Here is an 85,033-nt window from a genome sequence, read left to right as displayed (position 1 = left end):
AAAAAAGAATCTAATGAATCTATTGACTCATTAATTTTAGGTGCAACATAAGGCTCGGATTTAGGCATTCTAGCTCCTTGATTACGGTTATACTAAAATTATACAAAATTCATCTCCCCAAGTTGCGTTAAATAAAGCCAATATTTGTTGTGAAAAATCTCTTTAATATCGCTTAAAGTTTTCTTTAAAGAGGTCTTAGGTGCTGGCGGCTCAACAATACGCTCTTGGCAGAAGATAAAGGTAATAAAGAAGCTCAAGCAGGCAATTGCACCTAAAATGGCAAAGGTGATAGACCAAGCAAATTGATCGTTGCCAAAAAACTCAACCATTGGCAGAGCTACAAGCATGGATAAAGTGTAGCCAGTTGTAGAAAAAATCATACGATAGATCGTAATGATAGAGCGTTGATAACTATCAGAGGTAATGGCTGTAGTAAGAGCGCCATAAGGAAGATTGATGGCTGTGTAAACTACAGTAATAGCAAAGTTGTAGGAGAAGAAAATATAAACGTACTTAAAGGTTTCGCCCATACCTGATGGCACAGAGAACATTGCCACCATAGCAATAAAGAAAGGTACGATCATGCGCAAAATCCAAACACGAGTTTTGCCATAAGGGCTATTAGTGCGCTCAACTAACCAGCCGACAAAAAGGTCTGAAAAGCCATCTAAAAATCGAGAAAAGAACATGATAGTAGCAACTATCGCAATGTTTACACCTACAAATTCAGTGTAATAGTAGAGTAAGAGAGCTGCTGCTGGTGCCCACATGATATTAGAGGCAAAATCACCTAAGCCATAGGCAAACTTCTCACTAAATCCCAAATTTTGATTCTTATTGGGGTTGTTGGCAAAAATCGGAAAAAGCATATTAACTCCTAAAGAGTAATTGGTCTAAACCTCTTAACCAAAGTTTTTCTAAAGAAGACGGTTAGGGTTTAGACACTATCAAATAGTTGCTTAATCACTAGAGTAATATGACAGAAGAGATGAGATATCAAAGACAAACAGCTAATCTACTAGAGGGCTAGGATAAAAAGCCTTTATCAGATAAATCTGGAATCTCTTTAGTACATAATTATCTTAAACAATTAATACAACTGCATACACACATAGCAAGAGTTAGTTTTTCTAATTATCTCCCTATGTCTATTTAAAAAAACTGTAAAAACGTGCGAAAAATAACATGCAACTTTGCATCAAATAGTTGCATTTTTATTCCAAAATTTACAAAAACTATCCATTTTAATGCACTAGTAGGAGCTAGTATAGAGAGCTGTTTGGGCAAATAGGTTAACTTTGATGATCTGGAGTCTCATTGGTCTTGCCAAGCACTTGCCTAGTGCTCGCCTGTGGGGTTGGTCACTTATGATTACAAAAAATAAAAAGAGGCCTTGTGGGTAAACAAGGCCTCTTGAGGTGTGTGCTCAAATGAGCTTTAGTTGTGTAGGCAGAAATATTGCCTTTTGGTGTTTAAACCTTAATTAAAGCAATACGATGACAGCAGTGCCTTCTGGAACAATCACTTGCTTGTTCTCGATGGTAGCCTTATCGGAGCATAATAAGATTTGGCTGTTCTCGTTAACGTCAAACTTAACTGGAGCAGCACCAAAGTTTGCAACTACCATTAAGGTGTGCTCTTTGCCCTTACGTAAGTAAGCGATGGTGTGGTCGTTTGGATCCTCTAAGGCAACAAACTCACCATAAGTAAAGGCCTCAATGTACTTAGGATCTTTACGTAACTTGATTAAGGTCTTGTAGTAGTTAAGTACAGAGTTAGGATCCTTTTGCTCAGAGGCTACGTTAACAGTCTTGTAGTCCTGGTTAACCTTCATCCATGGCTTAACAGTTGAGAAGCCAGCGTACTCGCTATCATCCCATAGCATTGGAACACGGCCATGGTCACGGGCTTGATCATTTAAGACCTGCATAGTAACGGTCTCAGATAAGCCTTGCTCTTGACACATCTGGTATTGATCCTTGCTCTGGCAATCATCTAACTCATCGATGTTGTCAAACTTGGTGTTAAGCATACCAAGCTCTTGGCCCTGGAATACGAAAGGAACGCCCTTTAAGGTGAGGTTTACAGTACCTAAGGCCTTAGCACCCTTGGCGTTTTACCACATAAGTGGTAAGTAGGTAGAAACACCACGTGGCTCATCATGGTTCTCGATAACTGGAGCTAAGAAGCCAATATCACCAGCAGTCTTTTGAGCCTCAAAAATTACCTTACGGTATTGGGCTACGCTTAACTTCTCAAAGCCATAGAAGCAGAAGTGCTTGGTTAAAGCTTCACGAGCGGAGAAATCAAAGATGGAGCTAAATACACCATCATCGCCAATAAAGTCTTTTACGTTGTCCTTAGAAATACCAAATACTTCACCTACGGAGAACTTATCGTTAGGGTGGAAGGTACGGCTATTCATTTCACGTAAGAAGTTTAAGGCAACATCAACGTTTTGGCTGTTCATAACGCCGCAGGAGCACATGCCATCGCCTACGCTATCAGGAGTGTACATAGGATAGGTAGGATCTTTACCGATACACATAATGGCATCAACACGGAAGCCAGCAATACCCATGTCCACTAACCACCAGTTCATCATCTCATAGATCTTCTCACGAAGTTTTGGATTGAACCAATCGAGATCTGGTTGCTTCTTGTGGAAGAAGTGGCAGTAGTAAAGGTTGTCTTGGCCTGGAACCTTATCCCATACGCTGCCGCCGAAGCAAGCACGTAAGTTGTTTGGCTCTTTGCCATCCTTGCCTTCACGGAAAATAAAGTAAGAGGCTTCTTCACAAGTTGGATCAGCACTAGCCTTCTTAAACCACTCGTGCTCATCAGAGCAGTGGTTTACAACTAAGTCCATGATAATGCCGATACCGTACTTATCAGCCTCAGCCTTTAACTTCTTGAAGTCTTCTAAGGAACCGAAGATAGGGTCGATATCTTGGTAGTCAGCAATATCATAGCCCTGATCTGCAAAAGGTGACTTATAAATAGGAGAGATCCATAAGAGCTCAATACCTAAGTCAGCTAAATAAGGGATCTTTTCAATAATACCTGGTAAATCACCAAAACCATCACCATTGGTATCTTTGAAGCTCTTTGGATAAATTTGATAGGCTACTTTGCCATGCCACCACTTGGTTTGCATATTCTTCTCCAACAATTACATAAAAACAAACACAATTAGACAATAGCTGACTCTAACACACACACGTAATGACTTAATTAGTGTTAATCAGTCTAATGTAAAAGTACAACTATAAAATCATACACATGACTTTAGTCTTGCTTATTAAAGGTTAAAAACTTGCTTAGATTAACCTATAGCGAAAACTAAATCAGATTCTGAATAAAATAAACTTTTAGGAAATAATTAAGAGTAAAAGCCGATGTAGTGAACATTTACCCCCGTTCCTACAAGAGCAATTATAGAGAGCTAATAGGATAATCTGTTATGACTTTTTGGCTAAAAAGCACACTAGATTAACCATGAGTTATTAAGGGGCGGCAATATTAGTGACCTCTATCACAAAACAACCGTAGTTTGCCTCATTAAAACTTTTGCCTATTAATTTTTTTCTACCAATAGCCCAGGTGCTAAGTCTTCATAAGATGGCCTTGGATGCCAGTAGTGGAGAGCTTGCTGCTAAGTTTAGGTAATTGCGGGTAGAGTCTGTATTCTGGCTAGTGTGGTTACCTTCCATAGTCTCCACCAAAGGTGCTCCGACTCCATAAGATAGTAATGGATGCCATCAGTAGATTACTTGCTGTTAAGTTTAGGTAATGGAGGGTAGAGTCTGTATTCTTGCTAGTGCGGTTGCCATCCATGGTCTACATCCATGGTGCTCCGTCTTCATAAGATAGTAATGGATGCCATCAGTAGAGTACTTGCTGTTAAGTTTAGGTAATGTAGGGTAGAGCCTGTATTCTGGCTAGTGCGGTTGCTTGATTTTTTATTTGGTGGCTCTTGCTTAAGGGGCTATTGGGGAGTTTGGGAGAGAATCAATAAAAAGCCCCAGAGTTTGGAACAATGGGGCTAAAGATTGGGGTTAAAGGCCAAAAGGATCGTTCTTTTTGCGTTCTAATTCGGCAATTTTGTCACGAATTTCTGATGGAGTTTTGGCCTTGGCTTTAGTGGTGTCAGCCTTTAAATTAGGCTTATTGTTAATAGCTGAGGCTGACTTTTCAAGGTTAGACTCTTGCTCAATAATGCTCTTACTCTTGCGCTTGTTAATTTTAGAGCGCAAATTGCCCTGATCATCAAACCAAAATTCTTCTTCGATCTGATTATCTTGATCGCTAAGTTTAGAGTTAATTGGTTGTTTAGTCTTTTTAGCAATAGCCGCAGCTGCTAAAGATGGTGATTGCGCATCACTATCCTTGAAGTTTTTTAAGTTGCTCTTAGAGCTAGCTGATTTAGCTGAGGCTTTATTCTTACTCAGTCTATCAAGATTTAAGCGCTCTTGTAGGGCAAAAACTGTTTTTTTAGCAGTCGAGTTTTCACGACTAGCTATGTTAGCGTTCTTGCTATCGCTGCTTGGGCTGCCCTTAATCTTATGAGGGGCAATTTTGCTATTCAAGCCGTTAGGATACAAAGCTCTGGTATCATCAATTTCATAAAGACCTGAGTCGCTATTATTAATTGACTGGTTAGTAGCAAATTCACGCTCTAAGCTAGTGCTGTTAGCCTCTTCAATTTCATCGTCGTCAAAGAGATCTTCCTCATTATCAAGGGCATCTAAATGAGAAATGCTATGCATTTTGAGTGCTCTATGGATCTCATCTCGAGTTTTGAAATGAGATTGTACTTGATAGCTATCAACTGGTGGTTCCTCAGTATCTGCATCAGTTTCATAGTCATCTTCATAGAACTCAATATTGCTGTGGACAAAAGAACCACCAATATTAGAGCGGCTGCTATGTAAGTCGTATTCATCCTCATCTTCAAATAAGAAGGATGTGTCGTGAGTTGGAGTAGCACTGTTATGGTTATTAGCACTAGTACTAGTACTGAAAGTATCAGTAGTGGTAGCCAAAACTTCATCTTGATTAAAAGAGACTTCTTGGTCTTTTAGGTACTGGGTGTCTTCAGCTTTGTAATTAGCACTCTTTTGCTTAAAGGTAATAGTACCTTGATCAGTATGGTGCTCATGGTTGTGCTTAATAGAAGGAGCTGTTTTGTTGACATTCATATCACTGTTAAAAGCAGCAGAGGTATGGTCAATATCAATAGGGCTTAAAGTTGGATTATGGTCAACGTTATTATCGGTGTTGTCTTTAGCCATAGCTAAGTTCTCCTCTATATAGTGCTTGCGATATCTTAGAGGAGTGACACCAAACTTGCTCTTAAAGCTTTTAAAGAAATAGCCTGTATTTTCAAAGCCATTTTCAAAAGCAATATCGGAAATAGGTCTAGTAGTAAGCTCAATGTCCTTAGCAGCTCTACGTAGGCGCAGATCTCCTAAGTACTCAGTAAAGGACATGCCTGTTACTTTCTTAAAATAGCGGCAGAAATATTGATCGGTTACACCAAGACGTAAAGAAGCATCCCTAATGGTCATTGGGCCTGCAAAGTGGGAATCAATATAATTTAAGAGATCCTTGAGCTTATCCTGCTTAGATGGCAGAACATTTTTGCTGGCCTCTTTACGGTTTAATAAACCATACTCATGATAGAGGGCAATAATTTCCAAGAGCTTAGCTTTAATCAATAAGCGATGAGAAGCATTCTTGGTAGCGCCATGACGAGCACAATAACGGTAGAGCTTATCAATACGACTAAAAGCAGGGTGCTCAGGCGTAATGATAGGTGGAATAGGAATATTTGATGAAAGTAGAGCATCAAACAATTCTGATTGCACTTCATCATAATGAGACATGACCAACATCTTGGGATCAAAGACAATGGCACTTTCTTCACAATGAGATGGCAAGTCAAAAGTATGCATAATATTGCCTGGTAGCAGTAAAAAAGCATCGTTTTCTACTACTAAATCATGCATATCAACTGAGATCTTAAACCTTCCTTTAGAGAATCTTACTAACTCAACCTCTTTGTGCCAATGTAGGGTCACACGTGATGGAAAGTTCTGTGGTTCCCAAATATAAGCAGCAAAAGGAAAGACAGAGGTACCATGTTTGATGTTTTCATTAAGGTCTTTGCGTGGCTGAGTGTGAGTTGCTTTGCCTGAACCTATAGGATGCACCGCAAGACCATTATTGGCTCTATTATTTAATAAACTATCACTGTTTTCAAAAATTCTGCCTGGTGCCAGAGCTGAATTAAGCTGTTGATTGGAGCCAGTGGTATTAGCAGCATCTTGATTTAAAGTCTGAGCAAGAGATTCGTCTTTCATAATAAATCGTCAAAAAGCACTAATTATTACTATAGGAAAGCCACACAAACACATTAACCATGTTTTTTCAATAAACGCAGTCCTAACTACAATAAGCTGTATGTAAATAAAGTGCTTGTAATATTGTTAGATAGGACAATGATTGATTATGGCACAAACTATACTAAATTAACCAAAAGCTACATACAATTAACTTAAAAGTGTGAAATAGCACGCATATTAGGGAGTAACTTAAATGGCTGTTAACTATTATTGTTTAGCCAATTGATGGGATTCTTAGTAGAGATAATCATAAATATTGCAACTTGGGGAAAAAGTATATTCTATTATCCTTAGCTTTCATATGAGCTTGTGTTAGGTAAGTAAGTAAGCACGATAATATGAGTTTCTTGGTATATGATTTCTTCAAGTAGTAAAATAAAAAGGTAGGTCTAAAAAGTGCATGCTAAATTTACGCTAAACTATTGTTGCTTTAGGTAATAAGTCAAAATGGCTTTATTCTTTGTATAATCTTTGGTTTAGTAGCTTTTATTATAATTTTCCTTAGGAAGTAATGTGTGAGTAAACTATTAAGAGCACAAATTGAGCAAGCTATCTGTAAGGTAATGGGATATGAAGACTTTGTGCATGATGAGAATTGCCATGAAGTCTATTTTAAGCTTAATTTAGATCGTATGGAACATTACGATGATTTTAAGTATGTATCTGGACAGATGTTTACTCAAGCGCTCACTAACAATGCAAATAGTAATCTTAAGTTCGATATTCCTAGTGAACCTAATCGAGCCTACCAATATACTTACTCCAACCCTCTTGATATCTTGGATAAATTTGTTTTATCAGATGATTTGGCTGTCTTATTTGCTCTTAATGAATTGCCTGTCTCTAATCATCAAACCAAGATTATATTGCCGAAGCTTTTTGATTGCGTAGATGCGTTTAAAAAGGAAGAGCAAGAAAAAGCTCAGCAATTAGCCAAGCTACGCAAAGAACAAAAAGCGGCTCTCAAAAAAGCTGCTAAAGCTGCCAAAAAGGGACAGGTAGCTAACAATACAGAGGCTAATACCAGCTTACAAGGCATCGAAGATGAAAAAGAGGTAAGCCATAGCGCATCTTTAACTGAGCGTATTCAGGAGCAGGTATTGAAGTTACAAGAAGAGCTCTGTGCAAAGCATCGCTATCAGGGACGCTCTTTAAACGTTCGTTTGATTGAAGCTCCAGATCAGGACTTTTCCTCTGCCTTAATGACTTTAAACATTTTGTATAATCAATTAAAAGTTGAGGATGAAGGCATTACCGATATGTTGCGTGATGTCTTTGTGTATGAGTGGTTTGATAAGTTAGAAGATAAGAGCGCTTTTAAAGCTGTAAGCAGCCTTGAGGAGCTCTATAACGCTTTACAATTAAGCGAAATTGTAATTTTCCCAGATGGTAAATCTATATTGTGGTATGAAATTAAAAACCAAGTATTAGGTGAGAGCTATCAGGGTTTTGGTATCGATGTAGATCCTCCTTATCTTAGCGGCTATGCTGTAGGCATTAAGCATGTATTTTTAGGACAGCTCCAAGATCATCCTACTTTGAAGTTTTACCAGCAGCTACTAGCGCATAAGGGATTAGCCGAGGTGGCTAAGTCCGTGCATTATTGCCCATCTGACAATATCTCTCCTTTTGATGCCCACGAAACTTCAGAGCAGATGATCTTTATCAATAATGGTTATTTCATTTTTGATATTGATATCAATGGCAAAAACATTGAGGTGCTGGTAAAAGAGAGTGATTCTAGTAACTTTGATGACATTGCCAAGCGTTTAGCAAAGCTAAAAACTAGCGATTTAAGCTCTTTTGATGAACTGTGCTCAGACATTATTAATACTATTGCGCAGCCTATTGTCGATATGAAAAATCAGCAAGAGGCACGTCGTCGCAATCATGATCAAGAGTTTGCTAATTACTCCTTTAAAGACCCTGTTTTAAGCTCTAATTTAACTGTTCCAAAGTTATTACGTAATTACAACTTAGATGTAGAGCGCATTATTCTTGATGATGAAGACATTATTAAGTTTCAAATTTTAAGTAAATTATTTGCTTTTACTGATAAAACAGATGACCAATTCTTAGAAAGTGAAGCATCTTTAGGTTTAGTACATGCTGATGCCATTGTTGTTACTTTACAACAGCAAGGTGAAAGCCTTGAAGTTACTTCCATTGATCTGGCTGATAGTGTACAAATACCTTATGGCTCCCATAAGAATGAGGATGTTGAGTCTTTTAAAGATAACTCTTTACTTAGCATGCTCGAGCAAAAAGACAAGCCTTGCGACGAGCTGTGGTTGCAAGAGTGGAAAGATACTTTAGACGATCCATTATGCTTAGAAAAGCTTAATTTAAAGCCACAAAGTAATGATGCTCAAAAGAATATGCTATCCAATCGTGCTCGTTTACGTAAAGCTAGAAAGAAGTAGCATCCTATCACTCCTATCTTTAATTTAACAAAGGCCCCTTTTGGGGCCTTTTGTTTAGAAAAAAGCTAATAAGAAACATCAGTAATTTAGGCTGCGCTTGCATCTGTGCTTGCAACAGTGCAGTGCTGGGCAGTGCAGTGCGGTGCCGCATGGTGGTAAAAGAGCTTGTTTTTATGAATGGCTAATAAGATAGCTGTTGATTCTGGTTTGGTAAGGGTAAAGAAAAGGCTTGATATTTTCTCTCTTTAGGTAGGAATTGCTTGCCGATAGTGCTAAGCTTTGGTTAAGACAGATGTTGTGCGTTAGTCTATAAGTGGGACATGCATCTTTATAGTTAAATTTTTTTGATAATTTGCAGCTAACACAGAATCATTCTTATTTTCTTTTGTTGTGGCATTATGGTGTTAGCACTATCCAGCCTTAATTGTCTTGCTAAACTTTCATCCTAAAATGTTTTAGGGTAGACCTTTTGTTCAAAGCAGATATTTGTTTGTCAACTTATCAGGCTGAGCTGTGATCTTATTTTATCTAAAGGGTCAATTCAGCTGTCAGGGATTTTGGATTAAACTAAGCTGTGCAACTATATGATTAGCTTTGTATAGAGCGGGCGACAGTAGATTAAGAGGCTAACAGCGAGCTACTTTCTAATAAAGGAAAGGTCGCTGGTTAATAATATTTATGACCTACACAAATAAGAGTGTGCAAGCAGATTTTGGCCAAGCTAGAGCCTCTTTTGCTTATATTTTTAAAATTGAGGTAGATGGAGAGCTATTTTTAGTAGGAAATGAGCATCCTGATAATTGGAGATATCAGCCAGTTGGTGGCGGCTATCATTACTTTGATGAGTCAAAGGCGGTAATAGACAAGTATTTTGCTCCTAAGCCAGCTCCTAGCATCCATGAGCAGTTAAATGGTTGGCTCTCTAAGGAAGGTGAAGGTGAGGGCAAGTTAGATTCAGATTATGAGTTGAATAATCTGAGCATTCCTGGTGGTTTAAGTAATGCCAAAGCTAAGAGCTTACAAAGTTCAGATAATGATTTTAGATTCCTATTACCAGCTGCCAAAGTACGCATGCTCTTTGAGTATTTTTGCTCGACAGAACTAGTAAAAAACGAAGGTCTTAGCACTGAAAATAGTAATCAAGAGGCTAAAGTTAATTTAGAGCAGCGCATGTCTGAGGCCTGTGAGGTGAACGATATGTTTACCGATTTGGTTTATAAGACTGGTGAGTTGGCCGTTGATAAGGGCTGGGCTCAAGAGCGAGGATTAAATGGGGCAGGGCAGGTCATGGCCTATTTAAAAACTCAAAATGACTTGTATACAGGTGGGCCAGATCTAGTATGCCATAGAGAGCAAATTAGTGATCTTTCACGGGAGTTCAAAGAGGAATTATTTGATAGCGGCATTATTCCTAAGCATTTGCAAAACAACTTTAAGACTATTTGCTATGACTATTTAGGCTATTATCGTGAGTTTTTCTTTGATGAGCGTTTTGGCTGTTATTCTTTCTTTGTATCTGATGTCGTCAAGCTTAATTTAACCTCTGAACAAGAGGATGTCTTTAGATGGCTTAAACAACAAAATAATCATAATTACTGCTTTATTAAAGAGCAGGATATGACTCAACATATTTTGTATCGTACTGATAGTGTTGATAAGGTGCCAGCACCGCCTATTGCTGATCATAGTCAGAAGTTGTTAACTCAATGGCTGAAAAATACCTCCTTCTATAATCGAACAGCTCAACGTACTTTTTGCGTTGATTTATAGGCAAAAAAAAAAAAGCAGTCTAAAAAGGCTGCTTTTTTCTAATGGGTAAAATTAACTAGAAGTTAGGGAATAATTGATGATCATTAGCTTTGATTTCGGATAATAATCGCTTGCCAGCTTGAGGGTTGCCTAAAACAGTAATGCTTGAAACATCCTTGCCATTAGTGGCGCTGCAAGAGAAGCCTAACAGACCATTAAGATTGAACTCAAAGTATAACAGGCTACCATCTTGTTCAATTTTGCCAACTTTAGCTTTTTGAGATCTTAGAGTCTTTTGCAGATTTACTAGCAAAGCATAAGGTTGAATTTGTCCTGAGCCAATTACTATATTAATGCTTGATTTTGCATTGTTATTAACAAAATTTACATTAACCGAATGAGGCATATTGTGAGGTCGTCCTGAAACTCTCCAACTACTACCTAAATCAACAGTAAAGAAGTGTGATTCAAAGACTTCAGCTTGAGCATTTATAGGAGCAAACCAGAGAAGTAAGCTAACCAATATGCTCATGAAGTAACGAGGGAAGGATAGTTTGGCCATAAGACCTCCTTATAGACAATCAAGTCTTAGCTTCACCTAAAACTATAGGTTAACAACCATTAGTAAAAAGAAAAAACTTATTGGTATTACCGAAGACAAAATTGAAAGTATTAACAAGAACTAACTATAGTATAGGATGCTTTTAGCTCATTGCTTTAACTGAATAGTAGTCTTGTGTTGTGGTTCAAATTTTTTTAAGCAAAAATTTTTTGTACATTATGCTTGTACACCTACGAAAGCAATATAGCTTAATACTTAGCTTCATAGCAACCAGCAAAAGTCAGTACTATTGATTAATTTTTAGCAAATATCTGGCTGTTTGATAAAGAGTGGTGCTTAAGAGCATGCTAGGTTTTGATGGTCTTCAAAAGTGGAGAATAGGTGATTATGACTTGGGCTTGGTGAGGGAGCTTAGAGGTGGGATGCTAATTTTATAGGCTCTGTGATAGAGCCTATAGGGGCACTAACTTTAGTTAGTGCTAGCGGTGATAAAAGATCTAACTATAGTTCCATTTAGTGTTGAGCCTTCAACTACAATATAGCCTAGATCGGGCATTAAATTATGTGCTAGTTGAGCGCTAAACAAGCCGTTAGCTTTAATAGCAAAAGCATTGACCCAAGGGGTAAAAACGCCATTGCTTCTATGGGCGTGATTGGTAAGAGCGCAGTCAAATAGTAGGCTGTTGATATAGTTTTCGTTGGCTAATATTTGTTTGCCAAAGCTTAATGAGGTTTGGCACTGAGCCATATTAAAAGGATCGCACTCAAAATAGAAGTTAACCATATTGTTGCACCATGGAGTGCTACAAGCAAAAGCTCCTAAAGACCTTATCAAGATTAAATCATTAAAAATAGGGTCTTGCACATGAATTTGTATCGTTTCATCGCAGAGCTCTTCTAGAGCATCATCTAAAATAGGGCCTTCCATAATAGATCGTAAGCAAAAGCAAGAGCTACTAGAACTTGGATTAAGGTGCTTACTAAGCATTACTCGATAAAAGCACAAATTAGAAAAAGGGGAGATCAAATTAGCTTGGTCGACAGGAAAGCTAATTTGCATATCTTTAATGATAGGGGTTCCCTCATTTTGAATCATGATTAAGCTTGCAACATTCATGATGGCATAATCATTACATGGCTCAATGCTCTTAACCTCATGAATCAGTACTATAGCCTCAAATTGCTGTGCCTGATAATTAACAAAAAACTGGTCAAACATAGTGTAAGTCCTATGGCCGCTCTTGCCCTGGCTTTTGCCTTGGTCTTGTCCTTGGCTCGTGGCCGTGGCCTTAGCCCGTGGCAATTGCACTTTGCAATGGCCATGTGGCTCTGGAACAAGCCCTGGCCCTGGCCCTTGCATAGGCATAGGCCTGGGCTGTGGGGGCATGGCATGAGCTGTTGGGCTGATGGTATGGGCTAAAGGCGGCTTAATACATGAGAGTGGGGGGCTTAAAATTAACCTGCAATATAAGCACTATCAAATGTTAAGTTTGGTATGGAGCCTTCAACAATAATGACATGGCCCCAAAAGATGTCGTCGTCATCATAAAAGGCGCTAATTGACCCATCAGAATCAATGGAAAGCTCACTTAGTCTAATACGCTTCATGAAGTCTTCAAGGCTTAGGCCGTTGGGGTAAAGTTGTGATTGTTCGTCGTCGTCGGCTATCCAATTATTGGCATCTTCAAGAAGGTTTTGGGCAGCATATTCGCGCATCAAGCGGTCAAACTTTTCTTGTGCTTGGAACATGGTATGGGCATGGCTAAGAGATTGAGTGCAAGTCTCGCCATTGTCTTCATCAACATCTAAATACAGTTGCACCTCACTTGCGTTGTCTTGACCTGAGCACCAGTCAACCTCTGATACAAAGTTGCCCATATTCTTATCCAAAACAATTATGCCTAGCATAGGATCATTTATCGCAACTTCACGTAAAAACTCTTCTTTAATAGCTTGTAAGGCGCTGTGCTTAATATCTGCCTTAAGCACTTTGCGTAAACAATAATGTCTTGAGAAATACTCCTGACGGCTCTCATCCATTGTGTCAGGATCAATTAAGTATTTGGAGACTTCAACTTCATAAGTATTAAGTGCTTTGAGGCGATCAAAGGTTTCTGATCGTGGAGCATTTTCCCATGGTACAGGCCAGTTAAGGGTAAGCTCATTATCGATTAAAGTGCCATCAGGTAATACCATAGCAAGAATTTTGCAGCTAAAGTTGCCATAATTGGCAATATGGCCAATACCTAAATTTTCTTTAACCAAAATAGTGGCAGTAAAAACTTCACTTTCATAATTTTTGTAAAATGCTTCATACATAGCAGAGCTCCTTAGACTTACCCTATGTCTTAATTTTTTGAAAATTTAGCCGTATATAAGTATAAGGGCTATTTAGTTTTTTGCGCAAAAGGTTTAGTTCGGTATAGAAATTGCCATATAAGATTTATTAACCTTTTGGCAAGCCATTCTTTTGACTTTTATTGCGCAATTTTTCCTGCATATATTGTCGTTTGTTAAAATAATTTGGCTTACAATAAGCTGCAAAGGGCCTTTAGCTAATGGTGGCTAAAGCGTAATTAGGATATGGTGAGTTTATATGGCTAGAAAAGAAAAGGAAAATACTGATGCCAAGCTAATGCTGGCGGCTGGTCCAAAGCTTGTATTAGCACCAACTCAAGGTGAAGCAAGGAAAAAGCCTAGCCGTAATGTGCCCAAGTCTCAAATGAGTACTTGGCAGGCATTGGCTAGTGTATTTTTACCTGAAAATGAAGAGCCAGCACCAGCTCCAAAGCAGCAAGTTCAAGCACATGCTCGCCCTAAAAAGCCTGCTCCTAAGCAATATTCTAAAGAGCGCACCTATTTTGAAAATGGTGCTATTCGCTCTGAGACCCCATATATTGATGGTATTAGGCATGGTAAGGAGAGACTATACTTTCCTGACGGCAAGCTGGAAGCGGAAGTTCCTTGGGTAGATGGCCATAAAGATGGTCTAGAAAAGCACTTCTTTGAAACAGGAAGTGTAAAAAGTGAGACTAACTTTAGATTAGACAAAAGAGAAGGTTCTGACACTGAGTTCTATCCTGAAAACAGAGCTATTCGCCATGAGTCTTACTATCAAAACGATATTATTGATGGTACCGAGCGTGAATTCTATGCCAATGGCTTGATTAAGACTGTTACTCAATGGTCTCATGGTCGTCGCCATGGTATTTCTTCCTCTTTCACCTCTGAGGGTCATATTGTTGCAGAAGTACCATATATTGATAATGCTATTGATGGTGTAGTTCGTAATTATTTTGAAAACCAACAGCTTAACCATGAAACCCCTTTTAAAAATGGTGTAAAACATGGTGTAGAGCGCTGCTATTTCCCTAGTGGTAAGTTACAGCGTATTGCTACCTATCGTGATGGTGAGCTTAATGGTACTCGTAAGATTTACTATCAAAGCGGTTATTTAGAATCTGAGACAACTTTTTCTGATGGTAAGAAAAATGGCTTTGATCGTGAGTATTACAACATTGACTGCGCCATTAGCCCTGATAGTGCTGCGGCTAAAGCCTCGTCATTAGCTAGTGCTAGCTCTGGCCCTACCTTGACTAGAACCTCTCAAGAAACTGGTCAAAAGGAAGTAGTGTTCTTAAGTGATGATGATAAGCGTGGCTTGATGAAGCATGAGGCCTATTTTTCTCACGGCATTGCTGAGGGTATAGAGCGTACTTATTACGAAAACGGCAATGTTGAGCAAGAATGGACTTTAAAGAAAGGCTTTTGGGAAGGTATGGCCCGTCAGTACTATGAAAGTGGTGAGCTTTATTGCCAATCTTACTATACCGATGGCCATAGAGAAGGTGAGGAGCTGTACTTCTATTTAACAGGTTCTTTAAAGTTCTCCATCGTATACGATGATTTGTCACGTCCTGTTTCAGGTCGTTGTGTTTGTGGTAGGGAGTTAACCCATGATGAGTTAGATGCTTTCTATTCTCGCCATGAGGAGCCAGAGTGTGATCATAAGGCTGGTAATCCTATTTACGCTCGTTTTAATGAGCATGCCTCTACCTTAACTACCAACAATACAGAATTAAATTCTAATGAAGTTAAAGCTGCTGTTTTTGGTGGTCAGCATGAGGCTATTAAACAAGGACAAATTGATTTAGATGAGCGTCCAAGTGAGCCTGTTAAGCCAAAGAGCTCTGAAAATAGATTAACTCCAGAGCAAGTAAAAGCAGTAATGAAGACTATACCTCGTAAAAATACTGCAACCCCTGGTTTTGCTCCTGGTGCACAAGTGGAACCTGTAATTCCATTTGTCTTCCAAAAGCCATTACCGCCAAGCGCTCGTATTGCTCGTGATCGCTTGAAAATGGGGCTTACAGAAGGCTCAGATGATCCATATGAGCCATAAGCTTTATTGTTAACTAAAAAAGCCACAAAGAAAAAATCTTTGTGGCTTTTTGCATTTTTAGGCAACAAAAAAGCGGGCAAAGCCCGCTTGTAGTGAAGGGCACAAAGCCCTTGCTCTCAGATTAGAATTTTTGGAGCCTGATCAGTAACAACTGATCTGAAATCTAATAAGCTCTTAAGAGCCTGGTAAAGCCAAGGTAAATATAATCTACCTTGGCCTTGGTTAAAAAGCACTTAGTGCTTGATAACTATTAGATCTTCTCTGGAACCATCTCAATGTGGCCACATGGACACTCTTGAGCACATACGCCACAGCCCTTGCAGTAGTCATAATTGAACTCATAGCGCTTGCCTGGGCCAAGCTTGATAATGGCGTTATCTGGACATACACCGTAGCAGTTATCGCACTCCATACAGTTGCCGCATGATAAGCAACGACGAGCCTCGAAAATTGCATTCTCTTCAGTTAAGCCGTGTTGAACTTCGTCGAAGGTAGTGGTACGACGTGCAAGCTCTAATTGAGCACGGATCTTCTTAGGAGCATCGGTGTAGTAGTAAGGGTGCATATCCTCGTAACGGGCATCAGCATGCTTTGGAGCCTTAACGTATGGACGGCCAGATAAGTAGCCATTTACGCCACGGGCTGCGTGCTTACCCATACCGATAGCAGCAGTTACGGTACGATCACCTGGAACCATGTCACCTGCGGCAAATAAGCCTGGAACAGTGGTCTCAAAGGTGGTGGTGTTAACAGTAACAGCGTCCTTTTGTAACTCTAAGCCTTCAACGCTCTTTAAGATAGAGAGATCAACGTTCTGACCGATAGCTAAAACAACGGAGTCAGCAGCAAGCTCTTCGTACTCGCCAGATGGTTGTGGGTAACCAGACTCGTCGAGCTTCATCTTCTCGATCTTTAAGCCCTCAGAGGAGGCAGAATCAATGGTGGATAACCACTTAACATTAATACCTTCCTCGATTGCACCATCCATCTCTTCTTCGTTGGCTGGCATCTTGTCACGGTTACGACGGTAAACGATGATTGGCTCAGCGCCTAAACGACGTAAAGAACGAGCTACGTCAACAGCGGTATTACCACCACCGTAAACAGCTACCTTACGGCCAATTTGAATATCGCCATCGGTAGAAACCTTCTCAAGAACCTCTAATGCGCTTAATACGCGAGTGGTATCACCAGAAGGAATGTCTACGTTGGTAGATAAGGAGGCACCCATGCCCATAACAACTGCATCATAGTTGCCCTTATTCTTCTCAGCTAATACGTCTTCAACCTTCTTCTCGTACTCAATGGTTACGCCCATGTCGAGAATACGTTGAATTTCAGCGTCTAAGATGTTACGTGGTAGACGGTATACTGGAATACCATAACGCATCATACCACCAGCTTGCTTAGCCATTTCCATAATGTGTACAGTATGGCCGAAACGGCGTAAGTGGTAAGCAGCGGATAAACCAGCAGGGCCAGAACCAATGATTAAGACACGCTTGCCAGTCTCTTTGGTTGGCTTCTTGAATGCTAAGTTGTGCTGAAGAGCATAGTCACCTAAGAAACGCTCTACAGAGTTAATACCAACAGTCTCATCGAGGAAGCCACGGTTGCACTTGCCTTCACAGGTGTGATAGCAAACACGACCCATACATGCTGGGAGTGGATTATCCTCAACTAAAACACGCCATGCGTGCTCATAATCGCCCTCAGAGGCAAAGTAGAGCCACTGTTGAATGTTCTCACCAGCTGGGCATTGCTTGTTACATGGTGGTAACTTGAATACATTAACTGGACGGAGAGTACGCCATGAACCAGTGTGGTTGCTTAAAGAAGAAGCTGGATCAAGGGTAGTGGCGAATGGTTTCTTCATCATCTTTCAAAACTCCTTATAGCAACTCTTTACGCTCGTAGGCCTGAATAGCAGTTGGTACGGTCTCTGGGATTGAATCGCCGATGAGGTCGTATTGACGAATGTTCTCATCACACATCATCTCAAGACGCTCTAATACCTTAGGATCAGCCTTCTTGCCAGATAAGTGAGCGTAACGACGCTGTAGCTTTAAGAAGTTGATAATTGGTTGCTTCTCTTTGATCTTGTGTACGGAGGTAACCTTGCCGTATTCAGCCTCAAATACTGGATAGAAGCCAGTCTCAACAGCTAAACGAGCTACGGTAACAGTGCTTGAAGAAGCGCTACCCCAGCCTAATGGGCATGGTACGAAAATTTGAATATAACGAGCGCCGTGGTAGCTCATTGCCTTCTCAACCTTGTACTCAAGGTCACGTAAGTCAGCTACAGTGGCGGTTGCTACGTATGGAATACCGTGGGCCATTGCGATCAATGGAACGTTCTTGCCCTTACCCCAATCAGAACCTGGCTCGGAACCAACTAACTGAGTGGTTGCAGTACGAGCTGATGGAGGGGTAGCAGAAGAACGCTGTACACCAGTGTTCATATATGCTTGGTTGTCATAGCAGATATAAAGAACGTCATCATTACGCTCAAACATACCTGATAATGGACCAAAACCGATATCGGTGGTACCACCGTCACCGCCCTGGGCGATAACACGTACTTCCTTACCACCAAACTTCTTGGCACGTACCTTAGCAGCAGCGGCTAAGCCAGTACCAACAGCAGCTGCGTTACCGAATAAGGAGTGGATCCATGGTAAACGCCATGCTGATTCTGGATATGGAGTAGAGAATACTTCCAAGCAGCCAGTAGCATTACATACCATTAACTGACCATTGGTTGCACGCATAGCTGCGTCAATTGCGGTACGGGCACCTAAAGCCTCACCACAACCTTGGCAAGCACGGTGGCCAGAGGTCAAGCTGTTTGGACGATCAACAGCAGCCTGAGTGGCACGCATGGAAGGGTTTAAAAGACGGTTACCGATGGTGTTGGAACCAGTCTGTAAGAAGTCAATTTTATCTAGCATTGCGATCTCCCAAACTATTTACGCTCGTTCTTGACGGAGTCGATAATAGCGGTATCAGAAACTGGGCCGTCAGCGAAAGTTACACCCTCAACATCCTTGAGATAGTTGTTGAGAACCTTAGGATCAACATCAACCCAAGTTACTTCATCCTTGAGCTCATGAGCTAAAGCTAAGTCTGCAATGCGCTTAACGGTTGAGCCTAAAATAGCACGACCACCTAAGCCAGCAATTACAGAGTGAACCTCGGTGCCAGTGCCACGAACAGCACGTTCAACCTCAGGACCAATAATGCCGCGAGCACCGAAGGAGAATGCACGCTCTACTACTACTACGTTCTTGCAATCGCCGATTGCCTCACGCATAGCGTCGTATGGGAATGGACGGTAAGCCTTTAAGGAGATAATACCAACCTTGTAGCCTTCCTTAGATAAACGCTCGATCTCGTCTAAAGCGGTACCTACAGAGGAACCAGCCATTACGATCTTAACGTCTGCGCCTTCGCAGTTATAGCACTCAACTAAGCCACCAGAGTTGCGGCCAGTTAATTCACGGTATTCCTTGGTTACACGCTCGATAACTGGAAGAGCCTTGTACATCTTACGTTGTTGTAAGAGACGAACCTCGGTGAAAGCCTCTGGGCCCACCATAGCACCCATAGAGATAGGCTCCTTAGGATCTAAGTACTCAGTTGGCTGGTACTCAGGTAAGAAGGAGTCGATTTGCTCTTGTGATGGGATGTCTAAACGCTCGAAAGCGTGGGTTAATACGTAACCATCCATTAAGACCATTACTGGAAGACCAACTTCTTCTGCGATCTTGAAGGCCATAATGTGGGTATCAACAGCATCCTGGTTAGACTCACAGAATAATTGGAGCCAGCCAGAGTCACGCTGAGATAAAGAGTCAGAGTGATCGTTCCAAATGTTAATTGGAGCACCGATAGCACGAGAGGCTACGGTCATAACGATTGGTAAACCTAAACCAGAAGCATTGTATACACCTTCGGCCATGAATAATAAGCCTTGGGAAGCAGTAGCGGTATAGGTACGAACGCCACCAGCGCTAGCACCGATGGAGATAGACATAGCGGAGAACTCAGACTCACAGTTGATGAACTCGCAGTCCTCTAACTTGCCTTCTTTTACTAACTTACCAACATTTTCTACAATGTGGGTTTGTGGGGAAATTGGGTAAGCACAAACAGCACCAGGACGACAAAGTGCAACGGCCTCAGCGATACCAAGAGAACCTTCGATTTGCTTAAGCATTGGTGCCTCCGTTCTTGACGTTCATAATGAATTCGTAGGCTAAAGCTGCAGTCTCAGCGTTAGCATCACCTACCTTACCTGGGTAGCGAGATTGGAATGACTTTTGAACTGACTCTAACTTAAAGATGCCAGTTACAGCAGCTAAAGAAGCAATCATAGGTGCGCCTGGAAGTGGACGACCAATCTTTTGCATAGCAAAGTCAGTAGCTGGAACAGTAATTACGTGACCTTCTGGAAGACGCTTTACGAGCTCTGGAACGATCTCTTCAGGAGCTTCCTTGGTATTAATGATGGCGTAACCTTGATCTGAAAGACCTGCAAATACGTCTAAAGCAGATAATAAGGTACGATCTTGAACTACAACTGCATCTGGGCAGAGAATTGGCTCGTGAGTTCTAATTTCTTTCTCGTCGATACGAGCATAAGCTACAACTGGAGCACCAGTTCTCTCAGAACCGAAGCTTGGGAATGCCTGAGCACAGTGGCCTTCTAAGAATGCAGCTAAAGATAGCATTTCAGCTGCAGTAACTACGCCTTGACCACCACGGCCGTGTAATCTAATCTGAAGCAAAGTAGGCTCCTTTAAATGTTGCATCAAATCAAATTCTTCTTAGCGTTAGCTAAATACTTATGACTAGTGCATAGGTAGAGTAATAAAACAGCCATCTTTGATGCATATAGGCTAAACGGAAAAATCGTAACCTTAATAGCTGTTATAAATAACTTTTGACAGAAAAAAAGTTAATCTCCACCAAAAACAAAAGGAAATTCCAAAAACTTTGAAGACAATCCTAACGTTTAAGTATTAACTAATGGAAAGATCCAAAAGAAAACTAGCACCTATGAATTATTAGGTAGAAAAGATTGGAGCTAACATCCAAATCCTATACATAGTTGTATGTGCAAAATAATTAGCTTACTTAACAACACTAATCAAAAAATAAGGACTGGCAAAGGCTACAAATTTTTACAACTAATATGATAGATAGGTGTTAAACCTAAAAAGTGCAAAGTGCTTTAATTTGGAGCACACAAGCGTTTTAGGTTTGTTCCTTTGCTTTTCAATATAGACAAAGAAAGGCTAAAAAGCTATTGAGGCACAATCAACTTTAGTAAAGTACACACTGATTATTGTGAAGTTAATCACAAAAATACTCGTGCCAATCTGTAAGAAATAAAGCGTAATGATAAATTTGTTCACCATTAAAACTATACTAATACAATTACTATAGCATCAAAACCTGATTTTTGAGGTATTAAGCCATGTAAGCTATGGCTAACGCAATTAGACGCTCTGATGGCTAATTAGTTATAGATCACAAAACAAAACACAGCCATAAATTAATAAACAGTATTATTAAAAACATTTTAATAAATATTAAAAGAGCCAAAAAATGCTTAAGATGCATCTACTGGCCATATATATGCCAAAAGATTTTTAATACTGTGTTGTGGGTCACAATGCTTTATTACTTTTACTTATGGAAAATACATGACTTATATTGCTATTTTAGGGGCTATCTTACATTCCAGTGTTATGTGATATCAGCTAAAATCAAGTCTTTAAGCCCATTATCAAGCGCACAAGACATAAATTAAAATTTCATAATCACTATCTCTTTATGAAAATTCGCTCAACAATCCCCAAAATCACTACCGCAGCAAACCTCTCACCTCCACAATAATCTTTACATTACCAAAGCCTGAGCAAGCTCAATTCCATATGAATCACTATATAAGAATAAGTCAGTGCAGGAGCTGGAGCATGAAGTATCATGGCGGTGAACCCAAGCGGCATCTTCTTTAGCTCATCTCAGTACGCCTCCAAACTGCTTTATAAAGTCAAAGATATTTACCTAGCAGCTGTATGTGCCTTAGCTACCACATATTTATCAGAGAAAAGTAAACATAAGTTGCGTATTTTCCCAAGTAACGCCCATCCCATTAATCATTTGACCAATGGCTAAGCTCACAAAACGTCAGGTAACCACAAGGCCAGGTGGCCCCTGGCCCCTGGCTATTGGCCGTGGGCCAATGGCCAATGGCCGTAGGCTAGTTGCTAATAGCAGTAGAGGACAAAAGAGCAAAGGGTAGGGTAGGGCGGTAAAGAAGCTATGTGATCAAGCGGTAATCTGCGCTTTCGTATTGGACACGACATGGGCTAATAGGAGCTAATAGGGGCTAATAGGGAGGTGGCAGGTGTTTGTGCTGGTAGAGCACGGACTGATGGCATAAAAGCTAATATATTTTTGCAAGTGGAGAACAATGTATCAGCGCTAAAGTGATAGCTAATGCCTTAGAAGTAAGCTTGGCAGATAAAACTTTAAATAGTGAGCAAAATTTGTAGATAGCTTTACTTATGGGAGTTGATAACTTATTGCAATTATATTGCAGCAATTATTTAATCTTGCTTTAATAAATGCACCTTAGGGTATTTAATAAATGATCTATAATAATAGCTAAGCTGCGACATTTGAAATCTCAAGAGATAGACAAGATTTTCTCTATAGCGCTTAATCATTAGGTTAATGCCAAGACCTAATTAACAGCATGCTTAGATATTAAATACCTTTGTTGGCAACGAATACCCAATCATCATGGCGCATTACTAACGCATTGATTATGTAAAAGAGCAATAAGACTAGTAATAGCCTTACTGGTGTTTATTTATTTGTTATAAGCAAAACATAATCACTAACAAAAATTGCAATGATGATTTACGAGCAAATTCTTAACACTTTATCTGGGCGATAAACGCTAGATAGACACTATATATAGTGCAATATATGTAAGTTGGGGTGATTACTTGAAAGATCTCAATCAATTATTAATGAGTCACGATATTCGTGAGAAGAATCTTGAGATGGTTCTTAGAACCCTCCATAAGGAGCAGGTATCTACAGCTACCAAACTTAATAAGCTCACAGGTTTATCAGTAGTTACTGTTAATAAACTCTTAAGTCAGTTAGTACAGTCTGGTCAAGTCAAGATTGGTGCTCATACTAAGAACTTAAAGGGTCGCCCAGCAACCACTTACCATTTTAATGCTGCTTATAAGCTGGTTTTAATTATTTCCTGCTACAAGCGTGGTGGTCACGATTACGCTGGCTACTCTATCCATGACTTGTTTGGTGAGTGCATTGAACGTCGTGAGGAACTTTTACAAAAGGTTCATACTGATGAGTTTAGAGTTGCTGTAGAAAACTATATCGAGCGTTATCCTAAGATCGCTATGATTGGTATTTCTATGCCATCTGATACCATTGGTGGTCGTATGGCTTCTGCTTTGCGTCGTGATCCTTTATCCAAGCGCTTAGCTCAGCATATGAAGAATCGCTTCCACCTACCAGTATTCTTTGAAACTGACATTAATGCCGCTACTTTAGGTGCATTTAAGCGTCACTTCCAATATGAGTTCGTATGTGGCTTAGCTTTAGTGCCTGGTCGTTCTCCAGTTTGTTCTTTCTGCTATAACGGCTCATTAATTCGTGGTCGTGATGGCTTAGCTGGTGAAGTTAAGCACTTCCCTATGTATAACAACATAGGTATTTTGCCACTTGATCCAGAAGCTGCTGATGACTTGGCTGTGCGTACCTTACAGGCTGTTACCTGCGTATTAAACCCAGCTTTAATTGTGGTTTACACTGAGAGCTTAAAGTCTGGTCCTGCTCTGGCTGACCGTCTCAAGCGCAGATTAAGTACTGAGGCTGAAATTGTATTAATGCCTAAGATTGATGTTACCGACAAGATCCGTGATGACATTGTTTCAGGCATGATTACTCTATGTTTACAACAGGTAAACAATCCACATCAGCCATAATTGCTGTTTAATTTTTCCTATTTCAAATAGCACTTTATCTATGCCATTCATCATAGGTAAAGTGCTTTTTTGTTTTTAGGTACGCCACTTTCTAAAATCTCCACCATCCAAATAAGAAAGCCCCTCTATAAACAAATACTCCAGCTCCATTTAACTTATTACTACTTATTTAGAGCCAAAATTTGTACTGCATCCTGCCAATCAAGTCAGCATTAGTGCTATCTACTAAAAGTTACAGCCTAGTGGTTAAATTGAAATCTCATTGCACAAATACCGCTAACCTACTCAGATAGTAAAATTGTGGAAAGCACAAGACAATTAGCAAATTAAGGTGGCACTTTGGTTCGTTAGTATGTAATGGGGGTTAAATTTAACCACTAGGCTAGGACACCAAAGGGTATAGTAGGGCGTTGATAATGTAACGTATGCCAGCATTAATTACTGCTCTCATCCCTTGCTTTTGTCAATTGAGCACTCAAGTCATCGAGCGCTTGAGCTCTCGTGCTCTTTGGGAATTGAGTGCATGACAGCAGCTGCGCTCTGGCTGCCCTTGCCTCTGCGCTTGTGCTCGTACGGCTTTTGCCTTGGCAAGGGATGACAGTAGCCATAGTCTTTTAAGTAAGACAAAACAATAGGGTTGTGCTAGGCCTAGGTCTAGGCCCCTGTTTCAGGGGTGATTGGGGTTAAAGCTCTAATTTTATGGACTCTTGGTAGGGAGGGATATTAAAAAAATAGCGAAAGCTTGAGGGTGCCTAACTTATTAAAATAATGATCTTATGAGTAATCTTGATAGAAAGTGCTTTAATTGTGTGCTATAGGGTGCTTTTACGGCTAAAAAAGAGTAAGATAATTATTATATGTTGAGGTAAAGTAATACTAGTTACTTGAAGCTCATAAGGTTTTTTAGATAGGTAGCTAAGACGATAATTAGGGATCGTTATTTTATAGACCTGGCTCACTGTAGCTTATTTAGTTTATTAAAGCTTAAAAATACTGCAATTGTTTGGGCAGTTTAAGCTTTTACTGGGGAGTTAGTTAGTTCTTTGTGCTGGTTAAAACTCAAGTTTATTATGCATTATTAGCTATATCTTTCGTGATCTAGTGAAAAAATAAATATGTTTACTACCAATAGGACAAATTTTGTTATTTTTGTATAATATTTGTGAGCTAAAGCAGTGTTTTGCTAACTAGTTCTGACTGATAATATCTTTTAGTCATGAAGAGTCTTGGCTTATGGATACAAACGATACTAAATCTTTGCCAAGCTAGCGTATTCTTCATGAAAGAAATAATATAACAATTTATCGAATTTAAGTTTTTAATAGCTTGCTTAAGTAAGATTCAGCTTATTAAACTACATTTAATAATCTTTATCGATTTTGCAGTTTAGTGAGCCTAAGTTTGTAACCTTTCTTCTTTTTGATTAAAGAAGCGCTGGTTGTTAATTTTGATCTTGGGCACTTATGGGTAATTGTGGCTGTCCTGCTTATTGCAGTAGTAGCTGCAAGGATCATATAAGGACAGACCATTTGTCGGAACGAATTGGACCTTTGAGTTGTGTTCGATCCAACCTGTAGAGTTGTTTGAGGTCACACATAACTTTGTTGTGTGCTAAATATAGTAAGGATAAGTTAATATGGTAACAGCCAAAACATCCAATGCTAATGATGCTGGTATTCCAGGAATGATGGATATTAGTGGCGAAAAAATTAGAGCCATTAATAGCAAGTGGAATCAACAGCGACGTTTAGAGTTCATCGACTTCCGTTTAAGCTGTGATGGTCGTATGAACCGTAAGGATCTTGTTGATTTCTTCGGTATTTCTGTACCTCAAGCTTCACTAGATGTTTCTCGCTATTGCAGCATTGTTCAAAACTTAGACCCACCTCGCTTAAACATTGCTTACAACCGTCATCACAAATACTACATTCGCTCTGACGACTTTAAGCCACTTTTCCCTGCTTTAAGCTCTCCTAGCTACTATTTAGCTAATTTATTAGCCTTAAGTCGTAATGAGTTACCTCAAAGCTCCAATTACTTTGGCTTTGTTCCTTTTGTAGCTGTTGCTTCTTTTACACCTCCACGTCGTAATATCAATTCCGATGTATTGTTCAACATCGTAGAAGCTATTCGCTCCAAGATGGCAGTACACATTTATTACATGAGTGTAAGCAGCAACAATAACTCTGATCACTTAATTGCACCACACAGCTTTGCTTATGATGGTATGCGTTGGCACGTTCGTGCTTACTGCTATGATACTCACGATTTCCGTGACTTTGTGTTATCTCGTATCATCAGCTGTGATGTACCAGAAATTTCAGCTCCAGCAGATCGCTTCCCAGATCCATTAGGTAATGGCTTTAGAGAGGTTGGCACTACCGATAAGGAAGATGCTGATTGGAACGATTTAATTGACTTAGTGCTTTGTGCTAACCCAGCTCTTCCAGAGCGTGCTCGTCGTGCTATTGAGCTTGACTATGGTATGGAGCCAAACGGCACTATTGTTTATACTTGCCGTCGTGCTTTATTATTCTATGCACTCAAGTGGTTACGTCTCACTAAGGAAGATCGCACCTTACCAGCTAAGTGCCGTCAAATTGTTTTAGACAACGAGGCTGAAATTGATCGTCGCTTAAATGGCGGTAACTAAAATTAGGTTTTGCTAAAACTTAACTACAAAAATGCGGCTTTATGCCGCATTTTTTGTTAGTGGTATAAGTTGAAAATAATTGCAAGAGATGAGCTTCATAAGTGAGATCTTAAGCTATTTTTTTCAATTTCGTGATACAGGTGTGCAGACAATAAGGAACTAGTATTCTAGAATATTTCTAAATGGTTCATAAACCAATTTTCCCCAAAATAGTGCTTAATTAATCATTATAATGATCATCACTTACAGTAATTTTGACTATCAAGGATAGAGCGCAAGTAATTCTTAAATTTGTTTTTACCGTTTTTGGTGTGATGATTGGTCATTTTGAAGTTGTTTAAAAATTGAGGATAAAGATATGGCTAAGTTTGCTAAAAAGACATTGGTAGGAGCCTTGTTGCTCTTAAGCACTGCTATTAATAGCGCTTGGGCCGAGCATCCTCAAGCATTAGAAAAATTTGCTGACAATTTTAAAGATCAGCGCTCCTGTATGATGGGTGTTTCTGTTGTCCACGACTATATGTCAGTATTAAAAAGTCTACCTGACGCTGGATGGCAAGCCTTAATAGAGGAGAGCGATATGCGTGTTGACCTTATGGTCAAAGCAGAGCTGATTAAGTATTTATCCACTGATGAGATCTTAGAGCAAATCGGTATGACTCGTAGCAGTATTTTAGTATATGGTGGTCTCATTGAAGGGATGGATGACTACGATAGAATAAATGCTCGTGATTACAATTCTACTTATTGGCATAAACACTTTGTTCACTTAAACAATAAGTGTTATGAAAAGTTCAAAGAATTCGAAGTTAATCAACAAGTGTTAGATAGTATTAAAGCAGAAGCCTCTGAGGGGGCACGCATGGATAAGAGCTCTAGTTGGGATGACTTTTCTGAGCTTTATTTAGATTTAGATTGGACTTTAGATGCCCAAGGAAATAAAGTTCCTAAGAAGCAGTAGGCGCATAGCATATTTATCTTTGATAACTTGCTTGCAGCAGTTGCAAAAAATGTGAGCTTAGAAGTAGTGCCAATTATTCCTACTTTTCTAGATACCGATTTTGTATTAATATCATAGTGTTGTGGCAATTAAGTGGCAGTTTTGTAATAACTACATGCACTAATTTCATTAGATCAAATTTCTCTAAGGTTGGAAAACCAACTTGTCGCTGCTATTTAAAAAGCTGAATACAACTTGCTAAGAGCTCCAAGACATAAGGTTTTTATGTATTGTATGCCCCAATTATCTTGGATCTTTTATTACTAATTATCAAAAGCTTTAGGGGGTTTATCATGCATTTAAGTGGCAATACAATTAACCTATTATCTAATGACTATACTGCCACTATCGTCACTATGGGTGGTGCGATTGCTAGCCTTAAGTATATGGGCATGGATATTACTATGCCTTTCAATCCTCAGACTATACCAGTAGCTTATCAAGGAAAAATCTTAGCTCCATGGCCAAATCGTATTACTGATGGCAAGTATACTTTCAACGACAAAGAGTACCAACTTCCAATTACTGACTTTAAAACCAATAGTGCTAGTCACGGTTTAGTAGCATGGAAGGAGTGGAGTATTTCCTCCATTAGCCAGTCATCTTTAGTGCTTGAGACCTATGTAAGTCCAATTTATGGCTATCCATTCTTAATTGCTCTTACTGCTTCTTATGAAGTTATTGACGGCATGGGTTTAAAGATTGATATTACTGCAAAGAATGTAGGTAAGAGCGATGCTCCTTATGGCGTAGGTATGCACCCTTACATTACTTGTGATGGTGAGCTTATTGATAACTGTAAGCTTACTATGCCATTTAAGCATGTCTATAGTCTAACAGAGCGTCTTACCCCTGATACCTTGACTAATGTAGATGATATGGACTTTAACTTTATTGAGGGTAAGGAAATAGGGGATCGTTGTATTGATCACTGCTTTTTATCTCAAGATTCTACCAGAATGAATACTGTCATTTTGGAGAACAAACAGTTAAAGGTTTATTGTAAGACCAATGCTCCATACATGCAGCTCTTTACTCCTGAAAAGTTAGGACGTAAGTGCTTAGCAGTAGAACCTATGAGCTGTCCAGCCAATGCGTTTAACAACGGTATTGGTCTCATTACTCTAAAAGAGCAGCAGTACTACACCTTAACTTATATTATTGGTGCTCTCAAGCAAGTAGTGTAGCTACTAACTTATAAGTCAGGCTGATGCTTAAAAACACGGGCCACTCCACAAGGAGCATGGCCCGTGTTGTTTTTTGCTCTCTTAAATTATTACAGCTAGAAAAATAAGCGGCTTTAACGTGCTTGCTTGGGGGTAAATAATCAAAAATGCTGACCAACTCCCACGGACTTGCCCTTGGAGCTCCTGCGTATCAAGGTTAACCTATTTTCGTCACTGTTGTGGGCCTTATTGGCCTGCTAGTGAAAGTTTTTGAAAGTTCGCTTACTGTCAACATCAACATCATTAAAGATAATGTCTGCTCCAAGGCAGGTATAGTTGTTAATAAACTTTCGGAAACTTTCATTTGCCTACCCCTATAAGAGTTTGCACCTATAGTTCCAAGCTACTATTCCTTGCCGACTATTTCTAATCTTATAATCATGTGGCGCTTATGAGCCCTTCATAAACTATAGAAGCATCTTAGCAATTACCAATTACCAATAGCCTGGGGCAGAGCTTAAGAACCTACAAAGTGAAAATTAGCCCAAATAATACAAAAATGGCTATAGCACCTAAAAGGAGATAGTCTTTTAGGTAGCTATAGCCATTATCCTAGGATGAACTTATTTGGATTCTTATTTGAACAAAGGAGCGTTGAATAAAGGACGCTCTAAGTCATATACAGTAAGGCCCTTGAAGCTTGCCTGACCATTAGTAGCATAAATGCTAATGGAGTGATCAGTGCCAAAGAAGTTAGTGGTCATAGCATCGTGGCCATCATCGATAAAGACCTCAATTGAGGAATTATCAATAAAGATCTGTAACTTATGCTCCTCGTCCCAGCTAATAGGTAGGGCACGGTAAGAGGTAGCATTTAAGTCTAGACGGAAGAGGGTTAAGGTCTTAGTCTGACGATCTACATAGAGACGAATAGAGTTGCCAATGGCAATACCATACTGCTCAGCATCGTTATCAGAAGGCTTAAAGCTAAAGTTGAGCTCAGTAGCGCTATTGTTGCTAATAGCCTTAATAGTTGACTTTAAGGTGCAATCAGCATCGCTATACTCAGTCTTAGCTAAGCGTAAGGACTCTACCTCACGAACAGGCTTCTGATAAATGTGGCCATCCTTAAAGGAGATTTCACGTGGTAAGGTTAAAGCGCCGCACCAGTGCTCTGGGTAATTTAAGAATGGAAGCTTCCACATGTTCATCCAAGCTAAAACAATACGGCGACCATCTGGGGTGCCAGTAGACTGAGTAGCATAGAAGTCGTGGCCGTGGTCAACTTCGTAAAGCTTGGTATCTGGAGTAAAGCTCTTGCCATCAAAGGAGCCAGACTGCCAGGAGTTTACAGAAGGGTTTTGACGGTTGTATCCTTGTGGAGCCTGTCCCATTGGGGAGGTGGCTAAAATCCACTTGTTGTCATTTACCTCAAAGAAGTCTGGGCACTCATACATAAAGGCATTGTCTTCCATCTCTTTAATAATAGAGACAAAGTCCCAGTTTAATAAATCTTTAGAGGTGTAGTGGCGAATCTCACCGGCGTTTTGTAAATTGCAAACACCAAAGATCATGTGGAATAGACCAGTGTCATCTTTCCATACCTTTGGATCACGGAAGTGAATAATACCTTCCTCTGGCTCGATAACTGGGCCGATCTTCTTAAAGTGAATGCCGTCTTCACTAACAGCTAAAACCTGTACCTCACGGAAAATGGAGTCATCGCCAGCTTCAACAAATACATGGTGGCCAGTGTACATAATGTAAAGTTTGCCATCATGTTCAATAGCAGAACCTGAGAAGCAACCGCTAATATCAAAGTCCTCAGAAGGTGCTAAAGCTACTTCTTGGTGCTCCCAATGAATTAAATCAGTTGAAGTGGCGTGGCCCCAGTGCATTGGGCCCCACTTTGAATCATAAGGGTAGAACTGGTAGAAAATATGATACTTGCCTAAAGCATAGCAAAAGCCATTAGGATCATTAATCCAGCCATAAGGTGCTGCTAAGTGGAAGTTTGGATAAAAGCGCTTATTAACTTCATTAGCATGCTCTTTAATATAGGCATTAGCCTTAGCAAGTGCCTCTTGATGCTTGGTTTGGTCTAACATGGCAAACTCCTAAATCTAAAGATATAAAGTAAAAGTCGGTCAGTCAGTCATTATTACAATTAATTTTACAAAAGTCTGTATATGTAAATAATGACAAAAGAAAAGCCCCTAGTAAGTAATAGTAAATACTTAACTAGGAGCGTTGGAGCTTTAGATATTGCTCTCTGAGGTGCCTTCTAAGGTCTTATTGGATAATAAGAAGAAAGACAAGATGGTGGTAACAAGTACTAAGCCAGACATCATTAAGTAGGTATTACCAAAGCCCATGGAGTCATAGAAGTAACCAGCGATTGGGGATAATGCAGCTGAAATAATTTGGCCTACCATGATAAAGGCTACTAAGTATATAGTGGATGATAAAGCAGGATTGAAGCGAGTAGTAATGTACTTAAAGAAAGAAACAATTACTAAAGGAACTTCTGGAGCGTGTAAGAGCTTGATAGCGGAAATTGCTAAAGGAGACTCTACTAAACCAGAACCACCGATACGAATGAACATAATGGTACCAGCTAAGAGTAAACCATTCTTAGCGCCAATCTTATTAACTACGAATGGAGCAGCAAAAGTACAGGCAGCCTCTAAGAACACTTGAGAAGAGTTTAAGAATCCATACATACGGGTACCTTCAGCAGCATCTTCGAACTTAGAAACAAAGAATACTTGGAATTGCTGATCATAAACGCCGTAGATTGAAGAGCCTACTACATAAATAATTACTGCCCAGAAACCGCCATGCTTAGCTAAGTTGCCTAACTCGCTAAAAGAAGCCTTTTTCTGATCATTGCTCTCGTAGTTTTCAAGCATCTTCTTAGAGTAGTCATTGGCAGTATTTAATAAAGCAAGCAAGATTAAGAAGATAACACCAGCAACAGATGAAATGATGAAGTTGTAGTGTGGATCGATGTTAATCAAGATACCAGTAATAGCAACAGCTGAGGCCCAACCTAAAGCACCAGAGGTACGTGCGTGACCAAACTCAAAGCCTGCAACACGACCAAAACGCTCAGTATAAGACTCTAAAGCACCGATACCAGCATTAAAGGCAAAGCCCATATATAAACCGATAGCAACGCCACCAACTAAAACGTTCATTCTTAAGAGTGGCTCAACAACGAAAATATAGTAAGGGCCACATAAGCAAAGAAGTACGCCAATTACAGTTAAAAGATGACGACGTAAGATTAATTTGTCCTGAATCATGCCATAAACTGGAGATAGGCATAAAGCAGTCACAGAGAAAACAGCATAGGCAAAACCAATTTCTGAGCCTGAGAGTTTAAAGAATTCTTTTAGCCAAACAGCTAATAAGGAATAACAACCTGCCCAAGAAATAAAGAAGAAATATAGCATTAAGGAAAGAAGGTAGAATTCTTTGCCCATATTGCGCATAACAGCAAAGAAAGAAGGCTTGCCAGTCATCTAGTAGTCCTCACACAACAACAGCTACAACAACAACCGAAAATTAATATTCAAAAATTGTTGTTAAAAGAAACATATATGCAACAAATGTAACATTGCAACAACGCTCAATATAATGCAAAAATACTAAAAAACTTTCAAGAAATATTTCATATATTGTGACCTACATCAAATAACTTTTAATGTAAATGACATTGATATTTACGGGATTGTTGATTGATTTGTACTGTTGCAAATATATTAAAAACCTTGGTAACAATTGAGTTTATAGAGTTATAACGATGAAAAAATTAACAGCTCTATCTAGTAAAATTAGCATCCGCTCAATGCAACAAAATGCAAAAAATCAATAATGGATTGTAAATATGAAACATTACATTGCCCACAAATAAAGTTCACAGCCAAAATCTACCCCGCACCATCTCAAGCAGCACCAGTGCCCTGTGTCCTGAGCCCAGTGTTCAGCGCACTGAGTACTGTGCCCAGCGTAATGTTCCTGGTACCCTGCTAAAAAAAACAGGCCTATACATACAGCCTCAGACAATCACTCCAACTCTTCATTCCTAGCCTTAGCATAAGCACAAGCACAAGCATAAGCTCACGCACAAGTGACAGTATCATCTGCGGCTTATCAACAAAGTGAATTAATAGTAAGTAGCAGCAAACCTACGCATGACTATTACCCTGATTAAAAATCATTGCAAGATTACATTACAGTCTTTGCCCCTTATAAAGTGATCTTGATTATTAACAGGCTCGACTAGCACTCAATCAAAATCGAAGCTGAGAGTAAAAAAGTTAAAGCTCTCTAAGAGCTGCTTTGGTATGTAGCTAACTTACTAATAGCTGCTTAACGAAATGAGACTAAAAGGGTCAGTAGTAGTAGAAGTATGTGAAGCTGTGTTGGGATCTTTGAAAAGCTGGTCAGATAGGTACTGGGAAAATATATAGAGCTAATCAAAGGAAGCTGTGCTTTGCAATGTTGCAGCTCTCTAATAGTTCCTTAGATATTTAGCCAACTTACTAATGGAGGTATGCCTATTGAGGCTAAAAGGAGCAGTAGAAGTAGGTGAATCTGTGCTGAGCTCTTTAAAGGCTGGGGCAGGCGGGCAGGTAGGTACTGATACTAAAAATGATTTACTGCTTTAAAGTTTATAGAGCTAATGCTGCTTTGATTTGTATTGAATCGAGGGGAGAGGCTGCATTATTAGAGCTAAAACTGCTTATAGATTGTTACAGTATTTTTGATTGTTGCTAATGAACGTGGGATATGCTTGGTATCAAGCATAGTGCATAGGTAGGGTGGCATTGGTCTTGGTCTTGGTCTCGGTTTTAGCTTTAGCTTTGAGTGTTAGCTTGGATTTTGCCAGAGAATAGTGGTGGCAAAGCTAGTTTGCTTACAGATGCTTAATGGGTGGAGGTTTGATAGGGTTAAGCTCAGTGAAGCTAGGTACTTTTATTAAAGTTACTTTATAAATATGTTTATTAATAGATATATTTGGATATAGTTAAGAGTAGGGGATGCTTAAGAAGAGACTGTTACATTGTTAAGTAACATTTTATGAGCTAAATCTATTGTAAATGAGCCATTTAAAGGGAGATTTTAATAAGGTCAGATACTGAAAATAATGTTTAGAGTTGCAGTGTAGTGGTAATTTTGTCTAAATATTGCAAATTTGACCGTAAAACTTAGTAAATGAGACAGTAAATGGCTATTAAATGCGCTTTTACAAATCTTTAGACCTTATTTATTTCGTGTGATTAAAGTAAGGACTAGAGCATATTTTTGACAAATAATTCGTTTTACTTGTAATGTTGGCAAGCCTTGATTTATATCTAGAAAAATAGTTATTTAGGGGTAATTTACCCATTTAATCTAGGTTTTAATAATCTTTTATAATGCTTGTATGACAAGTTCGATGAAGATTCACTTACAAAGTTCATTTTGTAGCTATGTTACAAAGCCCATAAATAAAGCAAAAGCATTACCAAAAACATAATCAATAAAAAAATATAAAGTTTTAATAGAAATTAAGCTCTTTTTATGAGAAAGTATATATATGATTTGTGACGGCAGAAGTGTGAAACAAAGTTTTGCTGCTCATACTCTAAGAGGAGAGTTGAGCGTTGAAATTTTGCAGAGCACGTTATTACTGTTCTAGCAAGTCTAGGAAGATAAGGGAAACCTTGCTTCCGATTTCTATAAAGCCTCTTCAATGGCGGACCTTTTAATTAAGGAAAGCCAACAGAGTAGTTAGAGTGCAACGTGAGCCATAACTAGGTATGTGCGTAAGCCTATTATGGTAAGTGCTTCAAAAATCGGAGCTCTAGTATTCTGGTCCTGGTTTGGAGATGAGCAGTAGCTAAGCCCTCACGAGATAGGGAAATGGTGCTGTATAAAGGCAGAACATTCGTGTTATTAAGACTGAGAAGAAAGTACTAGCTTCGATGTTAAGGTAATATGCTTGATGTATAGTCTTTTTCATATACATTCTGGGACAGGAGGCTTTATCGAGAAAAGTCTTCTTTGTTGTCATATGCTTTTACATAAGCTGAATAAAAAATTATGTCAAACAAACGATTAAAACTGCCACTATGCAAAAATTGCAGTAGTTTTAAATCGCTATAAAAATAATAGAGCTGGTCTCTATTTTTTTTAAATTTTCCTGTTGTATCTATTGCTTGGCTTTCTGTGTCTCAAAACTAGCAAAGCTCTTTTCAATTATTATTCTGACTCTTAGTCCTTCACTTTCCTGCCTATTTGTCCAAGTAAAACCCTTAGCCTAATCACTTGCCTGCTTATTAACGCAAGTAAAATCTTAGCCATTTCAAATCAATTGCCTCCTAGATCTTTGCTTGAGCAATGCTAGGGGAAAGTACAGCTTGTCTCAATAGACCAAATCCATTTTCATCAAAGATACGAGCGCAAAGAGTAAGTGCTCTAAGGGGGCCTACAGTTGCTTGATGTTTAGGTGTTGAGGCTTTGTCAAAGCCTTAGGGTAGGGCTAAAGCTCAGCTGGGGCTTTCTATGTTAATAAAGGTTTAGCTATGGCGCTGACCTACAGCTAAGAGCCATACCATTTGGATTAAAGCTCATCAAGTAATATGGGCTAATGCTGGGTAAGTGCAATGCGTAGCTTTAAAACATAGGCAAATATATGAGCCTAAGAAGGCGGGCATAAGAGAGAGCGCCTAATAGGCCTAAGTGGCATAAGCTACCATGTAATAGCAAGTATTTACCCTAGACTCATTTTCTTCGTTGCTCTCAAGCCATTATGAGTGTCATAGCTAATAGGGCAAAAAAAGAGAATAGAAAATGATAGGGTTGGTGGGGGTGATTGGATTGGATGTTGTTAAGTAGCGGAAAAGATGGGAAAAATTAGGAACCCCTAGTACCTAACCTACTTTGTACTAGGGGAGCCAAGACTACGTTGCGCAGGATCGCAGACGTTATCTTTTGGCCAGAACAAGTGGTGTTCTTAATCTAGCCTAAGGCGCAAATGCTCGTGTTAGTCGCCAATTGAGGTGTTGAGCGCCTCTAATCTGGAGAGCAGTTAATATTAGGTAGCAAAGCTACCTCTTATTGAACGAGTTATTCAGTGATCCTCAACAACTCTATTTAAATAAGAACCTTACCTTCATAAACAGCAACAACTGGGCCTCAGATTTAGCGTATGAGGAGGAGTTCCCAGCTTTAAGGGAGCGCATTGAACCAGTACGCTTCCACGCAACTACTTTTTGGTTTTTCGATGCTGCGCTATGCAGCTACCTAAGGCAAGCAGGTCAAAAAGCGTTGCAATAAGGTTCATATCAACTGTGCCAGCTGCTTTAACATAATTACAGAACCAGACATTGCCCACCCTGTGTTAAACAAATACCTCAGCTTGGAGTGCTAATATTTAGAGCGCCTATACAAGGCCTGCTAATGCTCGCAACTAGCGCCGAAGCAATGAATAATGCAGACAGTGAACAACAAACTAATACGTCCTACAAGATTAAGTGCATTATGCTCAGCCCTATTTCGATCTCAAGGAATGAAAAAAGGAGCAATGCCAAGAACATAATTAAGATAACGCCGCTTAAATTAGCGATACTTACTTACTCTTAAAGGATATTGTTTAGTTCTTGTACCCACCACAAAGCCTCAATAAGTTATGCAGTACAAATTAAGTTAAAGCATATTAGAAATCCTAAAATAGCTTGCTCTGCATTTAGGATTTCGTAGCAGCACGGACTGCTATTAGTAGTTTCTCACTAATCTCAAGGACTGGAAATTATGAAACCTCATTCATACACTATTCTTAGCGTTTAATGCACTAATAGGCAAATAAAGGTTAGCACTAAGAGTTTTATGACTTGGTGTACTAAATCATAAACAGCCAGTCAATACCACACAAAAATCGGACACCATATGCTTGATATAATTAGCAACCGTAGCAGCTTTGCAGTTTAAGTTAAAGACAACAATGACTAAAACTTACTTTTAAAGCTTGATTTAAGGGGGTATTACTACTATCCAGTTTCTTATATTAAAAATAAGAAACCACTTGAGTAGTGTCGGTTACAGCCTGCTAAAAGAGCAATGAAGCACTTGTTTAAGCTATAACCTGTGCGTTATTTATAGTGTCATTTATATTGACATATGCTCATTAAAAAAGTTCCAAAAAAAACCAAAGATTTTTTTGACACTAGACAATAACAAGCTCACTGCCCATAAAACAGGGCCGTGGATACGCCAATTAAGAAGCTTAAGTACAAATACTTCTTGCAAAACTTCACTAAAAATAAATATTACTAGCGAATAACTAGCTCACACATGCATAAGTATATAATTTGCTAAGGATAAGAGAAAGTTATTTTTATTAATTTTTTTTAAACTTAGCGCCTGAAACACGGCGATCTTTAAAAAAATAATGTCTGCTTGTATCCAAGCATCAAGGCTGCTTCTATTATGATCCTAGTTGCTATTTCCTTGCTTGTATGACAATTAGATTAAATAATAATTAAAATTAGGTTAATTGAGTGGTCTAAACAACGCTCATGCTGTTGTATATCTGATAGTTTTTACCTATGTGCTGTAATTGCAATTTTGCAATTATTTGATCTGTTTTGCATTAATAATTGCATTTGTTTGGCTAAAAGCTCTTAGACATGGTATTCTTATGGCGCACTACTATGAATGCATAAGCTATTTTTCAGGGCTTAGATATTTTCTTCGCTTACGATCTAAGTTTCTTTGCTTGTATTGAGGGATGGCTTAGCTCGTATATGAGCTATAGCCCTAACTTTAGGGATGTGCAAGATATAGTTTTATGCTTCTTAGCATACCTTAGGAGGTTCTAAAGAAATTGCTCATGAATATAGGGATAGATTCAAGAGCAAAAAAGTAGCTGGTGACTAACTGCCACAGTTGGGCTTTTAGCGCCTTAAGGTTGCTTTTAACACCAAATCAATCGATAACAGATAATTTTGTTATCGATATTGCAAGGCGCTTTTTTAGGTTTGGTGCTCTTTGGGCTCTTAAGGTTAGTGCTTTTTTTAGATAACCAACTGATACTATGGTTTGCTATTTTTATTTAGCATTTCTTTTCTAAAAAGCATCATGAATCCTGATTCTAAAATAATGCAAAAGACTTGTTCTTTTGTATATTTTGGTATGCCTATATGCTTCATTTTTGTAGTTGGTTCTTAATAAGATTTTGTATCTGTAGAAATATATCTGTATTAAGGTGAGCTCTTCACTTTGGTAAAGATTTTTAGCACTATGATTAAGTTAATAAGAGGACGTCACAATGGGTAAGGTATCTCAAATTGCCGAAGTGGTAGGTGTTAGTGCAGCTACTGTCTCTCGTGCGTTGTCTCGTCCTGAAATGGTTGCCAAAAGCACTCGCGAGCGTATTTTAAATAAAGCTAAAGAGTTAGGCATCGACGTGCCTATGTCTCGATCTGTAGGTCAGGGTCAAGGCATGCTTGGCGTAATTGTGGCTGATTTAAATAATACTTTCTCCGCAGGTATTTTAAAGTCCATTACTGCATTAGCTCAAGACGACGGACTTCAAGTGCTCTTAGGTGTTACTAATGAAAATCCATCACTTGAGCGCAAGATTATTGCGGATATGAATCAAATTCCTTTGTATGGCATGATTGCTATGCCTACAGGAGCTTCTACTATTCCTTTGATTGAGTGCCGTAATGTGGTTGCTGTAGACCGTCCATTTGTTGGTCGTGACACTAAGTGTGCTTTAATCAATAATGAGAAAGTAGTAAAGATTGCTTATGACCATTTAAACTCTAAAGGCCATAAACACATTGTATATTTAAGTGGTAAGTCCACTTTGTATACTTTCAAAGAGCGTCTTAATGCAGCTCAGGCCTATGATAATGTAGAGTGTATTGAGCTTGATGCTTTAGAGTATAACGATCTTTATACCAAGGCTTTTGAGATCACTAATATTCTCTTAACCCGTCATTCTGGTAAGCCAACTGCTATTTTAACTTCCAATAATGCCATTACCTCTGGTGTAGCATATGCTCTATCATTACGTAATGTAGTAATGCCACGAGATATGGCTTTGGTGTCAATTGGTGATCCTGAGTGGTGTCGCTTCTTCCCAACACCTATTACTACAGTTAAGTTGCCAGAAGATGAGTTAGGTGCAGCTGCTTATGAAATCTTAAAGCGCAATGATGTTAAGTGCCGACTCATTGATCCAATGCTCTTACCTCGAGCATCTAGCTAAGCTTAAACTTAAATTTACGCAATTTGGCAAAAGGCTATCTTAGAACCTAAATGTTGCTTTAGGTCGGGATAGCCTTTAGTTTTTTTAAATAACTATTTTGGTGCACTTTGATAATTAAGCTCATAGTGATTGCGTATTTTCTAGGGGAAAAGTGGTTTGCTATATGGTTTTTATATTGATGCAATTGTGCCCTAGATTTGTTCTTATCTAAGACAAGATTAGTCATTTTCATTTTTTTAGCTATAATAGGCGCTCAAGTTTAACTTTAGATACCTTTCTAAAGCGGCTGTAGTCGCTTTTATTGCACTGAGTTCGAGAATCTTTGGTATCTGCTCCCACTTGCCAGGCAAGTTTTGCTATGTGGCTGATATAGCCTTAGTAAACTAGAGCTAGCAATTGGACGGACTTAAAGATTCTATTACTTAAGCTCCTTTCTTAATTTTCTTTAACTCCTTCCTTTTAGTTAACTCCTAGTTCTTATCTTGATTAGCTAACTTATTTGCAAGATTCTCTTTTATTTAGTATGAAAACTTTACAGCTCTTAAGGGCTGGTTTTGATACTACAACGCAAGCAGCTTTGGTGTGTGTCTGACATTTTATTAAAAGTTGCTTAGTTAGATATTGAGGTTTACTGCTCGATACGAGTATTCCGACCTTAGTTCATATAGCCGCTATATTAGGCCATAGTTTGGCTAACCTAAGCCAAGATAGGCCTTTGCTGGCGTAGGCACAGCGATGTTCTCATAAGTAAAAAATGCTGTCATTGGTTAGTGTGTATAGGCCCAAATAGGTCTAAGCCCAGGTCAACGTACTGTCTTAAGCTCAGATCTTGATAATGAATCTGGCTAAGGCTTTGCTAAGGCGCACTACTAAAGCCAATAGTAGGTCTATAGCTAAGCCCCTTGGGTTGAACCATGGCCCAGGCCCAGGCTAAAGCCTGGGCTAAAGCTAAGGCACAGTCCTGGTCTGGCTCAGGCCAAGGCCGGGTCTTAGGCAGAGCATGGGCTTGATGGTTTGAGTTTTATCACGCTGTAATAAGACATGGCTGTGTCATTAGACGTTTAAAAAACAGAGTTAGAAAATAATGGACAATCAAAACAATCAACAGTCATCACAAGAGCAAGAGGTAGTTGGAACCTTAGACAAGGTTAGCTGGTTAGTAATTGTAGTTTTAGGTATGCTCAGCGCTTTTGGTCCAATTTGTACTGATATTTATTTACCTGCTATACCAACTATTACCAAAGAGTACATGACTGATGCTTCTACTATGCAGTTAACTTTGACTGCATCTTTCTTTGGTCTGGCTATTGGTCAGTTAATTATTGGCCCACTATCAGATTCTTATGGTCGTAAGAATCCTTTATATATTTGCTTAGTGATCTTTATCCTATCTTCATTATGGTGTGCTTATGCCGCCACTATTGAGCAGCTCATTATAGCAAGATTGTTCCAAGGTTTATCTGGTGCTAGTGGTATTGTATTATCTCGTACTATTGCTTGTGATATGTATTCGGGTCGAGAGCTTACCAAGTTCATGTCTCTTTTGATGACTGTTAATGGATTAGCTCCAATTTTAGGCCCTATAGTTGGTTCTGGTATTGTCTCAATCTGGGCTTGGCCTGCACTTTTCATTTTCTTGGTAGGATGGGGCATTTTGATTTTATTTAGCTCAATTACTGTCTTGCCTGAGACTTTACCAAAAGAGAAGCGCTCTACTCATTTGGTGGCTACTATTAAAAGCATGTTAATGGAGCTTACTAATGCTCGCTTTCTCTTAATGAGCTTAGCTCTGTCTTTTGTGATGGGTGCTTTCTTTGCTTATTTAGCAGCCTCTCCTTTCATTTTCCAAAATATTTATGGTCTAAGTCCTTTAGGTTACTCCATCGTTTTTGGCATTAATGCTTTTTCTATTGCGGTATTTGCCAATCTATCTGCCTTTTTAACCAAGTATTTAAAAGAAAAGACCTTAGTGTTCAGTGCAATGTTTATTCAGCTAACACTATGCATTGTTTTCATTACTGTAGTTAGTTTGCAGATCGACAATCTTTACATTATTGCCTTTATATTGGGCTTATTTGTGTCAATGATGGGCGCAGCCCAGGCTGCGGGTTTTGGTATTGTAATGGGCTCTCGTATTGGTGGTGCGGGCGCTGCTTCTGGAATTTTTGGCGTGCTTAACTTTGTTTTTGGTGCCATTACCTCACCGTTGGTGGGCTTAATGGGCGATCAATCTATGATTCCTATCATTATTACCATGACAGTGTGCTCTATTATGTCAATTTTGTGTTTTGCCTACGCACATCGCTTCCATGGTGGACAGCTACACGAGCTTAAAAACTAGAATCAATTGCTTTTGTAATTACAGATTTTTCTAAAGAAGACAAAAGATGAAGCCATCTTGGAGCTATCCAAGGTGGCTTTTTTGCAAAAAAAATGAGAATTTCTTTATTTCAGTGGCATTAGGGGCTATTTAATTAACAAATTTTCGTTAAAATATGTGTTGATTTGCTGATTATTAATAATAGGTCGCATTTACCTTGTAAGGTTTAGTTTGTGGCAGCGATCTAAAGAAAGCAAATTATGCTGCTCTTATTAGAGTTTAAGAACAGCTCAAATTAAAACAAATGTTATGTTGTGTGATAGTAGAATCAAGCAACAAGCAACAGACAAGTCCTAGTAGAGGCAGGAAGACAGTTCAGTTCAGTAATCTTTATGATTAGTTGGGTTCTTCCTTAAAATATTAATTGCTCTGTTGTTTGGTTCTATTATTGCTTTGGACTAGGGGGCACTATGCTCAAATTTTTATCTAACAAGAAGGTTCTTACCACTACCCTAGCATGCCTCTTAGGCTCTTCATTACTTTCCACTCAAGTTTTAGCTGCTGATAATAAAGACACTTTTTCAGATCAGCAAAAGGTTTATATTGAGTCAATTATTCATGATTACATTGTTTCTCATCCAGAGATTTTAGTTGAAGCAGCTAAGGCCTTAGAGGCTAAGCAGGCTCAAGGTCAGCAAGCTGCCTTAAAAGAAGCTGTAGACTTCTTTATTCAAGATAAGAATACCCCAGCCCGTGGTTCTCGCTCGGCAAAGAACTATGTAGTTGAGTTCTTTGATTACAACTGCGGCTATTGTAAGGTAGTTCGTCCTCTTACCAAGGAATTACAAGAGAAGCATGATGTAGTTATTTACTACGTTGAGTTGCCAATTTTATCTCCTTTGAGTGTTAAAGCTTCTGCTATTGGTTTAGCTCTCTATCAACAAGATGCTCAAAAGTATTTTGTATACCAAGATGAGCTCATGCAGCCTAAGGTAAAGATTACCTCAGAAGATCAAATTAAAGCGGCAGTTAAGAAGGCTGGTGGCAACTACGATGCCTTAAGCAAGGCTATTAATGATAATAAAGTCATTCAAGAGTCTTTACGTAAGAACATGGAAATTAGCCAACAAATTGGTGTTCAGGGTACACCTTTCTTTATTGTTAATGGTCAAGTGATCCGTGGTGCGGTTAAAGACTATGCTACTTTTGAGCAGATCTTAAAGGATAGCCAAGCTAAGAAATAATTGCTCTTGCTAGCTATTTTCTTAAGCACAATATAAGTTGCCAGATAGGAGGTACTACAGTATCTCCTATCTTTGTATATGACCACCACGAAAATCTGGAGTTTGCTCAGCTACAGCTAAGCGGCAGCTGCACTGCCGCTGCTGCAAAGCTAAGTTTAGGTGCAGCGCAGCTGACTTTACAAAAAAAGGTACACCCAAGGGATTGTTTTTATGGACTGGTATTTAATTTTGGCAATTGCCATTCCTTTTTTATTTGTTATTGGTGTGATTAACAATGCCATTAAAGATCAACGCAAATTAGAAAATGGTAAATTACAAGGCTTTTTACGTAAGAGAGTAGGTAAAAGTGATCAGCCTTATGACGATGAGGATGATGACTGGGGCGTAAAGGCACGCCAAGACCTTAAAAAGGCTGTAGAGGAAACCTCATCAAGTAATCAAGCCAAGGTGCTTAAAGGCGCTCAGCACGATGGCGATAATAGTAATATTGAGCCAGGGCAGGAGCTGAAGCAGGGGCTAGGGCAAGAGCATAGTAAACAAGATCGTATGGTTAGTGACCTAAGCCAAAACAACCCATTGAGCAATAAAACTGTAGGTAACTTTAAGCCCTTGGGAGATACCAAGGCTAAGAATGCCTCAGATTACTTTGCTAATTATTACAAGTAGTCATATAAGCCATAAAACGAGCTAGTTCATTTTCCGCGATGGAGTTTGAAACTTCTGTTTTATTTGAGCAAAGACAATTACGACACAGCAGGATTTAGTTCTCAACCTCCTTGGCGTGTTTACAAGGTAAAGTCTTAGGCAGACGATGTGCCATGTGCCATGTGCCATGGGCCATGGGACTTGAGCGGGGCGCTTGAGCTGGGCGCTTGGTATGATGAGGTGGCCTGAAAAGATAGCTGATGAGGATGAGGTTGAGCCAAATCTTTTGGAAGGGCGAGCGCAGGGATGTGCTCGCCTTTTGCGTTTATGATGGTGCGTAGTTGGTACTTATAAGTGTGGAGAGATATTGGCAGGCTTGTGCTTGTATCTTTTGGCGGTTGCTTGTGCCTTGATTGTGATAAGAGAGTGTTGCTTGGGGCGTGCGATAGTTGAGCGAAGAATAGGGAATGGTGTTGCAACTACAAACGGTTGCAGGGTGGACTTGCGTACGCTATTGGTAGTGGGCTAATGGGGATGAGTAATAAACGTTAAAAGTATGTAGCTATTACTTTGATATTAGTATATTCATATCTATTTTAAGCGGTAGTTTGAGGGTAATTGCTCAAGTAAGGAGCATAAGATCAAGATGGATTTTATAAAATCATGATTTCTTGTATGTTGGATCACAAATTTAACATTCAATTTGCAAGAAATTATCGATTTTGTTTAACTTTGATTTATCATTAACTTGTGCTCGAGCACAAAAAGGCTATTTTTCAAGCTTTTTGGAGCTCGCAAAAGTTTACCACCGTAATCATTATCCACTTTTATTTGATAATTTTAGATGCACTTAGGATTGTCACTGCATCTTATCAAACGGTGTTTCTTGTGATTGTTTGCAATTTGAACATTGCATAATGAGGATAAAACTATGAAGTTAAAGACTACCGTTAGCGCATTATGTGCTGCCGTTTTAGCTGTTACTTGCTGTGCTTCTTCTGCCTACGCTGCTAAAGTTGGTGTTTCTATGCCAACTCAGTCTTTACAGCGTTGGAATCAAGATGGTCAGAATATGAAGGCCATGTTAGAGCAATCTGGTCACACTGTTGATCTCCAGTACGCAGGTGATAATGATATTCCAACTCAGGTAAACCAAATTGAGAACATGATTGCCTCTGGTTGCGATATCTTAGTTGTTGCTTCAATTGACGGTTCTGCTTTAACTGAAGTTTTAAAGGGTGCTAAGGAAAAGAACATTCCAGTAGTTTCCTATGATCGCCTCATCATGAACTCTGATGCTGTTTCCTACTATGCAACCTTTGATAATACCCGTGTAGGTAACTTACAAGGTCAATATATTGCAGATCAATTAGATCTTGAGAATGCTAAAGAGACCAAGTACATCGAAATCTTTACTGGTCCTACCGATGACAACAACGTAAACTTCTTCTTCGGCGGTGCTATGGAAGTATTAAAGCCATACATCGACTCAGGCAAGCTTGTTGTTAAGTCTGGCCAGACTACTCGTGAGCAGTGTGCTACCTTAAACTGGAACCTCGAAGAGGCTCAAAAGCGTATGGAGAACTTAATTTCCTCCATCTCTTATGGTCCAGAGGATGTTCAGCTTGATGCTGTTTTAACCCAAAATGATGCCTTAGCTTGCGGTGTTGTAAATGCCTTATTAGCTACTGGTTATGATGCTTCCAATATGCCTGTAATTACTGGTCAGGACTGCGATAAGCCAGCTGTTAAGAACATCGTACGTGGCTACCAGGATATGTCCGTATTCAAGGACACCCGTATGCTTGCTCAACAAGTAGTTGCTATGGTTGACTCTATCGATAAGGGTGAGAAAGTAGAAGTTAACGATACTACCACCTATAACAATGGTACTGGTGTAATTCCATCCTACCTCTGTGAGCCAATTGCTGCTACCAAGGATAACTATCAAGCTTTATTAATCGATTCTGGCTACTACAAGGCTGATGAGATCTAATAAGCTTCTAAAGCTTCATACCTTTTAAATTAGGTATTGCTAGGGTAGGTAGGCACAACCAATTAGTCTACCTGCCTTGGCTAATGAATGTTCTATAAAGCCCTCTTGTTACCTCTATGTCATTAGGGCTTTAGTTTTACGCTCAATTAACTACAAACTGCTGCCTATCATTTCCTCAATCTTTATTTTTCCGCCCCAAGACCTTAAGTGGTCTAATTTTTAGCAAAGCCTCGTGTACGAGCACGCTTTAGCTAATAGCTTAAACATGAGAAAAATTAGGAAATATAGTGCTTTTTAGGTGGTTAATTAGGCTAGTTAAGATAGATTGTTTTAGGTGTTTGAATGGCTATGGAAGCAAATCAAGAAATTTTGCTCCAGATGAAGAACATCACCAAGCGCTTTGGTAAGGTTACTGCTTTATCAAATGTTAACCTTGAGGTTAAAAAGGGTGAAGTTCACGCTCTCGTAGGAGAGAATGGAGCTGGTAAATCCACCTTGATGAATGTGCTCTCAGGTATTTATCCTGCTGGCTCATATGAAGGTGAGATTTATTTTGATGGCGAATTGTGTCAATTTAATGGTATTAAAGATAGTGAAGAAAAAGGCATTGTTATTATTCACCAAGAATTAGCTTTAGTACCTTTCTTATCCATTGCTGAAAATCTGTTTTTAGGTAATGAGCGCACTGTAGCTGCCTCTAAACAAGTTGTAGATTGGCCTCGTACTTATCAACGTGCTAAAGAGCTTTTAGAGTTGGTAGGTTTACATGAAGATCCTCGTACTTTAATTAAAGATATTGGTGTAGGTAAGCAGCAATTAGTTGAAATTGCCAAAGCTATTGCCAAGAATGTACGTTTGCTTATTTTAGATGAGCCAACTGCCTCTTTAAACGAAACTGACTCTCAAGCTCTATTGGAGTTAATTGCTCGCTTTAGAGAAGAGGGCATGACAGCAATTATTATTTCTCATAAGCTTAATGAGATTTCCTATATTGCTAACTCCATTACTGTGGTTCGTGATGGTAGTACTATCGAAACCATTGATAACTCCAATCACGATATTTCCGAAGACCGTATTATTGCAGGCATGGTGGGCCGTGAGCTTACTAATCGCTTCCCTCCTCGTGATACTAAGCCTGGTAATGAAGTGCTCTTTGAGGTTAAAGACTGGACTGTAGCTCACCCTCTCAACCGCAACCGCTTAGTATGTAATAAGGTTAACCTCAATATTAAGAAAGGTGAGGTAGTAGGTCTTTCTGGCTTGATGGGTGCAGGAAGAACTGAGCTTGCTCAGTCAGTGTTTGGCCATTATTACGGTGATTTTATTGGCGGACAAGTCTTTATCAATGGTAAAGAGGTCAAGCTAAATACAGTACAAGAAGCTATTAACCATGGTTTAGCTTATGTAACCGAAGATCGTAAGGGTGATGGTCTGTTATTGCAAACTTCTATTACTCGCAACACTACCTTAGCTGCCTTACATAAGGTATCTAAAAATGACATTATCGACCATGATAAAGAGGTTGTGGTAGCTGATGACTATAGACAGCAATTAAAGACTAAATGTGCCTCTGTGCGTCAGGATGTAGGTAACTTATCTGGTGGTAACCAACAAAAGGTACTGCTAGCTAAATGGATGTACGCCGACCCTGATATTTTAATTCTTGACGAACCTACTCGTGGTATTGACGTAGGTGCTAAATACGAAATCTATTGCATTATTAATGATTTAGTAGCTCAAGGTAAATCAGTATTAATGATCTCCTCTGAGTTACCTGAAGTCTTAGGTATGTGCGATCGTATTTACGTTATGAATGAGGGCAAGATCGTAGCAGAGATGCCACGTTCTGAGGCCTCTCAAGAAACCATTATGTCGGCTATTTTAAAGTCATCTGATAAGAAGTAACCACTCTGCTCCTTGTTTATACCTAATTTAGTGTGTGCATAAACATGCGTATGCACATAAGCATGCACAATCATCAGTGTTAAGAGTAATAGTTAAAATTTGAGTATTTGCGCACTAATGCGACAAATATAAGCTTTATAAACAAGCCTCAAATTGATTTTATTTAAAAAGTTTGCGCAAAATCATATATTTGCCAAAAATTTCCGCAACCGTTTGCGAATGATTGTTGAATTTCTGATAATATATGCATATTCCAGCCTAACTTATAAGGCGTGCACGTGCCACATAAGGGTTACCTAAGTTGGCAGAACTAGTAAAGCGCCTGAACTCTTGTTAGAACACTGTGATTTAGCGTTGTAGGTTAAACATGGTGCCAAGCATTTAAAGATTAGGATGCTGTCATGGAACAATTTTTAAATATCTTAAAGCGTAACTCTTTGTTATTAGCTTTATTAGTTGTGATGATTTTGTTTGAGATCACCATTAGAGCCACAGGTCATGGTTCAATGTTCTCTCCTGCAAACTTCACCAACATTATTTCGCAAAACTCCTACGTTATTATTCTTGCCGTAGGTATGCTCTTTTGTATTATTGGTTGCGGTAACGTTGACTTGTCCGTTGGCTCCATTGTAGCGCTGGTGGGTGCTATTGCTGGCGTGATGATGGTTAACTGGGAAACTAATATCTACCTTGCAATTGCAACTTGCTTATTAGTAGGTATTTTAATCGGTGCATGGCAAGGCTTCTGGATTGCTTATGTACGTATCCCAGCCTTCATCGTTACCTTAGCAGGCATGATGCTCTTTAGAGGTATGGCTTTATTAGTTTTGGATGGTTTGACTATTTCTCCATTCCCTCCAGAGTACTTACGCTACTTTACCTCATTCGTGCCACGTGCTCGTGCTGATGCTTTTGCTGTTACCACTGTTGTTACTGCGATTTTATGTGTTGGTTATTTAGCTTACGTGCTTTATGACCGTGTTAAGAAGACTAAGAAGGGTTACCAAGTAGACGATATGTCTACCTTCGTAATCACCACTGTGATTGTTGAGGCTGCTTTAATTGGCTCTGGTATGTTATTAGCCAATAACAAGGGTATCCCAGTTATCTTAATCTTATTAACCATTATTGTTATGGCTTATAGCTTCTATGCAAACAATACCGTAGGTGGTCGTCGTTTGTATGCTTTAGGTGGTAACGAGAAGGCTGCAAAATTATCTGGTGTTAACACCAACAGAATTTTATTCATGACCTATGTAAACATGGGCTTCTTATCAGCTGTAGCTGCTTTAGTGTGCGTAGCTCGCTTTAACTCCGCAGCTCCAACTGCTGGTAACGGTTATGAGCTTGATGCTATCGGTGCATGTTTCATTGGTGGTGCCTCTGCTTATGGTGGCGTGGGCACTGTAGGTGGTGCTGTAATTGGTGCTATCTTCATGGGTGTACTTAACAACGGTATGTCAATTTTAGGTATTGATGCTAACTGGCAAAGAACTGTTAAAGGCTTAGTTCTCTTGTTAGCTGTAGTAATTGACGTTCTTTCTAAGAAGCGTGTTAAGTAATTAATTTACATAAACAAAACCTATTAAGTCGCTCTTTTATAGCAAGGTTTTAGCTGAAGTTATATCAGAGCGGCTTGTTAAAGAGTAAAGATTTTTAATTTAAACAAAGAAAAGGTAGTCAATAGGGAGGCTTACTTATCTTTGTTTGAGTAGGAACCAGCTGTAGTCTTGGGGATGGAAAAGACTAGCAGCAACTCTAATAAGGTCACAGGACTTTAATAGAGCAAGGAGCATAACAATAATGAAGTATTTATTAGGTGTTGATCTTGGTACCTCAGGTACTAAAACAGTTCTTTTTGATGAGCACGGTCAGTCTATTGCTTCCAAAACTATTGAGTATCCCCTTTATCAGCCAAAAAATGGTTGGGCAGAGCAAGATCCATTAGATTGGTATAACGCAGCTATCGATTCTATTAAGGCTGTGTTAGCTCAGTCAGCAATTGATCCTAAGGATGTTGCTGGTTTAGCCATTGCAGGTCAAATGCACGGCTTAGTTATGCTTGATAAGGACGGCAAGGTGTTACGTAAGTCCATTTTATGGTGTGATGCCCGTACCTCTAAGCAGTGTGATGAGATCACTAATTTAGTTGGCAAGAACCGTTTAATCGAAATTAATGCTAACCCAGCTTTATCTGGTTTTACTGCTCCAAAAATCCTATGGGTTCGTGAGAACGAAAAAGAGATTTACGATCAATGCGCTACCATCCTTTTACCAAAGGATTACGTACGCTACATGTTAACTGGTGTCAAGGCTATGGAAATTTCCGATGCCTCTGGTACCAACCTTTTAGATATTAAGAAGCGTGAATGGTCAGGCGAGATCTTAGAGAAATTAGCTATCGATCCTGCTTTAATGCCTCCTCTTATCGAGTCTTGTGCTGTTGCAGGCACTATCACTGCCGAGGCAGCTAAACTAACTGGCTTAGTTGAAGGTACTATCGTAGCTGGTGGTGCTGGTGATAATGCCGCTGCTGCTTTAGGTACTGGTGTATGCCGTGACGGTCAAGCTTTTGTAACCTTAGGTACCTCAGGTGTAGTATTTGCCCATACCTCTAAGGTTTCTATTGACCCATTAGGTCGTGTTCACACCTTCTGTGCAGCTGTACCTGGCACTTGGACTGCTATGTCTTGCACTTTAGCCGCTGGTCTATCCTTACGTTGGGCTCGTGATGAGCTCTATACTGCTGAGCACGCTCAATGCCAGAAAGACGGCACCGATGCCTATGATTTAATGACTAAAGAGGCCGCCTCTGTTCCATCAGGCTCTGATGGCTTAATTTACTTACCTTACTTAATGGGTGAGCGCTCCCCTGTATTAGATGCTGAGGCTCGTGGTGTATTCTTTGGTCTATCTGCTCGTCATAAGAAGGCACATTTAACCCGTGCTGTATTAGAGGGCATTACCTTATCTCAACGCCACAACTTAGAAGTGCTCCACCAGATGGATATTGTTCCAGAGACCTTAACTGCTTGTGGCGGTGGTGGCCGTTCACCATTCTGGAGACAAATGCTTGCTGATGTCCTTAAGTGCAAGGTAACTACCATTGCCTCTAAGGAAGGTCCAGCATTAGGTGCTGCTATCTTAGCTGCTGTTGCTGCTAAGTTATATCCTAACGTTGAAAGTGCTGTTGATGCTTTAGTTAAGCAAGGTAGCGATAAGGCTGAGCCAAATTGCGCTGAGGTTGAGCGTTACAACGATATTTACACTCTCTATCAAAGCTTATACCCAACTATGCGTCCTGCTTTCCACAAGCTTGCTACTTTACGTAACAAGCTCGATGGCGAGAAGGTTGAGAAGTACAAGAGCGTATTCTCTGTTGAGTTTGAGCGTTTTGGTAAGGTAATTCCTGCTGTAGATACCGATAAGGTTACTAAGATTTTAGAAGACTTACCATGTCCAAAGGATGCTGTAACCTACGTTGCCTCTGAGCCAAAACTTGAGACAGAAGATCTCATGAACGATTTACAAAATCGTGTCTTTGGCGGCTTAAAGGTTCAAATCGGCTACTGCTCTGGTCACAACCGTAAGCTCAACGCCATTGAATACCACCGCAACTGCGAAGTAAATATTACTGGCACCGATGCTTTATTCATGCTTGCTCCTATTACCGCCATTAAGGACGGCATTATGGATACCCAAGCTGTTGAGACCTTCTACTGTCCAAAGGGCACTGCTGTACAGTTCTATGAGACTGCATTGCACTATGCTCCATGCCACAGCGATGATGGTGAAGTATTCCGTGTAGCCGTAGTTTTACCTAAGGATACTAATACTGCCAAGATTGAGAATGTTGATGCCCGTGGCGATGCTGAAAATGGCTTAGTAACTGCCAACAATAAGTGGTTACTTGCTCATAAAGATAGCTACGAGGGTAAGAACCATATCTCTACTGGTATCTTAGTTGGTGAGAATATCACATTATAAGACTAAGGCCTTTTATTAGAAAATCAGACATTACTTTGCTGCCCAAGATTCTTTTAGATTTTTGGGCAGCCTCTGAGCAAGGGTCTTTATCTTAAAGAGTCCCTTAAGAATAAGAGCGAGGATCTTTGCTCAGAGGTTTAAGTGCACTCATGCTTAGACCAAAATGATTTCTTGCTTTGTAGTTAATCAAAACTAAGGATCTGTCTTTGATAACTCTTAGTGAGTGTTTAAATAATGGAGAGAAAATTTAAATGGAAATGTACAATATCCCAGATGCAAAGCTTGGTGTAATTGCTGTATCACGTGACTGCTTTATCCGTACTTTATCTGAGCGCCGTCGTCAGGCTGTAGTTGCTAAGTGCTTAGAGGCTAAGCTTGATGTTGTTGAGATCAACACCATTGTTGAGAACGAGGTTGATGCTCAGAATGCTGTTGCTGAGGCTAAGGCTGCTGGCTGTAACTCTTTAGTAGTTTTCTTAGGTAACTTCGGTCCAGAGACTCCAGAGACCTTAATTGCTAAGTTCTTTGATGGCCCATGCATGTTCGTAGCAGCAGCAGAAGAGACTGGCAATGACCTTATCGATGGTCGTGGTGATGCATTCTGCGGTATGCTCAACTGCTCTTACAACTTAGGTTTACGCAAGCTCAAGGGCTTCATCCCTGAGTACCCAGTTGGCACCGCTGCTGACATTGCTAAGATGGTAAGCGAGTTCGTACCAGTTGCTCGTGCTTTAATCGGTGTTTCCAACTTAAAGATTATTTCTTTCGGCCCACGTCCACAGGACTTCTTTGCATGTAACGCTCCAATCAAGGGCTTATATGACATCGGCGTTGAGATCGAAGAGAACTCTGAGCTTGACTTATTAGTAGCTTACCGCAAGCACAAGGGTGACGAGCGTATTCCTCAGGTCATCAAGGAGATGGAGCAGGAGTTAGGCGCTGGCAATACTTACCCAGATCTCTTAGAGCGTATGGCTCAGTTTGAGTTAACCTTATTAGATTGGGCTGAGCAGCACAAGGGTTCCCGCAAGTATGTTGCTTTTGCTGACAAGTGCTGGCCTGCATTCCCAGAGGAGTTCGGTTTCGAGCCTTGCTATGTAAACTCCCGTTTAGCTTCCCGTGGTATTCCAGTAGCTTGTGAAGTTGATATCTTCGGTGCTTTATCTGAGTACATCGGCGCTTGCGTAACCAAGGATGCTGTAACCTTATTAGACATCAACAACTCCGTACCAGCTGACATGTACGAGCAGAGCATCAAGCCTCACTTCCCACAGTACAAGTTAACTGATACCTTCATGGGCTTCCACTGTGGTAACACTCCATTCTGCAAGTTAAACCAGGATTGTGGTTGCGATCAAGCTTGTGGCAAGATCAACTACCAAATCATTCAGCACCGTCTCTTAGAGGCTGGTCGTGATGAGCCTGATTTCACTCGTGGTACCTTAGAGGGTGATATCGCTGCTGGTCCAATCACTTTCTTCCGTTTACAGACCACTCCAGACACCACCTTACAGGCTTACATTGCTGAGGGTGAAGTATTACCAGTTGCTACCCGCTCCTTCGGTGGTATCGGTATTTTCGCAATTAACGAGATGGGCCGTTTCTACCGTCACGTATTAATTGCTGATCGTTACCCACACCACGGTGCTGTAGCATTCGGTCACCACGGCAAAGCCTTATTTGATGTATTCTCCATGTTAGGCATTGCTAAGATTTCTTACAACCAGCCAGCTGGCGTTCTCTACAAGACTGAGAACCCATTTGCTTAATTGTTAAGTTAATCTATCTTAGAGCTTGATCACCATTCAAGCTAAACCACACCTGCCCTTAGGCCCAAGCTAACGCTAACGCTAAAGCTTAAGCCAGGCTTAAGCGCAAGGTGTGGGCTTATCAGCTGCATTATTAAGTGCAGACTGTAATGAGCAAAGCGAAGCAATAATAATAAGCACTGCTTAGCTTTGCTCACATTTAAGCAAAGTTATCTCATTAAGCCGTTTGCAATAATTCGTCTTAAGGAGAGTTAATTTTACTTTGCTACACTTTCTCTCCTACTAATTGAGTAGCTTACATTTCTTGGTAGTAAGTTGCTCTCAAGGTTCTTTTAAAGGACAACATGTTTGTCCTTTAAGGGCCTTTTAGTAGGGTGAGAGTATTTTATTGCTTGACATAAAGCATATAGGGCTCTCAGATCAGTGATTTAATCATTGTCTGCGGGCTTTTTCTTTATCTAAATGTGCGTTGTGCACACTGTGTTGTATTTTGAGTATAAATTTTTGTGTACGGCTTGATAGTATCAATAGGGGGGCATATGTGCCTAAGGTTTCGTGTACGTGCACAAAAATGTTTACTTATGTGCGATATAGCTCGCAATTTTGGCTTAGTTTTATTTAGAATTTTGCTTAAAAACGTAAAATATTAATTATGTTGTTTAGATCTTGTATTGTTGCACGAGCACATGCTCTAATTACGGCATAGACTATCAATAAGAGTCTTTCTTAGAGAACAAACACTTCGTGCTAATTTTATAAGCCACGTGCTTTTTTTATGCATTTTTAGATGCACAACCTACCAAGCAATACACTCATCAATAATTAACAATAAGACTAGCTAAGATCTGCTTAGCAAAGCTACGGTTTTTATAATGCCCCAGGCTTTAAGAGAGTTTAGTAATAAGCTCTTGCTCAATTTTAATTAAAGCTAACACTTGCTGTTGGATTACCAAGGAGGAGGCACTTCATAAGTTTTATTAGTGTGTTACACTAATATTTTATGTTAGATGCCAAATGATCATGAAAGTTACTGTTAAAAGTTTAGCCCAGGCGGCAGGCGTATCACGAGGCACGGTGGATCGTGTTCTTCATAATCGTGGTGCAGTAAGAGAGGATGTTGCTAAAAAAATTAAAATGCTAGCTAAAGAATTAGGCTATGTTCCTAATCGTGCTGGCCGAGCTCTTGCTGCCTATAAAACACCAATTAAAATTGGTGCTCTCATGCCAAGTATTGGTAATGCCTTTTATCAAGAGATCATTAGTGGTATTAATGCAGCTCAAGAGGAATTTGCTGATCTAGGCTTGGATGTAGTACTCAAAGAAGTAGAAGGCTTTGATGAACAAACTCATTTAGATGCCATTGAGTACTTGCTAGCTCAGGGCTGTAAAGCCTTATGCCTTTCTACAGTTAATACTGATAGATTGCGTGAGAAGATTAATGAGTTATATGAAAAGCATATTGCTGTAGTATTGCTTAACACTGATGTGGAAAATACCAAGCGTCTTTGTTATGTAGGCTCTGACTACTTAACCGCAGGTGCTACTTGTGCTGGTATGCTTTCTTTAGCCCGTCAGGACAAGTTACACATTCTAATCGTTACTGGTTCTCATTTATTATTAGGTCATAATTTGCGTATTGAGGGCTTTAAACAAGAACTCAATCGTCAGGCCATTGATTATGAAATTGTTGATACCGTTGAGAGTTTTGACTCTGATATCCGTGGTCAACAAGAAACCTTTAATGCGCTAAAAGCCAACCCACAAATCAACTGCGTCTATATTGCTGGTGCCGCTGTGCAAGGTGTAGGCGCTGCATTAATTGCTAACGGTAAAAAAGACATTTTTGCTATTGGCTTTGATGATCTCTATTCCACTCGTCAATTTGTGGATGCTGGTATTATCAAGTTTGTAGTTTGTCAGCAGCCAACCAGACAAGGTTACCACGCTATTAAGCGTGCCTATCAGGCTCTAGCAGGTCAACTTAACGATAAAGTCCCTGATTTTATCACCGAGACCATCATTAAGATTCGTGCCAACATGGATCGCTAAAGCAAGCTTAGCTAAAGTAAGACCTAACTTTAGCCATCGCAAACTGCACACATTTTTAAATCTAGACCCGAGCTTAGTGATGTGCTAATCTCGGGTTAATATTTTAAGGCCCAATCCTGCGCCAAGCCGCCCGCCCAGTCTGGCCAAGCTTGGCTAATGCCAATCCTGGCCAAGCTTGGCTAATGCCAATCCTGGCCAAGCCAGCCCACGCAGGCGCTGCCTTGTAGCTATAGCTTATGGCGCTTTAGGTTGCAACAGCAGCATAAGCTGCTGTGATAGCGGCCTTGCTAAGGGCATCATCCCCATCTGGGGCTTACAAAGATTCTAATTTGAGCCCAGCCCTAATCAAGCACCATATGGTAGAGAAAGTGGTTTTAACTCTTCTGAGGCTCTTGAAAGCTAGCAGATACATAATATTAAGAGCGTGGCACAAGCGACTATATTAAGCCTATGGTATTAGAAGTTTTTGGTACTTATATTTCATATTATGGTTTGGTCTATGGATTAGGGGCAGTTTTGTTTATATTGCTCTCACGTCCTGCCTTGCCTATGTTTTATATCAAAAATAATCTGTTAGTACGCTCTATGATAGGCATTTATGCGGCTATAGGTGCTATCGTAGGTGGCCGCTTGGGCTATGTGATTTGTTATGATCCCTGGTACTACGCTGAGCATATTGACCACATTTGGCAGCTTAATTTAGGCGGCATGTCTTACATGGGCGGCATAGTGGGCTTAGCGCTAGGTTTGTTTTTGATTGTTCACCTGGCCACTCCTTATATAGCCCATAATCCTTTTATCCGCTACAGCCATGGCAATAGCCATGGCCTGGTACATAGCCACAGCCACAACCATATCACAGCTAACCTGCATTTAGATAAGCAAGATATGGTAGCTGATGCTGCTCAGTACAGTTCATCAAAGAGCAATAGTAGGGGGCAAAATATTAGTTTGCTCTCAGGGCAGTTTGTGTATAGTCCCCATATTTATAAGCAGATTAAAAAAGAAATCTTTTATTGCTATGCTGATAGAGCAGTTTTGATAGCACTGCTAATTATTCCTTTAGGTAGAGTGGCAAATTTTTTTAATGGTGAGCTTTATGGAACTCCTAGCTCTTTGCCTTGGGCGGTAATTTTCTCTAATGCAGGAGACTTAAGTCCTCGCCATCCTGTACAAATTTATGAGGCTCTTGCAGAAGGGCCGCTTTTAGCCCTCATCTTATTGGCTTTATTGGTAATAAGAAATACATACCGAGCAACAGTACGAGAAAACTTAATAGGGGCTGTTTATTACTCTAAGGGCAATTTACGACCAGGTGCGCTGACTTTAACTTATCTTATGGTTTATGCCATCTTGCGCTTTATCTGCGAGTTTGTCCGTGAGCCTGATATTCAGCTTGGCTACATCTTAGGCCCTTTATCCATGGGACAAATTCAATGTTTGATTCTTTTAGTGACAGCTCTTGCGATAGCAAAATTCAGCAAACGCACTATGTGGTGATATTGATTATCATTTAATTTAATTTACCAAAATTACACAAAGCTTTAACTTACCTTGTTAATAATAGTGCCCAACGAAGAAAAAGTGTGATGCAGCTCAGCAAAATTATTTCCAACACAATTTGACCATATCAGGTGCTAAGAAACTGCAAAGTTTTCTTTGTTAAATTTAAACCATAGCATTTTGACTTTTGGCAATGAACTACCATTCAAGTTAAAAGCTATTAATCCTTGTTTACAAACAAAGAGCACAGACTGACAGGGTAATATCCCTCTATCATTAAAGTCTGTGTTGCAAGCACGGTTTCTAGTGCTACCTATATATAGGAGTACGAGATATGGTTAAGCATATTTTAGCTCTAGGCGCTATGGGATTGGGCATAGGATTAGGCGTGGTGGGAGCTCCTTACTTATCAAACGATGTTTTGCTTGTTGAAGATGTTCAACAACAAGTAAAAGATCTGCAAATAAGTGATAATGCAAAGCTGTCTCTGGCTAAAAACTCCAAGTTTACCTCCTTTGATTTTCACCATTCTTACATCGATGAGTTTAAGAACGGTGTACAACAGCCCAAAAACCTTATAAATACTTGCAAATAGCCTATACAACAGGCTATCTGTACCACCTTTTAGAGATTTTCCTTTATGCTCTTATTATCAATAAGGGCAAAGATACCGATCTGGCCAGCTTACATAAGCTTGGCCCTAGGCATGCTTTTGCCCAAAAAAGACTAAGGTCATTACTTAAGGAAGTGAACTAGTCCTTAGGGAGGGGGCTGCTAAGCCCTTTTCTAATTAGAGTAGGCATGGCTCCGTAAGGTCATTCTGGTAGTTGCTTTACTAAAAGCACAATCAAGATGCTCTTTTGGTGGTCAATAAGTATTAGCTAAGTTTTGCCCAGTAAGCTTAAGCGCTCAATCTAACTAACAACAAAGTTCTATGGTTTATTTTTATGAAAGCTTATATCAAACAGTTTTTGCTCAGCTTAACTGTAGTCTCTTTATTATTCTTTATTTTTAGTGCTCTATACGTTCCTAAGGAAACCTCTAAGTTAGTACACGAGATCTTAGCCTTGATCATCGTGCCTATAGTGATATATCACGTAATCATGATGAAGTCTTTCTTTAGCTATCTTAAGACTCAAAGATCTTGGTACTTCTACTACCGTGATTTTGTAGTAATTGGCTTAATGATTACTTTGTTAGCAGCTTGGATTAGCGGCCTAATTATTTCTAAAGAACTATTTAAAGGCTGGTGGTTTACTGTGCCCAAGCAGGTAGGTCGTCCTATTCATAATGCTTGTGTGCAGTATGCTTTAATCTTCATTGGCCTGCATTTAGGTATGTATTTTTGCAAATTCCATAACTGGTTAGATGAGAGCTTTAACCTAAGCAAAGGCAATAATCTTAAGCTCTATCGCCTGCCAAGCACTCTTATTAAAGTAGCTTTAGTCTTAGTAAGCTTGCATGGCTTAAAAGTAATGAGCTTAGAGTCTTATTGGCAGCGCTTGAGTTTCTATGTTGGTAAGATCCCATATGATAAGACTTTACCTGCTTACTATCATATTACTGATCAACTTTCAGTAATGGCTGTATACGTCTTAATCTCAGCACTAATTACTTATCTTCTCCTTTGCTACGCCTCCAGCTGCAAAAGCCAACAGCAATTTTAAGCAGCCTCCAAAATCATCCCATAACATCTAACTAAGGCTAAGACCAAGGCTAAGACCAAAGCCCAGGCTGTTGCTTTGGCCTTGGCCATTGACCTGTAGCTAATTTGGAAAAGTATAGCTATGGTCTCTTAAAGTAGGGTAGGGTAGGGTAGGGAGGAGACTGCCAATTTTTATGGCTAACCGCTCTAATGTCTGGGCGAGCCCAAAAAAACTAGTGTTCCTTAATTTGCAAAAAGGTTTTTGCAGGAGCATCATCTGCTAATCAAGTAGCAGTGCTAACCTGGACTATCCTTGTAAATTGATAGTAAGTAATTAATAAATCTTATCATGTTACTGACTAAGAATTATTGTTCAAAAATGTGTGGTCTATTGCCATTTGCGCCTGTTAAAACAAATGTTAAAAGCATCAAAATTGGCTTAAAAAAGCAGATAACTAAAGAAAATTGCTCTTGTTTGCTAACAAATTGCTTACTAGTATGTTAGTATAGTGATACTTCATTTCTTACAAGCAAGCAAATTTAGGCACTCTTAGGTTCTAAATTTAGATGGTATCCAGAACTATAGCCTGAAGCTTATTTAAAAAACAACACCTATTTGTTAGCCCTATGAGATCATTATTCAAGAATCTTCTGATCGCAGTTGTAGTTTATGGCATCCTGTTAGTTGGTTTTAGCACTATCTTTGTTCCTCATGTTATGGATATTGCTATTCATGAGATCGGTGCACTTACTATCGTAGCAGTAGTCTCAATCCATGTATATTTAATGCGCTCATTCTTTAAATTTGTAGCAGCGCAAAGAGCACCTTATTTTGTATATCGCAATTTTACTTTATTAGGTATTTTGGTCGCATTAGTGGCCTCTGTTGCTAGTGGAGTTTGCATTTCTTACTACTTATTCCAAGGAATGATACCTGTAGATCGTCATGCAGCTCACATAGTACATAATGCTTCTACTACCTATATGCTCATGTTCATTGGTTTGCATTTAGGTTGCTACATGGGCAAGTTTTTCTCCTGGCTCGATAACAACTTAATGCCTATTAATATAAGCAATAAGTTCATGATGAAGCTTCCTAGCTATATGATAAAACTTGGCTTATTAGTAGTTTCTTACCACGGCGCTATTCAAATCTTTAAGCCTAGCTATTTAGATAAAATTACTTTAAATGAGTCATTTAGCATTGTTGATTATGATAGTGAGATTTCTGAGTTAGCCATTAATAATTTAGCAATTTTAGTGTTCTACATTATGGTAAGTGCTGCTATTTCTTACGTGCTTTTAATGCTTTCCACTAAGAAAGAACCTAAGCGTAAGCAAATGTCGTCTTTTGCCTAATACCATACAGCTTTTCCATACTTGAGTCGTTGTTTGACTTATTTATAATTAAAAAACGGATTTTAAAGTTTGTTCTTCCAGTAAGAAGGTCTTAAAGCGAGGTCAATTTACATTGGCTATATAAGGCCTTCTTTCCTCATAAATAATATCCTGCATTTCTCTTAACTTAACTTGCATCTCTCCATCAACAGCACTGTGCTTTTCTCTTGCCCAGGCTCCCATCATTGCTGTTTTTCCAACGCTTTTACGAAAAGCTTAAGCCTAAGCCTAAGCTTAAGCCCAGGCTTAACTTCGAGCATCCAAACCGAGCCTAATAAACTTAGCATGGCTATCATGGCTATCATGGCTATCATGGCTAGCGAGGCTAGTCTCAGCTAAGTCAGCATCTGCTAGTAATGGCCCAAATAGGTCAGAGCATGGCAGCGTTGGTAGCTAAGGTAGTCAAGGCAGCTAAGGGCAGATGGCTGGTAGGAAGGCAGGTGAATTTATGAGCCATATTTAAGCCATGAGAAAGAATGGGAAATACCATATATATGGTTGCATGGGGCAGTTGTTCCAAGGTAAATCTTTATTAAATAATTTTAGTATGTTCTATGATTTTGTGCATCAAAATAGATCATTGCGCACTAATTTTGTCTGCAAAATAGTGCAAAAGAGAGAAATGCAATGATACGTTACTGCGTAACAAAGGCCTTGTATAAGGGATTATGATGTTACATTGATATTTCACAAAATTAATTTTTTTAAATGTTGACATTGATCTCACTTCGGTATTAAATATGATCATCTTATCAAGATGCATGGGAAGTCTAAAGAGTATGATCCTCAAAAACTCCTTGTAGCTTTCTTGTTCTTAGAACAAGAAAATAAAGAACTCTTTAGGAAGGATAGACATCTTGATATGTATCCTAAACGTAGAAGGCACTCCTTAGTTGCATTATGGAGTGCCTCGTTCTATGTAAGGGTAATACTATGCTTTAGCATTTTGGTTAGCGTTTAAACTACTAAAGTTGTCCTCACTAACAACTCCCTCATTCTCATTATTTGCAGCAACTGCAATTTAATTCTTTTACGAACCCCTACATATAAGCGATAAATACCTGCTTTTTCTATGTAATAAAAATGCAATTTTTGAAAAAAAATTTGTAGTTTTTGATGAAAATTAATGATAAAATTTTCTCAATTTGTATCTATCATTATTCTCCAGTTAAAACTTATATACAAGCATGTAAGTTTTTCTGGATTTGTTTGTATGTAGATATTTAATCAAACATTTTTTAGCAATTTTGCTACTTAAAATTCACTTTTATATCCTTGTAGTTGAGTGCTATCAGTCCCAAAATTCTTGTACTTTGTTTAAGTGCTATTAATGCTTTAATGTAATGAGATGTTTAGGCATAATCTGCTTAGCCTCAATTATATTTGCTTGATTTTTGGTTGTTAATTTAAGGTACAGGAAGAACAATTTATATTCCACTATATAGTTGTGCGGTAAAAGTGTCAAAGTAGCTAATTATAGGGTGTCATCAATGTTTAATACTTTCAAAAAAGTTGTAGTTGGTTTAGTAGCCGCTGTTACCTTATTAACTGCTAATGGTATTGCTTATGCACAAGACTTTTCCAAGACTGCTGTAGTTTATTTCTCAACTCGCCACAATACCCCTAATTTCAACCCTTCTAAGCCTGGTGCTGTTGAGCTTATCGCTAACGAAATCGGTGCTCAAACTGGCGTTCCTGTATTAGAGCTAAAGAGTGCTGACCTCTATGGTGAGACCTATGATGATACTGCTGCTATTGCCCGTAAGCAGTTAGAGAATCATGATTTACCACCTTTAAAAGAGCCTGTTGATATTGCTCAGTACGATACTATTATCTTAGGCTTCCCAATTTGGTTCGGTTCTTTCCCTCGTGTAGTAGCTACTTGGCTTGGTTCCCAAGATTTCACTGGTAAGAAGGTATATGTATTCGTTACTTATGGTAGCTCTGGCTGGGCTCAATCCTTTGATGACGTTTTAACCGCTTTACCTAACAGTGAAGTTAACAAGCTTCTAGATAAGAAAGGCCGTGAAGTTCAGCAAATGAGCAAAGCTAAGTTAACCGAGTTTGTTCAAGAAGGTTTAGGCAAGTTAGACTAATTTGCCTTAGCAAACTATAAGACCAAAAACTAAAAAAGCCTCCTGAATATGGGGGCTTTTTTGTTTTTTCTAGGCAAAAAATAAGGGTCCATCTGGTTGGAGATGACCCTTAGTATGTTCTTCGGTTTAGTGATATCTAGAATAGCAAAGCTGTTGTATCAATGCAAGCTTAATTTTATCGATTAAAATAGCTTTTGTGAATTTGATTGCAATTATTTAATAATATCTAGAATTGCAATTATCTGCACTTGACTACCAACATTTTAGGTTGGCCATTTATTGAGCATTTCATGCGTAAAAGCAAATAATCTATAGGCCTGATGCCAAGCATCGCAAGAATTACAAGCATTGCAAGCAAACATTGCCCTTAAAATTTGAGGGCCTATATAGGCTCAATAGGCCATCGCTAGTTTATAAAGTAAGCCGTATTTGCAACATGAAAGGCTGTGCTAGCAGAGTTATCTTTGTTTATAGCTGGTAAGCTTGCGCAGCTTTCGGTATTAGTGGCGCTTATTGCGTAGCCTAACTATAAAGAGAGTTGTTTATAGCTTTATAGCGAGGATTTCTAGCGCCGTTAGGGTAGTGAGGGGAGTTAGATTAGTAATAGAGGGCTTAGGCCATTAAAAAGGCAGGCTTATTATTGACAATAGGCCTGCCTTGAATCGATTAAGTGTATTTTAGCAATTAGTAATCGGCACGTAATACTTCAAAGTGTGCTTGAGGGTGGTTACATGCTGGGCAAACCTTAGGAGCCTCAGTACCCTCATGAATAAAGCCACAGTTACGGCAACGCCAAATAACCTTGTCACCACGCTTAAACATGGTGCCTGCTTCAAGGTGAGCAAGTAGGTCTAAGTATTGCTTTTCATGTTGCTTTTCGGCAATAGCAATATTCTCCATTACTGCTGCAATAACAGGGAAGCCCTCTTCACGAGCAGTAGCAGCAAACTGAGGGTACATCTCTGTCCACTCTTCGTTTTCACCTTCGGCAGCAGCCTTTAAGTTAGCAGCAGTATCACCAATAACACCAGCAGGGAAGGTTGCAGTAATTTCAGCTACGCCGCCCTCTAAGAACTTAAATAGGCGTTTTGCGTGCTCTTTTTCCTGATTAGCAGTTTCTTCAAACATAGCGCTGATAAGCACATAACCTTCATTTTTAGCTACAGATGCATAGTATGTGTAGCGATTACGGGCCTGAGACTCACCAGCAAAAGCAATTAAGATGTTCTTTTCAGTTTGTGTACCTTTTAAGCTAGGCATAAATACTCCTAAAAGAAAAACTAAGTTAATACCTGAATATTAGCACTAAGCATATAAAAGTAATTAACTTTGAAATTTAAAATGTGAGCATTGTTGGTACAAATGGACTTGTAGGGCTATGGGCCCTACAAATGAAAGTATAAGGATTTTGGTACTAATGGCTATGTGTATAGCTAATAAGATTCACTGCGAGGGTGAGTAATCACTATGTCCTATACAAAAAATAGATCTCACATGCTTAGGGTTTAAGGAATACCCTGAACTAGTAGGATCACTCGCTAGTGAATGATTCAATATTACGAAAATTTGGCTATATGTCAACAGTGATTTTGCTAACTTTATCTTTGAAATTTGATAAACTGGTTAATATAGTTAAACATCTATATAAAATGAAATATCCGCCAAATCATAAGATATAACTTACTTAAAAGTGGCTTAAATAAAGGGCTTATAATGTTTTACCTAAAGACTTATTGTACAGGTATTTAGATTATGAAAGTAAAAAAGCAACTTTAAAGCCTTATAACTTAATAAGATTATTTTATTAAGAAATAATGAATATAAGGAAATGTTCACTTATCTGTAGTCAAATTTACCATCACTTACTATCAATTATTTATTTTAAAATTTTAATAGTTTTAAATACTTGTTCGACAACTTGGATACAAGTGTAAGCATACATTTGATCAGGTAAGTCCTTGAGATGTAATCAAAGTAGGTCTAAACAATCATAATTAAGAAAAACCTAATCTCTAATAAGTAATAGGGCAGGGCTACATTCAAATAAGCAAATAGGGGCTTTGGCATCTAAAGGGTTGATTGCCATTGTTGTCTTTCTTTTTTACTTTTGAACAAGCCCTTCTAATACCTGTTAAAGTTCACCGCTCTTTTACGGCGGTAGATCAATATTTTTCTATTTTGAACAAAGGCGTGGGATGTATTGATAGAGGCTTACTAGGGAGTAATTATTGTGGTGCATGGCAAAATTAACTTTGCTCAAGTTTAAATAAGGCTTATTTATCCATTTTTTACGGCTAACCTAGTAAGTGAGCCAAGAATTATTAAATTTTGCTTAATTTTTTGTTGACAGTAGATTGACGAATCCATATAATGAGCACGCTCGGTGATTAGCGCAGTCCGGTAGCGCAACTGGTTTGGGACCAGTGGGTCGCAGGTTCGAATCCTGCATCACCGACCAAGCAAAATTTAGCATCATAAAATGAGACGGTGATTAGCGCAGTCCGGTAGCGCAACTGGTTTGGGACCAGTGGGTCGCAGGTTCGAATCCTGCATCACCGACCAGCTAAATTTAGCATCATAAAATGGGACGGTGATTAGCGCAGTCCGGTAGCGCAACTGGTTTGGGACCAGTGGGTCGCAGGTTCGAATCCTGCATCACCGACCAATTTAGCAAGAGAGCACCTTATGGTGCTTTTTTTGTTTCTGCCCTTGTCAATCCTGTGCTCCACAGCCTCAAACACTCAAGTTGAGCTGCCTGTTCCTTTTTTCTCTCTCTCTCTATTTCTTTTACACCTTTTTCCTTTTCATAATGACAGTGTTCTTTTGATGGCTTTGCAATCATTGCCTTCACGCACTTAAGATGTGTTGTTGTACCTGTTGCTAGTTGATTATTGTTAAAGGCAAAAAAGGTCTTTGCCAGCACCAGCACCAGCACCAGCGCCTGCATCGGTACTTGTAGCAACGTCTGCGTCTGTACTTGTACCTATTGCGTTAGACTCAGCTATATGCAGATCGATATTTAGTTAGCAAGGATTGGATAGCTTATGTGATTAATAATGGTAGTAGGGATTGAGAAAGTGTGCGCTTATAAAGCAATAGCCCTAAGATGTTGTCACCTTAGGGCTATTTTGCTAAAGCTTATTGAGCGTAAAGCTCTCGATTACTCCTTTGGAGGAGGAATTAAGCCTACTTGTAAATCTTCAGCAGTGTAGATGTGCTTGCCATCAACATAAACTTGACCATCAGCTACGCCCATAATTAATTGGCCGCGCTCAATGATGCGCTTGATGTCAATTACATAAGTTACCTTTTTGCAATCAGGTAAAACTTCACCCTTAAACTTAACAGTCTTAACGCCTAAAGCACGACCCTTACCTGGGCCGCCACGCCAGCCTAAGAAGAAGCCTACTAATTGCCACATAGCATCTAAGCCTAAGCAACCAGGCATAACTGGATCGCCAGGGAAGTGGCAGTCAAAGAACCAAAGATCTGGAGTAACATCTAACTCAGCAGTGATTTGGCCTAAACCATGCTCACCATTATCAGCACGAATAGAGGTAATGCGATCAAACATTAACATGTTTGGGGCTGGTAACTGGCTATTGCCCTTACCGAATAACTCGCCACGTGAGCAAGCTAAGAGCTCTTCTTTGGTAAATGAATGAACGCCACGTTCAAGCAGTGATGCCATTTATAACTCCTGTTGGTTTAACGTTGAACTTGCTAAAAGTGAGTTTTCCTAATGCAAGCTACGTTTAACAAGAAAAAAACCATAACTTCACGCAACCTAAGATAAGGGGGCCTAAATTTATAGGCTAATACCAGTACCCAAATCTCAGGCACTAGCTAGGATCACGCAAAAAATCTCTATTAGTATAGCACAAGCGTGCAATTATCATGTGAGCTTAAAGCCTCTTGTATGATAAATAGCTACGCATATGGGATGATTATCGTATTTTGCCTTAAATATTTTTTTTAAAGGAAGGGAGTAAAGGTAGGAATAGGCAAGAAAAAAGCCTAACACTTAGTGCTAGGCTGTTTTAGATTATCTGGTTCCGTAGACTACGATAGTCTTACCGTGGGCGTGGATGAGGTGATTTTCTTCCATCATCTTTAAGATACGACCAACAGTTTCACGTGAGCAACCAACAATTTGACCAATTTCTTGACGAGTGATCTTAATTTGCATACCGTCTGGGTGGGTCATAGCTTCTGGCTGGTGAGCTAAGTTTAATAAAGTCTTAGCAATACGACCAGTAACATCTAAGAAAGCTAAGTTACCTACCTTCTTGGAGGTATCAGCTAAGCGAGTAGCCATTTGAGAGGCTAAACGCATTAAGATTTCTGGGTTTACTTGAACTAATTGCTTAAACTTATTGTAAGAAACCTCAGCTACTTCACAAGTAGTCTTTGCCTTAACCCATGCAGTACGAGTTGGGTTTTCTTCAGAAGACTCATTGAATAGACCAAGCTCACCAATAAAATCACCTTGATTTAAATAGGTAAGAATCATCTCATGGCCATCATGATCTTTAATTACAACCACTACTGTACCCTTAACAATATAGTAAAGAGTCTCAGCCTTTTCGCCAGCATGAATAATAGTGGATTTCTGTGCATACTTGTGAATGTGACACTGACTTACAAACCAACTTATGGTGCTATCAGCAGGTGGCTTAACCATATTAAAAACCTTAGATGATAAAAAGACGATCATGCTTTAAACATGATTGATTTATGTCTGCTCTAATTTACACATTACTGTTTGAATTGAATACTAGATTCTAATTAGTTACAAACAACCAATGTACATACATGGAGTGACATACTCCTGAAGATAGGCGTATTCAGATCCTCGTTGGCCCCTTATTTGGCAACTCAACCAAAGAGTTAGTCACTTAATTATCAAGATATCATTAATTTAGCAAATTAACACGTATCTTTGCTAAAAAAGCTTAAGAAAATCTAAAGAATCTAAAATCTAAGGGCTGATTTAGGATCCAAAAAGCACACAATAGCAAAAACTGCTACTTTTAGCTTGAATTATCATCATCTTCAATAAGCAATAATACACCTTTTTAGCCTCTAAATATAGCTAATATGATTAAGTTAGTGAGCTAAGTCTATGTGTGCGTGCCCAGAGTGCAAAAAACTTAATTATAGATGCCATTTGTGCTTATAGTGCGCAAATTGCGTTTTTGGCACAAAAATGAGCAAAAGTTCTAATTAAGAAAATCAAAAAATTTTATTAGCTTTTTTAAACTAGATATAGGTGCGCTTTAAACTGACATAGGTTAGACATTCAAATATTTACGTTCAACTAACAGTTTTGCTGTATGTTTAGGGGCATTTATACGAATTTATTACCTACCCAACGCAAAAATCTAAGCAAATTTTGATAAATAACCAACTGTCTTCCTATGTCTGTTCCAAGGCCAAAAAAGCCTGTTCTATCCTGGCTAGGCCAGGGCTGGTTCTACCATTGCAGCTGACTAAAGCTAAAAGCTCATGGCCTTGGCCTTGGGCAAAGCTGGGCTTGCTCTAATGGCTAGGGATAGCGATAGAGCTGAGGTAAAAGTCATGCTCGGCCTTTATTTATCAATGCATTGGCTTGGTAAGGCTAAGAGGAGCTCTTTGTGCAAGAGGGGATAGCTTGGCCTTAATAAAACACAAGGCTAGTGCCTGTGCACTAGCCTTGTGGGTAAATAGCTGTTTGCTATTCTTTAATATGCGCTTGATAATCACGGTTAATGGCGCTAATTAAGCTATCGACAAGAGTTGGGCTAATGTAGCCTGATTGGGCATATTGCACTGTGGACAACTTACAAATCATATGACCTTTGCCATTGAGCTTGGAAGCATCCAACTGACTATCATCCAAAATGATTTTTGAGTTAGTCTTATCTGTAGTCTTGAGGGCAATACGATTACCTAATTGAGCCTTAACATTAGAGTCCATAAGCTTGCTATCAGGTCTTTGGGTAGCAAAAATTACATTAATGCCACTAAAGCGTCCTTTTTGAGCTAAGCGTTGTAAGCAACTAATGGCATTTTCCTTAAATTGCTTATCCAAGAACCAGTCTGCAAACTCATCCATGATAAAGATAATGTGTTTCATGCGCTCTTTGCCATAAGAACAGCATTGCTGGTTGTAGCCATCAATATCTCTAATATGAACATAGGACTTAGGATTAGTAGCATGGATTAATGCCGTAAGCTCAGTAAACAGATCGGAGCGATGCTCCATAATGTCAACCAGCTCATTGAGCTTTGCAATGGCATCATCTTTTTCAATGATAATGCCCTTATTAGCTAAATGAGGTAGATCGGCAAATGGGCCAAACTCCACACCACGCTTAGGATCAACCAAGATCAGCTCTAGCTCCTCTGGCCAGTTGGTAAGAGCCATATCCAAGATCATGCAATTGAGCAGTACAGATTTACCAGAGCCAGTAGTACCTGCTACTAAGGTATGAGGGTTTTCCTCTCTATAGTCTAAATATACTATTTCTCCTGTTTCCTCACCTAAGCCCAAAATAAGCTTGGTATTGTAGCCACGAAGTTTTTTACCATCGACCTGATAGTAATCGTAGTTAAACTGTCTCTTAGCTAATAGGGCGAGGAATGGAATAGAAATACGATCTTCATTCATAACATAAAGATCAATTTGTCGTGCTTTTGGCTTAACGTCGTAAATATTCACGCCGTAGGTAGTTAAGAGCTTACCCCTAACTTTGTTAATCATTTCTGTTTCGAAGCGATCATTGCCCTCAAAACTAAAAATCACGCCATTAGCAGTAACCTTGGTACTCTTAAGTACAGGCTTTAAGCCCAGCTTAGTTAGACCAGTTAATAAAGCTTGCTCTGATTCTTGGACAAAGCTCAAGGTCTTAGGCTGGTTAAAGTTAATCGCCTCGGCATTATCTGCTACCAGACTATGCATGTTAGGATGCTCAAGCCAAAAACCACTAAGTTCTGGATTATCACTCTTATCAGCTTCCATTACTTCGTAAGTTTCTTCTTTAGCACTATCAGCTAACAACTTATCTTCTCCTAAAGACTGACTATGGTCTAGTGATGGCATAGCGCTATAGCTATTGCTATTAATGGTTGCTTTTACCTCATCATCAAGCAACATATCCTTAGTAAAAGGATTATCAAGGCCATCATCGAGGGTCATTAAATCAGTTAAAGCCGAGCCATCAATATCAACCTCCATGCTAGGTTCGCTACCATGGTCTTGACTGTTAAGTGGTAGCTCAGTGCTGAGAGCGCCAGCCCCATCATCGACAAAACATACTGTTGATGGCTTAGTCGAACTTACAAAATACTGACTCTCTTTAGTGTCAGAATCATCAAGCTTATTACTCTTGGTTAATTTCCTGGTGGTAAAGCTAGCACTAGCGTGTTTGTCCTCAGGTACTTCCTGTTTTGCGTTATCGTCAGCCTTGGCTCCAGCTTCTTTAGCTTTCTTAGTTGCAGCAGTGGCTGTAGCCTCAGAGGTTACAGCAACCTCAGGCACTACAGGAACCTCGTCAGCTACAGCGACCTCAGGAGCTACAGCGGCCAAGGGTGCGGGCGCAGTTTTAGCAGCTTTTGATGCTTTAGCGGCAGTAGCTGTCTCTAGCTCACCATTGGTAGTTTCAGTCATAAGTTCTTGGCTTGATGAGCCTATATCATTGTTAGCCTCAGTCTCGAAACTAGTGCTCATAATAGGTGCTTCAATGTTGGCAGAGTTAGCGCTAGCGTCAGTACCTGAGCTAGTGTTGCTGCCTGATTGTAAGCCAGAGCTTAAGCTTGAACCTGAATCTGGGCCTGAGTCTGACTTAGGCTCTGAACTTGAGTCTGAGTCAGAACCTGAGCCCGAGCCCGAGTCTGGGCTTGGGCTTGGGCTTGGGGTTAAGGTATCGAGAGTTTGCAAATATGAGGTGATAAAGTGCTCATGATCGTGCTCGATTAAATAGTTAAGAGCATTGTCAGGGCTATCATTGAGGTACATCCTCATAATATTAAAGAGAGCTTGTTGATAGATCTTTACTTGCATTACAGGATATCTGTCTTTGCTGTGTGCTAAGTAAGAACTTACCAACTCATAATTAATACCAGGGCCTAAAACTCGGCCTTTTTTAGAGCTTTGGGTCTTGTTATAGGTAATATCCTCATTGCTGTGAGCATAAACCAGGGAAACGCCCTTGATAACAATATCAATATGACCATTTCTTAAGAGCTCTTGTATTCTGACAAAGTCAGTAGAGGAGGTCTTTAATAATGGGCCTGTATTGTTATTGTTAGAGGACTCTAAATGGTGGGCAAAATTAGCATTGGTCAATAACATATCGGCAATGCGGCTTAACCACAACTTACGCTCATCACTAATAGCATTATCACTTGGGAATAAAGTGTTGTAGAAGTTTTGAGTAGAAGCCTGGGTTTGGCTTAAAGATTTTGAAGCAGCCTTGTCATTTGGCTTTTCAAAAAACTTTGATTCTATAACCACTATGGTAAGCACATAGCGACGTGGTAAGTTATTGACTTGTGATACATTCGCCTCTGCGCTCTGGTCTTGGGTCTGTGTGGTGCGCTCATACAGTTGTAGGCCTAAAATATCGGCACGTAATTGGTTCTTCTTACCAAAAAGAGCACAGTAGTCATCTAAAGACACATAAGTAGGGGTCTTTAAGAGTCCTTTACCATTAAAGTTTTGAGCAAGAGAGGAGAAAATGTAGTTACCTAAGTACTTAGACAGTACTAGACCCATCATTTCATAAACATGAATGCGTTTGGTTTCAGCTCTTAATAAGATCGAGCCTGAAATGGCAATAGCATCCTGTCTTACCTTGTTACAGGCATGTTGGTAGTCATTAGTAACTTTTAAGAGCTTTAATAATTCCTCTAGGTGATGGCTGCTTTGATGCTCAAGACTGTGGGAAGCTACCATAAAGTTAAGCGCAAAATTGCGTAACTTATGATAGTAAACTACATCAATATTATTTTGTGTAAGCACCAAGCGACACATGAGATCATCAAAGTAAATTACTACATCAGATCTATTGTGTACTTGTTTAATAATAGAGCTAATGGCCTGTTTTTGGCCATTATCTTTGTCGCTTAAAGCCAGCTCAAATAAAGGCACTCCAACTAAAGGCACAGCAGATTCAAGATCGTTGCTCAAAGATTGAGTGTTAGAGTTATTTGATAACTTATCTTTTAGCAATGCTGTTAAGTTTGGATTAGCCTTGTTAAAGAGCTCTAAATCCTGTTTTACCAAGTAGTATAAAGAGTGCTGCATTTGCGCACGGCTAACCGTCATAACAGGACATACTAAATACTTACCTAAATTATTGGCAAAGGAACTAGAGCCCAAATTATTAATATCAGCACTTAAAAGTTCTTGATAATTAGAGCAATTGATTAAGGATGGCTGATACTCACCATCATTAAGCACAATAGGCACATTGACATTGCGAGTAGTGAACCTACAGGTAGCATTGGCATCAAAAACATGGAACATTAAAGTAATATCAGCAATACGGCTTAGCTCTTGTAAGTCCATTTCGCTGCCAAGAGTGCTATCTTGAGCCTCATCTTCTTGATTAAAACTCAATTTTTCTTGGTTTAAGTAGTTACTAAAATGGCTATCTAAATTAGCAGACCAGCGATTGTCAGTAGTAAGAACACTTACGACAATACGCTGAATAAAGGAGCCATCAATATTGCCTTTGCTTCTTTGAGCTTTTTCTTGTTCAAAGATTTGATAAATGAGCTTAGACTCTTGTAAGGTGCAATTTACAATTAAGAGATTGAATTTCACCTTACTTAAGGCTCGGTTTTGCTCTAAGTAGCGATAAATAGCAACAATTAAATCAATGACACCACAGAAGTAAATCATAATGGTGCACTGTTCCATTAAATATGGACGGCTCTTTAAGTAATGCTCAATATAGTCGCCTACTTCATTTAAATAGTCTTGCTGATACTGGCCAATCACATTGTTATAGCCTGCATTAGACTTAAGGTTCTTATTAGCAAGAGCTACGCTAGAGGCAAAGTCTTGAGGCAAGAGGGCACTATAACGCTCTTGATAGGCATTAGCATTTTGGTAAAGCGTATAGCCTAAATAGTTTTGATAGCTAATTAGAGAATCAAAGCGATTAGTTGAGTGGTTAAAGCGAATCAAGTGCTCGCTATTGTCGCTATAGCTAATTTCATTAGCAAGATGCTCAAGATAGAGATTTTGATTATTAAGCTTAGTTCTGCCCTCAAGAATGCCTTGCATAAGCTTTAATAAGCGCTCATTTTTAACTACTAGGAAATGCAAGCCTTCAACACAAAATGGTGTTGCTAAAGCTGTAAGGTAATTACTTGGTACATTAGTATCAGGATCAACGACAGTATCACGTGGTAATAACTTATAAAGGTCATTAGAAAGACTAGTACTCTCATAAGCCATACCAATCATTACTAATAACTCTAAGAGGTTCTTAGCATAATTACGAGTAAATGGGCTAGTACCAAGCGGAGCGCTCATCAGCTTATTTTGTAAGAGGCTATAGTTAGTCACTAAAGCGCTAGTTTTTTGTGAGCTTAAAGAACAATCTAAGAGATTATACAGACAAGACAAATAATCATGTTTAAACTGCTTTAACTCACATGTTACTGTCTCTAGCTCTTTGTGACACTCTTGAACTTCTTTAATGTAAGCTTGATATTGGGATAAAGGCTCACTTTGCTCGAATTTATTCAGAGCAGCAGTCAGATCATTTTGTGCCTTAGTAATTACTAAAGATAACAGCTTGGTGATGTTATTGGTATTAGCAGTTTTTATTGCAAAAACGGCGTGATCACGACCCTGATGGTTAAAACTAAAGCTTGAGGACTTAAAGACATCAAGCTTAGTAATAGCGCTGCTTTGCAACTCTAATGCTCTATCATAAGTGGCACATTGGAAACAATCACTCTTACCAATGAAGCTGGCATCCTTAAAAATATTAAAAGCAAATTGCTCGCAGGATAGAGCCCAGTATAGCTGTAGGCTTTCACCTTGAGTGCCATCTTGATAGTAAGGAGTTAGGCTAAACTTCAAAGTAGTAGCTGCTTTGGAAATGGATGCTGTATTCTTAAATTTATGAACCTTATAAAAAGCATTAAAGTTAAGCAGAGGGTTAATCTCATCTGCTTGCTTTAGGTAGCTTTGTGAGGCAAAAGTTATCTCAAATAAGCCATTAGAGCTGGCAATCAACTCTTTAAGGGAATAACCAAAGTAGATAGAGAAGCTACGTAGAACATTAATGTTAACTTTAGTGAAGTCATTAAAGTTCAATGGTAAATCCAAAATCACCTTACTTAGTTTTTGTTTACTCTCAACATTTTTCATAATGTAGAGTAGGGCCTGAGCTAATGACAGTAAGAAGTTCTCGCTCTCATAACGCTCTTGGGCAAATAGGATCTTTTCCCAGGCCTTATTAAGTGAAGGTGAGGTTTGAATAACAAATTGGCGATTAGTGTAAAAGCCTATTAAAGCGGTGAGATCCTGTAGGGTGCGCATGCGATTAGGCTTATCGCACAATGGCAAGATTTCGTTTTCCTCTTCGCTAAGCGGCTCAACACCATTTTTCTGCTCTTGTTCAATATGCTCACGGGTAAGCTCACTTAAAAGTTTGTTTTCATTTTTACTATCGCTAACGGCAATAAAGAGCTTTTGCAGTTTATTTTGCCATTCAATAAAGCATAAAGAATTGTAAGCACGGTCAAAGCGCTCTTGGTCAGAGTCACGGTATGGAGCTATTGACAAGAAATTGCGAATATTACAAATTTCGTAGGTATTAAGCTCTACTAAAGGAGCAATAGTCTTATTGTCCTTAACGGTACTATCGCCCATTGGCCATAAGGAATCGTCTTTGCCAGGCCAGGTAAAGTTTTGGTAGAGGTTATTTAACAATGATTTAGTGGTAAGCTCATCACCATTAAGATCAAAGCCATTACGATAACAAAGGCTATAAGCAGCCTTGTTATTTAAGATATTGCTATAGCGCTTTTCTGTAGCACTCTTGGCACTAGGGCTCTTAAATAAATTATCCTCACGAGGCAGACTTAAAATAGGCATAGCCATGCCCAAAGCCTGAGGCATATCCTCTACTTCATTGTAGTAAATCCAGCATAAGGCTACATATGAGGCTAAATCAAAGAGACTAAAGGAAAAATCACCATTAGTGTGTAATAGTCCTAAGGTAATTTTCAAAGGATCTTTAGGGGAATTACAGCTATAGCGCTTAAGTCCATAATTTTCGTAATTGCGTTCAAAGAAGTTATCGATGTTCTCAATCATAATAGCAATGAGATCATCATTTTTAATGCTAGGAACGCCCTCCATAGAAGACTGAATGTCATCGGAGTTTACGCCACTTAAGACAATTTGGCCTGTATCATTGTTATGGTCACGCCAGTGAATAGCACGATTGATTCTATCTACATAGAAATTACTATTAGCGCTGTTAAGGTCTTTAATAGTATGGCGAGGGATAGCTAAATGTACAGTATCGAAGACATCGTAGCTCTCTTCACCAACTGAATTTATCCAATTAATAAAAGTTTGGACACGTTTAAAGTCACGACCTAGGCCTTTATCCTTTGCGGTTCTAAAAGGAGAAGGTACCACGAGACCTTGCTTATCAACCGAGGACTCACTTTCACCCAAATCAAGAAGCATCTTTTTTAAATTGTTTTTTTGATGCAGGTAGATATGAGTACAAATATGGTCAATATAGCTAGGATCTAAGTGGTCAAAAATCACTAAGCCAATGCCTTTAGTGCCATTATTACTTTGCTGGAGGTACTCCTCTCTAGAGGTACATAAGTGAGCACGAATAGCCTCCATACCAGAAAAGCCAATTAAGTTATAAGCCATTTGCTTGACCTTGCTGGTCAAAGGCCTAAGTTCCTTTTTGATATATTGGTTGGCAATAATAGTCTCATCTGGGCTATTAGTAAGCACAGCTTTATACTCGCTACTAATATAGCTCTGTGGTGCACGCTTTTTCTCTACTACAGCGTCGTTGTGTACATCAGAGGCACCCTGTTGGCTACCATGTGTGTCCTGTGGGGCTGATTTGTGTGCATCAAGGTTATTAGCTTCACTGTGCTCTTGCTTATTTGGTTGTGAATTATCTACTTTATTGTCTTGCTTTTGAGGTACGAAATAGACCAAGGCAGGGGCAATTTCAGGACTAACACTACTGATAGTACCCTTACGCACACCCTCTAAAATGCTATCAATGTCAACATCAAGTGCCTCTGGAATAGGAGCTGGTACTGGCGCTGTAACTGAACCTAAAGCGCCAGCTTGAGATGCTAAAGCTTTAGCATCCACAGCAGCCTCTTGGCCATCAGGGATCTCTTTAAGATCTGAGTTTGATTCAGACAATAGCTCCTCCTGAGACTCGTGTAATATACGAGACTCATAGGGCTCAAATGGAGCGTAAGGCTCAAACTCTTTAATCTTAACAGGCAAGCCACCATCGCTATAATGGCCAGCAGCTAGGTTATAGAGCAAAGGATTTTGCTCATTACGCCCAGCACGCACTACAGCAGCACACAAGCCCATTGCCTGAGAAGGTGGCTTGGAGTAGCGAATTTGAGGGCTGAATAGTGCTCGTGGAGCATTAACTTTAGCTATGAATGGAAAAAGGGTTTGTGACATATTCGCAAGAGTCTGACAAGTTGATTAAAAGGTCCATACGTTTGAGCTGAGCAATAAGCTCATTGAGATTCTTTTTAAACTCCTTTTCCTCAATGTGATTGCTGCGGCCTTGAGTATTCGATGAATAATAGTAATGAGCCTGTTGTGGGCCGATAACGATATGATAGCGGTCATATAACTTTTGTAAAAACTCGCTAAGCATAATCATAGACTTATTTTTATCGACACAACATAGTACTAAAGTACGTAACAGCTCGTCGCTAAAAGAGTAGTACTGATGAGCTTTTTGTGTACCACTAATTAAGCCAATTTCAATAGCTAAATCACGATGTGGTGATTTGTTATTCCCAGTATGAGACATGAGAGCGTTACTAATAGTGTTTAGAACATTTTTGTAACTTGGATATGGTTGGCTCTCTTGTACCCTATTTAAAGGATTATGTGCCTTTTTATGGCTTGAGGCTAGCTCTTTTGAGCTAATGTTATCTTGAACATAAATAGAGCCCTTGCCATTTAAATCAATGGTAATAGCTTTATGAGTAACAAAGTTAAAGGCTACTCGAGTTAAGTTACATACTAAGTCCTGCTCTTTAGGGTCAAGTTTGAGATCTTCTTTAAAGTAAGAGACACAACAACGTATGAGCAAATAAAGGCGTTGGGTAATAAAATTATTTAAGGCTATTGAGTGTAATTTGTCATTAGCCTGCAAACGATCTAAAGAGAGCTTGGCTACTCTTGGACTAGCCTTATTACCCAAAGACAGTACTAAATCAATATTAGGTACATTCTTAGAGTTATTGATTGAGGCTAAACGCTGCTCTTGCTCTAAGAAATAAATCAAAATATTGAGCATGCCCATGACACTTAGGGATTTGAGCAATTGCTGTTTAGTCAGGTTAAGACTTAGTAATTGACGGAAATCTTCCTCTAGTTGATCAAAGCAGCGATGCTCTTTATAAGGTACAAATTCGCACTCTTGTAATAAATTTTGGCTAGCCTGCTTAAAGACATTAGAGCAAGAGCTCCAGGACTGGTCAGTACTATTGCTGTCTTCTGGTAATTGACTACGCAAGTGAGCAATGATTTCATCCTCTCCTGAGCTAAAGCTATCACCCAAGAGCTGAGCAAAAACATTAAAGCCCTCATGTTGTTCAAAGAAGCAATCGCACAACATTAATAAGGCATTTTGCTGATCTGGGGTGCTCTTTGGATGTGCCCTCATAAGCATAGTAAAGAGCAATTGTCCAAAGTTTGTACAATGGTTGCTTGCTCCTTTAGCTAGCATATCAGTAGTGTCGTAGTATAAAGACTCAGCACCAAATGGAAATAAGAAATGCTCTGTCCAAGCCTTGGCTTTATTAGGCACAATGGCCCAGGATCTTAATAAAGTAATAGCTTTGGTAAAGTTATCAAAATTATGGAAAGCACGCTTTAATAAATGGTAGTGATTAGTATCTAACTTAAAGTTAGCATCACTCTTTTGATTAAATTCATTAAAGTCACGCTGCCAGCTGAGCCACTTTTCGTCATCAGTTCCTTGGCTGGTATTGATGCGCTCAACCATAGGGTTATTAAAGACAATACGTCTTAAGGTTAAAGCTTGGCGCTTAATAAAGCTGTACTTAACCTCAGAGGAATTGGAAACGTGTCGGTGCTCTAAAACATTCTGATTTTGGCTTAATAACACCAATAACAGCTCTAATAAACTGACTTGCTTATCAACACCAGTATCAGCAAGGTTAAGCCCACTACCAAAGAGGTTTTGCTCTAAACAAAAGACTTCATGGTCTTTAAGCGTATATTCATAGCGCTCACCTAAAATTTCGCTTTCAGCCTGAAAGACATGCTCAATCAAATCAACAGTACGCTCTTTAATCGAGGCACTGCTAGAGCCAAACAGACGCACAAACTCACTATAATTTCTAGCATAGGCATTACCGCCCTTTTTCCCCTTTGCCTTGCGCTTCACCTCAGATGCAATCTGCTCCTCAGCACCCGCACCAGCACCAGTGCTAGCGCCCGCACCAGCCTCAACCTCAGCACCAGCGCTTGCGCTATTTCCTAAGCTGCTCTTAGTAGACTTAACCTTAGTGCGACTTTCCTTATCGCCCTTAAGCACGTCCTTACTATTCTCTTGAACAGCTGCTCCTTCGGTTTCTTGTTCTCTATTAGCGCTGCTAGAGCTTGCTATATCCTCAGGTAGGCTTGCAGTTGAAGTGTTATCAGCTACAGTATCAGCGATAGTCTCAATAACAGGGTCAGTTACTGTTACAGCCTCCAAGGCAGTCTCAGTTTCTTTTTGCTCTTTGTTAGCAGTGCTAGAGCTTACCATATCCTCAGGTAAGCTCTCAGTTGAAGTGTTATCAGCTAAAGGCTCAGCGATAGCTTCAATAACTGGGGTAGTTACTGTTACAGACTCCTGGGCGGTCTCAGTTTCTTTTTGCTCTCTGTTAGCAGTGCTAGAGCTTGCCATATCCTCAGGTAGGCTTTCACTTGCGGTGTTATCAGCTAAAGGCTCAGCGATAGCCTCAATAACATGGTCAGTTACTGTTACAGCCTCCTGGGCAGTCTCAGTTTCTTTTTGCTCTCTATTAGCTCTGCTAGAGCTTGCCATGTCCTCAGGTAAGCTTTCACTTGTAGTGTTATCAGCTACTACGGACTCTTGGGCAGTCTCAGTATCTTTTTGCTCTCTATTAGCTCTGCTAGAGCTTGCCATGTCCTCAGGTAAGCTTTCACTTGTAGTGTTATCAGCTACTACGGACTCTTGGGCAGTATCAGTGTCTTTTGGCTCTTTATTAGCAGTGCTAGAGCTTGCCATGTCCTCAGGTAAGCTCTCAGTTGTAGTGTTATCAGCTAAAGGCTCAGCGATAGCCTCAATAACAGGGTCAGTTACTGTTACAGACTCCTGGGCAGTCTCAGTTTCTTTTTGCTCTTTGTTAGCAGTGCTAGAGCTTACCATATCCTCAGGTAAGCTCTCAGTTGAAGTGTTATCAGCTACAGGCTCAGCGATAGCCTCAATAACAGGGTCAGTTACTGTTACAGACTCTTGGGCAGTCTCAGCTTCTTTTTGCTCTCTGTTTGCAGTGCTAGAGCTTACCATATCCTCAGGTAAGCTTTCTCTTGTAGTGTTATCAGCTACAGGCTCAGCGATAGCCTCAATAACAGTGTCAGTTACTGTTACAGCCTCCAGGGCGGTCTCAGTTTCTTTTTGATTGCTGCTTGCGCTGCTAGAGCTTGTCATGTCCTCAGGTAAGCTCTCAGTTGTAGTGTTATCAGCTGATGGCTGCTCTGGCTGCGCACTATTAATTGGGGCCTCAGGTAAAGCGTCATCATTCTGGTGGTCGGAGGTATTAGCGGCTACAGGCTTAACTTTTACAGTTGCGCTGGGAGCGGGCGCTTGAGAGTGCGCTACCTTTTGGGTTGCTGAAATTAGCTCAGAGGTGGCCTTAATGCTAAGAGCTTGGTTGTTATCCAAGGTTACATTAGCTCTCATGGTCGCATTATTAAGTTCTAAAGCATCAAGGTTGTTAGGCTCTTGCATGCTTGAGGCGCTATATAAAACCTTAGCACTAGAGCTAGTATCTTGAGCATTTTGGGCATGAGACAAGTTGTGCTCTTGACCAGAGGTAATATGCAGCTCTTTGTCTTTAGGATTAAGACGAGCTGCTTTAGCCTTAGTAATGCTCTTAGTTTTGCTCTTTACTGTTTCACTATTTAAAGAGCTTGTTTTGGTGTTAGCTTTAGCATCTTTAACCTCAGTGCTAGTGCTGTTGTTTGTCTCGTGAGTGCTGGCACTGTCATTGGCTGGAGTGGCAGCATCAGCGTCAATGTCAGCATCGGCTGGGGATGCTAAGGTAGCATTTAAGGCAGCTAAGTTTGCACTGGTTGTGGCTGTGGCTGTGGCTGTGGTTGTGGTTGGGGTGGCTGTAGTAGAAGATAGGGGATCTTCATTTAGCGGCCAGGCATGAGCACTATCACCATCAGCAATGACAGTGTTGGTATCTTTTAGGTGTTGGCTCTGTGAGTCCACAAAAGAGGCGCTTAACTCTGGGGTGGCTGATATTTGTGGCTGCTTTTTTAAGGCACTTACAGCCAGCGCAGAGGGCGCAGAGCTTTCATCATGATTACGGCTAGTAGCTTTTTTGAGTAAGGACGCAGCACGCTCGATACTTTGCTTATTAGCTGATTCTTGATAGCTAATGGTATTGGCATCAATAGCGCTATCTTGAGCCTTGTGTAGACTCTCCATTTCCTCAAGATTTAAGCTGGTAGTAACCTTGCGCAGAGCAGGGGATGGTGTTGGTGCTTTGGCAGGGGCTTTGAGCGATATTTTGGTCGCTAAAAGGTGAGCCTCAATAGCATCAGCTTGCTCTTGTTCTTGACGCTGCTGCATGGATTTAAGCTTAGCTAAGCCACGCATCAATGCTAAATTGTGGGCAGAATTTTCTTGCTTATTATTTTTCATTAAAAAGTCCTAAACACAAAAATTAGCTATTACGCTCTGCATGACTTAGAGCATTACTATAGCGCCTGAGTAAACCATTAGATCATAAGTCTAATACTGCAATTTTTCCTAATCACCAGATAGCTATTTAATTAGGTCTTGGTCGCTACCATTAAAGAACACAATATTGTTAATTCTTTGGTTAATAGTTCTAACTTGCTCTTGGCCTAGCTTGTTTCTACCTTGGCCTTTGACTATACGATTGCAATACTCTCTATGGCCGATACTCAGGCTCAACTCCAAGTTCTCATCATCAGCATGATTATGATTTGGGGTTAAATAATGGGTACGAGTACGACTTAAGTAGGACAATAAGTTGTCCTTAAAGTTGGCAATAGTTTGCTGACATTCTTGAGAGAATGAAATGCTCATTTTTCCTGATGCCAAAGAGATTAAGTATTCAAAGATTTTAGGCGTTAGCTTCAAATAACAAATAAGCTCTGCATTAGAACCATAATTATTGTAAGAATCAGCCAGTAAGTTAGAGTCACATTGGCGCTTAACTGCTAATTTAGCAATATGGCGTAAATGCGGCTTTTCCTCTGGCAGGTTCAAGTTTTGCAATTGTTCACTAACTTTTTGGATTTCCAAATTTAATTGCAGTAAATCGGCTTGATCGGCTTGATTAGCAATAGCCTCATTTTGCTGCTGGCCTAGTTGATTAAGCTTATTTAATAACTCACGTGATTTTTGGTTTAGAGTGTACTTAGAGTTAGTATTCTTGCCATAAAAAGCTAAACACATAAGACCCTGATAGTCATCAACTAAAGGACTAGGAACAATTTTTAAAACTTGCTCAGACATGCCCTGGGCAAAGTCGCACTTGAGAATAAAGCGGTTTTTGTCGTCCACTACACAGATCATTTGATCATTAAGGGTATTGTTAGTAGTAACAATTAACTCGTCCTCACTGCCAATAATCATAAGATTAGTAAAGGCACGGTTCAGTCCTACAATTAAAGATTGTGCAGTTTTATTACCCAGTAAAGATTTGGCTGAAAGTACGAGCTCTTTAAGTTGTAAATATTCCTGACCATGCTTAAAAGCAGTTAGCAAGAAAGGATTAAAAAGGCCTCCTTGCTCCTGACTATTAATGTTTTGGAAGTGCTTTTCTTGAGGCATGGTAAAAAAGAGCATAGTACGTAAACTCTGTAGCGGAGTTTGCATGCTATCTAACACTGATGAGCTCTTATTCTCAGAAATATCATCATGGGTTAACTCATAAAGGCTATTTTCCAGTTTGCTAATAGTTTGTTCAAAGCCTTTAACTTTTACGTACTGCTCATAGCCTTCTTTAATCACTGAGATCTGACTTTGAGCGCCAAACATAATAAAGCGATCGATTAAACGAGTAGAGTATTGGCCAATTTTGAGTTGGTCTAATTGTTGGAAAATAGGGGCGATATCAGCAACCTTTTTGGAGCTACTGCTAGTGAGGTTAAGACCTAGTAGGTTATCAAAAGGCAGGCTGATAATTTCGTTGAGCTTTTGGGCACCATCTTTAGTGGCATTTAAAACCTTTTGGCAAGTAAAGAAACGACTGGTTACAGGATTGCTCGTATTGCCCAGCAAAGCATTGATAAGTTCAACTAGAATATTGCGCACTGTAAAGTGAGTACCATTGTCAGATAATAAATGATACATAGCTTTAACACGCTCTTTTACTTGTTCCTGTCTTAAGAGAGCTCTATTATTTACTATAGGGCAAAGCTCATAGCGTGAACATTGCTTACAAACGCTCCAGCGCTCATGATCATAAATAGTGTGGTAGATCTCCTCTACTACAGTTTCATCTAGGCATACAGATAAATCAAAGCATCTAATATGTTCATGATTAAAGAAGCTGTGATGAATCATATGATCTTCAAGCTGTTCAATAGCAACGCTTGGCACTACATCACTTTCAAAAAGCTCATTAAGACGCTTAAATCTTTCTAAAATCTTGCCATTATTACCAGCAATCAGCACCATATGAGCAAGCTTTTGCTTATTAATAGCAGTTTCCAGATAAATTTTTAGCTCGTGAAATTCCTTTTTAAGTTTTGGTAGCTTAACTTGTAAAGTGTCACATAAAGAAGGAGCAAGTTTTAGTAACTCAATATCACTATCAATAGTAGAGAGATCTTTAACTACAGTATATTGGATGTCTTGATAGATAAAGTGAGAGATAAGTTCTTTATTAGCAAGTTGCTCTTTCCATGCTTGAGGGCCAACTCCAATTAAGCTCTCATCAAGATACATTTGATGCAGCATGTGGGTCTTGCCATCGCCAGCTTGGCCGCAAATAAGTACGAGCTTGCCCATCTTATGTTTTATAAGATCGGTAAGTTGGTCTTTGTACTCTTGGAGTGCTGGAATAGTAAAGTGAAAAGGCTCAATACCAAGATCAGCAGCGTTATCCGACACATACTCATCAAATTGATTATTACTGCCAGTCCAAGGGCCATAAATCTTTAAGAAGCGAATGAACTTATCATTTGGCTTTTCTGTCACAACTAGCTCCTTATGTCTAACAATCAGGTACTAAACAAAGGAAATAATAAGCTCTATAAAGCCTCTTACCCTTAGTAACAATCAACATCGGAATAAAAACACGAAACTGAATATCTATTTTAACACGCAGCACCACTTATTAAAGCATACCCAGATCAAGCATATTAAATTTATTTATACAAAAAAGCCTTGGATCTCTCCAAGGCTTTGAATTTAGTAGAGGTGTAAATGAACAAAAACTATTAGACCATCTTTAAAAGCTGAGCTGCAAGTTGAGGACGGGTATTAGCTTTCATCATCATTGCCATTACAGACTTCTCAATAATCAGTTGCTGAGTGTAGTTGCTGGCCTCTTCTGCATAATCAGTATCACGTAAACGTGAGCGAGCGTCAGCCTGGTTAACAGCAGAAATAGAGTTAGAGCGTAAGTTTGACTCTAATCGATTTTGCACGGCTCCAAGCTCTCCACGCTGACTATCAATTTGAGAAAGCACAGAATCCATGGTGTCGATTAAGTTAGAGGACTCTTGTTGTGAGCCCATGGCTAAGCCATCTTGATTATAAACCTGGTCAGAGACCATACGGCTTAATTGAGTGGAGTCGACATCAAAAGACATCTGGTCGCCAGCATTAGCACCAACTTGTAAGTCTAAGCGGCCAGAGGAGCGTATATTAGGATTACCTTGTTGAGGAGCTGCTGAGCCAGTCTGGTAAATAGAAGTGCCATTTTGAGCATCGTAGCCATTTAAAATGGTCTTGCCACCATAGGTGGTTTGCTCGGAAATACGAGTAATTTCAGAGGCTAAAGCATCGGCCTCTTGCTTAATAGCATCACGAGCTGCGCTATCTAAAGTACCGTTGGCTGCTTGAACTGAGAGTTCACGCATACGCTGAACCATATCAGTTACTTCGTTCATGCCACCTTCAATGGTTTGAGCTAAGGCTAAACCATCATTGGTATTACGATATGCCTGATTAAGCCCGTTAATCTGAGCTGTCATGCGATTGGAGATTAACAGACCAGCAGCATCGTCTTTGGCTGAATTGATTCTAAGGCCAGAAGCTAAGCGCTTTTGAGTAATCTGAAGTTGATTATTGACCTGATGGGTCTGTTTGACAGCTTTTACGGCTGAAACATTGGTATTAACATATAATGCCATATTTAGAACCTCAAAAATTGGGGCCTGCGCCAAACTAATTTAACTTCCCAAAAAAATTACAAATCAGCGCAATTAACGCCACGAATGAACATAATAATTACATACCTAATTTTACCTGAAAAAGACCATGGTTGAAAGACAATAATTGCGATACATATCTAGTTTCTGCCTATTTTTATCACATGGTTATTCATCAAAATAAAAGCGCTCTGGCCACATTAAGTCGCACCACCTCTTAGTCCAGATTACAACCTATATGGCAGCAGATAGGATGTATGAGGCAATTACCCCTATCAGTAAAGAGCAGCCTCAACAACAGCAAAGAAACAAGGAATTAAGACAACATCTTAACTGCCCAGCAAACTAGCAAATACTGGTCGATGGTAAACCTATGTCCATAGGGAAAAGCTGTAAGCCATAGCAAGCTTATACCAATAAGCAGTTCATAGAGTAAAAGTACTTAGGTAAAAGAAAGGCTAAAGAGCTAAAGGTCTAAAAGGAAGGGATAAGGAATGAGGCTTAACTGACCTTAAGGGGATAAAGGTTTTGAAACTAGAGAGCTAAGAGTAAATTGAGATAAGGGAACAACCTTAGCCTTAAATGGGGAGCAATTAAGGCTAAGAGTAGAGGTAAGAACTTTGTTCTTATTTGTAGCCAGATGCCATAGCCGCTAGATCTGGACAGGCATTGAACTTTTTGTTGTGATTGAGTTTAGGGTCAATTTTCAAAGTAAATCTACTTTGATCAGCCTTTTTCTCAACAGGAGGTTGAGTTTGCAAATTGTAGCTAACACTCTCATTAGGCAAATTATAGTGTTTAGTATAAAAAGAAGCTTTAGCGCAACAGCCTATGTTTTTGAACTTGCGTACAGTTTCAATCACATTATTACAATTTAAGAGCAACTCTTTTTCAGACTCAGGTAGTTCATATATCCTAAAGTTGCTGGCAAATAAATTTACTACAAAAGGAGGCTTAATAGGGCTGCCGCCGTCTTCAGGGCTTAAAGTACGCTCTTTTTGCATAATGTTGTACTCATAAAGTACCTCTTTGTAGTAAGGCACTAAATCATTAGGCATTTGAGAGCTAACGTGTAAGTCACTTAAAGTCTCAAACAATAAGTGTAGTGCAAAGCTCTCCATAAAGAGCTCAATGTGTTCAAAAACGAGGCTTTCTAAAGTGCGCTTGATAGTGTCATGGGAGACAGGAATATCAGGCATGCCAGGGATAGCTCTTTTTAATAAGTATTGGTTCTCAGACCAAAATTTGCCAATTGCACAAGCAGATCTCTTACCACAAATACATGAAAGCACTAAAGTAAAAATCAAGCTTTGGCAGGAAAATTTGATTTTACCAGCTTGACGGTGATCTTTAATGATGAGGTAAGGAATGAATTTATTAACAACTTCTCTAAGTACGGTGGCACTAATTTCAATTTGGTGCTTACCTCTACTTTTAGCATGGTTAACTTCCATGGTATTTGTATTTTTCAAATAACTTTCCATAATTCCTGACCAAATATCAGGGCTAGACGTGTTAATTAAATGATTTAACTACCAGACCCAAAAAGGTATTGAACGAGAAGACAATATTTTTGATAGCCAATTAAGAAGCATACTAAAGTTTGTTTGGAACTCTTAAGCTAGCTAAGCAACACTTCAAATAGGGGGCAATATCAAAGCATTATCTTTAATTTAATGTCATTTACTAAAGTGCAATGAAATTATAAATAATGGGGACGAACTTTTGCAACTGAACTTTAAAAATTTTTTTAAAACCTAGTAAAAAAGCAGCTTGAGCGCAATCTTTCGGCCTCCTGTGAAATAAATATCCACCTGTACGGACGACGAATTCACTTTTCAAGCCGTAATTAACAAAAAAAGTGTGTTTTGTCAAGCCATTGTAGATATAGCGTAGAGAGCTATGACTATGCTGCCATTAGATCTACTTCATTGCAG

44 protein-coding genes and 3 tRNA genes are annotated in these 85,033 nt (G+C 39.5%); 25 read left to right on the top strand and 22 right to left on the bottom strand.

What is annotated here, in order from left to right; translation table 11 throughout:
• Positions 1–98: 98 nt before the first annotated feature.
• From MXE38_RS03105 to MXE38_RS03090, 4 genes are all read right to left on the bottom strand, one after another.
• A complete protein-coding gene (locus tag MXE38_RS03105) occupies positions 99–869 on the bottom strand; it encodes an MFS transporter (RefSeq protein WP_246911188.1) in 771 nt (256 codons plus the stop codon).
• Positions 870–1,483: 614 nt separating this feature from the next.
• Positions 1,484–2,032, bottom strand: a complete 549-nt coding sequence (locus MXE38_RS03100; protein ID WP_246911186.1) for an alpha-glucosidase C-terminal domain-containing protein — start codon at positions 2,030–2,032, stop codon at positions 1,484–1,486.
• Between the two features lie 84 nt (positions 2,033–2,116).
• Complete coding sequence (locus MXE38_RS03095) at positions 2,117–3,157, bottom strand: alpha-amylase family glycosyl hydrolase (protein ID WP_246911184.1); 1,041 nt, start codon at positions 3,155–3,157, stop codon at positions 2,117–2,119.
• Positions 3,158–4,058: 901 nt separating this feature from the next.
• Positions 4,059–6,365: an AraC family transcriptional regulator gene (locus MXE38_RS03090; protein ID WP_246911178.1), complete on the bottom strand. Its 2,307-nt coding sequence runs from the start codon at positions 6,363–6,365 to the stop codon at positions 4,059–4,061.
• 557 nt (positions 6,366–6,922) lie between these two features.
• Between MXE38_RS03090 and MXE38_RS03085 the strand changes: the two genes are divergently transcribed.
• Positions 6,923–8,830 carry a hypothetical protein gene (locus tag MXE38_RS03085; protein ID WP_246911177.1) on the top strand — a complete coding sequence of 636 codons (1,908 nt, stop codon included), beginning with the start codon at positions 6,923–6,925 and terminating at the stop codon, positions 8,828–8,830.
• A gap of 678 nt (positions 8,831–9,508) precedes the next feature.
• Positions 9,509–10,600: a hypothetical protein gene (locus tag MXE38_RS03080; protein ID WP_246911176.1), complete on the top strand. Its 1,092-nt coding sequence runs from the start codon at positions 9,509–9,511 to the stop codon at positions 10,598–10,600.
• A gap of 55 nt (positions 10,601–10,655) precedes the next feature.
• On the opposite strand, the gene MXE38_RS03075 is transcribed toward MXE38_RS03080, so the two are convergent.
• From MXE38_RS03075 to MXE38_RS03065, 3 genes are all read right to left on the bottom strand, one after another.
• Positions 10,656–11,141, bottom strand: a complete 486-nt coding sequence (locus MXE38_RS03075) for a hypothetical protein (protein ID WP_246911175.1) — start codon at positions 11,139–11,141, stop codon at positions 10,656–10,658.
• Between the two features lie 469 nt (positions 11,142–11,610).
• A complete protein-coding gene (locus MXE38_RS03070; protein WP_246911174.1) occupies positions 11,611–12,360 on the bottom strand; it encodes a hypothetical protein in 750 nt (249 codons plus the stop codon).
• 236 nt (positions 12,361–12,596) lie between these two features.
• Positions 12,597–13,460 carry a DUF2262 domain-containing protein gene (locus tag MXE38_RS03065; protein WP_246911171.1) on the bottom strand — a complete coding sequence of 288 codons (864 nt, stop codon included), beginning with the start codon at positions 13,458–13,460 and terminating at the stop codon, positions 12,597–12,599.
• 277 nt (positions 13,461–13,737) lie between these two features.
• Here MXE38_RS03065 and MXE38_RS03060 point away from each other — a divergent pair, with 277 nt between their 5' ends.
• Complete coding sequence (locus MXE38_RS03060; protein WP_246911166.1) at positions 13,738–15,543, top strand: toxin-antitoxin system YwqK family antitoxin; 1,806 nt, start codon at positions 13,738–13,740, stop codon at positions 15,541–15,543.
• A gap of 250 nt (positions 15,544–15,793) precedes the next feature.
• Here the strand turns inward: MXE38_RS03060 and MXE38_RS03055 are convergent, their stop codons facing one another.
• The 4 genes from MXE38_RS03055 to MXE38_RS03040 are packed head-to-tail and all read right to left on the bottom strand — an operon-like array spanning position 15,794 to position 20,333.
• Positions 15,794–17,422, bottom strand: coding sequence for an NAD(P)-binding protein (locus tag MXE38_RS03055; protein WP_246911164.1), 1,629 nt, complete (start codon positions 17,420–17,422; stop codon positions 15,794–15,796).
• Positions 17,423–17,435: 13 nt separating this feature from the next.
• Positions 17,436–18,494 (bottom strand): thiamine pyrophosphate-dependent enzyme, encoded by a 1,059-nt coding sequence (locus MXE38_RS03050; protein WP_246911162.1) that lies wholly within the window; start codon positions 18,492–18,494, stop codon positions 17,436–17,438.
• Positions 18,495–18,508: 14 nt separating this feature from the next.
• Positions 18,509–19,762: a transketolase C-terminal domain-containing protein gene (locus MXE38_RS03045; RefSeq protein ID WP_246911160.1), complete on the bottom strand. Its 1,254-nt coding sequence runs from the start codon at positions 19,760–19,762 to the stop codon at positions 18,509–18,511.
• Positions 19,755–20,333, bottom strand: coding sequence for a 2-oxoacid:acceptor oxidoreductase family protein (locus MXE38_RS03040; protein ID WP_246911157.1), 579 nt, complete (start codon positions 20,331–20,333; stop codon positions 19,755–19,757). The genes MXE38_RS03045 and MXE38_RS03040 overlap by 8 nt, the downstream gene beginning before the upstream one ends.
• A gap of 2,235 nt (positions 20,334–22,568) precedes the next feature.
• Between MXE38_RS03040 and MXE38_RS03035 the strand changes: the two genes are divergently transcribed.
• The 4 genes from MXE38_RS03035 to MXE38_RS03020 all read left to right on the top strand — a co-directional run bounded on the left by MXE38_RS03035 (position 22,569) and on the right by MXE38_RS03020 (position 28,422).
• A complete protein-coding gene (locus tag MXE38_RS03035) occupies positions 22,569–23,582 on the top strand; it encodes an ROK family protein (RefSeq protein WP_246911156.1) in 1,014 nt (337 codons plus the stop codon).
• Between the two features lie 1,636 nt (positions 23,583–25,218).
• Positions 25,219–26,235, top strand: a complete 1,017-nt coding sequence (locus tag MXE38_RS03030; RefSeq protein WP_246911154.1) for a WYL domain-containing protein — start codon at positions 25,219–25,221, stop codon at positions 26,233–26,235.
• 358 nt (positions 26,236–26,593) lie between these two features.
• A complete protein-coding gene (locus MXE38_RS03025) occupies positions 26,594–27,196 on the top strand; it encodes a hypothetical protein (protein WP_246911148.1) in 603 nt (200 codons plus the stop codon).
• A gap of 332 nt (positions 27,197–27,528) precedes the next feature.
• Positions 27,529–28,422 (top strand): aldose-1-epimerase, encoded by an 894-nt coding sequence (locus MXE38_RS03020; RefSeq protein WP_246911147.1) that lies wholly within the window; start codon positions 27,529–27,531, stop codon positions 28,420–28,422.
• A gap of 614 nt (positions 28,423–29,036) precedes the next feature.
• Here MXE38_RS03020 and MXE38_RS03015 read toward each other — a convergent pair.
• Positions 29,037–30,509, bottom strand: coding sequence for a glycoside hydrolase family 32 protein (locus tag MXE38_RS03015; RefSeq protein WP_246911146.1), 1,473 nt, complete (start codon positions 30,507–30,509; stop codon positions 29,037–29,039).
• A gap of 150 nt (positions 30,510–30,659) precedes the next feature.
• The gene (locus MXE38_RS03010; protein WP_246911145.1) at positions 30,660–31,928 is read right to left on the bottom strand and encodes an oligosaccharide MFS transporter; all 1,269 of its coding nucleotides are present in this window, start codon (positions 31,926–31,928) and stop codon (positions 30,660–30,662) included.
• A gap of 5,792 nt (positions 31,929–37,720) precedes the next feature.
• On the opposite strand from MXE38_RS03010, the gene MXE38_RS03005 reads away from it, so the two are divergent.
• The 15 genes from MXE38_RS03005 to MXE38_RS02935 all read left to right on the top strand — a co-directional run bounded on the left by MXE38_RS03005 (position 37,721) and on the right by MXE38_RS02935 (position 61,225).
• Entirely contained in the window at positions 37,721–38,668 is a 948-nt protein-coding gene (locus MXE38_RS03005) for a LacI family DNA-binding transcriptional regulator (RefSeq protein ID WP_246911144.1), read from the top strand.
• Positions 38,669–39,752: 1,084 nt separating this feature from the next.
• A complete protein-coding gene (locus tag MXE38_RS03000; protein WP_246911143.1) occupies positions 39,753–41,009 on the top strand; it encodes a multidrug effflux MFS transporter in 1,257 nt (418 codons plus the stop codon).
• Positions 41,010–41,458: 449 nt separating this feature from the next.
• Positions 41,459–42,232, top strand: coding sequence for a thioredoxin domain-containing protein (locus MXE38_RS02995; RefSeq protein WP_246911141.1), 774 nt, complete (start codon positions 41,459–41,461; stop codon positions 42,230–42,232).
• A 210-nt stretch (positions 42,233–42,442) separates the two neighbouring features.
• Positions 42,443–42,898 (top strand): hypothetical protein, encoded by a 456-nt coding sequence (locus MXE38_RS02990; protein ID WP_246911139.1) that lies wholly within the window; start codon positions 42,443–42,445, stop codon positions 42,896–42,898.
• A 910-nt stretch (positions 42,899–43,808) separates the two neighbouring features.
• A complete protein-coding gene (locus MXE38_RS02985) occupies positions 43,809–44,873 on the top strand; it encodes a sugar-binding protein (protein ID WP_246911138.1) in 1,065 nt (354 codons plus the stop codon).
• Between the two features lie 342 nt (positions 44,874–45,215).
• Positions 45,216–46,778: a multiple monosaccharide ABC transporter ATP-binding protein gene (mmsA, locus tag MXE38_RS02980; protein ID WP_281503135.1), complete on the top strand. Its 1,563-nt coding sequence runs from the start codon at positions 45,216–45,218 to the stop codon at positions 46,776–46,778.
• Positions 46,779–47,179: 401 nt separating this feature from the next.
• A complete protein-coding gene (mmsB, locus tag MXE38_RS02975) occupies positions 47,180–48,340 on the top strand; it encodes a multiple monosaccharide ABC transporter permease (protein WP_246911137.1) in 1,161 nt (386 codons plus the stop codon).
• 241 nt (positions 48,341–48,581) lie between these two features.
• Positions 48,582–50,765, top strand: coding sequence for a xylulokinase (gene xylB / locus MXE38_RS02970; RefSeq protein ID WP_246911136.1), 2,184 nt, complete (start codon positions 48,582–48,584; stop codon positions 50,763–50,765).
• A 251-nt stretch (positions 50,766–51,016) separates the two neighbouring features.
• Positions 51,017–52,534, top strand: coding sequence for a fucose isomerase (locus tag MXE38_RS02965; RefSeq protein WP_246911134.1), 1,518 nt, complete (start codon positions 51,017–51,019; stop codon positions 52,532–52,534).
• A 1,020-nt stretch (positions 52,535–53,554) separates the two neighbouring features.
• The gene (locus tag MXE38_RS02960; RefSeq protein ID WP_246911130.1) at positions 53,555–54,583 is read left to right on the top strand and encodes a LacI family DNA-binding transcriptional regulator; all 1,029 of its coding nucleotides are present in this window, start codon (positions 53,555–53,557) and stop codon (positions 54,581–54,583) included.
• A gap of 450 nt (positions 54,584–55,033) precedes the next feature.
• Positions 55,034–56,083 carry a prolipoprotein diacylglyceryl transferase gene (locus MXE38_RS02955; protein WP_246911126.1) on the top strand — a complete coding sequence of 350 codons (1,050 nt, stop codon included), beginning with the start codon at positions 55,034–55,036 and terminating at the stop codon, positions 56,081–56,083.
• A gap of 337 nt (positions 56,084–56,420) precedes the next feature.
• Entirely contained in the window at positions 56,421–56,681 is a 261-nt protein-coding gene (locus MXE38_RS02950) for a hypothetical protein (protein ID WP_246911122.1), read from the top strand.
• A 352-nt stretch (positions 56,682–57,033) separates the two neighbouring features.
• Positions 57,034–57,753: a hypothetical protein gene (locus MXE38_RS02945; RefSeq protein ID WP_246911120.1), complete on the top strand. Its 720-nt coding sequence runs from the start codon at positions 57,034–57,036 to the stop codon at positions 57,751–57,753.
• Between the two features lie 605 nt (positions 57,754–58,358).
• Positions 58,359–59,090 carry a hypothetical protein gene (locus tag MXE38_RS02940; RefSeq protein WP_246911118.1) on the top strand — a complete coding sequence of 244 codons (732 nt, stop codon included), beginning with the start codon at positions 58,359–58,361 and terminating at the stop codon, positions 59,088–59,090.
• 1,529 nt (positions 59,091–60,619) lie between these two features.
• Positions 60,620–61,225, top strand: coding sequence for a flavodoxin (locus tag MXE38_RS02935; protein WP_246911115.1), 606 nt, complete (start codon positions 60,620–60,622; stop codon positions 61,223–61,225).
• A gap of 684 nt (positions 61,226–61,909) precedes the next feature.
• On the opposite strand, the gene rbr is transcribed toward MXE38_RS02935, so the two are convergent.
• On the bottom strand, positions 61,910–62,485 hold the full coding sequence (rbr, locus tag MXE38_RS02930) for a rubrerythrin (protein WP_246911114.1): 576 nt from the start codon (positions 62,483–62,485) through the stop codon (positions 61,910–61,912).
• A gap of 1,121 nt (positions 62,486–63,606) precedes the next feature.
• Between rbr and MXE38_RS02925 the strand changes: the two genes are divergently transcribed.
• The 3 genes from MXE38_RS02925 (at position 63,607) to MXE38_RS02915 (ending at position 63,890) form a co-directional block, all read left to right on the top strand.
• Positions 63,607–63,683, top strand: a tRNA-Pro gene (locus MXE38_RS02925).
• A 27-nt stretch (positions 63,684–63,710) separates the two neighbouring features.
• Positions 63,711–63,787, top strand: a tRNA-Pro gene (locus tag MXE38_RS02920).
• Between the two features lie 26 nt (positions 63,788–63,813).
• Positions 63,814–63,890, top strand: a tRNA-Pro gene (locus MXE38_RS02915).
• An 18-nt stretch (positions 63,891–63,908) separates the two neighbouring features.
• Here MXE38_RS02915 and MXE38_RS02910 read toward each other — a convergent pair.
• The 8 genes from MXE38_RS02910 to MXE38_RS02875 all read right to left on the bottom strand — a co-directional run bounded on the left by MXE38_RS02910 (position 63,909) and on the right by MXE38_RS02875 (position 84,568).
• A complete protein-coding gene (locus MXE38_RS02910) occupies positions 63,909–64,172 on the bottom strand; it encodes a hypothetical protein (RefSeq protein ID WP_246911112.1) in 264 nt (87 codons plus the stop codon).
• Between the two features lie 213 nt (positions 64,173–64,385).
• The gene (gene fabA, locus MXE38_RS02905; RefSeq protein WP_246911110.1) at positions 64,386–64,916 is read right to left on the bottom strand and encodes a bifunctional 3-hydroxydecanoyl-ACP dehydratase/trans-2-decenoyl-ACP isomerase; all 531 of its coding nucleotides are present in this window, start codon (positions 64,914–64,916) and stop codon (positions 64,386–64,388) included.
• Between the two features lie 354 nt (positions 64,917–65,270).
• Positions 65,271–65,909 (bottom strand): cAMP-activated global transcriptional regulator CRP, encoded by a 639-nt coding sequence (gene crp / locus MXE38_RS02900; protein WP_246911105.1) that lies wholly within the window; start codon positions 65,907–65,909, stop codon positions 65,271–65,273.
• A gap of 1,032 nt (positions 65,910–66,941) precedes the next feature.
• Positions 66,942–74,921, bottom strand: coding sequence for an FtsK/SpoIIIE domain-containing protein (locus tag MXE38_RS02895; RefSeq protein ID WP_246911104.1), 7,980 nt, complete (start codon positions 74,919–74,921; stop codon positions 66,942–66,944).
• Positions 74,890–79,386 (bottom strand): hypothetical protein, encoded by a 4,497-nt coding sequence (locus MXE38_RS02890; RefSeq protein WP_246911102.1) that lies wholly within the window; start codon positions 79,384–79,386, stop codon positions 74,890–74,892. The genes MXE38_RS02895 and MXE38_RS02890 overlap by 32 nt, the downstream gene beginning before the upstream one ends.
• A 123-nt stretch (positions 79,387–79,509) precedes the next feature.
• Complete coding sequence (locus MXE38_RS02885) at positions 79,510–81,918, bottom strand: hypothetical protein (RefSeq protein WP_246911099.1); 2,409 nt, start codon at positions 81,916–81,918, stop codon at positions 79,510–79,512.
• 242 nt (positions 81,919–82,160) lie between these two features.
• Entirely contained in the window at positions 82,161–83,078 is a 918-nt protein-coding gene (locus MXE38_RS02880; RefSeq protein WP_246911097.1) for a flagellin, read from the bottom strand.
• Between the two features lie 644 nt (positions 83,079–83,722).
• Positions 83,723–84,568: a transposase family protein gene (locus MXE38_RS02875; RefSeq protein WP_246911096.1), complete on the bottom strand. Its 846-nt coding sequence runs from the start codon at positions 84,566–84,568 to the stop codon at positions 83,723–83,725.
• Positions 84,569–85,033: the final 465 nt, after the last annotated feature.

The organism is Anaerobiospirillum sp. NML120448, from assembly GCF_023050945.1.
GTDB lineage: Bacteria > Pseudomonadota > Gammaproteobacteria > Enterobacterales > Succinivibrionaceae > Anaerobiospirillum.
This window is presented reverse-complemented; position numbering and strand designations above follow the sequence as displayed.

Bases quoted from the DNA above. Each gene is read 5' to 3' on its own strand.
- MXE38_RS03105 (WP_246911188.1), bottom strand. From the start codon at position 869: ATGCTTTTTCCGATTTTTGCCAACAACCCCAATAAGAATCAAAATTTG.
- MXE38_RS03100 (WP_246911186.1), bottom strand. From the start codon at position 2,032: ATGCTTAACACCAAGTTTGACAACATCGATGAGTTAGATGATTGCCAG.
- MXE38_RS03095 (WP_246911184.1), bottom strand. From the start codon at position 3,157: ATGCAAACCAAGTGGTGGCATGGCAAAGTAGCCTATCAAATTTATCCA.
- MXE38_RS03090 (WP_246911178.1), bottom strand. From the start codon at position 6,365: ATGAAAGACGAATCTCTTGCTCAGACTTTAAATCAAGATGCTGCTAAT.
- MXE38_RS03080 (WP_246911176.1), top strand. From the start codon at position 9,509: ATGACCTACACAAATAAGAGTGTGCAAGCAGATTTTGGCCAAGCTAGA.
- MXE38_RS03075 (WP_246911175.1), bottom strand. From the start codon at position 11,141: ATGGCCAAACTATCCTTCCCTCGTTACTTCATGAGCATATTGGTTAGC.
- MXE38_RS03070 (WP_246911174.1), bottom strand. From the start codon at position 12,360: ATGTTTGACCAGTTTTTTGTTAATTATCAGGCACAGCAATTTGAGGCT.
- MXE38_RS03065 (WP_246911171.1), bottom strand. From the start codon at position 13,460: ATGTATGAAGCATTTTACAAAAATTATGAAAGTGAAGTTTTTACTGCC.
- MXE38_RS03060 (WP_246911166.1), top strand. From the start codon at position 13,738: ATGGCTAGAAAAGAAAAGGAAAATACTGATGCCAAGCTAATGCTGGCG.
- MXE38_RS03055 (WP_246911164.1), bottom strand. From the start codon at position 17,422: ATGATGAAGAAACCATTCGCCACTACCCTTGATCCAGCTTCTTCTTTA.
- MXE38_RS03050 (WP_246911162.1), bottom strand. From the start codon at position 18,494: ATGCTAGATAAAATTGACTTCTTACAGACTGGTTCCAACACCATCGGT.
- MXE38_RS03045 (WP_246911160.1), bottom strand. From the start codon at position 19,762: ATGCTTAAGCAAATCGAAGGTTCTCTTGGTATCGCTGAGGCCGTTGCA.
- MXE38_RS03030 (WP_246911154.1), top strand. From the start codon at position 25,219: ATGGTAACAGCCAAAACATCCAATGCTAATGATGCTGGTATTCCAGGA.
- MXE38_RS03025 (WP_246911148.1), top strand. From the start codon at position 26,594: ATGGCTAAGTTTGCTAAAAAGACATTGGTAGGAGCCTTGTTGCTCTTA.
- MXE38_RS03020 (WP_246911147.1), top strand. From the start codon at position 27,529: ATGCATTTAAGTGGCAATACAATTAACCTATTATCTAATGACTATACT.
- MXE38_RS03015 (WP_246911146.1), bottom strand. From the start codon at position 30,509: ATGTTAGACCAAACCAAGCATCAAGAGGCACTTGCTAAGGCTAATGCC.
- MXE38_RS03010 (WP_246911145.1), bottom strand. From the start codon at position 31,928: ATGACTGGCAAGCCTTCTTTCTTTGCTGTTATGCGCAATATGGGCAAA.
- MXE38_RS03005 (WP_246911144.1), top strand. From the start codon at position 37,721: ATGGGTAAGGTATCTCAAATTGCCGAAGTGGTAGGTGTTAGTGCAGCT.
- MXE38_RS03000 (WP_246911143.1), top strand. From the start codon at position 39,753: ATGGACAATCAAAACAATCAACAGTCATCACAAGAGCAAGAGGTAGTT.
- MXE38_RS02995 (WP_246911141.1), top strand. From the start codon at position 41,459: ATGCTCAAATTTTTATCTAACAAGAAGGTTCTTACCACTACCCTAGCA.
- MXE38_RS02990 (WP_246911139.1), top strand. From the start codon at position 42,443: ATGGACTGGTATTTAATTTTGGCAATTGCCATTCCTTTTTTATTTGTT.
- MXE38_RS02985 (WP_246911138.1), top strand. From the start codon at position 43,809: ATGAAGTTAAAGACTACCGTTAGCGCATTATGTGCTGCCGTTTTAGCT.
- mmsA (WP_281503135.1), top strand. From the start codon at position 45,216: ATGGCTATGGAAGCAAATCAAGAAATTTTGCTCCAGATGAAGAACATC.
- mmsB (WP_246911137.1), top strand. From the start codon at position 47,180: ATGGAACAATTTTTAAATATCTTAAAGCGTAACTCTTTGTTATTAGCT.
- xylB (WP_246911136.1), top strand. From the start codon at position 48,582: ATGAAGTATTTATTAGGTGTTGATCTTGGTACCTCAGGTACTAAAACA.
- MXE38_RS02965 (WP_246911134.1), top strand. From the start codon at position 51,017: ATGGAAATGTACAATATCCCAGATGCAAAGCTTGGTGTAATTGCTGTA.
- MXE38_RS02960 (WP_246911130.1), top strand. From the start codon at position 53,555: ATGAAAGTTACTGTTAAAAGTTTAGCCCAGGCGGCAGGCGTATCACGA.
- MXE38_RS02955 (WP_246911126.1), top strand. From the start codon at position 55,034: ATGGTATTAGAAGTTTTTGGTACTTATATTTCATATTATGGTTTGGTC.
- MXE38_RS02950 (WP_246911122.1), top strand. From the start codon at position 56,421: ATGGTTAAGCATATTTTAGCTCTAGGCGCTATGGGATTGGGCATAGGA.
- MXE38_RS02945 (WP_246911120.1), top strand. From the start codon at position 57,034: ATGAAAGCTTATATCAAACAGTTTTTGCTCAGCTTAACTGTAGTCTCT.
- MXE38_RS02940 (WP_246911118.1), top strand. From the start codon at position 58,359: ATGAGATCATTATTCAAGAATCTTCTGATCGCAGTTGTAGTTTATGGC.
- MXE38_RS02935 (WP_246911115.1), top strand. From the start codon at position 60,620: ATGTTTAATACTTTCAAAAAAGTTGTAGTTGGTTTAGTAGCCGCTGTT.
- rbr (WP_246911114.1), bottom strand. From the start codon at position 62,485: ATGCCTAGCTTAAAAGGTACACAAACTGAAAAGAACATCTTAATTGCT.
- MXE38_RS02910 (WP_246911112.1), bottom strand. From the start codon at position 64,172: ATGCAGGCGCTGGTGCTGGTGCTGGTGCTGGCAAAGACCTTTTTTGCC.
- fabA (WP_246911110.1), bottom strand. From the start codon at position 64,916: ATGGCATCACTGCTTGAACGTGGCGTTCATTCATTTACCAAAGAAGAG.
- crp (WP_246911105.1), bottom strand. From the start codon at position 65,909: ATGGTTAAGCCACCTGCTGATAGCACCATAAGTTGGTTTGTAAGTCAG.
- MXE38_RS02895 (WP_246911104.1), bottom strand. From the start codon at position 74,921: ATGTCACAAACCCTTTTTCCATTCATAGCTAAAGTTAATGCTCCACGA.
- MXE38_RS02890 (WP_246911102.1), bottom strand. From the start codon at position 79,386: ATGAAAAATAATAAGCAAGAAAATTCTGCCCACAATTTAGCATTGATG.
- MXE38_RS02880 (WP_246911097.1), bottom strand. From the start codon at position 83,078: ATGGCATTATATGTTAATACCAATGTTTCAGCCGTAAAAGCTGTCAAA.